This window comes from Mesorhizobium sp. WSM4976, from assembly GCF_029625685.1.
Taxonomy (GTDB): domain Bacteria; phylum Pseudomonadota; class Alphaproteobacteria; order Rhizobiales; family Rhizobiaceae; genus Mesorhizobium.
On sequence record NZ_JARTVT010000005.1, the window covers coordinates 171,261 to 281,278 of the forward strand.

Genomic DNA, 110,018 nt, shown 5'->3' on the forward strand with positions numbered 1-110,018 from the left:
GTCCCACAACGCAAACGCAAACATCCCCGCAAAGCGCTTAAGGGCGGCCTCGATGCCCCAAGTCTCGATGGCGCACAGCATTACTTCCGTGTCACCTGTGCCGCGAAACTGATGTCCCGCGTCCTCAAGTTCGCGCCTCAAGTCCTTGAAATTGTAGATCTCGCCATTGAAAGTTGTCACATACCGGCCACCTGGGGACCGCATGGGCTGACGCCCTGTTGCAGAGAGGTCGACGATCGCGAGTCGCCGATGGCCCAATGCAATACCCGCCTCACGGTCTGTCCAGAGTCCTTCGCCGTCCGGCCCGCGGTGCCGAAGCGCATACGTCAGCTGGCTTATTGCCTCGAGCGGCTTCGTATTCGCGGCGGCACTTGTGAGAAGAATTCCAGCTATCCCGCACATCAGACAACCTTTATGGGCTCCAGCCTCGGAGCGATCTCCCGAGGCCTGCCCGCAACAAGGCACAAGGTCAGCGCAAACCACACGATCGGGTGGCGGATGATCAGATGCGGCATGCTGAAGATGACGATGGACACCATGAGCGCCACCAGCGCGTCCAGCTTCGCGCGCCACGCCGACATGATGGCGGTTCCGACCAGCCAGGCCAGCGCCAGAACCGAGATGACACCACCTTGAGTGTACAGATCGAGTACTGTGTTGTGCGCTTCAAAGGGTCGTGTCAGAAAATCAAACTGCCTCTCCCAGGTTGGCGGGCGGTCGACATGCGGACCCGGACCGAGTCCCATCGATCCTGATTGCACGCCTTTCTCCATCGCTGCATCCCAGAGATACAAGCGGAGTTCGGCGGTTTCGGCTGTCGCTTCGCCGCCGTTGTCCTTGGTCAGGCTCTTGGCGAAGTTTTCAAGGGTGCTCGCCTCCGACAGGACGTAGGGAGTGATCGAGACCGCCATCGGAAAACTGCCGATCAGCAATAGAAGGAGGGCTTGCCGTGAAAGACTGACCCTGTTGCCGGCTGTCTTGAGCCATGTCCTGATTCCTAGCCCGAGGAACGTCAGGCAAGTCAGAATGCTGGTATACAAATAGGCATCGCTCTTCGTCAGCCTTCCAATGTAGAAGGTGAAGATCACGCTGGCGACGGCAAGGAACCTGGCCCAACCATTGCTAGTAGTGGTCGCGAGATGCAAAGCCAGCGTACCAAAGATCGCGCAATAGAGCGCGAGTTGATTGGGATTCTCCGACCAGCCGCGAAAGCGATCCCAGTACCATGACTCGATATTGGCAGGGGGGAGCCACGCCCAGCCCTGAGCCAGCTGAACGGCAAGTGTCACGTTCGCGATTGCAATCAACCACCACGCGCTGCGACGCAAATGATACTCGGCGTCAGGCTCTGCGGCAGCCAAGCAGGTGATGCAGATCAGCAGAAGATACGCTTCGGTATCGTGCACCAGCCCGGTTACGTATAGGATCGAGGTGAAATAGGCGACGATGGTGCCGAAAGCCAAAGCGACCGCCATCACCAGCCAGAAGCCGGCGAGTTTGGTCAGGGCGGGTGTAAGTACGGTACGCCCGCCGGCGAGTATTCGCCCGAGCGACAGCATTATCCACAGGGCCAGAAGCAGTTCGCCATAGCCGAAGGATGACCCCGGAAGGCTAAGCTGCGTCGCACCGGCCATTACGGCGCCAAGGGCGAGGAGCGCGTCCCGGGTCATCCGCTCATGCCACCCAACCGGCGATCCGCGAGATCGCGCCGAGGCGCGGTCCCGGGCCGTGACCGAACAGACCCGTCCTGGGATCTGGCGTTAGTGGTTTTATCGTACAGGTCGCAGTACTGGTCGACTATCAACGGAAGCGCAAAGCGCTCCCGGACAACGGCGGCGGAGCGGTTGCCCAGAACCGCCGCAAGGGGTCGATCCGACAGCAGCTCGATTATGCGCTCCGCGAGCGCATCAGGGTCTCGCGGGGCGACCAGACAGCCGTTCCATCCGTCTTCGATGAAATCGCTACAACCGGGCATTCTGGACGCAACAATCGGCAATCCCGCGAGGCCTGCCTCCAGCAATACACGCGGAATTCCCTCGCGGTATTCGGTTGGGAAGGCGAATATGTCCGCCATGCCCAGAAGAGCAGGAACGTCCTGCCGTTCTCCCAATAGGACGACGTGAGACCGGAAACGCTCAAATTCGGATGGGTCGACGGCAAAAGGGCCTTCGGATTGCCACGGACCCACAAAGACGAAGCGGGCATCGGGCCTTTTGGCGACAACTTTTGGTATCGCCGCGAGAAGGGTAGGTATTCCTTTTTGACGAGTCAGCCGCCCAACGAACATAACGACTTCAGCCGAGTGCAGCCCGAATTCCTGACGCAACCTTGCCGCCGATGGACCAAGCCGTCTCGCTGCCGCGAACGCGCCGACGTCGATGCCGGATCCGCCAATAAGAAGACTCTCCCCGTGTCCGATCAGCCCATAGCGCTCAAAAAATGTCTGGTCGTCGCTGTTTTGGAAGACTGTCGCGGCAGTCCAGAACGACGCAAGCAATTGCAGGCAGCAAAAGACCGGACGAAGAGCCAAGGCGCGCGGCTGGAGTGATGAGAAGGTCCAGCCCAGCCCATTGATAGTGCGAATGACGGGCGCCCGTCCGCGCACCGCCAGCGGCGTCAAAAGATTGGGCTTCGTATCGAAACTTTGGACAATGTCCGGACGCTGTTCCAATATCAGTCTGCGAAGTTTTCCGACAATGCCTGCATTGCTGGCACCGGTCGCAAAGCGGTCAAATCTATAGCTTCGGTGTGCTATGCCGTGCCGCTGGAATGGAGCTTCCTCGCCACTTGAGACGGCCGTGACCCGAAAGCCTCTCTCGCGCATCTCCATCAGAAATGGAATTCTTAGCGCGTGATCCTCGCCGCCGACGCAGACCAGGTGTGGCTTCATTTCGCCGCTCCCCGAAAACTGCGGTCCACCAACTGCGTGAAGTGACTGGAACTTGGATAGTCTTTCATGGCCCGCTGTCTTTGCGAGGAATGCGTTCAGTCGACCATGAAAGCTAGGGGCGGCATCTAGACTTGTCCTCGTCTGTTCGAATGAAGAGACCGACCGGTTCGGCGGCCAGGACGATATTTGCCGAAGGCCAATGCAGCTTCGCGGGCAGCGCTTGAGACCATTTCAATGCTGGCCAAAGGGATTTTCGCTAGCGAGCGTCGGATGGAGCCGCGGTACGGCTCGGATGAAGGAGATCCCAAACACATGTACGGACACCGAGACTCTATGAAGACCCGGCGCGCGATCCAACCTGCCGTCGCTCAATGACGGTGTATTCAAACGCCCGGTGCCGTCGGTCTTCTTCAAAGACCCGTATCCACCGGACCTCGGAGTTTCGCAGGGTAACGTCGCGATTGGTTGCGAGCTTTGCGGCCCGGAAAGGCGTTGGCGCAACGATCTTGTGCGAGACAATCACCTTTCCGGCGAATATCTCCTCGACCTCGTAGCTTGGCATGCCATCCTCCCGCCTGCTTGTCCCAGGCCGGAAACTTGGATCGCGGGAAAATGTTCCGGCAAGCTCAAGAAAAGAGCGAGAGACAAGCGATCGACACACGCGGGAGTTGATCGGATTGGGAAGTAGGTCGATCCCGGGGACAGGTAACTGAGGGCCGCAGAGAAGAGCCTCAATAGCCAGGCTGGGTTGGTTTTGCCATTCGGAGCGGCGTGGGCCGGTTTCACAGCCAGACCGATAGGAGCGACGACGCTCCTATCGGTTGGGCGGCTTGTCAGATCACAAGAAAGGAGTTCTCGGCCAAGTGCAGATGTGGGGAGAGACTCGCAAACTGGACCTGCGCATGGCCGCCGATCCCGTCGCTGTCGAAGGAGAGCGCTCCTGTCGTGCTGTTGTAGATGATGTGGTCGTTCGCATCATGTGCGCCGTGGCCGGCGTGGAAACTGCCGGCACTAAGAGGCCCCTTCTGAAGGCCAGCGAACACGGCATGGTCCAGATAGATCTTGTCTTGCGAAACGTTGAAGTCGGCAATTCTGTCGATATTGTACGGCCCAAGGGCTGTGTTGAACACGAAAGCATCGTGGCCGCCGTATCCCTTCAACAGGTCCGACCCGCCGCCACCGTTCAGCTTGTTGTCGCCATTGTTGCCGAGGATCGTCTGGCCGAACTCGTTGCCGGTCAGATCGATGGCAGCTTTGCCGCCGGTGCGGGAGGTGGACAGCTGCTCGATGTGCGAGCCGGCGGACAGAGCATAGCTGACAGAGGCCATCACCTTGTCGAAGCCGCCGGTGGATCCTTCCATTATTTTGTCATGTGCATTGTTGACGTGATAGGTGTCGTTGCCCTTGCTGCCATGAATAATATGATCGACGTGTAATGGGTCTGTACTTGTTGGCGGCGTGGGCTCGGAGGTTGGCAGCGGTGTCGGGTCCGTGGTCGCCGGGTCCGTGGTCGTCGGGGGCATCGACGACGTCGAGCTGGTGTTGTGCTCGCGGAAGATCGCCTGCAACTCCGGAGAGTTCTGAAGCGCAGTGTCGCCGTTCTGTGAACCCCACGCATAGGTATAGTCGAATGCTGGCGATGGGACCAGCTTGGCCCAATGATCAAACACAGCCTTCGCCTGCTCAGCGGTCGGAACAGCGAAGGCGGAGCCACTTTCGCTTACCCAATTCCCGCCGCCGAAAGCCTGGAATTCCGGGATGATACGGTCAGCCGGAATGCCTGCTGCAGTCGCGGCTGCAACCAAGCGATCGATCATGGAGTAGTCAGGAGTGCTGCCCGTATCGGAATGGATCACGTAGGCTCCCATCCCGTAGTAATCGATGCCCGTGTTCGCCGGATTGTAGCTATTGGCGAAGCTCGGATTGGCGTTGGACCCCATGTTCATCATCGAGATAAAGGTCTTTGCGCCTGGGAAATGAGAATGAATCCAGTCGGATTCAGCCTTGAGATTTGCCGCGGTCGTCAGCGGATGCCAGCGACCGGTCGGGTCCGGCTCGTCGCAGAGGTAGAATCCGAACACCTTTGGATTATTAAGGAAGGGGGTGACTTGATCAATGAATGACGAGGTGGCGCCATCGTGGGCGTTGAGATACACCAACGCCTTCATTCCGTCAGGCAGTGCGTTTACCTGCGAAACATACTGAACGTCGACGAGATTGAATCCTGCAACTGCCACGTCGGCGGTAGATCCACCCGCAGCATAATGGAGAGTTGCCATAGGCGCTCCTTCTTTCTTTTAATTCGGCGAGCCCCCTGCACCGCTTGCCTAGACGAAAGGTATATTAGAAAGAAATCACATACAGATTTCGCCGGTCAAAATAAGTGATCGCGTCCCGCTCGCTCCCTTGGCGTGGTCCAAGAAAACCCAATGTTTTCAGTCCGGTCCTGCTTCCTCAGCAGAGGCATCACAAAGCTTTTCTCCCGACATTGTCCCCGCTTTCCACCGATTTACTGCCTCATTTTGGGACAGAGCCACGATTTCGCTTCATTTGGATTAAAGTAGGCTACATTAGCTACGCCTCACGTCCGGCAACCGCTCGGACCTGACATATCCATGCAGTCAAGATTCTCCATCTTGGGCAGCGCCAACAAAGCCGCGCGGTTACCCGCTCGAATCGGAAGGCAATGAAGACCAAGCAAGAATTCTCCTCCCTTTTGCGGATCGCAATGTCGGACTGCGCTCAGGGCCTGTTTGGCGTTGGGCTTTTCTCAGCGGTGACGAACGTCCTGGCGCTGACCGGGTCTCTCTATATGCTCCAGGTCTATGATCGGGTGCTGCCGTCCCAGAGCGTTCCGACCCTTGTCGGATTGACGATTGGAATGCTGGGCCTTTACGCGGCTTACGGACTGCTCGACTTCGTGCGGCTTCGCCTTTTGGTCCGCATTGCCAGCCGGCTCTACAGGAACCTTCACCAAAGGGCATTCGCGATATCGGTGATTTTGCCGCTCAAGGCCGGACGGGAGGCGGACAGGCTAAATCCTTTGCGGGACCTTGATAACCTGCGTGGCTTCCTTTCGGGATCTGGGCCGACCGTCATATTCGACGCGCCCTGGATTCCGTTCTATCTGCTGGTCATCTATCTGCTGCACCCGTCGCTTGGCGTGCTGGCGACGATCGGCGCTGTTGTCGTGGTAGCGCTGACCGCGGTCGCGGAGATCTTCGGTCGCGGGCCTGCCAGGCTGACATCCGAAGCCATGATCTCGCAGCGCGCCCTTGCCGAGTCCGGCCGCCGCAATGCGGAGGTCGTTCACGCAATGGGCCTCTCCTCCAGATTGGCCGGGCGCTGGAGCGATATCGTTCATAGCTACCTGGCGCATCAGGAGCGGCTCTCCGACATCATAGGAGGGACCGGTTCGTTGTCGAAAGCGCTGAGAATGGCACTGCAGTCTTCGGTGCTGGGCCTCGGCGCTTATCTGGTCATCGGCGGCGAAGCATCCCCCGGCGTGATCATCGCATCATCGATATTGCTGGGCCGCGCGCTGGCTCCGGTCGATGCGGCGATCGCGAACTGGAAAGGCTTTCTGGCGACCCGGCATAGCTATTTCCAGCTCAAGGGGATGTTGAATTCGTTCGAAGACCCGGTCGAACCCATGGAATTGCCCCGGCCGCAAACACGGCTGACGGTCGAAAAGTTGACCGTCGCGCCGCCCGGCACGCCAAGGCCGACCGTGCTCGACGTGAGTTTCCAATTGTCCCGCGGCGCGGGCATGGCCATCGTGGGCCCGACCGGCTCCGGGAAGACGACGCTCGTGCGGGCCTTGGTCGGAGCCTGGAGGCCGCTCAACGGCAAAGTAAGGCTGGACGGGGCCCCTCTCGATCAGTGGGAGCCGCATTCGCTCGGCGCTCATATCGGCTATCTGCCGCAGGACGTAGAGCTTTTCGATGGAACGGTGGCGGACAACATATCGAGGTTCGGCGGCAAGAGCGACCCCAAAGGCGTGCTCGCAGCCGCGAGAGCTGCGGGCGTCTATTCGATGATCATGCATCTGCCGGAGGGTTTCCAAACGCGCATCGGCGAAGGAGGCAGGGCCTTGTCGGCAGGCCAGAGACAATTGATCGGCCTCGCCAGGGCGCTCTATGGCGAGCCGTTTCTGGTCGTTCTGGACGAGCCTAACTCGAACCTCGACGTCGAAGGTGACGCCGCGCTCGCCGGAGCGATTCTGGCAGTGCGTCAGCGCGGAGGCATCGTGATTGTTGTCGCGCACCGCCCGTCCGCTCTCACCAACATTGACCAGGTCCTGGTGCTGGCCAACGGCATGGTCCGCTCGTTTGGCTCCCGCGAGGAGGTCTTGGCGAGCATGGCGCGACCACCCGTTCCCACTACCCACCGTCCGATCATTCCGACCCAAAGAGGCGTGAGCGGGCATGCGTGACGTCCTGCCTCGCGTCTTTGCGGACCTGCGCTCCTATGCCGGCTTCGGTGCTGCTTCGTCCTCCGCGGGCGCGAGCGCGCTCAGGCCGCCCGGCAGCCTCGGCCCAAGCCTGGCTCTCGGCCTGGCTGTGACTTGCCTGCTTGTGGTTGGCGGAGGGCTATGGCTGGGCTTGACCGAGATTGCCGGTGCCGTCATCGCCCCTGCGACCGTGGTGGTTGAAACCAACACCAAGAAGGTGCAGCACCAGGCCGGCGGCACGATCAGCGGCATCTTTGCGCAAGATGGCGATCAGGTACGGGCAGGCGACGTGTTGCTCAGGCTGGATGATACGCTGGCGCGGGCAAACCTTGACATCATTAGCGAGGATTTCGACCGCGCCACGGCACGGCTTGCCCGGTTGGAGGCCGAGCGTCAGGGGCTGACGACAATGCAGCTTCCAGCCGCTCTGCAAGCGGAGATGGACAAGCCAGGCGTGGCGGCGCTGGTCGATGGCGAACGCGCCTTGCTCCAAACGCGGGCTTCGGAATTGGCGGGCCAAAAAACGCTCCTTCGCAGCCAGACCGAGCAGATCCAGCGACAGCTCGAAGGCCTGAAGGCGCAGCAGGCTGCGATGGATGAATCCGCAGCCTTGCTGGGCCGCGATCTCACCGATGTGGATGCCCTCTACTCCAAGAAGCTGGTTTCGAAGGAGAGGCTCAGCAACGTCAGATTGGACGCGACACGGGCCAAAGGCGAGTCCGGACGGCTGGCGGCGGCCGTCGCCGAAGCGCAGGTCAAGATCACCGAAACCGAGTTGCAGGTTCTGCAGCTTGACGAGCAAAGGCGCAGCGAAGTGACAAAGGAGCTGCGCGAAACGGAAGCTAAACGGACCGAGCTCGACGAACGCAAGATCGTGGCTCAGGACGAGCTCGCCAAAACTGAAATCCGCGCCCCCCAGTCGGGAACGATACAGCAATCCACCGTCCACACGATCGGGGGTGTAATCGCTCCCGGGGAACTGCTGATGACGATTGTACCTGATGCGGACAATCTTGTCGTGGACGCGCTCATTCCTCCGGCGCGGGTAGATGACATTCGGTCAGGTCAACCGGTCTCGATCCGTTTCCCGGCCTTTGATGCCGGCACGACACCCGCCTGCCGGGGCACGGTGAAGTGGATTTCCGCAGACCTGATCAAGGACCCGCAGCGCCAACTCTCCTATTTCTCGGCACGCATCAGCGTCGAGAACGAGAGCGGTTGCCTGAGGGATGCGAAGGTGCTCAAGCCCGGCATGCCGGCCGAGGTTCATATAAGCACAGGCCAGCGCAGTGTCTGGTCTTATCTGCTGAAACCGCTCACCGACCAGATGTCACGCGCATTCCGGTAGGCTGGTCCAGGAGGCAATCCGGCCCTTCCGAAGGCCGCCAAGCGGTACCCGGTTGGGCGCCTAATCCGCCGTCGTGGAACCCGAGCCCGCTTGCGCGAATGGCTCGACCCGAAATGCGAGAGCGGCCGACCAGACAACGGTCGGAGCCATGTTGCTCGCATTGGCGCTGACCGTCAGGAACATTAGCTTACTCTAAGGGTTCTCTCAGCAGGTATCGCACCCAGGTGGAACTATGGCCGAGCTGGCATTTGCGTTCGTGTATTATTCGGGGCTGACCGGCCACGACATGGTGGGCGCTATCGTGTCTTTGATGGCGGGACTGCTTCTCTACAACGTCGTGCGCGAAGACCGGCAAAACCGATAAACAGCCCCAAAATCGATAACCGCCGATCGATGAGCGGCCCGGCTCGAAAGCGGGGGGTGCCGACGAGCCAGGCCTGACCGGCGGGGGCACGGACTAGATACAGGGCGCCGGCTGATATTGTTATATCGGCTTATGCTAAAGTAATCGCCCTCCGAACGAAGGACGTTTGAACCGGCTGCCAGCGGGACGCCACAACGTGCTAACCATGGACCCTCTATGAGGAACTGCCACGACACCGGCTTAATTGGCTCCATCAAGGACGAAGATCGTCAGGTATCTTGGAGTTCGTTGTAAGCCACTTCGGCAATTCGATCTCGTGCAGACTCTCTTCAGCCCCAATCGGATCATGTTGGGCTAATCAGCTCACGCCATGTGTCAGGTGCGCGGCCTCCCCTATTCGCAGGATGAAACATTAGATTTCACTCATATGATGCGACTAGCCGGCTGGACTCACAACTGCCCGGTTAGGCCCGGCGATCGCATGCCGCACACCCGACGGCGGCTGCCGGGCCGCTCACGGTCGTGGCATCCAGCCTTTTGCGCCCCGTCCAGCATGAGAGCATGGTGGTGACTACTAGGGGGCCTCGCCCTCGTTGCCGCAGCATTCGGGGGTGGTTGCTTGGAAGCCGCTCGCCGGATGGTAAGAGGGTTATCCAAGATCAAGGGCTGATAGTGGTAAGCGGGCTGGGAGCAAACGAGCCCATCGCAGAGCGGTTCCGCAATCGCCCCGATTGAACCCCAACAGAAAAGCCCGCGATCACGCAGGATCGCAGTCAGCGCAGCAGCCCTTCGCCCTCAAAATCTTCCCAGCCGTGCAGCTTGGAGTGGGAATCCTCGTCCCAACTGCTGTCGATTGCGCGCGCCGCCTCGCGCTCCCGCTTTTGCGCGCGTTTCACGGCTGCCTTTGCGGCGGCACGCCTCCGGTTCTCGACCGCCACCGCGGCGTCTTCTTCCCGCCAGGCGGAGACAAGATCGCGATCGAGCACATCCTCGATGTGGCGTGGATCAAAGACGTGGAAAGTAATCTTTCTGGCGCGCCCGCGGAGTTTGACCTTCCTGGTCCCAGCGCTCTGCAAGCGGCCGTCTTTCAGCCAACGGTGCCGCTCGCCGGACGAAATTGTAAGGATGTCCTCAACTTCACGCGGGATCACCGGAAGTTCTTCGACGTCCTGCATTGCGTTGGAAACAATCGCCTTTGCCGCCTTGACATCGGCATCCGAGCCCTCCGGCAGCCGCAGGGAGAGGACTCTAGACTCAATATGAAGGAGCTTTCTCGACGCCGACGGTAGACGTGCACGCATCTTAAGAAAGATACCCCTCGCCCTGATCGACGATCCAAGCGTGGCAGTTGGGGACAGAGGCCACTCTGCAACCAGCTTTGTGTTCGGCTCGATTTTTCGACGCGCAGCCATGAGCGTTAGATAGGTCTTTGCCCTACCTAACTCAACGCGGCGAGCGGCGGTCCGCGGTGTGCCTGGTAGGGGTGGCAGGATTGCCGGACAGGAAGCTGCAGGCACGCAATATCGCACATATCATGATCTGAAGGCGGATCGACGCTATGATCGACGGGTTGGCCGGAGGCGGGGAATGTCGATGGCGGGCGGAGATGATCAGCGAGCCTAAAGCGGGCGATGATCACGGAAGCGTTCGCAGGTTGCCCAACACGAGGGGCGAGACAGCCTGGTCGGTGACATCCGGTCTTGCCGCCAGTTGACCAGGATGGCCACCACGGCGGCGCGTCGCCCGCGTCGACCAGTTCGGGGAAATGCCTGGCTTCCGACAGGGATCATTGAGCGTATCCGTTGTCCGGCCGCTGATCAGGATGAGCGTTAGGTCCTCATGCTCAGCCGATCAAGCCCTCCTATGTTTGAACGGAGTTGGGCGGGGGCCGCGTTGGTCTGCTTTGGGCGCGAAAACTGCCAGTCGGCTCCTGGGACCAGGTTGCTGACTTTGTTGCTTAAGGTCTCCCGTTGAATCGCCGGGAGGAACATCATCGGTATTATCCTGCGGGTCCTTTGCCGTCGTCACGATGGCGAAACGTTACCGTTCAACCGACAGCGAGGTGTGCGGAAGTTGCTCCAGCCAACCACCTTCGAACCCTGCCCGCTGCAGGCCTTCGCGTATGTATGGGCATGAGCGCATCAATCGCCATATCAGCCCGCTGCGTACGTTCTCAATCATCAATACGACGGGGCCTTCGTCCAACCCGAAATGCCAAGACGAGACCCACCAGCCAAATGCCCCTTTGGCTTTGCCCTGCGGGTGCGTCGGATTAAAGGACGAGGCAAAACCGTAGGTTCTGGTGGACTTGAGTTTGGCCTTATGGATCCAGAAGGCGATTGTCGGCAGGACGATTTCCGGGGCAAACGGCAACGAGGTGACGGCGGCCCAAGGTGCGAGCGTACCATCGTCGGGGCCAAACGGGACGCCACGCGCGGCGTAGTCGAGGAACCTACGTTCGATGCCTTTGAGTTTGATCGTGGAAGGCCCCGGGCCGTCACTGGCGGTTATGCCCCAGCAATGTTCTCCATAGCCATCAAACCCGCGTGGATTTTCCAGGGCGTAGCGGTGCTGGACAAGAGTGGCTCGTCGGCTGTTTTCGAAATAGTCGCTCTTCTTGTCGCGCATATAAGTGTCCTGCAGACCCCGAAGATCGATCCACACGTGCGAAAGTTGATGGATGAACAACGGGCCCGCATAGAGATAGTCTTGGCCGTACGCATGAAGCCATCGGAATGTGGCGCTCCATGCCGTGTAACTGCTTGAGGGCAGAGGATGGGTCGGTGAGCCAAGGCCCAGGACGTACAGAAGAAGCGCCTCATCGTAACCCTTCCACCGATACTTCAGGAAGCCAGTCTCGGGAGTCCAGCCGTGGGTGACCGTCTTGCCTTTGTTCAGCGCCCAGCGCCAGTCGGCCCGACGGTAAAGCGCGTCGGCCAAGGTGCGGATTTCTGCTTCGACCTTTGTTTTCCGGTCGAAGAATGCGCCAGCCGCCAAGGCTCCGGCCAGCAGCAGGGTGCTGTCGATGGTCGATAGTTCGCATCGCCAGGCCCGCCGGCCGGTTTCGATGTCGAGAAAATGATAGTAAAAGCCTCGATGTCCCGTGGCGTCCGGCTCTGTACCCTGAGGGCTGTTCCAGAAGAACCTCAGCGTGGCTAGCGTTCGCTCCACTGCCGCCTTCCGACTCATGAAGCCACGCTTCACCCCGACTGGGTAGCATCCTAGCGCAAGGCCGGTAGCGGCGATGCTTGCCGGCCAGTTGGCTTCGGTCTTGTCGCGAATAAGGCCGTTGGCCGGGTTTGCCTCATGAATGAAGTAGTCGAATGTCTCCCGCTGGAGGGTCTCCAGATCGTCGTTCATCGTATTGCGCCGGCCCTATTATCAATCAGCTTACCGCCGAGCATCGTCGGCAGTACAAATAAGCGCGAGTGTTTGCGGGATGTCGCCCGACGAGCTTACCCGCGAGTATTGCTGCGCCTGGCGTCGCGGGAAGCCGCTGTGTCGGACGCCGAAAGAGCGGCAAGCCAGGCCAATGTGCGGCGAAAGCATTCGGGCGCGAACGCAACGCCCACCCGGCTTAATGTCTCGTTTTGCATTGACGCCCAGAGAAGGATTTACATGCTCAATCGTTGTTCTAAAGCATTGCAGAAGAAGCGGGTGGCAGAATTGATGTGCATCAAGGCAGGTCAAGCCTGAAGCCGCGATAGCCAAGCCGAGAAAAGCGTCTGACCCGTTCGCTTCGCCGTGGAAAGAGACCTGACAATGCAACTTATGGCCTCTGTCTTTTTGCCGACCTACCTGGATCCGCCCGGATCGAAAGTCGCACCGAATGCCGCGCGAAGATATCGGCGATCGCCTTGTGTATAGTCTACGGGCATGGGGCCTCTCGGCCAGAGTCGAGTCGATCCATGCCGGCGACAATCCGATTGGCGCTGCATTGCAGGAGCCGCCATCAAAATCGATGGCGGCCTCCTCGTCATGGGTGGATGGGGTCATTCCCGACTTCGAGACTTTGTGCTTGATGGGCTACGGAAGGCTTCTAGCGGATTTGCGTTTACCGGTCTTGATGTCGCATTAGGTGTACGATCTTGGATCACGATCAGCATCCCGTTTTGCGCTTCCACGGCGCGACGCATTGCGTAACAGGATCATGCTACAAAATTGAAACGCCACATTGGCGGATCCTGATCGATTGCGGTTTGTTTCAGGGTTCGAAATCCGAACGGGAACTGAACTATGGCGCATTCCCGTTTCCGCCGGATGCGATCGACGCGGTCATCCTCACCCACGCGCATATCGACCACAGCGGTTTGCTGCCCAAGCTGGTGAAGCAAGGCTTTCGCGGACCGATCTACGCAACGGCCGCCACGATTGATCTTTGCTCCGTCATGTTGCCGGACGCCGCGCATATCCAGGAAACGGAAGTGGACCAGCTCAATCGCCGCAACGCCCAGCGCGGCAGGCCGCTGGTTGAACCGATCTACCGCAAGGAGGATGCGGTCGCGTGCATGCCTCTGTTTCGGGTTGCGCAATATGGCGACTGGACGACCGTAGCCGAAGGTCTACGGGTCCGCTTCTGGAATGCGGGCCATCTGCTCGGCTCCTCGTCTTTCGAACTGGAGATCGATGGAGGTGGGCGCTCGCCGATGCGCATCGTGTTTTCGGGCGACATAGGTCCGGGGCACAAGCTGCTCCAAACCGACCCGCAGGGCCCTTCCGGGGTCGACTATCTCGTCTGCGAAGCAACCTACGGTGACCGGGATCGCCCCGACGTATCGCCTGATCGGCGACGCACGATGCTCGGCGAAATCGTGCGCGGCGCTGCACGAGCAAACGGTCCCCTGATCATTCCGTCCTTCGCGGTCGAGCGCACGCAGGAGTTGCTCGTAGATCTTCATCTGCTCATGCAAACCGGCGAGATTCCGAGGGCTCCGATATTCGTCGACTCGCCGTTAGCAACGCGAGCAAGCGCCATATTCCAGAGACATGCCGATGAAATCGAGAACGGCGACGTGTTGCGCCAGGCCTTGATTTCAGCCGAGCTGCGGTTCACCGATACAGTCGAGCAGAGCAAGGCGATCAATCGCCTGACAGGCTTCTTCGTGGTGATAGCAGCAAGCGGCATGTGCGATGCGGGGCGCATACGCCACCATCTCAAGGCCAACCTCTGGCGGAAGAACGCCACTGTCATGATGGCTGGATATCAGGTCCAGGGTTCGCTGGGCAGAATATTGCTTGATGGCGCCCGGCGCGTGCGTATCCAGGGTGAGGAAATCGAAGTGAGGGCAAACGTTACCCTGTTCGATCTATATTCCGGTCATGCGGATGCAGCCGAGCTCTTGGACTGGATAATGGCTCGCGGCCCCATCGGGCAATCGCTGTTCCTGACCCACGGCGAAGAGGAAGGTCTTGCAGGCCTCGCAGAGCGCCTCAAGGGATCTTTTCCAGCGAGCAGGATCATCAAGCCGCAGCTTGATGACGCCTTTCGATTGGGTCCCGGGGGCTGCGTGCCAATCGAGATCAACCATGCCCGCAGGCTGAAGCCGGAGAGTGTCGGCCGTCTTGATTGGCACAACGATCTCTCCAAGCTCTTGCTGGACGTGAGCGAGGCCGTCAACTCGGCGGCGGACGAACGCGGTCGAGCCAAGATCATCAGGCAAATTCAGCGAGCGCTTGCTGCCCGGGGCGATTAGATGCAGCAGATGATGGGTGCCCCCAGTATCGAGAAAACGCAAAGTGGGGCTGGCAATTCGGAGATTGGAGAACGCCTGCGCGGCCTCAGCGAAACCGAGGCTCAGGCCAGGCTTCTCGCTGAGGGGCCGAACGAACTGCCCAGGTCCAGCCGGCGCACGCCATTTAGAATAGCCCTTGAGGTCATTCGCGAACCGATGCTGGCCCTCTTGCTTGGCGGAGGCCTCGTCTATCTGCTCCTGGGCAACCTGGAGGAGGCGCTGATCCTGCTGGCATTTGGCACGATGTCGATCGGCATAACCATCATCCAGGAGACGCGCACCGAGCGCGTTCTGGAAGCACTGCGTGACCTCACCAGCCCTCGCGCCCTGGTCATACGCGGTGGTGAACGCAAGCGCATAGCGGGCCGTGAGGTTGTCCGGGGAGATCTCGTCGTGCTCGGCGAGGGTGACCGGGTCCCGGCCGATGCCAGGCTTCTTCAGAGCCGGGACCTTCAGAGCGACGAATCCCTGCTGACAGGCGAATCCGTGCCGGTTCGAAAGATTGCGGCCGACGGGGCCCCGCCACTGACCGAAGGCCGGCCAGGCGGTGACGACCTGCCTCTCTTATTCTCGGGCTCGCTGATCGTTCGCGGTTCAGGGATTGGCGAAGTCCTTGCGACGGGGCCACGAAGTGAAATCGGCAAGATCGGGCACTCGCTGAGCTCAATGGAGACAGAGCCGCCGCGATTGCAGGCACAGATGAGACGCGTCGTACGTATTTTCGCGATGGTCGGCGGTGCGGTCAGCGTCGCCTCGGTCTTGCTGTACGGGCTGCTGAGGGGCGGTTGGCTGGACGCCGTGCTTGCAGGCATCGCGCTCGGCATGTCCATGCTGCCGGAAGAATTTCCCGTCGTGCTCACGATCTTCATGGCCATGGGGGCGTGGCGCATATCGCAGGCGCGCGTCCTGACCCGCAGGGCCGCCGCGATCGAAACGCTTGGCTCGGCGACGATCCTTTGCACCGACAAGACAGGAACCCTTACAGAGAACCGGATGACCGTCGCCGAACTGCGATTGGAGGATGGAAGGCGGTTGCGGCCGGCCGACAATCCGGAGACGGACCTGCCGGCGGCATTCGCCGATTTGGTCGAGACTGGCGTGCTCGCCAGCGCGCAAATTCCTTTCGACCCCATGGAGATCGCATTTCACAAACTCGGCAAGGAACGGCTGCGCAACCACAGAGTTCTGGACAAACCGGATTGGGAACTGGTCCACGCATATCCGCTTCGCCCCGGCCTACTCGCGATGTCGAATGTCTGGCGGTCGACAGGTAGCGATGACGATACGTTGGTGGCAGCAAAAGGTGCGCCAGAGGCGATCGCGGCGCTGTGCCGTCTGGACGCAAAGGTCTTCAAGGTCTTGACCGGCTTGGTGGAAGCCATGGCCAACGAGGGATTGCGCGTTCTCGGCGTGGCCCGCGCTGTTCATCGCGGCACCGACTTGCCTAAGACGCAACATGATTTCAAATTCGAATTCCTCGGGCTGGTCGGTCTGACCGATCCGCTGCGCGCTCGCGTTCCCGAAGCTGTCAGCGACTGCCGTTCGGCCGGCATCAAGGTGATGATGATCACCGGTGACTACCCGGCGACGGCCAAGATAATCGCGCGCCAGGCTGGCCTCGACGCGGAAAGCGTGGTGACCGGCACTGAGATGCAAGCGCTCAATGACGACGAGCTGGCGCTGCGGGTGAAAACCGCAACCGTGTTCGCGCGTATCATGCCCGAACAGAAACTTCGCATCGTGAGCGCACTGAAATCGAGTGGTGAGATCGTGGCCATGACCGGCGACGGCGTCAATGACGCGCCGTCGCTGAAAGCAGCCAATATCGGGATTGCCATGGGCGGTCGTGGCACCGACGTCGCGCGCGAGGCATCGTCGATCGTCCTGCTCGACGATGATTTCGGTTCGATCGTCAAGGCCGTTCGGCTTGGCCGCCGCATCTTCGACAATCTGCGCAAGGCGATAGGGTTCATCTTCGCGGTCCACGTGCCGATCGCGGGCCTCTCGCTGCTCCCGCTGCTGTTTAGCCTGCCGATCCTGTTCGGGCCGATCCACATCGCCTTTCTGGAGATGGTGATCGATCCGGTGTGTTCGCTGGTCTTCGAGGCGGAAAACGAAGAAGACGATGTCATGCGCCGTCCGCCACGCAATCCAGACTCGCCCCTGTTCTCCGGGGCGTTGATCGGGTGGGGACTGATCCAGGGGATTGTTGCCTTCGCGCTTCTCGCGGGCATTTACATTGTCGCCCTTAGACAAGGCATGGCCGAGAACGAAATCCGGGCGCTGACGTTCTTCTCGCTGGTGCTGACAATCGTGGGGCTGATTTTTGTCAACCGCTCCTTCAGCGCGTCCATTTTGACCGCGCTTCACAGGCCGAACCGATCGCTCATGATTGTTGTCGTCACTGTCGCGTCAATGCTGGCCGGCACCCTTCTGTGGCCGTTTGCCACCAGTCTCTTCCGCTTCGGACCACTGCATCTCGACGATCTCGCTATGACGTTTGCCGCGGGATTTGTCGTGCTGGCAGGCCTCGAGTTACTGAAGCCACTCTGGCGGGAGCGTCTTAAAGCCTAGCCGCAGGAGCCGATCCATGACGGGTGAGTTGATGATCAACAAAAGTTGAATGTCATGCAAACTCCCGCACGAACCGTTTCGGAGTTGGCGAGATGAACGCTGGCGCTCCTCGAGTTCGCCGCAGCCGCGCAAGCACGTTTGTTCTAGCCGCTGCCGCGATCATCGGGATTGTCGTCTGCGTGCTTTTGGCCCGGCCATTTTTAGGCGCGATCACCTGGGCGTCTGCGCTGGCAATCCTCTTTGGCCCTTTCCAAGGCTGGATCGAGACGAAGGCGAAACATCCGAACCTGGCGGCGATGGTTTCAGTATTGACGATCGTGCTGCTCGTCTTTGTCCCGGCAGCTTTGGTGGTGGAGCGTCTGGTCGAGGAAGCTGCTTCCGGGGCTGCCTCTGTCCGAACCCGGTTAGCGGATGGAGAGCTCCAGCGGCTCCTGAACGCGCATCCCAGCATAGCACCTATTGGAAGGTGGATAGATCAACAGGTCGATCTGCCCTCGATGATCGCGAGCCTCGCAACATGGCTAAGCAATGCCGGCGCGACTTTCGTCAAGAGCTCGGTGTTGCAGATCGCGGAGGTCCTTATAACGTTCTACATGCTGTTCTACTTCCTTCGCGATCGGAAAGCCGTTGCACGCCTTCTTCGCGATTGGATGCCGCTGGACAGCGCCGAGACGGAGCGATTGTTTCAGCGCGTCTTCGATACCGTTCACGCAACAATATATGGGACGCTAGCCGTCGCGGCGGTTCAAGGTTCTTTGGGCGGCCTGATGTTCTGGGTCCTGGGATTGCCGACGCCCCTTCTTTGGGGCGTGGTGATGAGCCTGCTTTCCGTCGTGCCGGTCCTGGGTGCTTTCATCGTGTGGATACCGGCGGCTATCCTGCTCCTGCTTGATGGTGATTGGGGTAAGGCCCTGATCCTCACGGTTTGGGGCGCCATTGTCGTAGGCGGGATCGACAACCTCCTTCGGCCGCTGCTGGTGGGAAACCAACTGAGGCTCCACACGATTCCCGCTTTCATATCGATGATAGGTGGGCTGGCGGTTTTCGGGGCTCCCGGGTTCATACTTGGCCCCTTGGCTGTTACCGTGACGATGCTGCTCGTCGAGGTGTGGGCAGCGTCCGGCCGAACGAGCTATCGCGAGGATCCGATGTGACAGCGTGCCAAAGTGTCCCAAGAATGCGAGCGATCGGACGTTGGCCGTGAAGCAGAGCTGCGCTGCCAACAAAGATCGCCGTCGCCAACTCTGTTGTTGCACCTTCCCGACGCTCTTTTGGATTGGGTAGACCATCTCGCTGCGGACACGATGAGCCCAGCCCCTACTGGACCCTGATCTTGCTGCCATCGGCAAGCGAAGCAGGCGGATAGACGACTACCATCTCACCCGGCCGTATGCCCTGGGCCACGGCAAAGCGTGCCGAGCGCCGCGTGACCTCGATCTCCCGGAGATATGCGCGCCCTTGATCGACGACAAAGATGCTCCAGGCATCGCCTCGCCGGAATAAAGCTCCCATCGGCAAGACAGTTGCCTTGTCAATCTGGTCGATCGCGATACTGACCTCGACACGGTAACCGTCTCCGAGACTGGTCCAGCTCTGCCGCGGCGAGACTATGTCGATGATGACCCAGACGCGCTGTTCTTCCACGCCGAGCGCGGAGATCTTGGCGAAGCCGGAAGGCTCGACACGCCGCACGACGCCCTGCAAATCCGAAGGCCCGCCCCACCGCGCGATGGTCGCCTTATCGCCCTGCCTTATACGGGCGGCTTCGGTCGTCAAAACATCCACCGCGACTTCGAGGTCGCCCGGGTCCCCCAGTTCGACCAATGGGGCCGCCAACGAGACCACGCTCTCGCTTTCCTGTTCGACCCTGAGAACGCGTCCATCTATGGGCGACAGAACCGGGAAGCCTTCGCCCGGATCGGGATTGCCGGCAGATTGCAGTGCAGCGCGAGCCTGCTCCAGGACATGAGTTGCGGCATGCGAGCGGCGCTCGGCGGCATCCGCCTGCCGGCCGGCGGACTGGAAGAGGGCCTGTTCTCTTTCCAGTTGCGCCGCAGCCGCCACATTACGCTGTGCAAGCTGCCTTGTGCGCTCAAGATCCGTGCTAGCTTGAGCCAGGAGGACCTTGGCCTGCTCGTGAATCGCTTCAGCCTCTTCGACGCCAGCCTCGGCTGCGCCGACCTGCGCCTCGAGTTCCTGCCGCACTCGTGAATCCAGCAAAGGAGAAACAGGCGGCGTGATGGTCGCCAGTTTTTGCCCGGCGTGCACGACATCGCCGGCCTTCAGTATCAGCCGCTGCACGCGACCCGATAAAGGCGCCGACACCATATAGCGATCGCGCACGCGCGTGCGTCCGTCTTCCTCGATCGTATCCTGAAACGTCGTCATCACGACCTCGGCGGTCTCGACCAGAATGGGCTGCGGCAAGAGGAGCCAATAGAGGCCCGCCGCCGCGATCGACACCAGCAAGAGTCCAGCAGCGATCGAGGTAGGCCGGTGCTTCATGATCAGTCTCGGGTCTTGAGGACGGCAACCAGGTCGAGTGCATCGATCCTTCGGCGGATCATGATGAAACTGGCGAAAGCCGCGGCGATCACCAGAACCGACGCTATGACGTAGCTGCTCGGATCGATCACAGCGGGAATTTGGAACGATTGGCTCGCCCGCGCTGAGGCGATTAGCTCGATCAGGTAGCGCCCGATCAAAAGTCCCAACGGAATCGCCACGACGAGCTCGACGACAAGCTCGCTGACAACGACCGCCGATACTTCGTGCCGAGTTAGCCCGACAATACGCAGACCGGCCAGTTCCCAGGCGCGCTCCTGCAGGGCGATGCGTGCGCTGTTATAGACTACACCTATCGCGATCAGCATTCCGAACCCCGCCAGGATCAGCGCGCCGATCAGCACCATTCCGCCGATCGTGTCGCTGAACAGTGACAGCCACAGAGCCTTGACCGAACTTCCCTCGATCCTCGGCATCGACTTTATCCTGGACCAGACCAGTTCCGATTGAGCAGGGTCAATCCTTAGGGCCGCGACGTTTGCAACGGGACCTTCCTTCATCACGCGATTGAGCGCGCTGCGGTCCATGGTCACCGACGATCCCAGAATGTCGTCGGAGATCCTGCGGACAATGACGTCCTTTACAACCCTGGTACCTTCAAGCACCTCGATGGACACTCTGTCGCCCACATGGAGATCGAGCTGGCCCGCGATCTGCCGGCTCAGCATGATGCCATCTGCAGGAACGGAGATCGGTTGCAGCGCCTTGTCCCTGGGGATTTTGAGTTCGGAACCGGGATCCAGGCCAATGGCCGACGTGCGATAGGTCCGGTACCCCGCTCGCAATCTCACGGGAACCACTCTCTGGAGTTCAGCATTCAGCACTCCGGGAAGCGCCATCAACTCGTAACGTGCGTCCGTGGAAACAGGTTCGGTGAAAGTGAGAAAGGCGTCGCCGCGCTCGACCCGGCTTAAGCTGACATCGATCATGTAGTCGATGGCATCGAACCAGTAGAGCCCAAACAGGATAAGCGGAATGGCAAGGGCGATGCCGATGATCGAAAACAGCGTCCTGATCGGCCTGCCCAGTGTTGTGCGGGCCGCAATGATATACTGCAGCGGAATGACGCGGTTCCCTATCGTTTGGAGCCAGGCGAAGGTCTGCAGAGCAGGCGGGGTTGCAGGTCGCATGGCTTCGGCGGGTGGAAGCACAGCTATTCGATAGACCGATGTCGCAGCCGCAAGGTTTGCCGAGACGATGCTGACCAGCGTCGCGGCAACGAGGAGCCACGGCTCGAACCGCGCCTCCAGCGAAGGAAACCGGAAGAAGGCGCGATAGCTTCCCACGACGCCGACGGCGAACCACCATCCCAGGACGAGGCCTGCGGCCGATCCCACCAGCGCGATGGCCGTGACCAACTTGAAGTAATGGAGCGCGATGGTGCCGTTGGCGAATCCCAGGGCCTTGAGCGAAGCGATCTGTCCGCGTTGCGCTTCAACCATTCTGCCGATGACGACGTTGAGCAGAAAAGCCGCGATGCCGAAGAAGACGGATGGCATGAAAATGCTCAAGGTTTCCTGCTCCGCCAGCTCATCCTCAAGAAAGCGGTGCGAGGGCTGATCGCCGCGATCGTAGGCTCCTGTACCGCCGTATGGAGCCAGCAAGCGGTCCACCTCCTCCAGCACATGCTGCACGCTTGCCCCCGGAGCTATCGTCATCGCCACATCGTTGAACGCGCCCTTCATGTCGAAAGCACTTGCCACCGCATCCTCGCCTGCCCACAGCACCACGAAGTTCCGATCATCGGGAAGCGGTACTGCGCTTCGCGTGGCAAAGACGAACTCGGGCGACAAGGCGGAACCGACGACGCGAAAATCCTGCAGGCGCCCATTGAGGACGACCTCGATGGGATCTCCAATTCGCACGGCCCGCGCCTCGGCATAGGCTGCGTTGATGATGACCTCTTCCGGATGGAACGGGTCGGGCCAGCGCCCCTGCACCAGATGGAGACGATTGAGCAGCGGCTGCCCATCGGCCGGCAGCGAGATGATGCGGCCCGAGATCGGCAGGTTCGTGTCCTCGCGTATTATCCGCACTGGCTTCGCAACCCGCGGCTCCACGATGCCGATCCCATCGATCTCGCGCAGACGATCAGCGATGACCAGTGGCGCGCGCGTCATGCCGGCAAAGAGGTCCGCGAAGCGCTCGTTGCGGTAGTGGTTCTCCATGGCGCCAACAAGCGCCCGGTAGTTGGACACCGACATCACGAAGACGGCCACGCCCGCAGCGACGAGCATCGCGATGCTGAGAACCTGAAGCCGCATCGACCAGATATCGCGCAGAACCTTGATGTCCAGCACGCTCACCATTGCACATCGTCGGCGGCGATGCGGTTCGGATTAGGTTCCTCCTTGACGATGCGCCCACCGCTCAGCCGCAAGACGCGGTCGGCCATTCCAGCGATTGCCGAGTTATGGGTGATCACGATGGTCGTCGTGCCGAGCTGCGCGTTCACCTTGGCGATCGCCGCAAGTACCATCCGGCCGGTATCGACGTCGAGCGCGCCGGTCGGCTCGTCGCAAAGCAGGACATCAGGTCGTTTCACGATCGCGCGAGCCACGGCTACCCGCTGCTGTTCCCCGCCCGACAACTGCGACGGGAAGTGACGTGCGCGATGCGACAATCCGACGAGTTCGAGCGCTTGCCTGGGGTCCATCGGATCGCTGGCTATCTGCGCAACCAGCCGCACGTTCTCTTCGACACTGAGGCTCGGTATCAGATTGTAGAACTGGAAGACGAAGCCGACATGCTCGCGCCTGTATGTGGTTAGCTCATCGTCGCCAGCTCCGGTCAGTTGGTGATCGCGCCACTTTGCCGAGCCTGACGTTGGAGCGTCCAGTCCACCAAGGATATTGAGAAGGGTCGACTTGCCCGAACCGGAGGGCCCAAGAAGAACGATGAACTCGCCCTGCCGAATATCGAGATCCACGTTCTTCAGGGCCGTCACTTGCGAGTCGCCCGAGCCGTAGACCTTGGTTAGTCCTCGGGCGACGAACACGGGGGCCGGCGGCACGTTTGCCGAGCTTTCAGCCTCTCGTTCGTAGGCTTGCATGCGTGTCTCCGGGTTCGCGGACGCGCGACAAGCCGTACAGGCTTGCATGACCAGTGGCTTTGACCTTCATCAAGTTCGCAAGCCGCAACGCTTATGGACTGACGGCCAACGCCATCCATTCGCCTTGCACTCGAATGAACGCCGGGGCACCGAGCTGCTCCTCGCTGACCAGAGAGCCCACTATCCGGCGCTGATCCCGAACATCGTCCCGACGCCGGCAGTGACAGCCATCGCGAGAGCGCCCCAGAAAGTAACACGAACGGCGCCGCGCAGCACGCCGGCTCCTCCGGCGGAGGCGCCCAGGCCGCCCAGTATGGCCACGCGACGATTGTAGATGCCGCGACCACGACGCTTGTCTTGTCCACAGGAGATGCCAGCGCGACCAGCACGGGCACGACCGCTCCCGATGCGAAGGTAAGGGCCGAGACCAGGGCTGCCTGCACCGGGCGGGCAGCGACCGTCTCGGAGATGCCGAGTTCGTCACGGGCGTGGGTGCCCAAGGCATCGCGCTCTGTCAGCTGCACCGCGACCCGCTCGGCGAGCTCGCGATCCAGGCCCCGGTCGACATAAATCTGCGTCAGTTCTTCCAGTTCTGCCTCAGGCGTTTCGGCGAGTTCGCGTCTCTCGCGGGCGAGGTCGGCATTCTCGGCATCCGTCTGGGAGCTGACCGAAACATATTCCCCGGCAGCCATGGACATCGCGCCCGCCACGAGACCAGCCAATCCGGCAATCAGGATCTGGGCTGATCCCGATCCGGCGGCCGCCACGCCAACGACGAGGCTCGACGTGGAGACGATGCCGTCATTTGCGCCAAGCACGGCCGCGCGGAGCCAGCCGATCCGGTGAACCATGTGAATTTCGGAATGCGAGAGACGGCTCATTTCAAGTCCTTTGATAAGGGTTGATTTTATGGCTATAGAGATTGGCGTGGGCGACAGCGCCGTGGTCGAGGAGCTTGGACGGGCATCATCCCGGCAAGCTTGGCGAGGCGGGGCCAAGTCGGGCCCGCCCGCGAGACAGAGGGCGAGGCCAAGCGTAGGCCCCCTAAGGCGACAAGCGGCAAGGCCGTTCTCAGCTCCCCTCCGTTCGAATGCCGCATCGCGATCAGCCCGCCTCCGCAGGGACCGAGCTCCCTGCGCCCCCGAACAAGCCCCCGATCCGGGAGGCGCGGATGCTGTCCACTCCATCGCGAAGCAGGAACAGGGCATCGAGCCCCAACTGGAGGGCGAGTTCACCGCCCTTCTCAGAGCCGAGCACCATCAGCGCGGTCGCCCAGGCGTCGGCCTGCGCGCAGGTGGACGCGATCACCGTGACAGACGCCGGCGGCTTTATAAGCGGCGCGCCGCGGGTCGGATCCATGGTGTGGGACAAACGCCGGCCCTGCACCTCGACCCAATGGCGGTAGTCGCCGGACGTGGCGACGGCGCGATCCTGTAGGGAGAGGATCGAATGTGGCGCGCGGTGCTCCGGGTCCGGTCGCTCCACGGCGACCGTCCAGGCCTCGCCGTCGGGCCTGAGGCCCATGGCTCGGATCTCGCCGTCGATGCCTACGATCCCATCGCGAATGCCGCAGCTACTAAGGATCTCGGCGAGGCGGTCCACGCCGTAGCCCTTGGCGACACCGTTGAGATCAAGCTTGATTGGCAGGCGCTTGCGGACCTTGGCCCCGTCGATCTCCAGCACGTCGTAGGCATGCGCGTGCCTTGCCTGCGTCGCGCCGCGGATTCGGTCTGGACTGGCTTCAGCCGGGCCGAAGCCCCATGCGCTTACCGCGTCGCCCATCCCGATGTCGAAAGCGCCGCCGGAAGCCTGGCCGACCGCCAGCCCCAGCTGGATCACGTCGAGGAGGCGACCTGGAACCGTCACCCACTCTCCTGCCGGAGCCCGGTTGAGGCGCACCAGGTCGCTGTCAGGTTTCCACGTCGACATCTGCGCATCGACCTCGTCGACCGCGGCCTGCAGGACCGCACGGACAGCTCCAGCGTCGAAGCCCGAAGGGGCGTGGAAAAGCGCGGACCAGCGTGTGCCCATCGTCGGCCCGTTGAGGGCGTGGCGCTCAAGATCAGTAGACATCTTCGACATAGCGCCCCTCCGCCTTCAGGACCGCGGGCGACAGCCCAACCGGGTCAAGTATCCGCGCCATCGCCTCGGCCACCCCAGCAGCCATCTGCCGCCCCCCGCAGACCATGATCCGCGCCCCTTTCCGTATTGCGCGGACGACTTCGATTTGCTCTGCGACGAGCGCGTCCTGAACGTAGCGCGGCCGCCTTCCGCGCGAGACCGCCGTCGACAGGCTGGAGAGCCTGCCCTCGGCCGTCCAGGCGTCCAGTTCCTCGCGGTAGAGAAAGTCGCTTTCTGCAAGTCGCATGCCGAAGAACAGGTGGACCGGCCGCCGTGATGCATTGGCCCGGATGAAGCCCGCGAGGGGTCCTATTCCGGTTCCCGCTCCGACCAGGATAAGGGGAGTGCGGTCGCGACCAGGACGGAACGCCGGGTTCGGGCGGATGAAGCCAGCCACCGTTCCGCCCGGTTCGAGCGCCATGAGTTCGCCCGAGCACACGCCTCCGACATGCTTGCGCACGACAATCTCCACGAACCGGTCCTGGGTGCCTGAGGCGAGCGAGTAGAAGCGTGGCATGGGCGATCCCTCCGGCACGACGCCGAGCAGATCTCCGGGCTCGAAGCGGGCGAACCCTCGTCCCATCAGGCGTTGCCAGATGGACCGGCGTGGAAGGGCAAAGCGCAGAATCGCTGTCGGCGCCTGGACTTCATGGCCGAAGTCGCGACGCGAGACAAGCGTCAGGACCGTGGCAGAGGGGCGAACAACATGGTGGTTCAGTTCGAAGTCGATGCCGAGCGCGGCGCCAAGCGCACGGCCCCAGCGCGCGAATTCCTGCGGCGACTGACGATCCACCGTTTCGAGGGGAAGCAGCAGCGGCCAGCCCCTGCCTTCCGCGGCAGCGACAACCGCCCTGGCGTAGGCGCAGAATGCCGGGAAGCTCCGGTCTCCGAAGCCCAGCACAGCCAGCGGCGCTTCGGGCGCGGCGGGTAGACGGGTCAGCCGGTCCAAAAATCCTTTCGCCGAAGCGGGCACGTCGCCATTGCCGTAGGTCGCGGCCAGCACGACGTAGCGTCGTACACCCGAAAGGCGGCCGGGGTCGAACGCCGACATCGGCGCTGTGTGGACGCTCTGCCCCGCACGGGTAAGTGCAGAGTGCAACGTCGCGGCAAACCCCCAGGTGCTGCCGCCCTCGCTTCCGACCAGGATGACCGTCTCCGCGCGGGCCGGCGCGGCATTGTCGCGAATCCGCGGGCGGCCGCCGGGGCCTTTCAGCCAGATGAGGAGCCCCGTTGCGCCCATGGCAGGGACCGCAAGCGCCGTGAGCCCGAGAAGCAGGCCCAGAAGCGCTGCGCCCTGTCCGGTGTGGAGCATGTAAATGGTTTCGGAGACGCGCGTCCAACCACTCGTGCCTGACCAGGCGAGCGTCGCCCCGGTTCCCTGATCGAGGTAGCCAGTGCCGCTTTCGGTCTTGAGCGTAAAGACGTCGGTGGCGTCTCCCGCATAGGGGAAGTTCAGCTCGCGCAGGCTCGACACGGGCGTCGCCGCGAGCAGCGGCATCGATGTCAAGGTGGCGCCCATCGTCCCGCTCACCGCGGATGGCAGGCTTGGAACGGCCGCCTTGTCCGGAAGGAACCCGAAGGTCGAGGCCGTCATCCAAAGGGCCGTTGCCGACGACAGCAGAAGGCCAAGGACAGCCGCCCGCGCAAGCTCGACATGGATGCGCCCCGCCAGAGGCCCCCGAAGCGGGGCGAACCAGCGTCTCCATCCGCCGGCGCGCCTGGCGACCAGCATCGAACCGGAGACGGCAAGGACGAGCATCGCCGCCGCCCCCGTTGCCATGGCGATACGGCCGACGTCGTCAAGGAACAGCGAGCGGTGCAGGTTGGCGAGCCAGCGCTGGACCGGGTTGGGATCGCCCGAAGCCGTAGCGGCTCCTGTCGCCGGGTCGATAACGGCCGATGCCGGCGTGCCGCCCTCGAACCAGAAGGCGGTGATGCGTCCGGAGGGTGAGCGCCGTATCTGCTCGACCCCCGGGAAGGCGGACTTTATGCGTGCGGCAAGGTCTGCGACGCTCATCGCCTGTTCCGCTTGCGGCGCGGAAATCCGTTCCGCCGCCGGGAAGACGGACAGCGCCGCGCCACTGACGGCGAGGAGCGTCACGAGGATAAGAGCCGGCAGGCCCAGCCAACGGTGAAGGGCACGGATCATTGCTGCAGCGCCTTACAAGCCGTAGCTGAAGTCCGCGATGTAGCGGCGGCCGGGAACGGGCTGTCCCGCCCCTTTGGCGGTCAGCGGAACGGTGATCTCGTCGGGACTGTCGCGCATGTCCTCCGCGGCCGCGTCGATGTGGACGGTATAGCCGGCGTCAAAGAGCGCATCCGCAAGGTCGAGTGTGATCTCCAGCCGGCGGCCAGCGCCCACGCTCGCTCCCGTGATGCCATTGATCTCGGCGGCATTGCCGCCCGTCGCGCGGTACCAGTCGGATAGGTGTTCGTAGTATTTGGACTTGGTTCCGGCCATCCAGAGGCTGCCGGCATAGGCCCCCGTGGGGTCGGTGACATAGATGGCGAGGTAGGCCCCGTTGCCGCCATAGTTCTTCAGCGTGGTGGTAAGGGTTACCGGGCGGGCCATGGCGATGCCGGGAAGCGTCAGGGCCGTGGTCAGGGCCAGGGCGGCTAAGATGGTTCTCATTGGAATGTTCCTTGGACTGGCGTGAAGCGAGCGGTCGGCTCAGTTGACCTGAACCTTGGGCATGGCACCGGTGCCGAAGAGGCCATTGCTCGGGGGAGCCACACTTCCGGCCGGAGCCGGGCCCGACGCGTTGCCGCCATCGTCATCGTCCTCTTGATCGCCCTCATGGTCATCGTCCCCACGGCGCAGTCGACGTTCATGATCACGGTCTTCGCCGTCGTCGTCGCTGACCAACACCGGAGATGCCCCAGGGGCCTGGAAGGCACCCAAGGCTGCGTCGCGCCGTCCCTCGAACTGGCCAGCGCCGTACATGGCGCTCCACGCGGGAATGCCGATCACGGCGATCAGCGCTGTCGACGCGAGCAAGATGGAAATGGTCTTTTTCATCGCAGGATCTCCTTTTTCTGCTGCTGCCGTTCTGGCGACCCGCCCTGATCGCTTCCTGACCGGGACAGGTTTTTTGCTTCAGCTTGCCGTCAGGAATCGAAAGGCCCCGCCGAAACGGGGCCAGGTTGGTTCTCTGCTGCTTGGACACCAGCGCTCAGGCGATGTCGCCGGGAGCGGGAGGCCTCTTGCGGCCTGTGAGCATTGCACGAACGAGATTCTCCCGGTGGCGGAGCGAAGCCAACGCAACTCCGCCGACATGCAGCACGACCAGCAGAAGCATCAGGTCGGCAAGTGTTTCGTGGATATCCTTGAGCGGACCTCCGGCCCGCTCTTCCAGGTTGACGCCTGTCCCCGCCTCAGCCTCGTTGGCATCGTTTTCCGCGAAGGCGGGCGTGACGATCTGCACCTGTCCTGCGGCGGCGTCCGGCGCTTCGAGAAGCCAACCCGTCAAGGCCGTCCCGGATAACGTCACCAGGATCGCTACAACCATCGCCGCGCCAGCCGGGTTGTGGCCCAAGTAGCGCCGCTCCCTGCCAGTCACCATCTTCTTGATGTAGGAGGCTGTCCGGACAGGTCCGCGGACGAACTGCGTGAAGCGGGCGTAGCGGCTGCCGACGAGACCCCATAGGATCCTGAAGCCGACAAGACCGGCGACCGCATATCCAGCGAGCTGGTGAACAGGCTGTATATCTTCGGCGGTCAGCCACGCCGTTGCGAATGCGCCGACGAGGCCCCAGTGGAAGAGGCGAACCAGCGGGTCCCAGACCAGGACCCGCCGCTCGGCGGTGTCTTGGGAGCCGGACCGGGTCGAGGCAAAGTCATTGATCGTCATGGCGGGCTTCCTCGCGGTGCCGATGATCGGCGCCGTCCTTGGGTTTGATCTGGATGATTTCGAGGGTCGATGGATGGACGGTCACCTCGATCCGCTGACCTTTTGCGTCAGTGGCGTCTATCTCATAACAGCCGTCGTCGATCTTGATCCGTCGTACCGTCCAGCCATTCCGGGCCGCAAGGCCGGTCACGACCTCCCTCGGCTTCCAGTCCGCCATCGGCGCGAAGCATTGGTCATCGGCGCGCGCCGGTCCAGCAGAGAGGGCCGCGACGCAGGCGAGCATCATCAAGGCAAGCCGCATAGACCCTGGACTCCGTTCCAACCTGATTTGAGCCAACGCAAGGTGGAGAGCCAAGCTGACGGTATCCTGAAGTTCGCGCGCAATCCGCTTCAGCCTGGTGTCAGGGACGTCCGCCAAGGAAGGCAGCGGCCGCGAAAGGGCGAACCACTATGCGAATCCTGTTGATAGAGGACGACAGCGTGCTTGGCGCGGCGGTACGCGACCAGATCGTCAGTGACGGCCACTCGGTGGACTGGGTCACGCGGATCGATGCGGCGCGGGACTCGATGGCGGGCGCGGCCTACGACCTGATCCTGCTCGACCTGATGCTCCCCGACGGACGGGGGATCGTGTTCCTTCGTGCCCTGAGGGCGGCCGGAGATGTCACGCCCATCATCATCCTGACAGCCCTCGACCAGGTGTCGGACAGAATCGAGGGCCTGACGGCTGGGGCCGACGATTACATCGTCAAGCCGTTTGACCTCGACGAGTTGTCGGCGCGCATCGGCTCCGTCGCGCGACGATATTCCGGCAACCCCAATCCAATCATACGCCTTCGGTCGCTGGACATCGACATCGCCCGCCGGAGCGTGCGCCGGGACGGCAAGACCGTTCAGCTGACAGCTCGCGAATGGGCATTGCTGGAGGCGTTCCTGACACGGCCGGGCCAGTTGCTCTCGAAGGCGCAACTTGAGGAGAAGCTCTACGACTTCGATGCCGAGGTGGAGAGCAACACGATCGAGGTCCATGTCAGCAGGCTGCGCAAGAAGCTCGGCACCGACCTAATCGAGACCGAACGCGGCCTCGGCTACAGGCTGGCCCAGGCATGAGGCGTCCCCGAAGTCTACAGGGCAGGCTCCTACTGTCGCTGGGAGCATTTCTACTCGTGATCTGGGTCGGCGCGGCGTGGACGACCGCCATCCTGCTGCGACACGGGATCGAGGACGTCTTCGATTCCTCCCTCCAGGAGACCGCCCAACGCCTGCTTCCCTTGGCGGTTCTGGACATCGTGGGGCGCGAGGATGCAGACGTCGCCAGCCAGCGGCTTGGCGCCATCCGCGCCCATGACGAGCTTCTCACCTACGTGGTCCGCGACGACAAAGGTAAGGTCCTCCTTCGGTCTCATGCGGCCGAGCTCTCCGTGTTCCCCCCCTATCAGGGAAACGGATTCGGACGGACAGCAACGCATCGTCTCTACAGCGAAGAGGCCCTGCAGGGAACGGTGCGTATCACTATCGCCGAGCCGCTCGCGCATCGGGCTCAGGTGGTGAGGGATGTGCAGATAGGCCTGGGACTGCCGATCCTTCTGGTCATCCCGGCCGCGTTTGCCGCCGTGGTGCTGGCGGTGCGGACAAGCACGAGGCCGCTACGCGCGTTCCGGGAACAGCTCGAGATCCGGAGCGAAAAGGATCTTGGGCCTGTGGCATCCGGTGACCTGCCCAGCGAGATCGAGCCACTGGCTGTCACGTTGAACGCGCTATTCGAAAGGCTCAGGGCCGCCTTCGAAGCGGAACGCAGTCTCTCCACCAACACTGCCCATGAACTCCGGACGCCGCTCGCTGGCGCGATCGCTCAGGCCCAGCGCATCCGCAAGGAAACCACGGAACCGCAAACTGCCCAGCGGGGAGCAGACATCGAGACGACGCTCAAGCGGCTAACAGCGCGCGCCGAACGACTGATGCAACTCGCGCGGGCGGAAGGCAGCCGGCTTCGATTGGAACGAACGTCCGACCTGCGGGCTCCCCTGGGCGTGGTGGTCGACGACTTGCGAAGAAGCGTCCCACAAGAGCGGATCCTCCTTAACATGCCGGAAACCCCTGTGATGTCCGACATCGACCCCGATGCCGTCGGCATCCTGTGCCGCAACCTCGTCGAGAATGCGCTGCGCTATGGCGGCGGCCCCGCACCAGTCGAAGTCACGCTTGATCCAGATGGGCTGCTGAAAGTGTCTAATGGTGGACCCGTCGTGCCACCTGAAACCCTGGCAAAATTGGCAGACCGTTTCGAGCGGGGCGGAGCTTCGGCCCGCGGGAGCGGGATCGGGTTGTCGATCGTTTTGACGATTGCTGATCGGATAGGTAGCCCGCTCGTGCTCAAATCGCCGAGGCCGGGGAAGCAGTCCGGTTTCGAAGCCAGCGTTAGGCTCGCAACCTCAATCGCTCGGGAGCCAGATAGAGCAACTTGATCGCGCTCCGTTTCAGGAGATGAGGTTTGCTTCTCGTCAACGCTCGGACAGCTATTGATGAAGGGGGCCGGACCTGGCCAACAGATCAGACATCTGTTCCGACATAGCTTTCAGAGGGCTTTCACGCTTACGGCGGATCAGTTGCGATGTCGGCGGAAATTCACGACCTCTGATGCTCCAAGACAAAAGCCCTGGTCTGCCACATCTGTAGGTGCACTGCCTCAGAAAGGCCCGCCGCGCCTTCGCAAGCGGGCCAATGCGCCAACCTTTGCGGGGCGCGCTTAGTTGTCCGTCACCTGCGGCACGGCAGATGAATCATCGGATCCGCCGGTCTCGGTAGCGGAATCTGCGCCAGTGCCCGTCGTGCCGGAACCACCTGTGTTGTCCTCGGCCTGGTCGTCAGCAGATTCCGGGTCGCTATCATGGCCACTGGAGCTTCCGCTGCTGCTATGGCTATCGCCGCCATCGTGCTCGCCGCCGTCACCGCCGCCATTGCCGCCGCCGCCGTTGCCTCCGTCGTGACCGCCGTCGCCACCGCCACCGCCGTTACCACCACCGCCCTCGGACTCGGCGTGGGCAGCGGCCGGCACGAGCTTGGCAGCACCGTGAAGCGCCAAGTGGTAGGGTGCAATGGTTAGCATCAGCGCCGTCGACGCGCGCAGCGTGAGCCAGACAAGTCGGTTGAAGGGAGTTTTGGTCATCTTATCCTCCACGTGAAGTGCTGTTATTAAGCCAATTCGGCCGAAGATATCGCCGCCGTGCAGCAACCGCCGGCAGCCAGAACAGGTCCAGCGAACACGCCCGCGAAGGCGGCATGAATGAGAGTGCGATACATGAGGTCTCCAATCGGGTGGGTTAGGAAGTTGCAATGCGATTGGTAATTCAATCTGTAGGCTACAACGGTTTGTGACCGTTACTGCTACGGGATAGCGAATCCGACCTTACAACCGGCTGACAAGCCATTTTCGGGTGTCGCCGGCCTACCTCTGGCTAGCCGGCAACGACTTTTCGACTACATGCGTGCTCATTTCAGACGCGCCCAAGACAAGTTTTCGTAACGCTGTCGCGAAAGGTTGAGGCGGTGCATCGCAGCCATCCGAACGTTCCGACCGGACTCTGCGAGCCGTTGCGGCAAATACAACGCGAGGCGGAGCCGCACATGACCAAAGAAGAGGCCATGCCGTTTCCGGCAATGCTGCAGTGGACCGAGGGCAAGTACGACATGCCAACACGAGCACGACGACCAGGCCGAAGGGCTTGCCGCTCATGGCAAGCGCTCTACGTGGGGGTTTCCCAGCTCGCCGAGGATCTGATCGAGCACATCCACCTGGAGCACAACGTCCCTTTTCCCGCGCTTCGCCCCGGCGGAAAGCCGGGTCTAACGCCAACGTTGACGGCGATTGTCGCACCAAATTCGGATCGCCGGACCGATCTCGGCTCGGCGACACCAGATAGTCCGCGTTCGCGGGGCGTGGAGGCGTTTGCCCGAGGCAGCACCCGAGCTCGGTGCGCACGCTCTGTTATCAGCCATGCGCATGACCGATTTTCGCGTCTCTCCGGCGAAGGACGACGGGCTGGCGGATTGTCGCACCAGTCGGCTTCTCGTGAGAAGTTTGCTCCAGATCAACAATTAGTCCCGACTGCATGGGTAAAGAAGACTTTCTGGTCAACTTATCCATGGGATCGAATGGCGTGCCGGTTCGGGATCGGTCAGTGGAGACGGCGCAACCAAGACGGGAAGTAGCCCTGCGCTACGGCATTGCCGTGGCGGCGGTCGCGGTCGCGTTCATCGCAAGGTTCGTCCTGGCATCGATTCTCAAAGATCAAGCTCCTTACCTCTTCTTGCTGCCCGCCGTGCTGCTGGCGGCGGGCGTTGGCGGCTTCGGTCCTGGCATTCTGGCCACCTGCTCGAGTGTTCCCCTCGTCTTCTTTTTCATTGCCAATTACGGGGCAGTCGGTTGGTCCGAGGTCGTCAATGGCGCTGTTTTCGTACTGATCGGGGTGGGAACGGCCTGGATCGGTGAACGGCTGCGACAGGCGCGCATCCTGGCGTTGACGCGAGAGGCCCATCTCCAATCGATCATTGACATAGTCCCCGAAGCCACGATCGTGATCGACGGGCACGGCATCATCCAGTCCTTTAGCGCGACCGCCGAGCAGATGTTCGGCTACACTGCGGCTGAGGCAATCGGAAACATGTGACGCTGCTGATGCCCTCACCCTATCGCGAGGAACATGATGGCTACATCAAGCGCTACCGAGACACCGGGGTGCAGCGTGTTAGCGCGCCTTCAGGAGCTGCAATCCGAACTCGCCCACGTGTCACGCCTCACTGAGATGGGCGGGATGGCTTCGGCGATCGCTCATGAACTCAACCAGCCGTTGGCGGCCATAGCCAATTATCTGAAAGGTTCGCGGCGCCTCCTCGACGGCAGCACCGACGAACGGCTGGCGATTCTTCGAGATGCAATGGACAGCGCGGCCGACCAGGCATTGCGAGCCGGCCAGATTATTCGCCGCATGCGGGAATTCGTAAGTCGAAGGGAGAGCGAAAGACAAATTCAAAGCATTGCCAAGCTCGTGGAGGAAGCATCCGCCCTCGCGCTTGTCGGCGCCAAGGATAGAGGCGTAGGCGTGACGTTCGAATTTGACCCGCGTGTCAATCTGATCCTGGCCGACAAGGTGCAAATTCAACAGGTTCTGGTCAACCTGATCCGCAACGCCGTCGAGGCCATGGAAGAATCGAGTGAGCGGAGTTTGACCGTTCGCACGACACCCGCCGACAATATGATGATTGTCGTGCAGGTCGATGATAGCGGTTCTGGCATCTCAGAGGAAATGGCGACGAAACTCTTTCAACCATTTGCGACCACCAAGCCGCACGGGATGGGTGTGGGCCTTTCGATCTCCCGGACGATTGTGGAAGCGCATGGCGGGCAGATCAAGGCCGAGCCACGTCCAGGTGGCGGAACGAGGTTTCGCTTTACACTACCTACGGTGACCGAGGAGGAGTTCACAGATGCCCGCCGATAATGTCGTTCACATTGTCGACGACGACGAGGCAGTGCGCAAGTCGCTCGCCTTTCTGCTTGGCACTGCGCAAGTCTCGGCGCGCACCTATGAAACGGCAGTTAGCCTTTTGGCCGAGATCGACAGCGTCGAACGTGGATGCATCATCTCCGACCTGCGGATGCCGGGAATTGACGGGCTTGAGCTAGTGCGGCGACTAAGAAGCCTTGGTGTAGACTTGCCGGTCATCATCATTACAGGCCATGGCGACGTCGCGCTCGCAGGGAAAGCATTGGAGGCAGGGGCAATCGATTTTCTGGAAAAGCCCTTCGATGATGAGGCGGTGTTGGCTTCAGTTCGGGCCGCATTCAGTCAGCAAGAGTAGGACACCTCGAGGGGAACCAGGCGTTTGGAAATTCAGGAAAGGCTTGCCCAGCTTTCCAGTACAGAGCGGCGGGTGCTCGAAGGCCTAGCCGGATATTCGAACAAGACGATCGCTGACGATTTGAAAATCAGCCTACGAAAACTTTGAGATTTTCCGAGCAAATGTGATGGCCAAAACGCCGGCCTCTAACCTGTCCGAACTCGTGCGCTTTGCATTTATCTCGGATCGGAGCTGATGGCAGCACCACCACCCTCCAAAGATCAGCGATATCTGCGGACCTCTGACGGTTTTTGTCTCAGGTCAAGGCGAAGTGTCTCTGAGTAGCGGCCTGCTAGGTCGTGAACGAATGGTCGGAGATCAATGCGATGGAAAGCGCTGCGGATTCTGCATCGCTCGAAAAAGCGACGGTGATCGTGGTTGACGACGACCCGGCGGTACGGCGGTCACTCAAATTCTCGCTCGAACTCGAGGGATTTTCCGTCTGCACATATGCCGATGCGGCGGAGCTGTTGAACGAAGCGGCGCTGCCAACTTTTGGCTGCCTGGTTATCGACTACAACTTGCCGCAACTGAACGGGCTCGAAGTGCTACAGCGTCTCCGGAACGGACAAACTCGGTTGCCGGCGATCATAATCACCTCGTATCCGAGTAAGATGCTACGGGAGAGCGCGGCCGCTCTTGGGATTCCGATCGTCGAAAAGCCGTTCTTCAATCACACCCTGAGTGACAGCATTCATGTCGCGCTGGAGCACTGTGGCAGGCTTTGAGCAAAACCGAAACCGCCTTCCCGTTTGGAGACGTTGTTGTTACGCGGCAAGCAGACAGTCCGTCTCCAAAAGGACTGGTCTGCTGAGAAACGCGCTAGTGCACAACGTGGCTTTTGGCACCGGACGAAGGTGACATGCCGAACTTCCAGCCTATCTCGACATTGCCATAGCTTATTTCGCCATAAGTTTCTGATAGGCGTGCCGCGCCGCGATGTAGCGATCAAAGGGAAATCGGATCGGAACCCCTTCTAGCGCAGCGGCGAGCATATCGAGATGCGCCTCGAACCCCGCACAAGCCTTGGCAATGTCTTCCCCTTCCGGCAGTTGCACAGTCAGTATCAATGCGGTGCCACCCCCTAAAGCATCCAATTCCCAACGCAACGGCCGGTCCGCTCCATCGCCGCTGCTCCATGAATAGGCGAGCAGTCGCGGCGGATCGAAGGCAAGCACTGTGCTGTCGATCACCACTCCGCTGTCGCCGAAATCGATATGAACTCGACCCGCTTTACGCAGCTCGATTGAACCTGGAGCAAGCCACTGCACGAATTGTGATGGCTCGGTCAACATACGCCAGACCGTTTCCTGTTTGTGTCCCATCCAGCGCTCGAGGCATCCTTCAAAACCTTCCGCGAGACGCCGAATGCGGCCTGGCTGAATAGCGTCGTCATTCATCGAACTTCTCCATATCGGTGTCGCCATTCAGGGGAGTCTAACGGCACCCGTGTCCGGCCCTGTGATGCCATCGGCAAATAAATGTCAGCCACTGTGGAATTGCCGACAAAAAGCGAAGACCGCGCGACCGAAGAGGACAGATCGACAGGCAGCATCAAGCAAGTTCCAATCTGCCCTCGCGCCCGGGCGGACGATTGTGCAGTAGGCGCTCTACCGCAGTCAGCCGGTCGGACATCAGGTCGACAAGCTCGATCTCCCTCACAAGGCCATCGGCAAATTCCCTGAACGATGAGAGGTTTACCAACGGAATGCCGATCAAAACAGGAACGGAAAGCTCGAGCGCCCTCGCCAGCAGCCCCCTGAAGCCGCCGCCTTCCGCCTCCGTCTTTCCGAATTTGGAAAGAACCAGCAAATCGGTTCTGCCGGACAACGTCTCTTCAGCTGACTGGCACGCGCGGGCGAGTTGATCAGGATTCAGCACGCAGCCACGAGCGTGGGGACCTCGATCGTCGGATATGCCGTAGCGCTTGCCCGTCGCCAGGTCCTCCAGATGCATGTCGCATTTCAAACGACCCGGCTTTGCTTCGCTATGCTGGACCAGCCCCGCCAGTCGTAGGCCCCGTGCGGCCATGGCGGTTGTCGCTTCCCGCAAGAAAGTCTCGAACGCCGAACTGTCTGAATAGAGGATGCCCGTGATGGGACAATCGGGATGAGCAAACCGCATGCCTGAGACTCCTTTTGCTCTGCGCTGAAAGCTTGGCAAATGCGCCACAACTAACCCCCTGCGACCGCAACGCGTTTCAGTCGGCAAAGGCCGTACAACTGCCTACCCCCGAAAGCGCGATCGGTCGAATGGCAGCACTTCCAAGAGCGTGTCAGGCTCCTGCACCACGACGGTGTCCGCGCCCTCCGGCAATGCCGCGCCCGTCTTTACGCTGGTTGAGAGGCCGGGCGAGCGCGGCACCTGTCAGTCGCGCCTTTTCGAATGGCACCAGTTGGGCCCTCGACGGGATGCAGCACTCGCGTGGAACTGGAGGCATCACAAAGTTTCGTACGCTCCGTGCAGAGCCTTTTCGAGAATTGCGCGCATGGCTGCGAGGCCCGGATCCGGAGCACGGTTCATGATGCCTATGAGCTGCGTCCAAAGATCATCCGGTGCGGTGTCCAGGAAATTGCGGACCGCCGAGCCGACGATATCGGCGGGCGAACAGCCGGAGTCATCAGCTGCTGCGGTCAGCCGCGCGGACAAGGCCGGCTCGTCGATAGCTGCAATGATGGCCATTGCTGCTTTTGGATCGTCCAACGAAGCGATAAGGTTCCCGAGCATCGAACCCTCCTCACTGCACCAACGGCGAGGCCGAGCCATCGACGGCAATTCCCTTGATGTCCGCCCGACCGACAAGGAGAGACACATATTGCGCGGTCGCCTGCCGATTGACGTGCTCCGTCAGGTAGGCGGCGATGCGTTCCCGCACGGCCTCGAACGGCAACCGGCGGCCATCGATACGGCGGGTGAGGCGAATAAGATGGATACCGTAACGGGTTTCCACCAGCGGCGAGATCTCACCGGGGGCGAGATCGCCTAGAGCGGCCTCGAACTCCGATGTCGTGTCGCCCGGCCCGATCTGACCCAGGCTGCCGCCCAAAGCTCCCGATGGGCAGTCCGAGCAGTCTCGTGCAAATTCAGCGTAACGATCTGGAGCCGCGGCAAGGACAGACCTGATCGACGACGCCTTTTCACGCGCAGCGGCAAAGGCTTCGCGCTCATCGCGACGAGCCGCTATGAGAATATGGTCGGCTTCATAGAGCGAGGGCGTCACGAAGCGGCGAAGATTGTTCTCATAGAAGCGCCTCAGCGCCTCCTCGTCCGCTTCGGGAACGCGAACCTCGCGCTCGATCAGGCCGCGCACCAGCGCGTCTTCGACGGTCTCCCTGCGTCCATCCTGGTCGGTCCGCTGCTCCACGGCGATATCGAGACGCCGGGCCTCCTGCAGGAGCAACTCGCGGATGACGAGCGCACGGGTCGCGGCACGCCAGCCCTCGCCAGGATTGCGGGCGGGAAAGTTCTGCACCTCGGCGGCAATCGCCTTGCGTGATATCGGCACGCCGTTGACGGTCACCGGCGGCATCGCCACGCGTTCGCGGGAGGGCGTCGTGTCGGGAGCTGCGGGTCGGTGTTCGTGCGGATGTTCGGACGATTTGCGGCCGGCCGAATGATCGATGAGGAGCGCGGCCATGGTCTACTCCGCGGGCTGGTGGGAGGGAGCGGCAGCGGGCCACCGAACCGGCTCGGACGATCGCATCGCTGGCACCGGCGCAGCTGGCCGGCGGGCCGCGAAGCGTGTGCGCACGACCTGGTAGCCGGGACGGCCGAGATACCAGACCGGCGCGCTCCAGACATGAACCAGCCTTGTGAACGGGAAGATCAGGAAGATCGTCATGCCGAGCAGGAGATGCGCCTTGAAGATCGGGTTGACGTCGGCGACATAGGCCGCGGCCGCCGGCTGCAAGGTGAGAATGCCCTGCGCCCAGTTCATGAATTTCACCATCTCGTGGCCGTCCATGTGGCCGAGCGAGACAAAGATGGTTGAAAGACCAAGGGTGAGTTGCAGCCAAAGCAGCAGCAGAATCGCGATGTCCCCGGGGGCGGATGTATTGCGGATGCGGTCATCGAACAGCCGGCGATGAGCAAGAAGCGCGATCCCGATGAAGCAGGCAACACCGGCGATGCCGCCGAGGGTGATGGCCAGCCCCTGCTTGAAACTGTGCGAGACGCCTAGCGCGTCGAAGACCCAGATAGGCGTCAGCAGGCCGACGAAATGGCCGCCGAAGATCACCAGGATGCCCACATGGAAAAGATTGGAACCCCAGCGCAGCTGGCGCCGCCGCAGCAGCTGCGAGGAACCCGTCTTCCAGGTATACTGCTCGCGATCGAACCGGATCAGGCTGCCGAGCAGGAAGATTGTCAGGCAGAAATAGGGATACCAGCCAAAGAGCGCGTGGTTGATTGTGTCGGACATAGCTTCCCTCCGTCAGGCCGCATTGTTGCGCGCATCGCGATTGGCGGCACGCATCTGGATTCTCAACCGGTCGACGGAACAGCCGTCCGTCGCATTTCCGGGGCCGAATGCGACGGCGGTCTCTTCCCAGGCAGCGTCGATGGCCGCCAGGTCGTCGGGCTCGTCGATTTCGGCAGCGCCCGCGACCGTGGCGGGCTCGCTGGCAATCGAGCATATGGCCGTGAACACGGCGGCATAGCCTCCGCTCCGCTTGGCGAGCCGCTCTTCCAGCAGCGAGAAGATGTGGGCGGCTTCATTGAGCAGGCCGCGCGCCTCTTCGAGCGGACGAGCGGAAAGAAACTCCAGGAAGAGCGGGATGAAGTCGGGCAATTCGTTTGCCGTGACGTCAAGCCCGCCGCGCCGGTAGTGTTCGGCCAGATCGACCATCGCCTGGCCGCGATCGCGGCTCTCACCGTGTATGTGTTCGAAGAGATGCAGCGAGTGGCGGCGCGTCTTGTCGAACAACTCGACGTAGCGCTCCTGCAGGTCATAGAGATCCAGGGTGGCCAGATCCGCAAGCAAGGGCTGCAGCTGCTTGCCTGCTTCGCCCGACGCCAATCCCTCGGCCGCAATCGCCGCGCCGATTTCCGGGATCGCCGCGCAAAGCTCCTCCGTCGGATAGGAAAGGAGCGCCGAGAGCGCCTTGAAGGTCCTGTTCGAGAGCGGCGCCGTCATCATGCGATCTCCATCGGGTTTGTCGGCCGCTTGGTCTGCTTGGTGCCGAAGAGGTTGGTATCCGTGGAACCGCCCGAGCAGCCGTTGCCGAAGGAGAAGCCGCAGGAGCCACGCATGTCCTGAGCGTCCTCGCTCCACTCGCGGTGCGACGTCGGGATGACGAAGCGATCCTCGTAATTGGCGATCGCCATCACCTTGTACATTTCGTCGATGGCCGAGCCCGTCAGGCCGACCCGCGCCGCGATCGACTCGTCGAGGCGGCCGTCGATCGTCTTTGCCCGCATATAGCTTCGCATCGCCAGCATACGTTCGAGTGCGAGGGCCACCGGCTCCTCATTGCCCGCCGTCAGCAGATTGGCGAGATACTGGAGCGGGATGCGCAGGCTGCGCACGTCGGGCATGTCGCCGTCCAACCCCATCTTGCCGGCTGCCGCCGCCGACTGGATGGGCGAGAGCGGCGGAACGTACCAGACCATCGGCAGAGTGCGGTATTCGGGGTGAAGCGGAAAGGCGATCTTCCACTCCATCGCCATCTTCCAGACCGGCGACAATTTGGCCGCCTCCAGCCAGTTGTCGGGGATCCCGTCGGCACGGGCCTGGGCGATGACGGCCGGATCGTTCGGATCGAGGAAAACGTCCAGCTGCGCCTGATAGAGGTCCTTCTCTTGCGGAGTGCTGGCAGCCGCCTCGATACGGTCGGCGTCGTAGAGGATCACGCCGAGATAGCGGATGCGCCCGACACAGGTTTCCGAACAGACTGTCGGCTGCCCCGCCTCGATACGCGGGAAGCAGAAGATGCACTTCTCCGATTTGCCCGACGACCAGTTGTAGTAGATTTTCTTGTAGGGGCAGCCGGAGACGCACATGCGCCAGCCGCGGCACTTGTCCTGATCGATCAGGACGATGCCGTCCTCCTCGCGCTTGTAGATGGCGCCCGACGGGCACACCGCCGCGCAGGCCGGGTTTAGGCAGTGCTCGCACAGGCGCGGCAGATACATCATGAAGGTGTTTTCGAACTGGCCGTAGATGTCCTTCTGGACGCCCTCGAAATTGACGTCCTTCGACCGCTTCTCGAATTCGCCGCCGAGGATCTCCTCCCAGTTCGGTCCCCATTCGATCTTTTCCATCCGCTCGCCGGTGATGGCCGAGCGCGGGCGGGCCGTGGGGAAAGCCTTCGACTCCTTCGCTGTGTGCAGATGCTGGTAGTCGAACGTGAACGGCTCGTAATAGTCGTCGATTTCCGGCAGATCAGGATTTGCGAAGATGTTGGCAAGGATGCGCCACTTGGCGCCGATCTTCGGCTCGATCTTGCCGTTCTTCTTGCGCCGCCAGCCGCCGTTCCATTTCTGCTGGTTTTCCCATTCCTTGGGATAGCCGACGCCAGGCTTGGTCTCGACATTATTGAACCAGGCGTATTCGACGCCTTCTCGGTTGGTCCAGACGTTCTTGCAGGTAACCGAGCAGGTGTGACACCCGATGCATTTGTCGAGGTTCAACACCATTGCGATCTGAGCGCGGATTTTCATTCTGCGGCCTCCTTGGCAGCATGGTCTTGCAGGGGTTCCTCGAGCCAGTCGACGGCCGCCATCTTGCGGACAACGATGAACTCGTCGCGGTTGGAGCCTACGGTTCCGTAGTAGTTGAAGCCGTAGGCTTGATGGACGTAGCCGCCGATCATGTGCGTAGGCTTGAGCACCGTGCGCGTCACCGAATTGTGGATGCCGCCGCGGTTGCCGGTCATTTCGGAGCCCGGCGTGTTCACGATCTTCTCCTGCGCATGATACATCAGCATCATGCCCTGCTTGACGCGTTGGGAGACGACGGCGCGGGCGGTCAGCGCTCCGTTGGTGTTGAAGACCTCGACCCAGTCATTGTCGACGATGTCCGCGGCCTTGGCGTCAGCCTCGGAAATCCACACCACCGGACCGCCGCGATTGAGCGTCAGCATCAGGAGATTGTCGCTGTAGGTGGAGTGGATGCCCCATTTCTGGTGGGGCGTGATGAAGTTGAGGACGATCTCCTTGTTGCCGTTGGGTCTCAGTCCCTTGACGGCGGGAATCGTCTTGAGGTCGACCGGCGGCTTCCACGTGACGAAGCCTTCGCCGAAGGCTCGCATCCACAGATGGTCCTGATAAAGCTGCTGCCGCCCGGTCAGGGTCCGCCACGGGATCAGTTCGTGGACGTTCGTGTAGCCGGCGTTGTAGCAGACCTTCTCGCTCTCGATGCCCGACCAGGTCGGCGAGGAGATGATCTTGCGCGGCTGGGCCTGAACGTCTCGGAAGCGAATCTTCTCGTCTTCCTTCGGGATGGCGAGATGGGCGTGCTCGCGGCCTGTCGCCTTGGAGAGCGCCTCCCAGGCCTTGACCGCGACTTCGCCGTTGGTTTCCGGCGCGAGCATCAGGATGACTTCGGTGGCGTCGATGTCCGTCTCGATCCTCGGCAGTCCCTTGGCGGGGCCGGCGGCCTGGACGCCGTTGAGCGCGCCGAGCGCCGCGACTTCATGCTCCGTCTTCCAGCTGATGCCCTTGCCGCCATTACCGATCTCGGTCATCAGCGGGCCGAGCGCGGTGAAGCGGGCGTAGAGGTTCGGATAATCGCGCGTGACAACGTTCACGGCCGGCATCGTCTTGCCCGGGATCGGCTCGATCTCGCCGCGCTTCCAGTCGGCGACATCGAAGGCTTGGGCGATCTCGTCGGGCGTGTCGTGCTGGATGGGGGTGAGGACAACGTCCTTCTCCACGCCCAGCACCTCCGGCGCGATGTCGGAAAAGGCCCTGGCAAGGCCCTTGTAGATATCCCAGTCCGAACGGGCTTCCCAAGCCGGATCCACCGCCGCCGACAGCGGATGTATGAAGGGATGCATGTCGGACGTGTTGAGATCGTTCTTCTCGTACCAGGTCGCGGTCGGCAGCACGATGTCGGAGTAGACGCAGGTCGTCGACATGCGGAAGTCGAGCGTGACCAGAAGGTCGAGCTTTCCCTGCGGCGCCTCGTCGTGCCAGACGACCTCCTTGTTGCGCACCTTGCCTTCGGCGCCGAGATCCTTACCCATGACGCCATGTTTGGTGCCGAGCAGGTGCTTGAGGAAGTACTCGTGGCCCTTGCCGGAGGAGCCGAGGATATTGGAGCGCCAGACGAACATGTTGCGCGGCCAGTTGGCCGGATCGTCCGGATCCTCGCATGCAAGGTCGAGCTCGCCCGATTTCAGCGCCCCCGCCACATAGTCCTTGACCTCGAGGCCGGCCGCCGAAGCGCGCTTGGCGATATCGAGCGGATTCTGCTTCAGCTGCGGCGCGGAAGGCAGCCAGCCCATGCGCTCGGCGCGGACGTTGTAGTCGATGAAGCTCTTGTTCCAGTCCCCTTCGGGCGCCGTCGGCGATAGGATCTCCTCAGCCGTCAGGGTCTCATATCGCCATTGGTCGGTGTGCGCGTAGAAGAAGGATGTCGAGTTCTGGTGGCGCGGCGGGCGCGACCAGTCGAGCGCGAAGGCGAGCGGCGTCCAGCCGGTCTGCGGGCGCAGCTTTTCCTGGCCGACATAATGCGACCAGCCGCCGCCCGACTGACCGATGGCGCCGCAGAACACCAGGAGGTTGATGATCCCCCGGTAGTTCATGTCCATGTGGTACCAGTGATTGAGACCGGCGCCCAGGATCACCATCGAGCGCCCGTTGGTCTTTTCGGCATTGGTGGCGAATTCGCGCGCCACGGTGACGATGGCGTCGCGCTTCACCCCGGTGATGCGTTCGGCCCAGGCGGGCGTGAACGGCACGTCGTCGTCATAGGAAGAAGCGACATTGGCGCCGCCGAAGCCGCGGTCGAGGCCGTAATTGGCCATTAGCAGGTCGTAGGCCGTCGCCACCTTCACCGGCCCGTCGACGGTCTTGATGGTGCGGACCGGGATATTGCGGGTCAGGATCTCGCCATGCTCGGTAGCCACGAAATGCTCGCTGGCGCGACCGCCGAAATACGGGAAGTCGACGGCTGCGATGTCGGCTCCATCGCCGGCAAGCGTGAGCTTCAGCCGGACGTCCCTCCCCTTGCCGTCCTTCTCCTCGAGATTCCACTTTCCCTGCTCGCCCCAGCGATAGCCGGCCGATCCGATCGGCGCGACCAGCGCGTCGGTCGCCTCGTCGATGGCGACCGTCTTCCATTGCGGATTGTTATTCTCGCCGAGGGCTCCCCTGATCTCGGAGGCACGCAGCAGGCGCTCCGGGACGAGCCTGCCGTCGCGCTCGGAAAGCCGCACAAGGAACGGCATGTCGGTGTAGCGCCGGGCGTAATCATCGAAATATGCGACGTTGCGGTCGAGATGATATTCGCGCAGGATGACGTGGCCCATGGCGAGCGCCAGCGCGGCATCGGTTCCCTGCTTCGGATTGAGCCAGATGTCGGCGAACTTCGTCGCCTCGGCATAGTCCGGCGAGACGACGGCGCTCTTGGTGCCCTTGTAGCGCACTTCGGTGTAGAAATGTGCATCGGGCGTCCGCGTCTGCGGCACGTTGGAACCCCAGACGATGATGAAGCCGGCATTGTACCAGTCGGCGCTTTCCGGTACGTCGGTCTGCTCGCCCCAGGTCTGCGGGCTTGCCGGCGGTAGGTCGCAATACCAGTCGTAGAACGACATGCACACGCCGCCGAGCAGCGACAGATAGCGCGAGCCCGCCGCGTAGGAGACCATCGACATGGCCGGGATCGGCGAGAAGCCGATGATGCGGTCCGGACCATGCTTGCGGGCGGTGTAGGCGTTGGCGGCCGCGACGAGCTCGTTCACCTCGTCCCAGGTGGCGCGCACGAACCCGCCATGGCCGCGGATCGAGATGTAGGATTGGCGCTTGTCCGCATCCTCGACGATCGAGGCCCAGGCCGCGACGGGCGTCATCCTGGCGCGGGCCGCCCGCCACAGCTTCAGCAGCCGGCCGCGGATCATCGGGTATTTCACCCGGGCGCCGGAATAGAGATACCAGCTGTAGGACGCGCCGCGCGCGCAGCCGCGAGGCTCGTGATTGGGCAGATCGGGCCGCGTGCGCGGATAGTCGGTCTGCTGCGTCTCCCAGGTGACGATGCCGCCCTTGACATAGATCTTCCACGAGCAGGAGCCGGTGCAGTTCACGCCGTGGGTGGAGCGCACGATCTTGTCGTGCTGCCAGCGCTTGCGGTAGCCGTCCTCCCAGGAACGATCCTCATTGGTCACGATCCCGTGGCCGTCAGAGAAACTGTCGACGGTCTTGCGGAAGAAGGTTAGCCGGTCGAGAAAATGCGACATTGATTTTTCCCTGGTTATTCGGCTGCGGCCGGATGGATGGGCGCGCCGTGCCTGGCGCGCTCGATTGCGTGGAGAAGGCCGCCTCTGCGGGTATAGACAGCCCAGGTGATGGCCAGGCAACTCACATAGAACAGAAGGAACGCCCACAACGCGGCGTCCGGCGAGCCTGTAAGCGCGATCGAGGTGCCGTAGCTCTTGGGGATGAAGAAGGCGCCGAAGGCCGCGATCGCCGAGGTGAAGCCGGTGATGGCCGCGGACTCTTTCTCCGCCTGCTGGCGACGTGCTTCCGCGTTGGCTTCGGGCAGCAAGCGGTCGATCTCCTTGGCCATGATCACCGGGATCATCTGGAAGGTGGAGGCGTTGCCGACGCCGGTGGCGAAGAACAGGAGCAGGAAGGAGGCGAAAAAGCCCAGGAACGCGCCAGGCTGATCCTTGATGCCGATGAACCACAACACCCCGGCAACGCCGGCGATCATCAGCACGAAAGCCCAGAAGGTGACGCGCGCGCCGCCATATCGATCCGCAAGCCAGCCCGAGCCGGAGCGCGAGAGAGCGCCGACGAGCGGGCCGAGAAAGGCGAACTGGAGCGCGTTGACGTCCGGAAACAGCATCTTCGTGAGCAGCGGGAAGCCGGCCGAATAGCCGATGAAGGATCCAAACGTGCCTGTGTAAAGCCAGCACATGATCCAGTTGTGACGGCGCTGGAAGATCACGGCCTGCTCTGCAAAGGACGCCTTGGCCGAAGCGATGTCGTTCATGCCGAACCAACTCGCGAAGGCCGAGACTATGATGAACGGAACGAAGATGAAGCCGGCGTTCTGCAGCCAAAGCGGCGCGTCACCGGCCGGTCCCTTGACCATGGCCGGATCACCGCCGAGCCAGCCGAAAATCCCGGTGGTGATCGCCAGCGGCACGACGAACTGGACGACGCTGACGCCGAGATTGCCGAGGCCGGCGTTGAGCGCAAGCGCATTTCCCTTCTCCGCCCTCGGGAAGAAGAAGGAGATGTTGGCCATGGAGGAGGCGAAGTTGCCGCCGCCGAAACCGCAGAGCAGTGCCAGGATCAGCAGCACGACATAGGGCGTGTCGGGGTTCTGCACGGCATAGCCGATGCCGACCGCCGGGATGATGAGCGACCAGGTGGTAAGCGTCGTCCAGAGCCTGCCTCCGAAGATCGGCACCATGAAGGAATAGAAGATGCGCAGTGTCGCCCCGGAGATCCCGGGCAGAGCGGCGAGCCAGAAGAGCTGGTCCGTGGTGAAGGTGAAGCCGACGAGCGGAAGCTTGGCAACGACGACCGACCATACCTGCCAGATGGCGAAGGAAAGCAGCAGCGCCGGGATCGAAAGCCACAGGTTGCGCTTGGCGATGCGGCGGCCGGTTTCAGCCCAGAAAGTCTTGTCCTCGGGACGCCAGTCGGTAAGGGGGCCGCCCGTCCGGGTCTTTGCCACCGGCTCAGGCATTTGCTGCATTTCCGGGAAGGGAGGCAGCTTGGCAAGGGCCTCGCCGACGGCTCCGCGCTCCATCTGGCGGATGGCCATGTGCATCCACAGCAGCGCGCCCGAGACCAGCAGGAAGAGCGCCATGAAGCAGCTCGTCCAGAGGCCGGTCAGGTCGAGCAGCAGGCCGAACAGGATCGGCAGCACGAAGCCGCCGAGGCCGCCGATCATGCCGACGAGTCCGCCGACCGAACCGACATGGTTGGGATAGTAGACCGGGATGTGCTTGTAGACGGCGGCCTTGCCGAGCGCCATGAAGAAGCCCAGCACGAAGATCGTGACGATGAAACCGAAAAGGCCCATCTCGATGTGGAAGGAGGTCGTCGTGCCGTTGGCGCCGTGGACGATATAGTCGGTTGGCGGATAGGACAGGATGAAGGTCGCCGCGACCGACACGAAGAAGGTCCAGTAGAGCACGCGGCGGGCGCCGAAGCTGTCCGAGAGATGTCCGCCATAGGCGCGGAACAGGCTTGCCGGCACCGAGAAGAAGGCTGCGATCATGCCAGCCGTCTTGATGTCGAGGCCGTAGACGTTGATGAGATATTGCGGCAGCCAGAGCGCGAGCGCCACGAAGGCACCGAAGACGAAGAAATAGTAGAGCGCGAAACGCCAGATCTGGACGTTCTTCAGAGGCTCGAGTTCGAGCCAGGCGCTTTTCGGCTTGATGCGGGAACGCCGGCGTTCGACGATGACCGGATCATCGTCCGTCGTCAGCCAGAAGATGACGGCCATGACGACGAGGGCCGCCGCCCAGACCTGGGCAACCGCCTGCCATCCGAAGGCGACGAGCACGAAGGGGGCGAGAAATTTGGTGACCGCGGCGCCGACATTGCCCGCGCCGAAGATGCCAAGTGCCGTGCCTTGCCTTTGCGGCGGAAACCAGCGCGACACATAGGCGACACCGACCGAAAAAGAGCCGCCGGCGATGCCGACGCCGAGGGCCGCGACCAGCATCTGCGGATAGGTATGAGCGTAGGACAACAGGAACGTCGCGGCCGCGGCGGCCAGCATGTTCGCGGTGAAGACGATCCGGCCGCCATAGCGGTCGGTCCAGATACCAAGCGCGACCCTCAGCAGGGAACCTGTCAGGATCGGCGTGCCGACGAGCAGGCCGAACTGGGTCTCGGTGAGGCCGAGTTCCTGTCGGATGCGAATGCCGATGATGGAGAAGATGGTCCAGACCGCGAAGCAGACCGTAAATGCGGCCGTGCTTGCGCCCAAGATTTGCACGGACTTCGCATTGACGGTCGTTTTCATCGCAGGCAGCCACTTCGACAGTTGATCTCAAGGATCGGGCTCTCGCCCGCTCGAGGCCAAAATGGCTAAGCCGGCATCGTCCGGCATTGATCCAAATCAAGGCGCGGCGTGACATTTGTCACAGACGATGCAGCGACAGCCGGAAGGCCTGAATTCGGAGAAGTGATATTTTGCTGGATGAAGTGACGCATGAGGGCGTGGCACCGGAAGAGTTACCGCTTTTTCGGGGGCTACCCTCATCCCGCCGGGCCGAGCTGCTGCGGCATGCCATGGTGCACAGCGTGTCCCCAGGCACCGTTCTGTTCGAGCAGGGCGACGCGCCGAATTTTCAGCTGATCGTGCTGGCGGGGTCCGCGCAGTTGTTCGGACGATCGGCCGAAGGCCGTGAAGTCTTGATCGAGGCTGTCAGGGCCCCGGATCTCATCATCCCCGCCGCCGTCCTGACCGACGCGCCCTATCTCATGCAGGCCAGGGTGCCAGAGCCTTCGCGGTTCTTGTTGATTCATGCGGCGGCGTTTCGCACCGCCGTCAATGCGGACCCTTTGCTGGCGCACGCGGTGATCGGAAGCCTCGCGCACCAATTTCGGCGGATGGTCCGTCAGATCAAGAACCTCAAATTGAGGACGGCGACCCAGCGCGTCGGATGTTATCTCCTGGCGCTGTCGAAGCGGCAGGGCACGCCGGACCGGGCCGTTCTGCCGTTTGAGAAGACGCTCATCGCGTCCGAGCTCGGCATTACGCGCGAGTCGTTTTCGCGCGCATTGTCGAGCCTGGGACAATCGGGCATCAGGGTCGACGGCCAGACGATAGCAATTCTCGATGCGCGCCGCCTTGCCGCCAGATGCACGCCCGACCCGCTCATCGACGGAGCGGACGCCGAGGATTTTGCAATCTGATGGGCCAATCTGACTGATGGGGCAATCTGACCGGCCATCGCGGCTGGCCCGCCGTCATCGCGAATGTCGAGGCGCCACTGGCCGGACTGTCGCTCATACCCAGCCAGCGGATCAGGTTGACCCAGATCAACGCCACCAGGTCGATCTGGCGGTCTCTTCGGCTGTCGCCGGAAAATTCCAGGGAGCGATTTGCGATCTTCGCTTCTCGGGTCCCTCGTCCCCGGTGTTGCGGTCAAAGAGATGACGATCGGAAGCAGTGGCTCGAACTCGGCGCGGCCGGACCTGAATCTGGCGAATATGTCACCGGCGTACTTCGCGCTGGTCATGGCCACCGGCATCGTATCTCTCGCGGCCTCCATGATGGAGCATCCGAACCTCGCGCTTGCCTTGTTCGTTCTCAACATTGGGCAATATGCCGTCCTGTGGCTGCTCTACATCCTGCGGGCATGGCGTCATCCGCGGCGGTTCTTCGGCGACATGGTCGCTCATCTTACCGGACCGGGCTATTTCACGACGGTGGCAGGCACCGGCATCCTGGCCAGCCAGTTCATGATCCTGCGTGAGGACATCGCCGCGGACGCGGCCTTGTGGGCGTTGGCCGTCGTTCTGTGGGTCTGCCTGACCTACACGATTTTCACCGCCTTCACCGTCAAGCGCGAAAAACCCACACTCGACAAGGGTATCAACGGCGGCTGGCTGTTGGCTGTGGTGGCTACACAGGCCCTGTCCGTATCCACGGCGCTGCTTGCCGCGCGTATCGACCAGCCGTATCGGCTCGAGCTCAATCTCATGGCTTTGTCGATGTGGCTATGGGGCGGCATGCTCTACATATGGATGATGTCGCTGATCTTCTATCGTTATGCGTTTTTTCGCTTTTCGCCCGGCGATCTGGCGCCGCCTTATTGGATCAACATGGGCGCCATGGCCATTTCCACGCTAGCTGGATCCTTGCTGATACTGAACGCGCCGCATGCACCGTACCTGACGTCCCTGCTGCCTTTCCTGAAGGGCTTCACTATCTTCTACTGGGCCACGGGAACCTGGTGGATACCAATGCTGCTCCTGTTAGGCATCTGGCGCTACGGGTACGAGCGTTTTCCTTTCGACTACGACCCGCTGTATTGGGGAGCGGTATTTCCGCTAGGCATGTACGCCGCTTGCACCTGGCAGATGGATCGCGCCATGGAATTCGGCTTTCTGTCGTATCTGCCTCGCGTGTTCCTTTACATCGCCCTGGCAGCCTGGACAGTGACGTTCATCGGTATGGTGCGTTCGCTCACGCGCGGCTTGTTGCAGGCTTAATCTTGGGTAGCGCGCACGCTCCAAATCCGGTCCGCGCAAACGCGAGGCCCCATATTCGAATGACACAGCAACTCAAAACGGCCCTTTCGCTGCGGCTAAAGCGCAGCGTTCAAGGCGTTCGCGTGGGGGCATGCTGAGCCGCGCCTCTCAGGAACGGTGGTCGGTTCGGGAAAGCCGGCGGCATTGCTGCCAACTGAAGAAATCTACCCGAATTCCAAAGGTCATCGGGCCGAATCTTTTCTGCCGATTTCGATCAACCATTCCGGCGGCCCGGCTCCAGGCGGTCGAGCATCGATGACGGCCGCAGGCTTTCCTGCCGCATGCAGTTGCCTGATATCATACGGCACGACTTTCTGCTCCTCATAATTGGCCGCGGGGCTTCCCTCCCATCGGACATCTTCATCAAAACGACTGGCGGGTTGCGACGTTCTTTTCGCCCCACCTGGTCAGCTTGTCGCCGGGCTCCACGCCCGCCCAGTTGACCAGTCGTGCCGCCATCTCTTCGATCATCGCCTCGATCGAAGCCGGCTTGACATAGAATGGCGGCACCGGCGGCGCGATGATCGCTCCCATGCGCGTCAATCTCAGCATCGCATCCAGATGCCCTTCATGCAGAGGCGCCTCGCGCGGCACGACCACCAACCTGCGCCTCTCCTTCAGGACGACGTCGGCTGCCCTTGTAAGAAGGTTGTCGCCCAGGCCGTGCGCCATCGCTGCAAGGGTCCGCATCGAGCAGGGCACGACGATCATGCCGTCCGTCCTGAAGGAGCCGCTGGCGATAGGTGCAGCCAGATCCTGGTGGGAGTGGGTATGGTTGGCGAGCGAAGCAAGCTGCGCCAATCCGTCGGCGCCGAGCTCGTAAGAAATCGTCACGCGCGCGCTCTTTGAGGTGACAAGATGCGTTTCCGCTCCGGCTCGGACCAGCTGGCGTATGGTCTCGAGCGCCAGCATCGAGCCGGACGCGCCGGTCACCCCAACTATGATCCGTTTCGTCATTTCCGCACCGAACCGGTTGCCTGCGGAAAAAGCTCGTCCCAGCGCTCGGAGACCCTTTCAACGATGTGAGACGACATCTTCAACTCCTTTCCCCACTCACGGGACGTTTCGGACCCGATCTTGCGCGTCGCGTCGAACCCGATTTTTCCGCCAAGCCCTTCTAGGGGCGACGCGAAGTCGAGAGTGTCGATAGGGGTTCGATCCAGCGTCATCAGGTCGCGTGAAAAATCCATTCGGGTGGCGACCGCCCACATCACGTCCGACCACGATCGGATGTCGATGTCGGCGTCCACCACCACGACCATCTTGGTCATCGAGAACTGCGGCAACAGCGACCAGAACCCCATCATCACCCGCCGCGCCTGTCCGGCATATTTCTTGACGATCGATATGACTGCGATCCTGTAGGAGCAGGCTTCCGGCGGCAGCCAGACGTCGAGAATTTCCGGCATCTGCTGGTGCAGCAGTGGCTTGAAGACATCGAGGAGCGCCTCGGCGAGGACGGACGGCTCGTCGGGCGCGCGCCCGGTGAACGTCGTGAGATAGTTCGCGCTATCCCTCACGCGAATCCGCTTGAGCTTGAAGACGGGAAAATGCTCCGCGCCATTATAGTATCCGGTGTGGTCGCCGAAGGGACCCTCCTGCGCCGTTTCGTTGGGTGAGACGGTTCCCTCGAGCACGATTTCGGCGCTGGTCGGGATATGGAGCTCGATGCTCTTGCAGGGAGACAGTCCGACCCGTCGGTCGTTGATCAATCCGGACAGCGACAGTTCCGATACGCCTTCGGGCGCCGGCATTACCGCCGCTATCAATGTCGCGGGATCGGCGCCGATGACGACGGCGACGGGCATCTCGATCCCCCTCAACTGCCACATGCGATGGTGGGCAGCGCCGCCTCGCATGGGCAGCCACCTTATGATCGCACGGTCCCGGGCAATGACCTGCATTCGGTATATGCCCAGATTGTATCTGCCGGGATCGTCGTCGCCCGGCGGCCGGGTGACGACCACCGGCCAGGTGATGAGAGGACCGGCGTCCTCCGGCCAGCATGTCTGGACGGGAAGGATTGCGAAATCCGGTTCCGCATCCCGCCATATCTTTGATGACGAAACGATCTTCGGGCGCGCCGCCAACGCTCCGCGCGCAGCAGAAAACATGTGGCGTGCCTCACGCAGGTTCTGCGGAGCCTGGGGGGACCTCATCCAAGCCAGCAGGGCGCCGAGGGTTTCCAGTCCGCGGATGTCCGTGCCCAGCCCCCAGGCGACACGCTCCCGTGTCCCAAAGATATTCGCCACGGCCGGAAAGGACGAACCGCCGCCCCGATCGTCCGTCGGCATCGTTATGCGCAGCGCCGGTCCGCGGGCCGCGATCACCCTTTTATGGATCTCCGTCAGCTCGAACCGCGTCGATACCGGGACACGGATTTCGCGAAGCTGGCCCTTCTCGGCCAAGTACGAAAGAAAGGATCCGAGATCGGAGAACTGGGGAAGAAGGCGATGATGCATGGCGAAATCCGGCACGACCGGGTCCGTCGGCGACGCCGTTCTCCCACGATGGCCACTCGAAAACATTGCGCTAGGTCAAAGAACGGGACGTTTGCGGGCGGTACGTTAAATCCAACCGCGTGAGGGCTGGTCGATGCCGAGGCGGTCGGGAAGACGTTCAGATGGCTAACAACCTAATCAACGGCACTTTTGATGCCTGCCGGGCCGTAATCGCAGTTTTCAAGGATCGCAGACGGAGCAAGACCGCCAGACGGGAGTTCTGGGCGCTTGGACCGGAGGAATGCACAGGCATGCTGAACGACATCGGCATGTCGGCCGCCGAGTTCGATGCGGCCATGCATCTGCCTCACGCATCGCAGGATTTCCTTACGTTGGCGATGCTTTCAGTCGGGATCGACCCCGACAATTTTGACACGCTGGAGTTCGCGCGTGACCATTTCCTGTCCCGAACCTGCATCACATGTCCGCATCGCCGCAAATGTCACGATCATATGCAGGCCTTCGATTTCGAAGGCCACTATCGGGATTTCTGCCCCAACAGCGAGAACTTCTCGAAGCTGCTCCGCAAGAGATGCGACGCCTAGCAGGCCGCGGGACCCTCATGATCGAAGCCAGACCGGACCACGCTTGAAGATGCGGCCGCCAAACGCCGAGCCAATGTTGCCAGGATTTGTTCGCCAGCTGTTTCCGGCGGTCGCAGGGCTGCCGCTCGGGCCGTTGCTGACATTGTCCTTGCGCTCGCTTGCCAGGCGGCGGCCCAACCTTTTCGAGCGCCTCGGCGAATCCCGATCGGTCTGCTTCGGTATCGATCCTGTCGACCTCGCATTCGCGTTCCGTGTGGTTCCGGAGGGACAACGATCCAGCGTCCGCGTCGTAAGCAAGGACGAGGCTGCTCGATCGGACGTGCAGATCAAAGGACCGCTTCTGACCCTGTTGGGCCTGCTTGACGGTACGCTTGACGGCGACGCGATGTTCTTCAGCCGCGTGATCTCGATAAGCGGGCGCACGGAAGCGGTGCTTGCCTTGAGGAATACGATAGAGGATGCCGAGCTTCGCCCTGCAGACCTGCTCGGACTGCACGGCATCCTGGCCCGCTATGTCGACACGGGTGTCCTCGGCGCCTTGAGCGTTGCGCGCCGGTTGGTCGACAAGAACCCCAGCGGGGCACGGGAAGCATGACGACGACACGCATGGAACTTGTCTGTCCGGCGGGAACACCTGCTACGTTGAGGGCAGCCGTCCAGGCGGGGGCGGATGCGGTTTATTGCGGATTTCGCGATGAAACCAACGCCCGCAATTTCCCCGGGCTCAATTTCTCCAGGGATGAGTTCGCCGAAGGTGTCCGCTTTGCGCATGACCATGGCAGCAAGGTTCTGGTTGCGATCAATACCTTTGCGCGCGTCGACGATGTCGATATCTGGAAGAAAGCTGCCGACGCAGCGGCGGAAAGCGGAGCGGATGCCATCATAGCCGCGGATTTCGCCGTCCTCGATCATGTGGCCAAGAACCACAAGCAGATCCGACTTCACCTGTCGGTGCAGGCCGCCGCGGCGACGCCGGAAGCGATCGGCTTCTATGCGGCTCAGTTCGGCGTCCGCCGCGTGGTGCTTCCGAGGGTTCTTTCGCTTCAGGAGATAGCGGCGCTGAACCGCGCCATCGACGTGGAAACCGAAGCCTTCGTTTTCGGCGGCCTTTGCGTGATGATCGAGGGACGCTGCTATCTCTCATCATACGCCACGGGAAAATCGCCGAACCTCAACGGTGTCTGCTCACCGCCGCAGATGGTGAGCTACGACGAGGAGCCGGGCGGCACGACGGCGCGGCTGTCCGGCTTCACTATCGACCGATATGAGCGCGGCCAGCCGGTCGGTTATCCCACTCTCTGCAAAGGCAAGTTCAAGGCCGGCGGTAGGACGTCCCATCTGTTCGAGGATCCCGTCAGTCTGAATGCCGGCGGCATGATCGCGGGCTTGAAGGCCGCCGGGGTGACTGCGCTGAAGATCGAGGGGCGTCAGCGCGGCAAGGGTTATGTAAGCGAGGTGGTGCGCGCCTTCAGGAAAGCCGTCGACGCGGTCGAAAAGGGCGGTGAGCCCGTCGACATCGGCCGGCTTCTGGCCGGCCAGTCGGAAGGGGCCCGGCAGACGGCCGGCGCTTACGAGAAGAAATGGAGATAGACGGTGCCCGAAATCGTCCGAACGGAAACCATGCTGACGCTTGGGCCGGTCTTCTTCCATTGGTCCCCCGACCGTCTCCTCGACTTTTACCGCAGGATAGCGGACGAGGCTCCGGTCGAGCGCGTCCACATCGGTGAAGTCGTCTGCGGAAAACGAATGCCGTTTTCCGATCCTGCATGGCCGGCCGCGATCGAACGGCTGGAGCGCGGCGGCAAGCAGGTGATTCTGTCCACACTTGCCGCGCCCGCGACCGTGCGGGAACGCAAGAGCCTCGAGGACATTTGCGGAGACGAGCGGCTGGTCGAGATCAATGACGTATCCGGCTTGCCATCACGGTCCGGCAAAGCCTTCGTCACGGGCCCGTTTATAAACGTCTACAACGAGGCGTCCGCGAAATTCCTGATCCGGTTCGGCGCGCAGACGATCTGCCCGCCCGTGGAATTATCGTTTGCGGCGGTCGGCGCCATGTCAGTGAAATGTCCGGAGGCCGAGTTCGAGATTTTCGCTTTCGGGCGGCTGCCGCTCGCTCTGTCCGGACGCTGCTATCATGCGCGGATCCATGGCCTTCACAAGGATTCGTGCCAATTCACATGCGAAAGGGATCCCGACGGTCTCGCGGTCGACACGCTCGACGACCAGCAGTTCCTTGCGGTCAACGGCGTGCAGACTCTTTCGAATCAGGTTCAAGCCTTCTGCCCCGCCCCTGACGCGCTTGCCTCAAAGGGCATCAGGCGCCTTCGTCTGTCCCCGCAGACATGCGACATGGTCGAGGTGGCGAGGATCTATAGAAGACTTGCCGACGGCAGGGAGGAGCCCGAAGACGCCCGCTTCGCGCTGTCATGCCTCGATCTCCCGGGCACCCTGGTCGACGGGTATGCCCATGCCAGGCCCGGTTGGCAGGCAACCGCGGTGCCCTGACTACAAATGACCCGTATCGCGATCGTGACCATCTCCGACCGTGCAAGCCGCGGCGAGTACGAAGATCTCGGCGGACCGGCGATAGAGCGCTGGCTTCGGCGTGTCCTGGCGCAGCCCTGCGATTTTGTTCGCCGCATCGTGCCCGACGGCGTGGAGAGTGTCCGCGACCTGCTCATCGAGCTTTGCGACCAGGCAGGCGCCGACCTGATCCTGACGACCGGCGGAACCGGTCCCTCGCCAAGGGACCTCACCCCGGAAGCCATGCGGCAGGTCATCACCAAGGAACTGCCCGGGTTCGGCGAGCTGATGCGGCAGGCAAGCCTGCAGCATGTGCGCACCGCCATCCTTTCACGCCAGACCGCAGGGGTCCGCGGCCGATCGCTGATCATAAACCTCCCCGGAAAGCCGTCCTCCATCGACGTGTGCCTCAGCGCCGTCTTCCCCGCCGTGCCTTACTGTCTCGAACTCATCGGCGCTGGCTCGATCGTGGTGAATTCTTTTTCAGGGTGATCCGCCGAGCAAGCCGGGGCAGGCGCCCCCCTCCTCAGTCTATCGCCGCAAGGACGCGCTCTGGCGAAAGCGGCAGTTCAGTGAGTTCGGTACCTAAGGCGTCATTCACGGCGTTGACCACCGCCGCCGCCACCGGGATCGTCGCAATCTCCCCAATGGCCTTGGCGCCGAAGGGGCCGGTGGGCTCCCCCTCTTCGACGAGCAGCACGCGTAGCGGCGGCATCTCGGGCGCATTGGCCAGCGTGTAGCGGCTGAAACTGTCACCGCGCATCCGACCTGTGGCGAGGTCGATTGCGACATCCTCATAGAGCGCGTAGCCGATGCCGATCTGGACTCCGCCGTGGATCTGGCCCTCCACCAGCATCGGATTGATCGCCCGGCCGACGTCATGAGCGGCGAGATAGTCGGTCACCTTGACTCGACCGGTAAGCCTGTCGACCTCGACCTCCGCGAAATGCGCCGCATATGAGCCGGGATTGGCTTGGGCGCGATAACTTTCGGTTGCCGCCGGCAGTTCGATCCCGCGGCTAGCCAAGCGGGCAGCGAGGTCCGGTAACGCGACGCCGGCGTCATCCCGGCGACGCACAGTGCCGGCCTCCAGGCGCAGATCATCGGCTGGCGTATTCAACTCCAGGCCCGCGGCTACGCGGACCGACCTTGCAAGGCTGACGCCCGCGCGACGGATGGCTTCCCCGCAGATGTAGGTCATGCGACTGGCGCGCGTGCCGAGGTCGTAGGGACAGGTGTCGGTATCGGCGGGAACGATGACGATGTCGCACGCCCTTAGTCCCAGCGTCTCGGCTGCAATCTGCGCCAATGTGGTGTCGGCCCCGCAACCGAGATCGTGAAGCGCGCAGATGAGCTCGGCCCGCCCGTCCGGCAACAGCCTTAAAGATGCCGTGGTTTCTTCATGGAAGCCTGGATAACAGCCATTGATGTGGGTAGCCGAGGCAACCCCTACCCCCCGTCGCCACCGCCCTCGCCCGACACCCCTCTGGCGGCGTCCGACCCAGCTGAAAGCTTCAGCCCCGCGCGCCAGGCACTCTCGGCCCCGGGCGTTGCCAAGGTCGAGCCCCTGCCAAGGTTCGATCGCGCCCGGGCCGACGAGATTCCTCTGGCGCAGGGCCACCGGATCCATTCCCATGCGGCGGGCGGCTATATCCAGCGAAATCTCCGCCATTGTGTGAATCTGCGGCGAGCCATAGCCCCGGAACGCGCCTGCCGGGACGGTGTTCGTGTAGACGGCGCGGCCGCTGTAGCGCTCCGCCGGTACGTCGTAGAGCCGCACCAGCCGCTGAAGCATCGAACTTGGCAGGTAATTGCCGCCGGTGCAGTAGGCGCCGATGTCGACGACCGTCTCGGTCTCGCGCGCAAGAATGCGGCCGTCGGACTTCAATCCGATCCGCATCCGCCCCGTGACGCTGGAGCGCGTGCGGGTTGCTGTGAATGTCTCCTGCCGGTCGTAGCGAATAATCACCGGCCGGTTGAGTTTCAGGGCGAAGAAGGCGCAGAGAGGGTCGAGGATCGGCTCCGCCTTTCCTCCGAACGAGCCGCCTATCGGGGTTTTTTGTACCCTTATCTTCTCGGATGGCAGGCTGAGCGCCTGGCCGACGACCGCCTGAACGGCAAAGACGCTCTGGCACGGCGACAGGACCAGGATGCGGCCGTCGGGTTCGGGCCTAGCGATACAGGCGTGAGTCTCCACGGCGCAATGATGGCTTCGCGGAGTTGTGACGCGGGTCTCGACGATCAGATCGGCGGAGGCGAACCCGGCCTCCGGGTCGCCGTAGACGAAAGTCTCGCCGGCAACGGGGCTCAAGAACGTTGGAGTATCGTCCTGCCGCAGCGGCAGCCCGGCATGACCGAGCGCGACTTCGGGATCGAAGATCGTTGGAAGGTCGACATAGTCGACCTCGATCAGCCTCGCCGCACGGCGTGCGATTTCTTCGGTATCGGCAATCACCGCCGCCACCCGATCGCCAATGTGGCGGACGACTTGCGGAAACATCTGTTCGTCCGCCAGCGCCTTCTGCCCCGAAAACCATATCGAACTGTTGTAGAGGTGAGCGGGCGTGTTGCCATGCCAGAACACTTCATGCACCCCTTCTACCGCCAGCGCGGCGGCAGGGTCGACACGAGCGACTCGAGCATGGGGATGGGTGCTCAGCACGAGCGCGCCGTGCAGCAGACCTTCGACATCCAGGTCGGCGGTGAAGCGCAACGCGCCCGTGACTTTCGCGACACCGTCAACCAGCGGCACGCGGCGCGACAACTGATTCATTGCACCACGTCCTCAAAGAGTTGGTCGCGCGGACTCAGTCCCACCGCTTGCGCGATCAGGTCGAGGCCCAGCCCGGAGATCGCGCGACGCTTGTAGGCTTGCGAATTGCGACCCGGGATCGCCGCATCGACATCGGCGGCCAAAGCTGCAAGAAAATCACGCAGTGTGGCATGTTCGAGTTTTCTGCCGGCGAGCGCCGCCTCCGCGATCCGCAAGCGCCGCGGCCGAGGCCCCAGCGCTCCTGCGGCGATTCGGACATCGCCAAAACGACCATCCTGGAACTCCGCCAACAGCGCGATGTTGAGACGCGAGATGCTGAGGTCCAGCCGGGGTCCGAGTTTGACAAAAGCGCTGCGTGGAAGGAGGCCGTCGCGCGGCAGTATCACTTCCGCGATCAGGAACCCGCGGTCAGGCGCGTAGTCGCAAATTGCGAGCTCGCGCGACGCGCCGTCGCGCCCGATGCATCCCAGGCGGGCTTTCGCTGCGACCAGCACGGGTACAAGATCGGCGGCTGGGGCGGCATTTGCGATGTTGCCGCCGATGGTGGCGCGGTTCCGAATCTGAACAGACCCACATTGCGCGGCAGCCTCGGCCAGGGCAGGCAGCCGCGTTGCGATGCCGCGATGCGCGGCGATCGCGGCAACAGTCGTAGCGCCTCCGACACGGATGCCGCCGTCATCGGCGCAGATGAAGGCCATGCCCGCTATGCGTGAGAGATCAATCAGCAAGCCGACTGCGGGCATCGGACGGCCTGCGATCAGCATGTCCGTCCCGCCGCCGATGAAATTTATCGGTCCCGCCACCGCGGAGAGCATCGCCCGCAGCTCCGCCAGGTCGGCCGGTGCGGCGACCGAGGTCTCGCTCATCGACAGGCCCCCTCGCGAGTGGCGGCGTGGGCGGCAACGGCCTGGACAATGGTCTCGAAACCCGTGCAGCGGCAGATATTGCCTGCCAGCGCATGGCGGATCTCGGCTTCGGATGGACTGGATTTGTCAAGCAAGAGTCCTTCGGCCGCCACCAGCATCCCCGGCGTGCAGTAACCGCATTGCACTGCGCCCAATTGCAGGAACGCATCTTGCAGGCCGCTGCTTCCGTCGAGTCCTTCGACTGTAGTGACTTCGCGCCCCGCGGCCTGGAAGGTCAGCATCAGGCAGGAGTTGATCGGCTTCCCATCGAGCAGCACTGTGCAGGCTCCGCACTCCCCTTCGCAACAGCCTTCCTTGACACCTGTCAGGCCAAGGACGTCGCGGAGAAACCTGCTTAACCGCAAGGCGGCCGAAACCTCCGTTTCGACCGCTTGGCCGTTGATTTTCAAAGATACTTTCATGGCGGGGAACGCTCTCGCATCTGATGTTTAGATGGCCTGCCCTTAGTGGCGGCTCATGCCAGCACCTCGTGCCATCGGGCATTGGTCTTGATCATCAGCCGCCGCAGCAGCAATCGCAGCCGGACGACAGCGATCTCTTGATCTCAACGCGCCAGATATCCGGCCCTTGCTGCAGGTATTCCCAATCGAACAGGCCAGGATATCTGGCTTCCATCTGATAGCGCAAAGGTCGCGGATCGTGATCGTTCACGATTACGAACGACTGCCCCTCGGCCAACGCATGGACCATTCCGAGAATTCGAGGATGGCGTTCCATAGGCGAGATAGCGCGTATGTCTAGCAGAGGCAGGGATGCGAGTTCTGATTCAGACATGTTCATACTCTCCACTACTGCGGAAAGCGCCGAACAGCCGACTCTCCGATCCGGCCTAAAAATCTAGCCCGTTCGAAATCCGCTTATTTGTCGCAGCGCAAACAATTCGCAGAAAGTGCGCTGGGTAAAGACCGGTTGCGAATGCCCGACCGCGCAGGATCCCTACATGCGTCGCTAGAAAGTGGAGCGCGCACGATCGGGCGCCGTCGCCCAGCTATGCGACAGAGATGAGCCAGCAGACGCGGAAGCGAGTCCACGGTTCTGAGTACGCCTCTGGGCGCTCGCACAGCAGCAAGGATCTCACGGACCTCCACCGACTTAAATGCACGGCTAGGCAGAATCATCTCTTGCCCCACGTTCGTGGCGGGCCACATCCCGCCACGAGCTGGTGTGAATGCGAACGAACCTCAAAGTTTCGTTCAGCCCTTGATGAAAGCCAGCAAGTCGCGGTTGATGACGTCCGCATGCGTCGTCAGCATGCCGTGCGGGTAACCTTTATAGACCTTCAGAGTGCCGTTCTTCAGAAGTTTGACCGACAGCTCGGCCGAGTCGTCGATTGGCACGACCTGATCATCGTCGCCATGCATGACCAGCGTAGGCACAGTAATCTTCTTCAGATCCTCGGTCTGGTCAGTGTCCGAGAAGGCTTTGACACCGTCATAGTGAGCCTTTGCGCTACCCATCATGCCCTGAAGCCACCAATGCTGGATCACGCCTGGATAAACTTTCGCGTTCGGCCGGTTGAAGCCATAGAATGGGCCAGCGGGAAAATCGAGAAACATCTGCGCCCGGTTATCGGCCAGCGCCTTGCGAATTCCGTCGAAGACTTCGATCGGCAGGCCGCCCGGATTCGATTCCGTCTTCAGCATCAGTGGCGGAATGGCACTGACGAGCACGGCCTTGGCAACGCGACCTTGCGGCTCGCCGAACTTGGCGACATAGCGCGCCACTTCACCGCCACCGGTGGAGTGGCCGATGTGAACGGCATTCTTCAAGTCGAGGTGTGCGGTCACCGCCGAGGCGTCTGCGGCGTAGTGGTCCATATCGTGACCACCGGAGACTTGAGCGGAACGCCCATGGCCGCGGCGGTCATGAGCGATCACGCGAAAACCCTGGTTGACGAAGAACAACATTTGGGCGTCCCAGTCGTCCGAAGACAGTGGCCAGCCGTGATGGAACATGATCGGTCGGGCGTCTTTTGGGCCCCAGTCCTTGTAGAAGATTTCGACGTCGTCCTTGGTTCTGACGAAGCTCTGGCTCATGTCGGAGATCCTTTGCTGGTTGGGGTGAATTTTTCCATTGCGATGGCTGGTACGGCCGTCGCAATGGGAGCGGTCGCGCGCCGCGAGGCTTGCCTGGCGAAGTCGTTGTTCCGAACTCCTGTTTGCCACGCGGCCAGGACGAAGCGGCGGATTACCTCGGTCCAGTTGCCGATTGACAGCGCCCCGAATCGATCATCGGTTTCAAAGACGTTCGTCGATCCAGCCTTTGATGTCGGCCATGACGATCTCCTTGTCCCTGTCATTGAGGAGATCATGGAAATGGCCGTCATACAGCTTCAGCGTCCTATCGGCCGAGCCGGCAGTGTCATAGAAGAGCTGGCTGCCGCTCGGCTTCGTCGCCTTGTCGGCCGTGCCATGCAGAATGAGCACGGGCAGCGTCATTAGCGGAAACTCGTCCTTGAGCCTCTGATCGGCGCGAACCATCTCAGCAATCGTCTTGCTCGGCTGGGTTTCATGGGCGATGAGCGGATCGGCATTCATGGCCTCGACGATGGCCGGGTCGCGCGAAAAGTCCTCGTTCTTGAGATGCAGGACGTGCGCGTGCGGTGCGATGTGGCTGAGCCCCTTGAGCACCGCAAGGGCGAAGTCCGGTGCCGGCACCTCGAACGCGAAGCTCTCGCAGATCAGCCCCGCGAGCCCCGCCTGGTTTTCCAGCGCGTAGAGGCAGGCGACCACACCGCCTGCGCTATGCCCCAGCAGGAACACCGGCAGGCCGGGCTCCCGCGCTTTGGCAATGTCGACGATGCCCGCGACATCGCTGACATAGTCGGAGAACTTGTCGACATAGAAGCGCTCGCCATCCGACCAGCCGCGTCCGCGCAAGTCAACGGCATAGACGGCCAGACCGTCGCCCATGAGCTGCTCGGCCACCCAACCATAGTAGCCGCCGTGCGAATTGAAGCCGGGGACGACAACGACGACGCCGCTCGGCTTGGCGAATGGGCGCCATGACCGAAAGGCTATCTTCAAACCGCCGTCACCCTCGAAACGATCAATGACTGGGTTGAGAACTTGCTGGCTCAATTTCTTCTCCTGTCGAGCTGCCAAGCTGAGGCTTGCGGAGGTGTCGGCTCAATGTCCTTCGACGGCGAAGACGATTTCCGCGAAGCCGGGAGCCGTCTTTTCGCGGAGCCAGTCGCGCTGCAGTTCGCAGGCGAACTGAACCCAACTTACGGGCACTGCCCCCGCCTGCATGATGCGTTCGAGCCCGGCCTGGTGTGCCACCACAGAGGTGCCGCCGACGGCATCGACCACGGCATAAACCTCGAAACCGTCGCGCAACGCATCGAGCGCGGGAAAGGCCAGGCATACCTCGGTCCAGAGAGCGGCCATAACGAGCTTCTTTCGGCCAGTCGCCCTGACGGCATCGACAAAGTCCTTGTCTTCCCATGCATTGATCGCCGTGCGGTCGATCGGTTCAACGGTCGGCAAAATGTCGCGCAATTGGTGAATGAGGGGCTGGTTGCGCCCGGTATTGACGTTCACCGTCGTCAACACGACCGGTACATCATAGAGTTTGGCGGTCTTCGCCAGCGCTACGATGTTGGCGACAAGGGTCCGCCTGTCCATTGACGCTACGGACGTTACCTGGACCGGTTGATAGTCGATTACCACCACGGCGCAGTTGCTGGGCGTCAAAAGATGGTCCTGGACTGGATTGCGCGTGGGTCGACTTGCCATGGGTCTCTCCCTTTAGGCACGCGGCTTGGTGGCCTGGGCGGTTACTTGGCAAGGAAATCCGTGACGAGCTTGATTGTGGCGTCTGGATTCTCCTCCATGATCCAGTGTCCTGAGCCGGGTATGATCCCGGCGGTTACATTGGTTGCGACAAAGCGCAGAACATCAGCCTGACCCATGCCGAAGGATTTTTCGGCACCTAGCGCCAGCACTGGCATGGCAACCTTGCCGCCCTTAGCGACAAATTCCTTGTTGTCGGTAGCATCCTGGCTGAACGCGGCGAACTGCTCGAAGGCATCGTGCATGGCACGCGGTCGGGCGTAGAGCTTCGAATAATGCTTGCGTGTCGCTTCATCGATGGCCTTGGGATTCGCCGACAGCTCATTCCAGAAGCGGTCGAGATAGATTCGCTCCCGGCCCGCCACCAATCGCTCCATATCGGGGCCACGGAAGTTGAAATGCCACAAGAGCGGCAAGCGGATGATGTTTTCCCAATCGCCGATACCAGGCAGCGGCGCATCGATGACGGCCCAGCGTGTGACGCGGTCGCGGTACTGGGCGACGAAGGCGTAGCCCACCATGTTGCCGATGTCGTGGGTGACGAGATCGACCTTGTCGATCTTCAGATGATCCAGGATGCCGGCAATATCGACCGCCTGGTTTTTCTTGGTGTAGCCGGTATCTGGATGGGCCGAGAGCCCCATGCCGCGCAGATCCGGCACGATCACCGTATGGTCTTTCATCAGCCTGGCAGCGAGCGGCGCCCACATGTCGCCGCTGTCGCCAAAGCCATGCAGCAAGAGCACGGCAGGCCCCTTACCGCCAACGCGAACGAAAAGGCTGGTGCCATTGGTGTCGATCGACTGAGCCTTAAATTCGGAAGGAAACGGGACAATCCGAGCCGTCGCCGGCAAGGTAAGAAGCATCACACCTAACGCAGCTATCACCATCTTGAGCATGTTGTTCTCCCAAAATCTTGAGCATGTGAGCCGAGCTGTCTCGGCCTGAAGGGCGATCTGGCCTCGAGAACAATAGGTCTCCGTGGTCCCGTTGAATTGCCTGAATCTGACCTGGATTGAAGAAAGCAGGCCTTTTCTTGCGCTGCCGCCCGCGCACGATTTTTCGTTCCGTGTGAAAGCAGGAGTGATAAGGCTGCTTTCACACGGGCAAGGAAGCGTCATGGATACCGGCAGGGGAACAACCCACGACGCGGGAGCGAAGCTGAAACTGCTCGAGCAAGAACTGGCCCGCTCGAGGAGTGACCTCGATGCCAGCCAAAAGGTTTCAGCCCGGCTCACTGAAGAGAACGAAACACTTCGTATCCATGCGGACCGGCGGCAGTGGGAGGCGGGCTTTCGACTCGCCACCGACACGACACCTGGATTGATCTGGTTCGGCGGTGCGGACGGTTCGGTCGAGTTTCTGAACACCCAATGGTGCGCCTACACCGGGCTCACCATGCAAGAGGGGCTGGGCTGGAACTGGATAAACGTTATCCATCCGGAAGACCTCCCCGGCCTGGTGGAACATTGGGGCGAGATCATCAAATCGGCACGTCCGGACGAGCACGAAGCACGGATGCGCCGATCCGATGGCGCGTATCGATGGTTTTTGTTGCGCTGCGCGCCGCTGCTCGATGAGTCGGGTACAGTGGTCCGGTGGTACGGCACGAACACGGACATCGAAGAGCGCAAACGAGTCGAGCAGGCGCTCAGTGCTTCGGAAAACCTGTCGCGCGGCCAGGTCGAGGCACTCAAGAGCACGCTCGACGCGCTGGCGATGGAGCCAGCCGCCGACAAGTTGGTGGAACACGTGCTGCGCATCATCACCGAGCAATTCGATGCGCATAGCATCAGCGTCTGGCGGCTGGATCCCGAGAGCGGAATGATAGCCATCGAGATGGCCTTCGAAGACGGCCGGGTCGTAACCAGCGCCGATCCGCGGTTCGCCGGCATGGACAAATGGTTGCCGATGGAAGAGCGCTGGCCGTGGCCGGAGGTCTTTCGTACGAGCAAGCCCAGTCTCATCGAAGACATCCGCACCGTTCCAGCCTTTGCTCTGCGCGATCGTCTGCTCCCGATGGGCATCATTACCGTGCTGCTGGTGCCGATGTTCGTTGCCGGCCGCCTTGAAGGCGCGATCGGTATTCGCTTCGTCGAGAAAAAGGTGTTCGGCGCCGAGGAGATGGACCTAGCCCAGGCACTGGCTAACCAAGTGATGCTGATGATCCAGTTCGCGCGCCTTTCGACTCAGACACGCGAAACGGCCGTGATCGCGGAGCGCAATCGCATCGCACGCGACATACACGACACTCTTGCCCAAGGGCTTACGGGCGTGATCGTGCAGTTGGAAGCTGCTGAGGATGCTAATCTGCGGGGCCTTTCAAGAGAAGCTGGAGAGCATCTGGACCGCGCCCGTCGCCTGGCTCGCGAAAGTCTCAACGAAGCCCGGCGTTCCGTGCACGCCCTGCGACCACAGGTGTTGGACGACAGCAACCTCAGCGGAGCGCTGGCCGAGTTGTTCACGAAGATGACGGCAGGAACCAGCCTGAAAATGGAGTTCGCGGTGCTTGGCGCACCGCGATCGCTGCCTCCGAATTCGGAGGAGAATCTGTTTCGTATCGGTCAGGAGATTCTGACCAACGCCTTGCGCCATGCACAGGCGAAACTCTTTACCGCCAAGCTGATTTTCTTGCCGGGAGAAGTTTGCCTTGATCTGCATGATGACGGACGCGGCTTTGATCCCTCGAGCAAGAATGATGGATACGGCTTGCTCGGAATCAGGGAGCGGGTCGAAAGAATAGGCGGTCAGCTGGTTGTTCAAAGCTCGCCCGCAAAGGGCACGGCCGTGCGCATCACATTGCCCTCGCAGGAGGCTTGAACGTCATGAGCAATGCGGCCGAAACAACGCCAACCGCCAGGATCAAGGTTCTGATTGCCGACGACCACGTAACCGTGCGCGAAGGCTTGGCAGCAATCATCGGCCGTCAGCCGGACATGCTGGTCGTCGCAGAAGCCGCAACCGGCCGCGATGTCGTCGATTTCTGGCGGCAGCAGCGTCCCGATATCGTGCTGCTCGACCTGCGTATGCCGGTTCTCGACGGTGTTGCGGCCATGGGCGAAATCCGACAGCAGGACCCTTCGGCGCGCGTTGTGGTTTTGACCACCTTCGACACCGACCATGAAATTTCCCGGGCCATCAAGGCCGGTGCGCGCGGCTATCTGCTGAAGGACGCTCAGCGAGAAGATCTGCTCGACTGCATCCGGAAGGTTCACGCAGGTGAGATCTGCATCCCGTCACTGCTGGTGGCAAAGCTTGCGGCCGCCGTCAGCAGCGAAGAGCTCAGCGGCCGCGAGATGCACGTGCTGACCCTGTTGGCGCAAGGCAAGGGCAACAAGGAGATCGGCCTCAGCCTGCACATCAGCGAAACGACCGTGAAGTCGCATTTGCGAAGCATCTTCAACAAGCTCAATGTTCTAAGCCGGACCGAAGCGATCGCGGTCGCCAGCCGGCGGGGTCTGGTTCAACTTTAGCAGGTCCCTGGCTCGAGCACTTCTGTCGCCGCCCCGGCCGCGCTTGCTGTCCTGGTTCGAAAGTATGAGCCGGCGCCGGCCCATTGGAAGGGCCGGAAATTCCATCGCCTCACCAATTTCGCGAGACCTTCACGAAGCGCATCATATCGGCGTTGCAGGAGCGATGTGCTGCCGTGAGGGACAACCGGTGACCAGTCAAACGACAGATCGTTTGGGCGAGCCGACGCCGGGCTTCATGGCAGCGGCCGAGATAACGGTTTCGCATAGACAGATGCGATGCATGGCCGGCGTTCGTGTCGAGATCGCCCACCTGCATGGTCCGTGCCAGCATCCCGAAGACCTCCGGTCAAAACGGCCGCGTCTGACCGCTATTCTGGAGCAGGTCGGCGGCCCCGTGGAAATGCTGCTGACACCGCACTGCCCGGCACCGTCCATGCCGACCTCCGCGGAAGAGACCGTCAGACATTTGACGTTCGTCCCAGCCGGCATCCCTCTCTGGCAGGTTACCCGACGGTCCCACTACATCCGCCGACTGATCATCGATTTTGATCTTGCTGAGCTGGCGGAACGTTTTGGCGAAACGTTCGAATTCACATCCCGTCTCGCGCCGCGCGTGATGTTCCAGGACGACCGCCTTCTGGCTCTCGTCGAATTGCTGGCGGATGCTTGCGTCGGCACCGACCCGGATGATCGCTTCTATGGCGACAGCCTTGCCCTAGCGATATCCCACAATCTGTTTGGCTTAAGGAGGCAGGAGGAGAGAAGGGGTGGACTTGCCCCCGCACAGCTCCGGCGCGTGACGGTGCTGATGGAGCAGAGCCTGCCCAAAGCCGTTTTTCTAAAGGACCTGGCCGATGTGATTGGGCTTTCCGAGGCCTATTTTGCCCGTGCTTTCAAGGCCTCTACGGGTGTGTCGCCGCATCGCTGGTATCTTGCCGCGAAGATACGAAAGGCACAAAACGCACTCCTCGAAACAAGCGACACACTGGCCGAAGTAGCACTTGCCACCGGATTTGCCGATCAGAGCCATTTTACGCGTGCCTTCAGGACGATCACTGGATTGTCACCCGGGGCTTGGCGCAGGACCATTCGGCAAAGGCATCCGGATGTGCCGTCGCTTAACTATGCAGACGGCTTGCCTGACCGGAGAATCGCCTAAGGACCCGGACATATATATGCCTGTGAAGCTCATGATCCGAGCGAAACAGACGATCGCTCTCGGCCCGGCCACCCACAACTGGATCGCCTTCGGATTCTTCGCTGATCCGGCAAGATCGGATCGGCGGCTGACACATGGGTGTGATCTCGCGCAAGGTCAGGTGAACGATCCGCTTTACGTGTGATATGACTTGAACAGGACACGCCATGATCGGGGACCCGAGAATCATGTTCTACTCCCGGGAAAAACTGATTGTCTGGACTAGCCCTCCCCCCTGCCTGTTCTCCAGCGTGATCGTCCCACCGTAGCGCTCGATGATCTCCTTCGCGATCGCCAGCCCCAATCCCGCACCCGGAATCAACTGCGTGCGCGCCGGATCGACCCGGAAGAACGGCTCGAAGGCCTTGTTCAATAGATCCGGCGGAATGCCGGGGCCGCGATCGACGATGGTGAGAACCGCCTGGCCGCCCCGCCCGCTAAGCGAGACGGTACAGTTCTTGCCGTGCGTCGCGGCGTTCACGATCAGGTTGCGCAGCGCCCGGCGCAGGCCGAGCGCGCCGGCTTTGACCTACACATGATCGAGATGGTCGATCGTCACCGCGTGACCAAGCGAGACCATCTCGACCTCGATATCGCGAACCAGCCTGTCCAGTTCCACCGGCTCGACCGCGTCCTGGCAGGAGCGGATAAGGAACGGCAAGCTCGCGTCCTCCACGAAATCCTACGCGGACGCTGCGCAACTGGAGCGCACTCTCTACAAGGCCGGCGAGGCAAATCTCCTCGATGTATTGGACGCCGAGCGTTCAGCCTATTCGGCGGAGGACTCGCTGCTGCAGAGCCGCGTGTCGATCGCGACCGGCTATATCGCCCTCAACAAGGCGCTCGGCGGCGGGTGGGACGATGTCGTCGATAGCGCGACACCCGAGATCATAGACGTCACGACTAGGCCCCACTTCGCGGCGAAAGTCGTGGCGCAGTGAACAAGATGAACGGTCAATCAGAGGAGAGAGAAAATGACCGACAACGGCTCGAAAGACGCAATTTGAAACTCATGGCAGACGGCTGACGCTCCCGCCGAGCATAAAATCCTAGCTTCTCCCCGGCGAATAAAAAGCCCGCCGGCCGGAGCCCGCGGGCTTGATGTGCTGCCAAGCGGAAAGGCTTAGACAGGCCCAGAAACGATGATCACCTGTGCAGCTACAGCCCCAAGGCGATCGCGCTTGTGGAGAGTTGGCTTCTCGTAAGTCTTCTTCATGGGTATCCCCCGGTTGATCCCTCAAACGGGACAAAATTGGCGTGCGGTACTCTGGTTGTCAACCAGGGGCGAGCGAGACCATGTGTTCTAATGCTAGCAGTGGCTAAAGAGAGTCTCGCACTTCGCAATACGCTACCCGCCCAGGCCCTTGGCCGCCACCCGCTGGAACAGGTCATCGACTTGCAGCGGTGGAAGGCTGGCGTCCTCGGCAATCCACCAGGCAAGGACCGCAAGGAATGCGCCGGCGATGAACTGAACCGCGAATTCGACGGGCACGTCATGTCCGATCCGCTTTTCGACAAGTTCGGTCCGCACGGCGCGCCGGATCCGCTCGCGCAATTCGTCGTGCATGGTGTCGCCGCTGCTCGCAAGCAGCGCGTGATGGAGCGACCGGAACGCGCGCGCGTGCTCGAACGGAGCGGGTTCAAGATCACCGACAGCGGCGCTGTCGGGACCCGGAAACTGAACTATGTTCGCGCGACGGTGGTCCGGAGCTAGCCGGCTTGATGGCGGACGCTATGTTCAGCTTTGCCGCTCTGAAAGCCACAATAGTGGAATTTCGGAAGACTGGATCCTTCCCAGGAGCATTGGTTTTAGACCGGTGCAGCTTCGTGGAGCCGTGCTGCCCAACTGGAAAGCATTGGCCATCTGGAGCCAGACTTCCTCGTCGTCCAATGTTCTGATCGATTGAAAGTGAATTTTCGTTAGAGGTGCAGTCCATGAAAAGCAGAGAGCCTGCCGTCTACGCACCGAGTTAGAGTCCACCCATACAGAGATACTTCATCTCGAGATACTCCTCCAAGCCATGTCTCGACCCTTCGCGACCGATCCCCGATTGCTTCATGCCGCCAAAGGGAGCGGCTTCCGATGACATCCGCCCAGTGTTGATACCGATCATGCCATATTCGAGCGCCTCGGCCACGTGCCAGACGCGCTTGAGATTGGAGGCATAGAAATAGGCGGCAAGGCCGTAGATCGTATCGTTGGCTGCGCGCACTACCTGATCGGGATCGTCAAAGCGGATGATCGGCGCGAGCGGCCCAAAGGTCTCCTCCTGCGCGAGCAGCATCTCGCTGGTGATGCCCGTCAGTACCGTCGGCTCGAAAAAGGTGCCGCCGTGACCTACCCGGCTTCCGCCGCAACAGATGGCTCCGCCTTTCTCGATCGCATCCGCAATATGAGCCTCGATCTTGGCGAGGGCATGGGCGTCGATCAACGGCCCGACGGCGACACCCGGTTTGAAGCCATCGCCGACCAAGAGCGAGCGAACCCGCGCCGTAAATTTCTCGACGAATTCGTCGTGCACGCCTGATTGCGCATACAGCCGGTTGGCGGAGACGCAGGTCTGTCCAGCATTGCGGAACTTTGCCTGGATTGCACCGTCGACGGCAGCATCGACATCGGCATCATCGAAGACGATGAACGGCGCGTTCCCGCCCAGTTCGAGGCTGACTTTCTTGACCTGATCCGAGCACTGGCGCATCAGCAGCCGCCCGACTTCGGTTGAGCCGGTGAAACTGATCTTGCGCACTTTTGGATTGACGCAGAGCTCACGCCCGACCGCTGCACCTTCGGAGGCATAGATCATATTGACGACGCCATCGGGGAAACCCGCCTCCGCCGCCAGCGCGAACATCGCGCCAGCGACGAGTGGCGTCTGCTCAGCCGGTTTCAGGACGATCGCGCAACCAGCCGCCAGAGCCGGAGAAATCTTGCGGGCCACCATCGAAGCAGGAAAATTCCAGGGCGTAATGGTGCCAACGACACCGATCGGCTGCTTGATCACCAGCATCCGCCGATCCGTCGAAGGAGCGGAAATCGTCTCGCCATAGATGCGATTGGCCTCTTCCGCATACCATTGCAAGTAAGCGGCGGCGTGCGAGATTTCCGATACTGCCTCGGGCAGCGGCTTACCCATCTCGGCGGTCAGGATTGCAGCCAGGTCATCCGTGTGATCAAGGATCAGTTGGTGCCAGCGCCACAATGTGTCACTGCGATCTCGAGCGGTCAGAGCTGCCCATTTGGCTTGCGCGACGTAGGCCCTGTCGATTGCAGCTTTCGTTTGCGCGGCTCCCATGTCGGGAAGCTCAGCGAGCAATTCGCCGGTTGAGGGATTGAAGACCTGGAACACGCTTCGCTCACGCTGTTCGCCGCAGGATGCCAAGCAGTCCAGCGCGGCGAATAGACCCGGTTGTTTTAGATGGCGAAGCAGCGGACTCTTTATACCCGACACAGAAAAGCTCCTTTTGATAAGGCGACGTCTCTTCTGGCGATGTCGCGGAAAGCTGCGTAGCCGCAGCGTCACCTCGGCAGTTATTCCAGCGCACACGATAGGCGTCTGGGTGCTCGCCGGAGGAACCCGGCTTGCAACAGCACTACTCTGATCCCGCGTCACGTCACATCGATGACCGCCATCAGTCCGCCGCCGCCCTTCTGAGGCTGACGGTCAGTGCCTGGGTTATTCAGCATCTCGCTCGCGTACGGCTACGCCGTCGCTCACCCGGTCGCTTGGGTGCATCACGACCCGATCGCCCTCCGACAGGCCGGACTTAATCTCTGCCACCCTGCTGTTCCGGTGTCCGATCTGGACCAGAGTCGTACGCGCTCGTGCGTCCTTGGCGACATACACCGCCCAGTCGTCGCCCTTTCGAAACAGCGCCGCCACCGGAACGGTGAGGACATTGTCGTCCGGCCAACTGGTCACGTGCACGATCACGCGATAGTCGTGCCCGAGCAGCGACCATTTCTCGGGAGGGTCGACGAAGTCGATCTCGGTGTGGACACGCTGCTCCTCGATCCCGAGCGCTGAGATTTTGAGAAAGCCGGCAGGGTCGACACGCGTCACCTTGCCTTGAAGCGCAGTCCCTCCCCAGCCGTCGATCCGGACGGCGGCGCCGGGCCTGATCTGGACTGCATCCGTCGACAGCAGGTCCGCGACCACTTGCAGATCGAGCGGATCGCCGATCTCGACCAATGGGGCGCTAGGCTGGACCATGCCCTCGCTCTCCTGAACAATCTTCAAGATGCGGCCGCTTACTGGCGCACGAAGTTGGATGCAGCAGGCCGGATCGGATTGCGCGACATCGTCCGCAGGCTGGCCGAGCCGCGCCTGAATGATCGCCTGCTCGTTGCGCCGGACCTCGACTTGCGCCTTCGCGCAGGGCCTCGTTGGTGACGGTCTTCGATATCTGCCCGTCGCTGAAGAACAGGACCCGATGCGCGACTTCCTGGATGATGGCGTTGTGGGTGATGATGACGGTGGTCGTGCCGAGTTCGGCTGTCGGCTCATCGCAGAGCAGCACCTCGGGACGCTTGGCGATCGCGCGGGCGATGGCGACGCGCTGCTGCTCGCCGCCGGACAGCTGCGCCGGAAAATGATTCATGCGCGGCTCCAGCCCGACGAGAGCGAGAGCTTCCTCTGGACGCATCGGATCGTCGGCGATCTCGGTGACCAGCGCGACATTCTCGTAGGCCGTCAGGCTGGGGATCAGATTGTAAAACTGGAACACGAAACCGACGTGCCGGCGGCGATAGGACGTCAGGCCTCGATCGTCGAGGTCGGTCAGCCGCAGGTCCCTGAAGGAGAGCTCGCCGCTGGTCGCGTGATCGAGCCCGCCCATGATATTGAGCAGCGTCGATTTCCCGCTGCCTGATGGGCCGAGCAAGACGACCACTTCCCCTGCCGAAATCTCTAGGTTCACGCCGCGCAGGGCGTGCACCTTCGTCTCGCCGGAGACATAGGTCTTGGTCAATTCCCGAGCGGCAAATACTTTGTCAGTCATGCTTTCTTGACCTGCCTGGGCCACGCCTCAAAACGTGGCTATTCTGCCAGCGACGAAATCTTCGATGAGTTTCGGAATTCGGCTCAGACGATCTGCCGTGATTGCCTCCACGGATCGCCTGATCTTCGCGATCGGCAAGCCGTCTCGAGTCGCGACTTTCAACTGCACGAGGGCGGGTCGAGTTACCGGGTCGCCGATCCGGCTCACCAACATGCACTCGGCAGCCGCGATCTCGGATAGGGCGGCGCAGATCGCCTCGGCGATATCACGCGCCGCGATGTTATAGATCTTCCCGACATGCGATACCGGGTTCTTGCCCGCGGCCGCTTCAAGGCTCATTGGCCGACAGGGCGTAATCAAGCCATTGACCCTGTTGCCGCGGCCTACTTGGCCGTCATCCCCAGCCTCGGCTGAGGTCCCCGTGACGGTGAGATAAAGAGCGCCCTGGGACGCTCCATCGGCGGCATTGACGTCCACTTCGGACTCGGTGAATCCATGCTGTCGGGCAAGTTCCGCCACCAGCGTCCGGAGCTCGGATATCTCGCCAAAATAATCGTCACTGTGAGCGAGATAACGTCCGATCATGGCGCAAGCGACGGTCAGGCGAACTGACTTGCCTTGTCGAACACCCATCACCTTTACATCCTCGCCCCACGCGGGATGTACACGAATTCGGTCTCTTCCGTTGATGTGCCGTTCTACCTCGAGCACTAGACTTTCAAGGGCGCTCATCGGCGCATAGCCAACGCCAATCGAAGTATCATTGGCCAACGGAGCTTCGGACATACGCGAAAACAGCTCCTGCAGATCCTGTGAACCGGGTCGAGTCAGCACGTGGAATCGGACGTCGCGGTCCGCATCGAGGGCGTGCAGGCTGGATTTCAGCCAAGACCGGGATCCCTCGACCGCTATCTCTTCGACCGGAATCTTTCCCCCGCCGATTTCAGTTGCGGCCCTGCCCGCCAGATAGATGTTTATCGGGCTGGTGAGTGAGCCACCCCCGAAAGCGGGCATGGAGCGACCGCCCACCAGAAGCGCCTTGTCCACGTTGTGGTGAAGGATGCGACCGAAGCGTCGAGAATACTCCAGGGACAGATTGCGCGAGAATGTTTCAGCAAGGGCATCGCAGATGGTGTCCGGGTGCCCCAGTCCCTTACGCTCGACGACTTCGACCGGGTCATCGGGAACGTCGTATGCCGTCAGCACCAGCCGTAGGTTTGACGAGGCTTCAGGGAGCGACATGTCTGTGCGTCCGACTACGAGCGACTGGTCATGACGGCTTGCCTTCACCGGACTGGCCGCTCAATCGGGCAAGGACGTGATCCAGCCGCGGCAGGAATCCCGGGACTTTCTTCAAGTACGCGCGATAGGTGTCGCCGAATTCGGCAACCGCTTCGCGCTCCTCAGCCCGCGCCAGCCTCACATACATGACGACCAGCACCGGGAACATCGCCAGCGTCAGCAGCGTCGGCCACTGGACGAGGAAGCCGAGCATCACCAGGATGAAGCCGGCATATTGCGGGTGACGGACATAGCTGTACGGCCCGCTGGTCGCGAGAGAGCGGCCCTGCTGCGCGTCGTAGAGAATCCGCCATGCGGCCGCGATCAGCCAGAACCCTCCGCCGATGAGCAGGAAGCTCAGCAGATGGAACGGCCCGAAGTGTGGATTGACCCGCCAGCCGAACATCATTTCCAGCAGGTGCCCGGCATCGTGCGAGAACCAGTCGATCCCCGGATAGCGGGACTGCAGCCAGCCCGACAGCAAGTAGATGGTGAGCGGAAAGCCATACATCTCCGCGAACAGCGCGACCAGGAAGGCGCTGAACGCGCCGAACGAGCGCCAGTCACGGGTCGTCGTCGGCTTGAAGAAGCTGTAGGCGAACAGGATGAAGACGGCAGAATTGACGATGACCAGGCTCCAGAGGCCATAGGCTTGTGTGTCGGCGCTCATGACGGATTCCTTTCGCCGGAGTGGTTGCGGGGACCGCTGTGCCCGCCATGTCCATGGCCTCCATGGCCGTGTCCTCTATGCATGAAGAAGTGCATGAAGACGCAGCCGAGCGGCAGCAGATAGAACAGCGCGCCAAGCACATGCGCGCGGTGCTCGGTGAAGAGCAGGAACCCGCCGATCGCAAGGAAGCCAAGCAGGACGAGGCCTGCCCGGGACGTCAGAAAGGAGCCTTGCGGTTGGTCGTGGTCAGTATGGTCATGCATTGACATGTTGGTCTCCTATTCGACGACGAGGCGGCCGCGGAACATGCCCATGGGACATGAGAATCCGAACTCGCCTGGTTCCTCGGGCATCAGCTCGACGGCGACGGTTTCACCCGTCGGCAGATCGGCGCTTTTCTGGAAATCGGGGAAGATCACCTTGTCCGAGCAGGAGGCCGTCTCCTCACGGCGGAAATTCAGCCGAACCGGGCGGCCGCTGCGGACGACGATCGTGTCGGGCGTGTAGCCGCCCTTCACCAGGATCATCGCCTCCTGGTAGCCGCCGCTCGTTTCCGCGGCGCGGACGCCCTTCGAGCGCTTGAGCCAGAAGAACCAGATGATGAACGCGACCAGGCCGATTCCGGCGACGGTCACTATCCAGCGGTCGGGTGTCATGAGCCTGTCCTCCTCGGCTGAAAGAAACGCAAACGATTGGCATTGGTGACGACGGTCACCGAACTGAACGCCATGGCGGCGGCTGCGATGAGGGGAGAGAGCAGAAGCCCGATGAATGGATAGAGCACGCCCGTCGCAACCGGGATGCCCAGCGCATTGTAGCCGAAGGCCCCGACGAGGTTCTGCCGGACGTTGCGCATCGTCGCCCGGCTGATCTCGATCGCCGTGACGACGCCCATCAGGCTGCCCCGGATAAGCGTCACGTCGCTCGCTTCGATAGCGACGTCGGTTCCGGTGCCGATGGCGAAGCCAACATCGGCCTGTGCGAGCGCCGGCGCGTCGTTGACACCGTCGCCGACCATGCCGACCGACTTGCCTTCGAGCTGCAGCTTCTGCACCTCGTGCGCCTTGTCGTCCGGAAGGACTTCCGCCAGCACGCGGTCGATGCCGACTTCGCGCGCGATCGCCAGACCCGTGGGTTCGTTGTCGCCGGTCAGCATGACGACCTCGATGCCGAGTCCTTTCAGGATTTCGATCGCCCCCCTGGAGTCCGGCTTGACGGTGTCGGCGACCGCGATCAGCCCGGCCGCCTGCCCGTCGACCGCAACATACATCGGCGTCTTGCCCTCGCTGGCGAGGCGCTCCCATTGCGGCAGCAGCACGTCTGCAGGAACACCCCGGTCGCGCAGGAGCTTGGCGTTGCCAAACAGCACGTCATGGCCGTCGATTCGACCACTGACACCGTGGCCCGGGATGGCTGCAAAACCTTCAGCGTCGACCAGCTCGATCTTCCGCGCCTCGGCGCCCTTGACGATGGCCGAGGCCAGCGGATGCTCGGAGCCACGCTCCAGGGAAGCGGTGAGCCGCAGCACGGCGGTCTCTTCGTGGCCTGGCGTGACGACGACATCGGTCAGCGCCGGCTCGCCCTTGGTGATCGTCCCCGTCTTGTCGAGGATGATCGCGTCGAGTTTTTCGGCCGCCTGCAGCGCGTCGCCGGAGCGGATCAGGATTCCGTTTTCCGCTCCCTTGCCGATGCCGACCGTGAGCGACGTCGGAGTGGCAAGGCCGAGCGCGCAAGGACATGCGATGATCAGCGTGGTGACCAGGATGACCGTGGCATAGATCAGCCGCGGTTCAGGCCCGAAATCGTACCAGACCACCGCCGCGAGGATCGCGACGATCATGACCGCTGGCACGAAGTAGCCCGACACGGTATCCACGACGCGCTGGATCGGGGCCTTAGACCCCTGCGCGTCCTTCACCATGCGGATGATGCTGGCGAGCGCGGTGTCCTTGCCGACCTTGGTCGCGGTGAAGCGGAAGCCGCCTGTCTTGTTGAGCGTGCCGCCAATAACCTCGTCGCCGGCCTGCTTCTCGACCGGCATGGATTCGCCCGTGATCATGGACTCGTCGACAGCGCTCGATCCGGCAGTCACTTGGCCATCGACCGGAACCTTTTCGCCGGGACGGACGATCACCATGTCGCTGACCAGCACTTCCTCGACGGGAAGGTCGATTTCCTTGCCGTCGCGCACGACTCTCGCCGTCTTCGCCTGCAGCCCGATCAGCTTCTTGATCGCCTGAGAGGTCCGGCCCTTGGCCTTGATCTCCAGGGCCAGACCCAGCACGACGAGCGCGACGACGACATCGGTCACGTCCCAGAAGACTTCAGCGAGCGCTATATCGGGAAAGATTCCTGGCCACGCGACCGCCACGACCGAGTAGAGGAACGCCGCCGTGATGCCGATCGAGATCAGCGTGTGCATATTGGCCGCGCGGTGCTTTAGCGCGTCCCACATGCCGACAAAGAATTGCGATCCGGACCACATCAGAACGGGCAGGCTCAGCACACCAAGCAGCGCCCAAACGACCCGGCGCGTATCGCTGCCCATTGGCATCCAATCGCGCAGCCCCGGAATGAGATCGGGGTAGCTGAGCGCCATCACGGGGAGGGATATGACGGCGGCGAGCCACAACCTCCGCATCAGGCTGCGGTATTCCTGCTCGTTCGCCGCCTCGGCCGGGTCCAGCGTCTCGCCCGTTAGTCTCACCTTCGGCTCGGCGACCTTATAGCCGGAGGATTCGATCGACCTCCTCAGTTCCTGGAAATCGGTCCGTTCCGGCTGGTACTCTATGTCGACCGCATTGGGCGCCAGGCTGGCGCGCGCGGCGATCACGCCCGGAGTCATGTCCAGCGCCAGTTCGACACCTATGGCGCACGAGGTGCAATGCATGTTCTTGATGGGAATGCGCATGGTCGCCGTGCCGGCGGCGTAGCCGACCGAGCGGATGGCACGCAGGATGTCTGCGACCTTCGCTTGGCCCGGGTCATAGTCGACCTTCGCCGTCTGTGTGGCGAGGTTCACCGAGGCGGCCCGGACCCCTTTGACCGCTCGAATGGCCTTCTCGACCGCTGGCGGGCAGTGGGCGCAGGTCATCCCCCCGATGCGGAGGGTGAGCGACTCCACGTCCAAGCCACCAGACCGTTGGTCAGGGATTGCAGCTTCTGTCCGCACATTCATGGGTTTTCTCCTCGAAACACGTTCGCGACCGGAGCCAGCGTGGGCCCAGCACAGAGGGCGGCCTGGGTCGGCGAGCGTGAGATTTGCCCGCCGAGCAGGTCGTCAGAGAACGGAACGAGGAGGCCGAAAGGCTTCGTCAGGCTTGGTCAGCGCCAAGCCTGCTTGGTCGAGGAACGCCGGAGCATAAGGCTCCGGTACTAGGCCGATGTCCGAAGCGGTCGCAAGAATTGCAGCGGAACAAGCGAAACAATGGCCACCGGCGCACAGACCGCAATTGGCGTGGGCTGCGGCATCACAGCCTGAATCATCCGGAGCGGATGCGGAAGGAACGGTCGTCGTCCAGGACACCCGATCTGCTTCGCAGTCGGCGATGGATGGAACCATCTTGGCTGACGAAATACCTTGTGACGCACCGAACTCGTGCGCCTGCGCGTGGCCCGGGGGTGTTAACAACAGGAAAAGAGCAAGCCCGAAGGCAAGCTTGATCACATCCAAGGTACCGGTTGCGGTCCGATGGTCCTGCTGCCAAATCTGACAAGATCGTCCAAGCACAGCACGACGTCCAAGCTCTCACCTCGTGGCATGATCGCCTGTTCGACCCCAATGCACTTTGACCTGCGTCAAATCCAAATCGAACTCGGCTGCAGCGAAACCTTCAGGCAAACCCGCGCACTCCAGTTGTGCGGCAAAAGTGGTGGAGAGATGCGCGGAAAGCGGCACTCATGTCGAAGAAGCACTACACGTCGTTCAGCCAGCCGCCGGTGAAGCCGGCACGGCGCAACCCGGCTACGATGTACGGACAGCCTCTCATCAAGCGCCAAACCTGGTCGCTCAAGTGGTTTTCGATCATCAGCACGATGGGGCCCTGGTTGATGCCAAAGTGCCAGGGAGACACCCAGAAGCCGTAGGGATTGCTCGGCTCTCCAGGATGAGTGGGGTTGAAGGCGGCCTTGAAGCCGTATCTGTTGAACTCTTTCAGCTTCGCTTGATGGATGCAGAAGTCGAGCGCCTCCAGGACAATCTCCGGAGCGAACGGCAATGAAGCGGCGACCGCCCAAGGCGCGAGCGTGCCGTCATCCGGTCCATAGGGAACGCCACGCCCGACATAGTCGTAGAACTCGCGGACGATGCCATTGAGCCTGAGAGTAGCCGGACCTGGCCCCTCGCTCGCGGTGATGCCCCAGCAGCACTCTCGGTAGCCCTCGAACTTGCGCGGGTTCATGATGGCATAGCATTGCTGGAGGTAGGTTGCCCGCCGGCTGTTCTGGAAATAGTCGATGCCCTTTTCCCGCATGAAGGCATCCCGGATTCCGCGAAAGTCGATCCAGACATGCGACAGCTGATGCGTGAACAGCGGCCCGGCATAGAGGTATTCGTGGCCGTAGCAGCTTTCCCAGCGGTAGGTCGACGTCCAGGCGGCGTAGCTGCTCTCGGGAAGAGGAAAGGTCGGTGAGCCGAGCGCCAGAACGTAAAGCAGAAGGGCCTCGTCATAGCCCTCCCAGCGGTATTTGATGAACCCGTTTTCGGGGGTCCAGCCGTGAGTCGCTGTCGCGCCCTGGTTCTGTGCCCATTGCCAGTCGGCACGGCGATAGAGAGCATCGGCAAGCGTGCGGATTTCCCGCTCCTCCGCTGCGTTCGCGCCAAAATAGGCGGCCGCTGTCAAACCGCCCGCCAACAACAGGGTGCTGTCGATCGTAGACAGCTCGCAGTGCCAAGCGCGGCGGCCGGTCTGCATGTCTAGAAAGTGATAGTAGAACCCGCGGTAGCCGGTGGCGTCAGCCTCGGGTCCGTGATTGCTCGTCCAGAAGAATCGCAGCGTGGCCAGCGTTCTTGCCACGGCTGCCTGGCGCGTCATGAACCCGCGCTCGACAGCGACGGGATAGCAGGCAAGAGCGAGTCCCGTCGCGGCGATGCTGGCCGGCCAATCGGCGGCGGTCTTGTCGCGAATGAGGCCATTAGCCGGATTCACCTCGCCCAGGAAGTAGTTGAAGGTTTCGCGCTGCAACAACAGCAGTTCTTCCGCGCGGACGCTCCGCTTCGCTTCCATGGCCTCACCTTTTCCTGGTCGTGCGGCCCGTCGCGGTGCGACGCGACGGTCCCTTCGACCTCACATAATGCCCATCGGCGCCAGCGCGAGCAGTTTGTCGGCCACGGCCTTTTGCGCGTCGCTCAATGTCGCGTAAAACGGTTCGATCGCCGATTTCAACTGGCGCAGTCCTTCGAGACGTCCGGACAGCATTTGCTCGGCCTGTTCGATCCTCTTCAGCGGCGTCATGGCGGCAGGGTCAGCGGACATCATCGCGCCGCCCATCCCGGCCATCGTCTGTTCGGCGAGCTTGGCATTGGCACGCATTGCTTCGGCCACGGCTTTCCATTGCGGTTGTTGTGCATCGGTCACCTTGAGCTCGGCCTGCAGGAACGCGATGCGCCCTTCGACGTGGCTCGGGGACATTATCAGTTCAGCCGGTCCGTTGCTGGCAGACATCATGCCCATCATCATCCGCATCATCTCGCCGGACATCATACCGCCTTGAGGCATCATTCCACCCTGGGACGTCATCCCGCCCTGAGGCATCATTCCGCCCTGCGGCATCATCCCACCCTGCGGCATCATTCCGCCCTGCGGCATCATCCCACCCTGAGGCATCATCCCGCCCTGCGGCATCATCCCGCCCTGCGGCATCATTCCGCCCTGCGGCATCATTCCGCCCTGCGGCATCATTCCGCCCTGCGGCATCATGCCCCCTTGGGGCATCATTTCACCCCGAGACATCATGCCCCCTTGGGGCATCATTTCACCCCGAGACATCATTCCGCACATCATTCCACCCTGGGGCATAATTCCGCCCTGGGGCATCATCCCACCTTGCGGCATCATCCCGCTCTGGGGCATCATCCTGCCTTGGGACGTCATTCCGCCTTGGCGCATCGTCGCGGCGCTATCGCCGGACAGCGGAGCGGGCGAATTGGCAGGCCCAGTTTCCGCAGTGGGATGATGGGAGGCCTCGGCGAAGGCTGCAGATGTGAAGAGAATGGCTGCGGCTAGGATGGACTTGCTTAGCGTTTTCATTGCTTGGTTCTCCTGGGTTTCGGGTTCAGCGTTCGTCCGCACCGGTTACCCGGCGCTTCCCGGCGTCGGCAGCGGCGCCTGGAATGTGATCCCGTTTGGCCCCTTGCCGACGACATACGACTGCAGGACCGACTGGTTCTTGACCGAGATCAGCGACACGGTTCCGTCGAGGATGTTGGTCACGAAGACGAAGGCGCTGTCATTGCTGACGGCAACGCCATGCGCGCCCAACCCGGTGCGGATCGTCTTGACCACCTTGCCGCTCGCGACGTTGATGACGGAGACCGTGTCGTTCGGCTTGGCCTCGGTCCCCTGGTTGGCGACAAAGATGAAGCGTCCGTCGGGCGTGGCGTGCACCTGGATCGGCGAGCGACCGACCTCGGTCCGCTCGATCTCCTGTCGGGCGGACGTATTGATCACTGCGACCTTGTTCTCATCCCGCAACGAAACATAGACGCGGCTGCCGTCGGGCGTGAACCCGACCTGTACGGGAGCTTGGCCGACTTTGATCCGCGCCACTTCGGTCAGCTTGACCGCATCGAGAACCGATACGGTTCCGTCCTTAACATTGGCGACGTAGATGAACCTACCGTCAGGGCTCATTCTGAGGCCGTGGGGATAGTCGCCGGTGGGGACCGTCGCGATGACTGCACCGTTTGTGAGATCGATCACGGAAACGATGTTGTGTTCGGAGTCCGTGACGAAGGCTCGATTGCCGTCGGGGTCAGCGATGACATGGGCCGGATGTGCGCCGGCAGGAATGGAAGCGATTGGCCCCGATGCTAGGTTAGCTGTGTCAAGGGCGATGAGCTTGCCCCCGGCATCCATGTCCATTTCACCCATGCCGCCTGTCTTGCTGTGATCATCGCTGTGGCCGCTCCCACCTTCACCGCCGGCGGGGCGCGGGGCCCCTACCGCGAGCAGTCTACCGGTAGCCGGGACGAACTGGACATTGTGCGGCGCGATGGCGACCGGAAAGGTTTCGACCTTCCCGGTTGAGAGGTCGATCCGGCTGATGGAGCCGTCCTCTTCGTCAGCAGTGTAGACGAAGCCTGAAGCCACGGGTTCGGCTGCTCCCGCAGGCTTGACGAGAACAGCGGCCGCGGCGACGGCAGTAGCTGTCATCAGGGCCAACAGCGTCGTGCGGCGGCTGATGCCAGAGCGGTTTTCGACCGCCGGAGCGACGGCATTGTTGCTGCGATAGTTTCTCACGGTCTTATCCTCGAAATCGGTCACGCGGTGTATTCGACGACGGTCATCATGCCGGTCGCCATGTGATACAGGTGGTGGCAGTGGAAGGCCCACGTCCCCGGGTTCGCGGCGTCGAACGCCACCGTCACCTCGCGCATCGGCGGCACCCAAACGGTATCGCGGACGGCTCCCGCGAAACGGCGGCCATCGATAGCAACCACCTGGAAGTGATGGCCGTGCAGATGCATGGGATGGCCCATCATGCTGGCGTTGCGCAGCGTCAGTTCGATGCGCTCCCCCTTCCGCGCCGGGATTGGCTGATGGTTGCCCCATGTCTTGCCGTTGAGCGTCCAGGAATAACCCTGCATCGTGCCGCCGATCTCGATGGGCTGATTCCGATCCGCGGGCGTCACCACCAAGGGCTTGGCGGCGATGAGGATGGACTCGAATCTTAAATCCAGCGCGGCCGTCGCCTGGTCGCCAACAGACGCGATGCGCTTTACCGCGCCGCCCCTGGTCGCCAGCACGAAACCAGTGCGCTCGACACCGCCTTCGCGCAGAGCCAGGACCGGCCATGCGGCGGCCTCGTCCGGAATGCGCAGCCGAATGTCGATGCGCTGGCCCATGGCGAGCGGAAAGCGGCGACCGCGCACTGGGGTGACGGGATTCCCGTCGACAGCGATTGCTTCGCCTTCGATTGACCCGGTGTCGATCCAGAATGCCGTGGCGGTCGCGCCGTTGATAAGGCGCAGCCGGACCGTTCCGTTCCGTTCGACTGCGAACACTTGCGGGTCGTCCAGCGTGCGGTCGTTCGCTAGGTAGGCGTCGTACTGGATATCGTTGACGTCCATCGGCATGACCATGCCTTGCCCGCCCGACATGCCTTGCATATCCATGCCCGACATGGAGTGTCCGGCCATGCCGCCGTTTCCCGTTGCGGGCGCGGATCCGGTCAGCCCGATCAGCAATTCTTCGGGGGTCTTGAAGCTGAAGTCGTGGAACAGCACCACCACTGGCTGCTCGTCGGCACCTTGCTCGGCCGGATCGCTGATGATGAGCGGCGCGGCAAGCAGTTGCTGTTCCTGCAGGGTATGCGCATGCATCCAGTGCGTCCCCGGCGTCGCGATGGGAAAGCTGTAGTCATAGGATTGGCCCGGCTGGAGCAACGGCTGCGGCAGATCCGGCACGCCGTCCTGTCCGAATGGCGGCGTCAGGCCATGCCAATGGATCAAGGTTGGCGCGTTGAGCGCGTTTTCGAGTCGGAGCCGGAAGCCATCGTCTGCCGACATGGTGAGCCCATGCGTGCCGTCGGACTGAACGAGACCGAAGACCTTGGCGGCGCGGCCGGCCACGTCGATGACGCGAGTTTCGGCTCGGATGATGCTGGAGGCGGCCGCTTGTGTCGCGCGGGAACTGATCAACGGCAGGACGACGCTCGCAGCGCCGGCAGCCGCGGTGGACGCCAGGAACTGGCGACGGGATATAGATTGCATAGCAAAGCTCTCATATTCGTGACTTGAGGCCGGATTAACGGCAGTGATGCGCACGAACGCGAGGGCTCGTGCGCTCAGGCGGTCACGATGAGCTTTGGAGGGCGCAGTCGAATCGGCACCTCACCTGGAGAGGACATAAAAGGCGGGGCGGTCGCGACCGGTTGGCTCCCCGAAACGCTTGTGAAGAGATGGCCGTCAACCGTAGCGCAGAAGGAGCAACTCGAAGTCGAGATGCAGCATGTTCCTTGATGGCTAGCCTTGCCGGCATCGTTGCACGGAGCCTGATGGCCATCACGTTGTTTCACTAGGAAGCCATGATTGTGCTCCACCGCCCACTGGGCACCATGCTGAGCCACGGTCGCGTTGGCATGACCGTAAACGACAGGGGCGAACGCCACCAGAAAGGCGAGGCAGACGGCAATCCACCGCGACCCGCCGAATTCCGACGAGCGCTTTGTCGAACGGTCCAGCCCTGATCGGGTGCTATTCCGATCCACAATTAAACCCTTCCACTGTGGCGACAACGCCATCTTGAAAATCATACCCCAGAGATCGGGACCAAAATTTGCTCTAGATCAAAGAATTCACGGCTCGGGAAAGAGCTCGGTGGTCTTCCCCATCGACCAGTAGGTTAGCAGACCGAGCCATTCGTGCGCGGCGAGATCGGCGGCTGCGAGGCCAGATGCGACGGATCCCGTCGGCCGCCAGAGGTCGGCCATGCCCCGTGTCCGAAAGTCCGCCGGGTAGGCGACGACAGGAAACCCTACGGCGCGGAAGCAAGCCATCGCTCGCGGCATGTGGTTCGCCGACGTGACCAACAACCAGAGTTCCCCAGGCTTCGGCTGGATGGCCGCCTTGCTCTCGACCGCGTTCTCGCAGGTCGTGCGCGATCGTTCTTCCATTTCGATGCGCTGGGCCGGCACGCCGAGCATCACGAGAATATCGCGAGCAACCTGCGATTCCGTTGTCCGGTTGCTGCTGATGATATGATTGGCGCCGCCCGAGAGGAATATACGAGCGTCCGGATATCGCCTGCTAAGATCCACGGCTTCGGTCAGCCGTTCTCCCGCCTCATTCATCGCCAGAGTCTGGCGATCGACGCTAACGTGGGTGTCGACGGCCCCGCCAAGCATGACAATGCCGGTCACCGGGCCGTTGATGACGGGTTTTGGAAAGCGGTTCTCCAATGCCATCAATGCGGCCGGACCCAAAGGAGCCCAGCCGCATATGGCCAGCAGCAGCGCCGAGCCGACGAGACTGGTTCGGCTGAGCTTCCGCCAGCCGAACGGAGCCGTGGCCACCCCGATCAATGCGAGGATGGCGATCAGGTTGGATGGAAGGAGAAATATCTCTATCAGCTTGGAGACGATGAAGGACATCAGGCGCCAACCTTGAGTCCAGGCGAGAGGAGTCTGCGCACCGCGATGACAGTGAAGCACCCAACCGCTCGCTGGCACCCCGCCGTCAAGTTGCTCCATTGGCTGACGGTGGCTGCTCTGGCCTGGCAGGTTGTCGTCGCCCTCGGCCCTATGAAGGGGCCGGGCGTGATAGCTATGACCTGGCTGCCCACACACATCTCCATCGGCGTCACCCTATTCTGCATCCTTGTTCTGCGGCTGGTGGTTCGTGCTGTCACCAAGGCTCCCGACCGGCAAGCGCATTGGCTTGTGCGATCGGCGGCCGCTTCGGTTCATGCCTGCTTGTACGGCCTCATTCTTTCCGTCGTGATAACGGGCTGGCTCGCTTACCGCCCGATGCCCCTGATGCCTCCGACACGCCTTTTCGGATTCCTTTCGGTACCCCGCCCGCCGAACGTCGCGGGTCTGACCGCCAAAGATTTCATCGCGATCCATGACACTCTGTTCTGGATACTTGTCGCGTTTATCGGCCTGCACGTCCTGGCCGCGCTGATCCACTCGGTACTGTTCCGCGATGGGGTTATGAAAGGAATGCTTTTCGGACGCTGACCTCCCTCGGCACCGAGGACCGATGCTTCTGATCGTGTCATTAGGCCTGCAGCGCAGCTTCGCGCGGATACTCCTGCGCCCGCTCGCGAGCGGCGTGCCGACAGGCGTAAGCGGGCAAGCTCGGGACTAAGGCCGCGGTGTCCTAAATCGACCCGGCCACGAGGGCGCGTTCAGATCAATGATTTTATTGAGTTCTTCGTAGGCAAGAATCAAAAAATCTTCCCGCACCGTGTGCCGAGATCGCAGCTATCAAGGAGGTGGCAACAGCAAGGGTGGCGAACTGGCGGCGGCTCATGGTCATTCTCGGAGTTGGATCAGTTGAGGGTCGGGGAACGCGGCGCCACCCAGCCAAACATCGTGCGCGCAAAGACACTGCCCAGGAGGACGAGCATTGCGGCCATGCCAACATTCATGATCAGAATCATGATGGTCGCGTCGATGGGGTGGATTAGCGACAGCGCCGTGGCGGTGATGGCCGCGATCGACAGGCTGCCCATGATCGTCACGATGCGCGGTTGCAGCAACGCCGAATGGCGCAGCATGACCAGCATAGCGAGAGACAGCGGCAGGCTCGTAAGAACGATCGTCGCGAAGCACCGGGCGGTTTCGCCGAAGGTCACGCCTTGCGGCCCGATGCTCACCCATTGTGTGAGGCATTGATAGCCGATGTTCGACAGCCAAAGGCAAAGCGTCGGAATCGGCAACAGCAGCCACAGCCGCGAGCGATCCGGCAAGCTCAGCGCGAAGGCGGCGATCGCCGAGAGAATTCCGGTTGCGAGCGAAGCCGCCATTCCCATCACGAATGAAGGCTCGCGCAGACACTGTGCCAGGTCGAAGCGGAGACCTTGGCTGATGACCAGCAGGAACGGGACCATCGTGGCCAGCAGAAGCCAGGTTGCTGCGCGAGCTACCGATGGCCGAAGCCGTTTGACGGGCTTTACGTCGCTCGCCAAACCGGCAATGAGATCATCAGTTTTCACGACTCTCGTCTCCTTTGAGGATCGCCTTGCGCAGGCTTGCGATGGCGCGATGCGTTGCCACCTTTAGTGACCCAATGGAAATCCCTGTGGCCGCCTGGAAGGCACCACCAATCTAAGTAACTGCAGAAGCAGAAGTACGGGTCTAAGACGCCGGCTAGGGCCGAAAGTAGTCCGACGATTCTGGGCGCGAAAAATCAAAAAGCTGACATTCGGGTTGGTTGGGCATTGTCGTCACAATGACTTGAAGCGGCCATTCGCACTTTGGTTCTGAGGTCGATCAGTTCGTCAGCGGAGGTATGTAGCAGCCACCTGCTACCAGCTGCCCAATATTTTGTGCTAGCCAACGAACGAATGGCGAACCTCACCGAGGTCGTGTAGGGTCAGAAAAGAAGACGCGACCCCGACACAAACGGCGGGGTGAATCTGGGAGGATTCATGGTCGACATCATCTCCAAGCGGGATGGCCCGAGGCGCGAGGACGTTCAGGTCAAGCGACTGATCGAACAGAACCGCTCGACGATAGTGCGCCTTGCCGACCAGATCAGCGGCGGCGGTTATTCGGCGTCGAGAAAACCCCGCCAGAAGCCGGAAGCCGAAGGACTGATCATCCATGTTGGCGGTGGTTCGCCAGTCGCCGCCGAAGCGGAGCCATCCATCCGGGTCAGCATCAACGGCCGGGTGGTCTCGGTGGACCGGAACACAGGCCGCCAACTCCATCATATCGGCGATATCCGGAACCGGGGCGGCGAACAGGTCTTTGTCCTGGCAACGAAACAGAATGGCTTCTTCTCGCCGGTCGATGAAACCGTCGCACGGGCGCTTGCCTGCCTGGATGGATCCCTGCTCACGGCTACCTACACCGAAGAGCAGCTTGCCGCCGACATCGGAGTGAAACTCGGCATCGCCTAGCGTATCTTGCGAAGATCGTAGCGGGCGCTTAGCTCGCGAAACTGCAGCCCGACAGCGTACAGAAATACCGTGCCCCCAAGGTTCTGTGATGACTGAATGAAACGCGGGATCGATACCAACCAGATGAAGACCGGTGGCCTTCCGACGCGCGCGCCGATAGCCGCAGGACAGCTGGCACTGGATACCACAGACTATGACGAGCGCGCCACCATGCGCGCCTGGGAAAACTTCCTATCCGACGCGCCAAAATGCGCGCGCGATCCGGTCCAGGTCCGCTCGCTGATCCACGAATCCTGGTACCGGAGCGCCACTGGCGGGATCAACGCGCAAGGCGTCGAGGCCCCCCTCAACAGCAATCGTGACGAGATCGAGTATCTGACCCGCGCCAACGCCGAGCTGCTTTCGGCGGCGCGGCGGCCCTTCGCCTCTCTGGGCCCGTTGCTGGAAGGGACCGGAGCGATGCTGGTGCTCGCCGACAGTGATGGCGTGCTGATCGAAGCCATCGGCGACAAGAAGACCCTGCATGATGGCATGGACATTCATCTAGCCATCGGCGGCAAATGGAATGAGGGCGCTGTCGGGACCAACGGGATCGGCACCGCGCTCTGGACCGGCGAACCGATCTTCGTCCACGCGGCCGAGCATTTCTGCGCTGGCATCAAAGGCTGGACCTGCGCCGGCGCGCCGATCCGCGACCCATTGGATGGAAAGATTATCGGCGTCGTTGACCTGTCAGGCTATTCGCCGATCTTCCGGCCCCACAATACCGCACTTGTCGCCGCCACTGCCAGGCAGATTGAAAAGGCATTGGCCGAGCAGCAGCAGGAACAGCGCACCCGCTTGCTCGAAGCCTTCATTTCGTCGGCGCCCGGTTATCGCGGCAAGGACGGTCTGGTGATCGTCGATCACCGTGGCCGAACGATCTTCTGCAACAACGTGCCCAATGGCGAAACCACCGAGGTGACGGATGGGCCGATCGAGCCGGGTCGCGGTCGTTGGCTCATGAACCTGCCAGCGTCCGGCTCGGACAGCGATCTCGCCGAGGCACTCCCGGCGCATCTGCGGTCCTGCCACATCACGCCACTGAAACTGGACGGGAATCTCAGCGGCGCGGCTCTGGTGTTCCCTGCCGCGCCGGTGGTTTCGGGTGTGGCGGTGATCAGCCGGGAGACAAACAAACCGTTGCAGGCAGCAACGTCGATGATCGTCGGTGAGAGCGAGAAGCTGCTGGCCGCCATCGATGTCGCCTCCCGCGTGGCTCGGTCGAGGGGCGTGACGTCGCTGCTGATAGAAGGCGAAACCGGCGTCGGCAAGGAGTTGTTCGCGCGGCTTGTCCATGCCGGCAGTCGGCGTACGGACAACGACCCGTTCGTCGCGTTGAATTGCGGCGCCATCACCAAGGAGCTGTTCGGCAGCGAGCTGTTCGGCCATGTGGCTGGCGCCTTTACCGGCGCCTCGCGTGAGGGCAAGGCGGGCGTCTTCGAGCAGGCCAACGGCGGCGTGCTCAGCCTCGACGAAATTGGAGAGTTGCCGCTCGATATCCAGCCGTTCCTGTTGCGCGTGCTGGAAGAGCGTGTCGTTCACCGCATCGGTGACAGCAGGGGGCGGCCGGTGGACGTCCGGCTGGTCGCCTCGACCAATCGCGATCTCAAGCAGGAAGTCGCGGCCGGGCGCTTTCGCAGCGACCTCTATTACCGCATCGGCGCCGTCTCGATCCGCGTCCCCGCCTTGCGCGAACGCGGCGAGGACGTGCTGTTGCTGGTCGAGCATTTCAATCGCCATATCGCGGACAAGGCCGGCAGCGATCCGCTGCGGTTTTCAAGCCGCGCGCTCGACGCGCTGCTGGCCTATCGCTGGCCGGGCAATGTGCGCGAGCTGAAGAACCTGATGGAGCGCCTGCATATCCTGGCGCGCAACAGCGCCATAGGCCTTGAGGATCTCCCGTGGGAAATCACCGCCGGCAATCACAACGGCGCGACGGCGTACAGCGACAATCCCACAGCCATGCTCGAGGCGCCGGTGTGCACGTTCGAGGATGGCGAGCGCCAGGCTATCAGGAACGCCCTTGCCGCCGAGAATGGAAATCTCAGCAAGGTTGCCCTGAGGCTCGGCATTTCGCGGCCAACGCTCTACCGCAAACTCGATCAATACGGCATCCGACGCGGATTCGTCTGAGCGGCGGCAAAAGAACCCGTAGCATTCGCGCCACGGGTTCGAGGGAACTCAGTCAACTAAGGGCATTGGATTGACCATCGATCAGGCGAGTTGCGGAGCCGGCTCGCCGGCGCCGATCACGCCAGCGCGCAGCGCGAATCCGGCCGCGGCGGCGCCAAGGCAAGGCGCGACGATATACAGCCAGAGCTGCGACAGCGCCGCCCCGCCGGCGAACAGGGCTGGACCTAGCGAGCGGGCCGGGTTGACGGACGATCCGGACACAGCGATGCCGGCAAGATGGATCATGACCAGCGTGAGCCCAATCGCCAGTCCGGCCAGGGGACCTGCTCCGCCTTCGCCGGTCGCGCGAAGGATGACGACCAGAAAAAGGAAGGCGGCGACTGCCTCGAACAGGAAGGCCGATGTCGCCGAATAGGCCGACCAGCCGTTCTGGGCAAAGCCATTGGCGGCGACGTCGTAGCCACCGCCCTTCCCTTCCACGATCACATAAAGGACGGCCGATGCGAAGATCGCTCCCAGACATTGCGCGACGACATAGCCGATCAGATCGCCGGATTTCATCCGGCCGGAAACAAACACGCCGAGGCTCACCGCCGGATTGAGATGCGCGCCCGAAATCGGCCCGATCGAGTAGGCCATCGCCACCACCGACAGGCCGAAGGCCATGGCGACGCCGAGCAGGCCGACCTCGGAGCGCATGAAAAGAACCGTTGCGCAGCCGAAGAAGACCAGCGCGAAGGTTCCGACGAATTCACAGATGTATTTGTTCATATTTTCTCTCCCTCTGGATGATGATGGGGACCGGGCGCCGCACCGGTCTGCGCGGCGTTCGGTCCAGGCGTTTCACGGCACGATGACGCCGCGGCCGGTGAACCGCCGGTTCTTGAAATCGTCGAGCGCTGCGTTGATGCTGGCGAGGTTGTATTCGGTGTAATGCATCTTCACCTTGCCATCGGCGTTGAGTTCCATCAGTTCGACGAGCTCGGTGAAATTGCCGACTAGGCTGCCGCCGATGTTGATCTCCTCGATAACCAGATGCGCGGTCGGCACGTTGACCGAGCCGCCATAGCCGACGACGAACAGCTGGCCGCCCTTGCGCACCATCTTCCAGCAGATGTTCTCGACGCCGAGCTCGCCGACGAAGTCGATGACCACATGAGCGCCACCGCTGGTGATCGCCTTCACCTCGTCGACGACATTCGGCCCGCCGTCGAGAACAAAATCGGCGCCGAGGTCCTTTGCCAGCACGCGCGCCGCCGGCTCCCGGTCGACGGCAATGATGCGGCAACCGGAAATAGCATGCAGCGATTGCAGCGCGATGTGGCCGAGCCCGCCTATGCCGAGCAGGACGCAATAGCTGCCTGGCCGCAAAAGCTTCGCGGCGCGTTTGGCTGCCCGGTAGGCGGTGATGCCAGCATCGGCCAGCGGCGCCACTTCGATTGGCGTGACATTGGCATTCAGCTTGATCAGCGAGCGCTCGCTGGTGATGAAGTATTCAGCGAAGCCGCCATTCATGCCCAGGCCTGGAAACTGTCCGTTATCGCAGTACATGTCCTCGCCGTGCCGGCAGTTGAGACAGATGCCGCAGGAGCGGAAGGGATGGCAGATCACGGCGTCGCCGCGCTTGACCGACCTGACGCCGCTGCCGACCTCCTCGACCCAGCCGGCATTTTCATGACCCATGATATAGGGCAGCAGCGTGCCCTCGGGGTCCATGGTCGGCTTCCACACCCCTTCGATGATGTGCAGGTCGGTGCGGCAGAGGCCGGCGGCGCCGACCCGCACGATCACCTCGTCGGGGGCGGTGATCGTCGGCGCCTTGACCTCCTCGATCTTGAGCTTCACGTTCATTTTCGGATCGTATTCGTAAAGTCTGGCAGCTTTCATCGTCGTATCCTCTCAAGTCCGGAAATTGGTTCAGGCGCGGCCGAGCTTTTCCGCGCCACCGCCGAGCGCCGGGCCGGCCGTCGGGTCCTCATCCTCGGCGAGATCGCCGATCAAGGTTTCAGTGGTCAGGATCAGCGTCGCGACCGAAGCCGCATTGGCGAGCGCCGTATAGGTGACGCGAACAGGGTCGATGATCCCGGCTTCGAACATGTTCTGGTAATTGCCGGCGGATGCGTTGTAGCCGTAGCCGCCGTTGATACGCGTCACTTCGCACACCACGGCGTCGGGATCGGCGCCGGCATTGGCGGCGATGCGCCATAGTGGCCGTGTCAGCACCGAGCGGACCAGACGCACACCTTCGGCGACATCGCCCTCGACACTGGTCGCCACCTTGTCGAGCAGCGGCGCGATCTGGGCCAACGCCGAGCCGCCGCCGGCGACCACGCCCTCCTCGGACGCCGCGCGCACCGCATTCAGCGAATCCTCGATCAGCTGTATGGTCCGCTTCTGCTCGACCGGCGTGACGCCGCCGGCATAGAGGATGGCGGTGCCGCCCGAGAGCTTGGCCAGGCGCTCGCGCAGCTTGTCCTGTTCAATGTTCGGCGGCGCGGCTTCATATTGGCGCTGCACCTGGGCCCGCCGCGAGGCGATCGCGTCATGGTCGCCGCCACCGCGAATGATCGATGTGTAGGACGAGCTGGTCCTCACCCGCTCGGCGGTCCCAAGATCATCGACCGTGATGTCCTCCAACCGGCCGCCTAGGTCGCGGGCAATCACACGGCCACCGGTGATGATCGCCAGATCCTCCATCATCGCCTTGCGCCAATGGCCGTATTCCGGCGGATGGACGACGAGGTATTTGCCGGGCCCTTGCTTGCCGAGCAGCGTCACCACGACTTCCGGCGACACTTCCTCGGACACGATCAGCAGCGGCCGCCCGGCGTCGTCTGCGATGCGGCGCGCAGCCTCGAGTGCCATCGGTTCCTTGATCTTGAGATCGGTCATCAGGATGAACGGCCGCTCGAGCACGGCCTCCATCTTCTCCTGGTCGGTGACCATGTGATGCGAGAGGTAGCCTCGATCGAAGGACATGCCCTCGACGACGTCGAGCGTGGTCTCGGTGGTCACGCTGAAGTCCGTGGTGATGACGCCTTCCGCCCCAACGCGCTGATGCGCTTCCGCCACAAGCGCGCCAAGCCTCGCGTCGGTCGCGGCGATGTTGGCGACCGAGGCGAGGATACCATTGCCCTTGGCAGGCCTGGCGGATGCCTTGAGGGCCGAAACCACCGCCCCTACGGCAAGCTCGATGCCCTTGCACAGATCGACGGATTTCGCGCCGCGTTCGTTTGCCTCGACACCGCCCTGGATCAGCGCATTGGCGAGCACGATGGCAGTCGTCGTGCCGTCGCCCGCCACTTCGTTCGTCTGCATCGAGACTTCGCGGACCACTTGCGCGCCCATGTTCTCGAAGCGATCGTGGAGTTCGATCTCGGAAGCGATGCTGACGCCGTCGCGCGTCACCATCGGCGTGCCAATCGGCCGGTCGATCATGGCGTTCATGCCTTTGGGCCCGAGCGTCGGCTCGACGGCCGTCGCCAGCCTGAAGACGCCTCGGGCAAGAGCTCGGCGGGCCTCTGAATTGTGAAGCATGATTTTGGGCATGACTCCTCCTTCCTCCTTACGGGCGGTTTGTTGGTTAGGGGCCTCGTGCGGGGGAGGCCGTTGCTTTCGTTTCTGCTTAGGTGACCGGCGCGTTTCGCGCGGGCACGCGGTCCATGATGAAATCGACCAGCGTCGGTTCGCCGTCGACCACGTCCAGTTCCTTGTACCGGGTCTGCTTGAGCCCACGGCAAAGCGCGCCGTTGAACTCCATGTTGACGCGCACGCCGCGCAGTTCGGCGAGATAGGCGCTGAGCGCATCGGGCGGTATGTGCCGCTCTTCCCATGTCACGAAGACAGGACCATCCGTCCTGCGGTCGGGAAAGCGCTCAAGCAGAGCCGCCCTGTACCTGGGCTTCTGTTTGGCGGCTTCGCCCGGTTCTAACCGCGCGACGTCGTATGCCGGCAGGTCCATTCCGACGATTTCCCGGTCCGTCAGGCCGTATTGCCGCAGGCCGCACAAAACCGCTTCCTGGCGCCGTTTGAATGCCTTTATCCTGAAAGTTTCACGCACGGCGCCGAGATCCGTGTCCGCGGCCAGCTCAGCGAATATGTCGCCGAATGTCTTGCCGGCCTCGATGCCACGATTGACCTCGTCGGCGAACATATGGTCGTGCAGTTTGACGCCATAGGCCGGTGACCAGGAGAGCCGGTCGAGCGCGGTACGCACACCGTCGAGCATGAGGAAGGCGAAGTTGGGCGAGCACCAGTAGGTCGGCAGGCGGAAATCGACCTCCACGCTGCCGTCATCCTTCACCTCGGCCCGCTCGACGAAGCCCATCTCGGTGATGGGTTCGTCGAGTTCCGGGTCGTTGACCTCACCAAGGCGCCGCCAGAGTTCCTTCTCGCGGCTGTCGGAAACGCTGGCGGTTGCCATGGTTCCTACTCCGCCGCGATGCTGAAGGGCGAGCTTGCGAGCGCCTTCTTCTTGGCATCGATGTCGATGTTGTAGAGGCGCGCGGCGTTCAGGCCGAGGATCTTCTCCTTGATCTCGTCGGTCAGTTGCACACCACGCTCCACGGCGATGTCCTGAGGAATCTGATAGGCCCAGAATTTCTCGACAAGCCAGCGGGGCGTCCAGATCGCGTAATCGGAGCCGAACAAGATCTTCTCCGGCCCTACCCAGAACAGCAATTCAGCGATGACCTCGCCGAAATAACGCGGGCGCGAATGGATGAAGGGCAATGCCACGGCCAGGCCGCCATAGACGTTGGTTTCCTGCGTCGCGATCCAGCAGAAATCGTCGAGGCGCGGCAGCCCGCAATGCTCGACGATCCAGTTTAGGGCCTGGAAATCCGTCGCCGCATGGTCGACGTCATGCACGTCGAAGGCATCCTTGCTGAGCGGGATGATCGTCGGGCCCTTGTGGACGTGGATGTTCCTGATGCCGAGCTTGTCGCACAGCTCGAAGCACCTGTAGGCATCAGGATCGGTGAGCGTCCAGCCCTTGGAGACGCCATTCCACTCGGCCGTGTACATCTTCACGCCCTTGATGTCGTAAGTCTCCTTCATGAAATGGATGTATTCGAGCGCCTTCTCGCCATCGCGCGGATCGAAGGCGCCGTTGACGATGAACCGCTCCGGATAGCGTTTGGCCACCTCCGCGTTGCGCTCGATCGTGTTGAAGCCGTTCTTGTAGAAATCCTTCAGGTAGGTCGACTGGACGATCGCCACGTCGTCGGGACCGTCGATGAACAGATCGCGGTAGAGATCGTCGGCGCTGTATTTTTCGAACTTGCCCTTCTCCCAGAGCTGATCTTTCGGGCTCAGCCCGGTGTGATAGGCATAGAAGCAGTCGATGAACTGCTTGCCGTGGATGTTCTTCTGGTTTTCCGGGCTGCCGTCCCAGAAATGGGTGTGGCCGTCGACCACGAAGATGTCCTTGCCTTCAGGTGTCGTATACATTTTCTTGCCTCCGCAATCGTCGTGTTGATGAGGGCCGGCGCGCCGAAACCGGCGGCGCGCCGGGGCTTTCTCAGATGTACTCGAAGACCTCGTCCATGTTGCCGAACAGGATCACGGTGTTGTCGTCGATGCGCACCATGCGGCCGTAGTGGGTGGAGGTGTTGACCTCGAAGATCTCCGCGGTCATCTCGCGGCCGAGATATTCGCTGATCTCGTCCATCTTGAAGATCAGCTTGCCGCTGCCGTCGATGCGGATCATGGCCGGCTGATAGGTGACGATGACTCCAGGCTTCTTGCCCATGAATTCGGCGATGGCGCGGGCCTCGACCGAGTCGTTCATGGTGACACCGCACTGGTGCGAGATCGTCTGCTCAAAAGTGATGTCCTTCATCGACTTGAAGATGTTGGACTGCGAGGCGTCGCGTGCTGCTACTGACATGATCTTCTCTCCCTGTTCAGCGCTTGAGGCCGAGTTCACCGAGGATCCGGCCGATCCGTTCCTCGGATTGGGCGCGAACGTCGGTGAAGGAAACCGGCTTGGAATGTGGCATCGACCAGATCGGCTGCAGGCCGGTGGCTGCCTTGTCGGCGAGCGCGCCGTGCTTGTTCGCCCAGCCCTGGAACAGCTTCCTGTTTGCCGCGCCATGCTTCTCGTCGTTGGCGAGCAGGTAGATCAGGTCGATGGTGTTGGCGAGGTTGCGCTCGTAGTCGGCTTCAGCCGCCGAGATCACCGGCGGCGTGATGAAGTCGTGGTTGGCCGCTGCCGCCTGCATCAGGAAGCCGGAGCGGAACAACTCGCCGACCAGCGGCTCGAACACGATGTTGATGGCGAAGTACTGCTCGAGATAGTCGCTCGTGCCCATGATGGTCTCGACCGCCTCGCGGGCGCCCTGCCACGCGCCGTCCTCGAGCCAGTGCTTCTTGCCGAGCTCGTCGTCCCAGCCGGCGATGTCCATGCCGATCTCGGCGAGATAGAGCGTGATGTCCTGGGCGAGCCTCAGCTTGTAGGAAGAGTTGGTCAGCGTCGCATTGTTAATCATCTGCGTGTAGCCGTAGCGCTGCGCCTGCATGAGCGACGTGCCCAGGCCGAACTCGGCATGCTTCCATGCTCCGAGATGCGCCTGCAGGAGCTTGGCCCAGACCTTGTCGAACGTCTTCGGCGCGCCGGCACGGCGGGCGTTGGTAATGACGCTCTGCACCATCGTCTCGATCTTCGACTGACGCTGGTAATGCGTGCGTTCCCACTCCTGGTCAGGAGCGCGGAAGGCATGCCAGTTCGAGCTCTTGGCGGCCGTGTTGTCTTTGACATAGGCGCCTTTGCCGTCCGGGAAGTTGATGATCCAGTCCTGGATCAGGTAGCGCTCCGGGTCGGGCTGCACGTCGACCGTGACATCCTCGTAGTGGGTGGCGCGCTGACCTTTCGGATCGAAGTACCGATATTTGCGGCTGTCCGAATCGGCGAAGATCGCGGCGCCCGCGGCTCCCGATCCTACTGAACTCGACGTTGCTACCATTGTTTTCACTCCCTTTGTTGCAGTTGCTCTAAAGTCGGCGGCTCCGGCACGCCTCAATGGGCCGGGGTGGCGTTGGACGATGTGGTGAACCTGTCGAAGAAGATGCGTTCGGCCTCGAAGCCGTTCATGAACAGGACGGGCTGCAGCGCATCGATCATTGGCGGCGGGCCACAGGCGTAGACATCGCCCTGGCCGTCGACAGCGAGTTGCTTGAGCTTGGCGTCGACGCTCTGGTGCACGAAGCCGCGCTCGCCGTCCCAGGCTTCGCCGTTGACGTGCGAGAGAACGGGGATGAAGTTCAGCTCCGGGTGTCGGCCGGCGAGCTCGGCGATCCTGTCGAGATAAAACAGGTCGCCCGGCGTCCGCGCACCGTAGAAGAAATAGACGTCCCGCTTCTCGCCGCTCTTCAGGTGATCGTTGAGGATCGACCAGACCGGCGACATGCCGGAACCGGCGCCGACCAGGATCAGGGGGCCTTGCCGTTCTTCCCGCCGGAAGCAGGTTCCATAGGGTCCGACGACCGCGACCTCGGCTCCGACGCGAATTCCTCCGGAATCGAGTTCTCCGGAGAATTTTCCTTCGGGATACTTCTTGATGATGAAGGAGAGCTTTTGCGTTTGGTCCGGCGTATTTGCCATGGAGAACGAGCGCGTAATCGTCTCCCCTTTTTGCGTAGTGACCGTGATGTCGACATATTGCCCAGCCCAGAATTTTATCGGCGAGCCGAGTTCGATCTCGATGCCGCGAATGTCGTGGGTCAGATGCTCGAATTTCGAGATGCGGCCTTTGAACGTCTTCACCGCGATCGATTTCGCCAGAACCTCCTCGTCGTAGTTGAGGAGCTCGACCTGCATGTCGGAATAGGCGATCGACCGGCACAACAGGACGTGGCCGCTCTCCTTCTCCATGTCGTTGAGCGCGAAGGTCGAATATTTCAGCATGTCGACTTCGCCTTCGAGCAACACGCATTTGCAGGCCGAGCATTGCCCTTCCTTGCAGCCATGCGGCAGCGCGATACCCTGGCGGAATGCTGCGTTCAGCACCGTCTCGCCGTTTTCGACCTCGAACTCGACGCCGACCGGTTCCAGCCGCACCGTGTGAGCACCAGTCATCGATAACCTCCCAATTCTTCTCCGTTCCCCGCCCTTGCGGGCGGGAAGTGGCCTTCCTCTGGATGGAGCGGGGGGTCGGGGACCCGCCCCCCGCGCACCGATGGTCAGTTGAACGGCGTGATGGTGAAGCCCGCCCGATACTCGGCCAGGTGCTTCTCGCGGTCCGCCGGCGACATGCCGCGAAGCGCCTTGAGCGGCGATCCGAGGACGTTGCCGCGCACGTCGTCGAGCGTCCACTGCTCGTCGGCGCCGAAGCGCAGATGCGGCTGTGGGATCAGCGTCTTGCCGTCGGAACGGACGAAGTTGAGATCCTTGATCGCGTCGGCGAGATCCCAGCCGTCATAGAGCGTCTCCCATTCGCGCTTGCCGCTGAAGCGGCCCATTGCGGGCGTCGGACGGCCCTGATACTCGTCGGCGAAGGCTTCGACGGCGGTCCAGCGGTCGAGCTCGTGAGCGAAGGTGTGCAGCTGCCCGTCGATCTCGTCGACCACCATGTCCTCGCGGATCAGGCAGGGCACCAGGCAGGACCAGCAGCGGTGCGGATAGACGTAGCCGACATCGCTGTTGAACAGCAGCACCTTCTCGCCCTTGTGGCTGAGCTTGGCGTACCATTTCCAGAAGTCGCCGAACTCGGCGTACCAGCCCGGATATTTGTGCTCGAACCACTCGAAGTCCTTGTCGGTCTGCGCCTCGATGCGCCAGAAGTTGACCGGCCAGCCGACCGCGAAGAACTGGCCGACCTTGTGGACGTAGTTCTTCTTGGTGATGCGCTCCCAGGCGGCCTGCACATCGTCGTGGTGAACCTTGATGCCGTACTTCTCAAGCGGCAGCATGTAGGTGCGATAGTAGTCTTCGTAGATCCAGCGGTGCCACATCTCCGCGTAGGATTCCTTGTTCTTGTCTCGATTGGTGGTGCCGTATTCGATGAAGGTGCCGATGGCGGCGTCAACGATGGCGTGGTTCTGCCAGAAGGCATAGCGCAGGTCGCGTTCCAGCAGCAGGTGGTTCTCCGGCTCTTTCAGCGCGGCCATCAGCAGCGAATGGCCGTTGCCGATGTGGCGGCTCTCGTCGGACTGCACCGACAGGAACACGGTCGGCAGCGCATAGTCACCGTTGCGGGCGGCCTCGGAGGGCATGGCAACGAAGAGCGTGTTGGTGAAGGCGGTCTCGGCGACGACGGTCAGGTACATGCAGGCAGCCGTCATCGTATCGCCGGTGATAAAGCCTTCGCCGAACTGGCGGCCGATCGTGGTCGCGTAGCACTTGCCGAAGGCTTCCTCGGTGATGTCGAAACCGGCCGGGTCGATGTAGTTCTCCATGTACCACTTCTTCAGATTCATCTGGATGGTGGAGTGGCGGAACTCGTCGACCATCTGCATGGTGAAGCCGGTTCTGAGGTCCTCGCCAGGCGCCAGTCGCGCCACCATCGCCATCGAGCGAGCGGCGGAAATTTCCGGGAAAGGAATGATGGCGAGGAAAAGCTTCATCCACTCCACCCAGCGCGGCTCGACATTGCGGAACATATCGCCGCGAAGGGCGGCATCGAGCGCGCCGTAGACGCGATTGTCCTTTTCCTCCTGCATGGGGAAATAGGAGCGCAGCACCTGCTTCATCGGATCGCGCGGCGCCTTGGCGATCTTGTAGTCGGTCGGAAACGTCATTGCTTCCTGGACATAGGTCGGATTCCAACCGAGGTCGGAAATCTTCTTGGTTGCCTCGCCCACGGAAATACCGCGCTGCGAGGTAATCTTGTTAAGCGTCAACGACGACATCGTCATAAGCCTCCACCAGGTTGAGCCAAGGATCCCTCGATCCACGGCATGAGACGGCACACAAGGCCGCCAGTGAGTTGGCGAACGGCACGACAAAGGGTTGCGCCTTCAGGCGCGACACAGGGTCCGGCCGTTCAAGTGGATCGCGGCAAAGGTTTTCGGGGATCTGCGGGAGCTGCGACACGCGATGGGCGTGTCGAAGCGCGTATCCTGCTGCTTCCTCCGGTCCTTCGTTCTTTTGGCACCGCGTCGGAGCGCGATGGGCTTCTTATGCCAATGGTGAAGCAAGCGTCGTGCCAAGTTGAAAATTAGGACCCATGACCAATGCTGAGCCGGGATCGCAACTAGATCCATCCAGCAAACGTCGAGTAACTGTAACGATATTTTACAGTTGTATGTTACAGATGTAATATTTTATATTTTTTTGTGCATTGCGGAATATAATGTTAGCAGTCGCGATATAAATAAAATAAATCATCCTCTATTCATTTCAATCATTTCACACATTATTTGAGAGCAGATTGCGGGCAAGACGCAAAGCCGGGAAAACACGATGCCGAGCGACAACGACAGCCCAGACCTTCCCCAGCCAAACCAGCCGGACGACGTGAGCGCCGAACTCGTCAGGTTGATGCCGCGCGATCTCGTTTTTGTCATGCGCTTCATGGGCGAGAGCCAGCACCGCCTACAGGGCCACTTCCAGGATTTCATCCGGGCAGAGCTTGCCGCCCGCGGCGTGACAGCCGAAACGCATCCGATGATCCATCTGTTCATTGAGAGCCACGCGATCCTGTTGCGCGACTTCGTGTTTTCCGGCGTTTCGCTGTCGCGCCAGTTCCGCGTTGAAGAAATCGAGCGCCTCACCGGCGACACGACATCCATGATCCGGGTGGACATCTGGGACCAGTTGAAGAGCCATATCGAGACCGCCGAAAAGCAGTTCCACGCCCAGGCCGGCGGTCTCTCGGGACTGTTGTCGGCATTCGAAAAGCCCGCGGAAGGACAGTGATGGCCGGCTCGGGAAAGGGACAAGCCTCAGCTCTCGCCGCGCTGGCCACTCGCCGGCTGGCCCTTGTCGGCGATGCCTCGGCGCTGACGGCCGAAGTACTACGGCTCAATCAGAAGCTTGCCGGTATCGAAATGGAAGTGCTGCGCCTGCAGCTCGAAATCGGGAGAGAGGGCGCCGGCATCCAACTGGTGCAGGATTTGCATAACGCTGAACAAAGCGCCGCGGCCGCGACGGAGGCATGCATGAAGATCGAGGAACGCATCATGGCAATCGAGGGCGAGATCGCAGATGTCGACCGCGCGCTTGCGAAGGCAACCAGCGGCAGTGAGGGAGAGGCGCCGTGAACCAGCAAACATCGCATAACCTGAGCCCGTTCGACCTGTTGGCGCGAAGCTGGCAGCGACCGGCGGCGGTTGCCGCCGCATGTTTCAGCGCCGATGCCTCTGCCGTCGCATTCACCTCCGTGGACGGAACCGTCGCTATCGGGCCGGTGGCTGATCAGGAGCCGCCGGAATCGAGGATCAGGGTAAGCGGCGACCTCGGACAAACGACGATCCGACCGCGCCAGAAGCCTCCGGCTCCGCTGATCGCCACCTCAACTCTGGGAGATGGTGACGTGCCGATCACGAGCTATCTTCGCTCCGGCTTCCTGGTTGGTGCGGCGACCGGCCGGGCGATGCATCTGGCGGCGGACGGCGAAGTCGCGGAGACACCCATTAACATCGACGGGCCGGTCGTCGCCATCGACCATAGTGCTGGAACAGCCACGACCGCCATCACCAATGGGCATGACGTCTTCCTGTCCCGCGCCCATGATGATGTGGTGAAGCTGCGGCAAGCAGGGCCCTCATCGACGCACACGATTGCCTTCTCGCCGGACGGGAAGCGACTTGCCTTCGATTCCGGCAAGGGAGTGTCGATCTGGACGGTCGATGCCGATCTGGCGCCGATAGGCGAATTTTCGACGCCGGCAGGCGCGACGTCGCTCCGCTGGAGCGGTGACGGTTCATGGCTGGCATGTGGACTTGAGACCGGAGGCTTTGTTCTTGCCTGTCCGGCAAATGGTCAAACGGCCATCGTCGGCGGATTTCCCTCGCCGGTCCGGACGGTATGCTGGAGCCGGCCGGCGAATGCGCTGTTTGCGTCGGGCGCTTTCCGTATCGCCGGCTGGTCGATGGCTGCCCCGCCGCTTCATGACGCGGCTTCCGGCGCGCTTGAGACAGGTCGCCCTGGGCTGGTTCCTGTCGAGACGGTGGCAGCGCACCCGGAGAGGAAAATCATTGCCGCAGGTTATGCCAATGGCCGCGTCGCTGTCGGCCAGATCGGATCGCGCGACGAACTTGTGGTGAAGCTCTCTGGCAGCGCGATCACCGCACTGGCCTGGTCCGGTGATGGGCAGCATCTGGCTGCAGGGATGGTGGATGGCACCGCTGCGATCATCACCTTCCCGGCGCTGCTTTTCAAATAGCCGCGGGCCCGCCCAAAACAGGAGGATGGAATGCAAACCGAACTCACAGCCGAAGAAAAAAGCAAGGACGAATTGTTCGAACGGCTCGCCAAACTGTCGGAAGAGATGGTAGCCAAGCACGGCAAGGATTTCAGCATGGGAGCGTTGGTGCTGGCTGCCCGGTGGATTGCCGAAAATCGGGCGAGCCCTCTGACGACCAATTAATGCCGAGGCGCTCATGACCGGCGCTCCCTAGGTGCTCGGTCAGCACTCATCGAACGTTTCCCAGGGCGCAGCCGCGCCATTCAGGTGAAACCGCAACAAAATCGTCGACACGATCAAAGCGGTTTGTCGTCTCGAAAAGGAAAGTGCTCCGGGGCACCTGCTTTGCCAGCGTCCGCTTCCGGCGCGGCCACGGTCAGCGGCATCGTCACCCGCATGTCTGCTTCCGGGTGGAGGCAGCGTTTGCCTCTGCGGCTGACATGAAGGCGCAAGGCATCCGCCGCTCCACTCGGACATGGAGCCGCGTCTGGTTAGACTTCCGTGGCCTCGGCGAGTTCGAGAGCATCTTCTACGTCGACGCCGAGATATCGGACTGTGTTCTCGATTTTGGTGTGGCCCAGCAGAATCTGAACAGCGCGGAGGTTACCTGTTGTCTTGTAAATGATCGACGCTTTGGTACGCCGCAGCGAATGCGTTCCCTATTCCTTAGGTCGAAGTCCGATCGCCACAACCCATTCGTCTACGAGGCGGGCATACTGCCTCGTGCTCATGTGACGCTTTGGGTCGATCCTGCTCGGGAACGCATAATCGTCGACCGTGCCGCCGCTCCGATCTAGCCATACGAGAAGACTGGAGCGTGCATCGCTCATCAACCCGAACTGAACCGGTCGTCCTGTCTTCTGTTGCACTACCATCGCGAGGGTACGAATTTCCGGCCCGAGAACAAGGTTGCCGATTTTGATCTTGACGAGATCGCAGCCGCGCAACTTGCTGTCGATCGCCAAATCGAAGACCGCTCTGTCTCATAGACGCCGTTGCCGATCGAGAAAGAAGCGTATCGCCCATATCTGTCGAGGTTTCAGAGGGCGTTTCGTTCCGACCTTCTTGCCTGCATTCCATGCCGGCGATCGGAGGCGGTGAGATCGTAGCACGAGCGTTCGTTTCTCCTTCGGCATGATTGGCCACCGGAGAAAACGCCGGCAGACGGTTGAAGGGGCCGGTAGTTGACTGACGGCTTTCGGGAAGCGAGGGCGCTAATCGCCCTTCATTTCCACTTCCCGCCTTCAAATGATCTGACCGGTCTCAATTTAGATGCTGATGACCGAAAACTGGATCTCACAGGCGGCGAAAGACCTGGCCACCATACTGAAGAAGGCGCCAGCCGCCATCGAATTGCCATCCGAGATGCCCCAATTCGGAAGCCCTCCCGTCGCGCTTCTTCATAGGCTTGGCTGCCCCCCAGCCTGAGCAGAAAGCCTTCAAGATTAATGTAGCACAACGTCAACCTAAAAGACCCGCCAGACATTAGGGAATATTAGTTTCCGGCCTTCCGAGAACGCGGGTTGTAGCTGCGGCAGTCTTTCATGCGATACCGCAGCGGCTATCGGTGTTGGGAGATCGAGTCGTACGCCTCGTGACGCGCAAGCCGATGCTTGGCGAACAACCCTATAAATCATGGATAAATAACGATAATGGTGGGCCCGGAGGATGCCCTCAAATCATTGATTTCGCAATCTTTTTCGCGGGCACAGTCCAGACATCTTCCCGTACTTTCCGTATGGTTCCGCGAACCGTACCAGTCGGCAACCCTGTCCCGACGCAGCAAATAAAGGCGTACAAACCGGAAGCACCGAAATGTCTGCCATCGGAAGTGGTCTGTCAGCTTTCGGAGACCGGAATCTGCCATCAGATTTGTCGGGCGGCAGCCTCGCGGCAAACCCGAGAGGCGACCATGGTCAAATCTCAATTCCTTCCGCGGGGGCGTCGTCAACGTTCACGCCGAGGATCATGGCCCTCACCTCCAAGTGCATCAACTCACCAATCAGGCCAGCAGCATATCTCATCTGCCAGCTCGGCGCGCATGTCCAGGGGCTGCCGTTATCCCTTGAATGCCGGCAGTGTCAGGCCCTTGACGCCGACATCGAGCGCAAACAGTCCGCCCGGATGCTTCTGGCCGACGAAATGGCTTGCCGGCCGCCTGAGCACGGCGGAGGTGACATACAGGATGTCGAGGTCCTTGCCCCCGAACTCGCAGCAGGTCGGCAGGTCGGTCGGCAAAAGCACGGTCTGCATCAGCCTTCCCGTCGGATCGTAGCGGCAGACCTTGCTTGTCACCGGTATGGTCACCCAGTAGCAGCCTTCGGCGTCGACAGTGGCGCCGTCCGCCACGCCACCGGTAACCGCCATGTCTATGAAGCTGCGGCGGTTCTCGATATCGCCGGTGGCAGGATCGAAATCATACGCCCACACCGCGCCGGCATGGCTGTCGGAGAAATACATGGTCTTCGAATCCGGGCTCCAGGCGAGCCCGTTGGAGCAGCCGATGCCGTCGATCATCTTGTGCACCGAAAGATCGGGATCGAGCCGATACAGCGCGCCGATGAATTCGATCGGCTTGCCTGGCACCTCGAACATCGAGCCCGACCAGAAGCGGCCCTGCCGGTCCGGCTTGCCGTCGTTGAAGCGGGTGTTCGGCATATGCGCTTCCGGGTCGACGATCGCCTCGAATTTGCCGGTCGCCGGGTCGAAGAAATGGAAGCCGTCGGCCATGGTCAGCACCAGGCCGCCTTTCTCGCGCAGGCCGAGGCAGCCGAGATATTCCGGCGTCTCGAACACCTCGTCCTTGCCGGTCGTGGGATCGTAGCGGTGGATCAGCTTCTTCCAGATGTCGATCCACCACAGCACGCCAGCCTTGGGGTCCCAGAGCGTACCCTCGCCCAGCTCTGCCCCAGCATCGACGACGCATGTGATTTCGACCATATTCAAACCCTTCTGCCGCGAATTCTGCCGCCGAGCCCGGCGAAGGTCTCGCTGCCGATCGATACCGTGATCAGGATAACCGCGCCGTAGACGACGAGCAGCGCGCCGCTCGACAGGTTGAGCGCCGGCAACAGCCCGGTAAGGATGGTCAGCACCATGGCGCCCGCGACGGTGCCGAGATAATGCCCACTGCCGCCGAGGATCGAAGCGCCGCCGATGGCGACGGCCGCGATCGAGGTGAACAGATAGGCGTCGCCCATGCCGAGATAGGCCTGGCCGGAATAGCCGGTCAAAAGCATGCCAGCGAAAGCGGCGGTGAGGCCGGAGACGACATAGGTCAGGATGGTGGTGTGCGCGGTCGGCACGCCGGAGAATTCTGCGACGGTCGCGCTGGTTCCCAGAGCATAGAGATGACGCCCGAACGCCGCCTTGGAGAGCAGCAGCGTGGCCACCAGCGTCAGCGCAAGCCAGATCAGCGCGATGACCGGGAAGCCGCCGATGCGTCCGACCGAGAGGAACTGGATCAGCGCTGGCGCCGACGGCGTCGGCGAGCCACCGGTCAAAACCAGGATCAGGCCCTGCAGGATGACGTTGGTGGCCAAGGTCATGATGATCGGCGGCACGCCGAACTGGGCGACGCCGACGCCGTTGACGAGCCCGATGAAGGCGCCGCCGGCAAGCAGCAGCGGCATGACCCAGATCAGCGGCAGGTCCTGGCCGCCGCATAGCAGCGCCATGACGATCGCCGCGGAATTCAGCACCCAGGGCACCGAAAGGTCGATGCCGCCGCCGATGATGACGAAGGTCTGGCCGAGCGCGACGATGCCGACGAAGGCCGCCAGCACCACGGTTGAGCGCATGTTGGAGACCGAGAGGAAGCCCGGCGAGAACAGCGCCGTGACGAGCAGCAGCACGACCATGCCGGCATAGGCGAGCACGATGAGGCGGTTGCGGGCGAGGAAAGCGCTCATTGGACGCGGCTCCTCGCGGCCTTCTCGGCGACCGAGCTTGCCAGCACCGAAAGCAGCAGGATGACGCCGGACGCTACCGGCTGCCAATAGCTGGACACGTGCAGGACGAAGACCAGATTGCCGATGAGGGTGAGCACGAAGGCGCCGATCAGCGTGCCGGCCAGATGGCCGCGGCCGCCGAACAGGCTGACGCCGCCGATCACCGCGGCAGCCACGGAAGGCAGGATATAGTCCTTGCCGATGGTCGGCGAGCCGGCGCCGGTCTGTGTTATCAGGAACAGAGCCGCGCCCGCCGCTAACACGCCGGACAGGCCATAGGTGACGATGTTGACGCGGGTGATCGAAACGCCAGACAGGAAGGCCGATTTCTCATTGGAGCCGGAAGCCTGGATGGTGATGCCGACGCGCGTCGCCCGGAACCACCACCAGAACAGCAGCAGCGCCAGCAGCATCCAGACCGGGCTGGTCAGGCCGAGGAGTTGCGCGGAAGCGAAACCGACCCACCAGCCGGGGACGCTGCCGCCATCGGTCGGCAGGATGATCATGGCGAAGCCGTTGAGGATCGACCAGGTGGCGAGCGTCACCAGGAAGGGCTGCAGCTTGAGCAGCGAGATCAACAGCCCATTGAGCGCTCCGATGAGGAAACCGAGCGCCAGTATGGCCAGCGCCCAGAACGCCGTGGTCGAGGGATCGTCGGTGAAACGCGTCGCCGCGATCACCGTGCCGAGGCTGATCATGCCGCCGATCGACAGATCGATGCCGCCCCGCACCAGAACGATGGTCTGCCCAGTCGCCGCCAGCATCAGCGTCATCGCCGCAGCCGTGTCGAGATTGAGCTCGTCCAGGCTGAAGACACCGGACTGCAGGTTGCCATAGATGGCGACGATCAAGGCCAGCATCAGGCAAGCGACAAGGAACGGCGCACGGTCGAGCACGCGGCCACGCCAATCGATGCCTGGCTTGGAATCCTTGGTTTGCGCCGGCATTTGCGCCCTTTCCACAGTTTGCTCCGCGGACATCACCATGCCTCAGGCCGCCCTGGTTTCAAGCATGGCGGCGCGCAGGATCCCCTCTTCCGAAATGTTATCACCCTCCAGCGTCGCGGCGATCCGGCCGTTGCGCATGACCAGCACCCGGTCGGCGACATGGACGAGCTCGGGCATATCGCTCGAATGGAACAGGATGGCATAGCCCTTTGCGGCGAGATCACGCATCAGCTGGAAGATCTCGCCCTTGGTGCCGACATCGACGCCGCGTGTCGGATCGTAAAGCAGGAGCACGCGCGCTTCCGTCAGAAGCATCTTGCCGAAGATCACCTTCTGCTGGTTGCCTCCGGATAGGGTTCCGGCAAGCTGCTCCGGCGTGCCGGCCTTGATGCGCAGGAAATCGACCATCTCCTTGACCAAAGCCGCTTCCTTCTGCCGGCTGAGCAGGCCGTTCTCCGTGAAGCGCTTTATCACCGACAGCGTCAGGTTCTCGCGCACGCTCTTGGTCAACAGCAGGCCCTGGCCGCGCCGGTCTTCCGGCACCAGCGCGATGCCGTCCTTGCCGGTCAGCGCCTGACGCGGATTGCCGATCGCCGTTGGCCTGCCCCAAAGCTCGATCGCGCCGCTCGCCTTCGTGGCGCCGAACAGCGCCTGGAACAGCTCGCGCTGGCCGTGGCCCTGCAAGCCGCCGACGCCGAGCACCTCGCCCTCGCGAAGCGAGAAGTCCACACCTGAGAGACGGCTGCCGCTGGCGAGGTTTGCAACCTTCAGCGCGATGCGATCGGTCATGGTCGGCACACGCTCGGGATAGAGCCGGTCGAGATGCCGGCCGATCATCTGCGTGACGATCTCGTCGTCGGAGACGGCATTGGCCTCGTGCGCGGCAACGGTGCTGCCATTGCGGAAGATCGTCAGCCGGTCGGCGATGGCGCGAACCTCGGCCATGCGGTGCGAGATGAAGATGACCAGCCTGCCCTCCTCGGCCAACTGCCGGGTGAGCTTCAACAGCCATTCAGCCTCACGTGCCGGCAGCGCCGAAGTCGCCTCGTCGAGGATGAGGATGCGCGGGTCCTTGGCCAGGCCCTTGGCGATCTCGACGATCTGCCGTTCGGCGAGCGTCAGCCGTCGCAATTCCTGCTCGGGACGCAGCGTCGGGAAATCATATTTTTCAAGCAGCGCCAGCGTCCTACGGCGCATTTCCGAGCGGTTGACGGTGCCAAGCCATGTCCTCGGCTCGTGGCGGAACCAGATGTTCTGCTCGACGCTGAGATCGGGGATGAGCGATAGTTCCTGGAAGACGGCGGCGATGCCGCGCGCCTGCGCGTCATCCGGATTCGCCGGCCGATAATCCTGCCCGTCGACCAGGATGGTGCCGCCATCATGCTGCACCGCTCCCGACAGGATCTGGATGAAGGTGCTTTTGCCTGCGCCGTTTTCGCCGAGCAGCGCGTGCACCTCGCCCGCGCGCGCGCTGAATGTCGCTTCGCTCAGCGCGACGATGCCGCCATAGCGTTTGGACAGGCCGTTGACGCTGACGAGATCCATGGGCCGCCTTCTATCTCCTTGTTTTTCGCAATTCCGGACGGAAAACCGCCCGCACTTTTCCTGGAATTGCTCGAAAAGGTCTCCCGGCATCGCTCGATGCCGGGAGACAGGATCATGATTTAAGCTGTTACTTGCCGGCGGCTTCCGCGGCAGTGATCTCAACCCAGTCAGGCGTGATCGGCAGCGTCAGCCCGGGCGCCTGGTCGGGGAAGGCATTCTCGCCGACCGCGATCTTGATCATCTTGGTGCCCGGATAAAGTTTCGACTCGAAGGGATCGGTCGTCACGAAATCGCCCTTGACCGAGATCGAGCGCTCGGCCGGCTTCTTGCCGGTATCGAGAATGTCGACCGCAAGCTTGATCGCTTCCGAGGAGAGATAGGCGGGGTTCGAGCCGAGGATGCACTTGGCCCCTTGCGTCTGCGCGCAGGTGACGGCCGCGACATTGTAGGAGAAGCCGACGACCGGGACGATCGGCCGGCCGGCATCCTTCAGCGCCTGTATGGCGCCGGAGCCGTAGCCCTGAGTCATGATGCCATCGATCTTCGGATTGGCGGCAAGCAGCGCCGCGACACCGGACTGTTCCGGTCCGAGCGCGTAATTGCCGTTGTAATAGCCGACCACCTTGATGTCGGGATATTTGGCCAGCACCTTTTCATAGCCGCCCTGCAGCTGCGCCGAGATCGGCGCGCCGGCTAGGCCGCGGTCGAGGATGATGTTGCCCTTGCCACCGAGTTGCACGGCCATCCATTCGGCCATGACGGCGGGAATGCGGTTCCAGTCGGAAGCGACGGCATAGGCGCAAGGCTCGGTCACCACCTGATCGAAGCTGATGACGACGATGCCGGCGTCGCAGGCCTTCTTGATGGTGGGGTTGAGCGCCGTATCCGAACCGGCATCGACGAGGATAGCGTCCGGCTTCTGGCGGATGATGTTGTTCAGCGAGTTGATCTGCGCCTGTACGGTGTTCTCGACATTCTCGATCTTGAGGTCGACGCGGCCTTTCAGCGGTCCCTTGTTGACCGACACGGTGGCGACGCGCTCCATCTGCTGGCGCCAGTCATTGCCGACGAAATTGTTGGAGAGATAGATGGTGTAGGGCTTCTTGTCCTCGGCATGGCCAGCCTGAATGCCGACCGCCATCATGGTGGCGGCAAGCGCTGCGAGGCCGGTATAACGGCTCAATAACTTCATGGTTTTTCTCCTCCCGTTTCGTTTCAAAATCGTGGGGCCGCGCCGCCGCGCCCCCCACAGAAAAAAAACATAACAAGGCCACCAGTGGGGTGATCTACACCCCGCGTGTGGCTAAAGGCCCGCCAAAGCCCCCCCCCCCCACGGGGGACAC

At 61.9% G+C, this 110,018-nt stretch carries 100 protein-coding genes and 3 pseudogenes (1 of these 103 only partly in view); 34 read left to right on the forward strand and 69 right to left on the reverse strand.

Annotated elements, in window-relative coordinates:
* From asnB to P9272_RS08195, 5 genes are all read right to left on the reverse strand, one after another.
* Positions 1-402: the 5' portion of an asparagine synthase (glutamine-hydrolyzing) gene (gene asnB, locus P9272_RS08175; protein ID WP_278160117.1), read on the reverse strand. It extends 1,596 nt beyond the left edge of the window; only the first 402 of its 1,998 coding nucleotides appear in the window; it begins with the start codon at positions 400-402; its stop codon lies beyond the left edge, outside the window.
* A complete protein-coding gene (locus P9272_RS08180) occupies positions 402-1,670 on the reverse strand; it encodes an O-antigen ligase family protein (protein ID WP_278160118.1) in 1,269 nt (422 codons plus the stop codon). The genes asnB and P9272_RS08180 overlap by 1 nt, the downstream gene beginning before the upstream one ends.
* The gene (locus P9272_RS08185; protein WP_278160119.1) at positions 1,667-2,890 is read right to left on the reverse strand and encodes a glycosyltransferase family 4 protein; all 1,224 of its coding nucleotides are present in this window, start codon (positions 2,888-2,890) and stop codon (positions 1,667-1,669) included. Before P9272_RS08185 ends, P9272_RS08180 begins: the two co-directional genes overlap by 4 nt.
* A 331-nt stretch (positions 2,891-3,221) precedes the next feature.
* On the reverse strand, positions 3,222-3,452 hold the full coding sequence (locus P9272_RS08190) for a hypothetical protein (protein ID WP_128256588.1): 231 nt from the start codon (positions 3,450-3,452) through the stop codon (positions 3,222-3,224).
* 271 nt (positions 3,453-3,723) lie between these two features.
* Entirely contained in the window at positions 3,724-5,169 is a 1,446-nt protein-coding gene (locus P9272_RS08195; protein WP_128256589.1) for a calcium-binding protein, read from the reverse strand.
* A 407-nt stretch (positions 5,170-5,576) separates the two neighbouring features.
* Here P9272_RS08195 and P9272_RS08200 point away from each other — a divergent pair, with 407 nt between their 5' ends.
* The 3 genes from P9272_RS08200 to P9272_RS08210 all read left to right on the forward strand — a co-directional run bounded on the left by P9272_RS08200 (position 5,577) and on the right by P9272_RS08210 (position 9,055).
* On the forward strand, positions 5,577-7,325 hold the full coding sequence (locus P9272_RS08200) for a type I secretion system permease/ATPase (RefSeq protein WP_278160120.1): 1,749 nt from the start codon (positions 5,577-5,579) through the stop codon (positions 7,323-7,325).
* The gene (locus P9272_RS08205) at positions 7,318-8,691 is read left to right on the forward strand and encodes an HlyD family type I secretion periplasmic adaptor subunit (protein WP_278160121.1); all 1,374 of its coding nucleotides are present in this window, start codon (positions 7,318-7,320) and stop codon (positions 8,689-8,691) included. Before P9272_RS08200 ends, P9272_RS08205 begins: the two co-directional genes overlap by 8 nt.
* A 232-nt stretch (positions 8,692-8,923) precedes the next feature.
* Positions 8,924-9,055, forward strand: a complete 132-nt coding sequence (locus P9272_RS08210) for a hypothetical protein (protein ID WP_278160122.1) — start codon at positions 8,924-8,926, stop codon at positions 9,053-9,055.
* A gap of 773 nt (positions 9,056-9,828) precedes the next feature.
* Here P9272_RS08210 and P9272_RS08215 read toward each other — a convergent pair.
* Both P9272_RS08215 and P9272_RS08220 read right to left on the reverse strand, forming a co-directional pair.
* The gene (locus tag P9272_RS08215) at positions 9,829-10,467 is read right to left on the reverse strand and encodes a hypothetical protein (RefSeq protein WP_278160123.1); all 639 of its coding nucleotides are present in this window, start codon (positions 10,465-10,467) and stop codon (positions 9,829-9,831) included.
* A gap of 628 nt (positions 10,468-11,095) precedes the next feature.
* On the reverse strand, positions 11,096-12,415 hold the full coding sequence (locus P9272_RS08220) for a glucoamylase family protein (RefSeq protein WP_278160124.1): 1,320 nt from the start codon (positions 12,413-12,415) through the stop codon (positions 11,096-11,098).
* Between the two features lie 138 nt (positions 12,416-12,553).
* Between P9272_RS08220 and P9272_RS08225 the strand changes: the two genes are divergently transcribed.
* The 4 genes from P9272_RS08225 (at position 12,554) to P9272_RS08240 (ending at position 18,515) form a co-directional block, all read left to right on the forward strand.
* Entirely contained in the window at positions 12,554-12,751 is a 198-nt protein-coding gene (locus P9272_RS08225; RefSeq protein ID WP_278160125.1) for a hypothetical protein, read from the forward strand.
* A gap of 392 nt (positions 12,752-13,143) precedes the next feature.
* Positions 13,144-14,748: an MBL fold metallo-hydrolase gene (locus tag P9272_RS08230; protein ID WP_278160126.1), complete on the forward strand. Its 1,605-nt coding sequence runs from the start codon at positions 13,144-13,146 to the stop codon at positions 14,746-14,748.
* Between the two features lie 9 nt (positions 14,749-14,757).
* The gene (locus tag P9272_RS08235; RefSeq protein WP_278160221.1) at positions 14,758-17,361 is read left to right on the forward strand and encodes a cation-translocating P-type ATPase; all 2,604 of its coding nucleotides are present in this window, start codon (positions 14,758-14,760) and stop codon (positions 17,359-17,361) included.
* Between the two features lie 92 nt (positions 17,362-17,453).
* Entirely contained in the window at positions 17,454-18,515 is a 1,062-nt protein-coding gene (locus P9272_RS08240; protein WP_278160127.1) for an AI-2E family transporter, read from the forward strand.
* Between the two features lie 163 nt (positions 18,516-18,678).
* On the opposite strand, the gene P9272_RS08245 is transcribed toward P9272_RS08240, so the two are convergent.
* The 10 genes and pseudogenes from P9272_RS08245 to P9272_RS08290 all read right to left on the reverse strand — a co-directional run bounded on the left by P9272_RS08245 (position 18,679) and on the right by P9272_RS08290 (position 29,236).
* Positions 18,679-19,824 (reverse strand): efflux RND transporter periplasmic adaptor subunit, encoded by a 1,146-nt coding sequence (locus P9272_RS08245; protein WP_278160128.1) that lies wholly within the window; start codon positions 19,822-19,824, stop codon positions 18,679-18,681.
* Between the two features lie 44 nt (positions 19,825-19,868).
* Positions 19,869-22,235: an ABC transporter permease gene (locus tag P9272_RS08250; RefSeq protein WP_278160129.1), complete on the reverse strand. Its 2,367-nt coding sequence runs from the start codon at positions 22,233-22,235 to the stop codon at positions 19,869-19,871.
* Entirely contained in the window at positions 22,229-22,978 is a 750-nt protein-coding gene (locus tag P9272_RS08255) for an ABC transporter ATP-binding protein (RefSeq protein WP_278160130.1), read from the reverse strand. Before P9272_RS08255 ends, P9272_RS08250 begins: the two co-directional genes overlap by 7 nt.
* Before the next feature lie 180 nt (positions 22,979-23,158).
* A pseudogene (locus P9272_RS08260) lies at positions 23,159-23,859 on the reverse strand (VIT family protein).
* 223 nt (positions 23,860-24,082) lie between these two features.
* Positions 24,083-25,060 (reverse strand): FAD:protein FMN transferase, encoded by a 978-nt coding sequence (locus tag P9272_RS08265; RefSeq protein WP_278160131.1) that lies wholly within the window; start codon positions 25,058-25,060, stop codon positions 24,083-24,085.
* Entirely contained in the window at positions 25,041-27,248 is a 2,208-nt protein-coding gene (locus P9272_RS08270) for a PepSY domain-containing protein (protein WP_278160132.1), read from the reverse strand. The genes P9272_RS08265 and P9272_RS08270 overlap by 20 nt, the downstream gene beginning before the upstream one ends.
* A 12-nt stretch (positions 27,249-27,260) precedes the next feature.
* A complete protein-coding gene (locus P9272_RS08275) occupies positions 27,261-27,731 on the reverse strand; it encodes a DUF2271 domain-containing protein (RefSeq protein WP_128256602.1) in 471 nt (156 codons plus the stop codon).
* A gap of 39 nt (positions 27,732-27,770) precedes the next feature.
* Positions 27,771-28,118 carry a hypothetical protein gene (locus P9272_RS08280; RefSeq protein ID WP_278160134.1) on the reverse strand — a complete coding sequence of 116 codons (348 nt, stop codon included), beginning with the start codon at positions 28,116-28,118 and terminating at the stop codon, positions 27,771-27,773.
* Positions 28,119-28,272: 154 nt separating this feature from the next.
* The gene (locus P9272_RS08285) at positions 28,273-28,950 is read right to left on the reverse strand and encodes a cytochrome b/b6 domain-containing protein (RefSeq protein ID WP_278160136.1); all 678 of its coding nucleotides are present in this window, start codon (positions 28,948-28,950) and stop codon (positions 28,273-28,275) included.
* Positions 28,937-29,236, reverse strand: a complete 300-nt coding sequence (locus tag P9272_RS08290) for a PepSY domain-containing protein (protein WP_278160222.1) — start codon at positions 29,234-29,236, stop codon at positions 28,937-28,939. Before P9272_RS08290 ends, P9272_RS08285 begins: the two co-directional genes overlap by 14 nt.
* 164 nt (positions 29,237-29,400) lie before the next feature.
* On the opposite strand from P9272_RS08290, the gene P9272_RS08295 reads away from it, so the two are divergent.
* Positions 29,401-30,060: a response regulator transcription factor gene (locus tag P9272_RS08295; protein ID WP_128256606.1), complete on the forward strand. Its 660-nt coding sequence runs from the start codon at positions 29,401-29,403 to the stop codon at positions 30,058-30,060.
* Complete coding sequence (locus tag P9272_RS08300) at positions 30,057-31,415, forward strand: ATP-binding protein (protein WP_278160137.1); 1,359 nt, start codon at positions 30,057-30,059, stop codon at positions 31,413-31,415. The genes P9272_RS08295 and P9272_RS08300 overlap by 4 nt, the downstream gene beginning before the upstream one ends.
* Before the next feature lie 281 nt (positions 31,416-31,696).
* Here P9272_RS08300 and P9272_RS08305 read toward each other — a convergent pair whose 3' ends face one another.
* Complete coding sequence (locus P9272_RS08305; RefSeq protein ID WP_278160138.1) at positions 31,697-32,116, reverse strand: hypothetical protein; 420 nt, start codon at positions 32,114-32,116, stop codon at positions 31,697-31,699.
* A gap of 943 nt (positions 32,117-33,059) precedes the next feature.
* Here P9272_RS08305 and P9272_RS36060 point away from each other — a divergent pair.
* The 5 genes from P9272_RS36060 (at position 33,060) to P9272_RS08320 (ending at position 35,576) form a co-directional block, all read left to right on the forward strand.
* Positions 33,060-33,617 carry a DUF4118 domain-containing protein gene (locus tag P9272_RS36060; protein ID WP_347404038.1) on the forward strand — a complete coding sequence of 186 codons (558 nt, stop codon included), beginning with the start codon at positions 33,060-33,062 and terminating at the stop codon, positions 33,615-33,617.
* A gap of 144 nt (positions 33,618-33,761) precedes the next feature.
* Positions 33,762-34,448 (forward strand): ATP-binding protein, encoded by a 687-nt coding sequence (locus P9272_RS36065; protein WP_347404039.1) that lies wholly within the window; start codon positions 33,762-33,764, stop codon positions 34,446-34,448.
* Complete coding sequence (locus P9272_RS36070; RefSeq protein WP_347404040.1) at positions 34,435-34,809, forward strand: response regulator; 375 nt, start codon at positions 34,435-34,437, stop codon at positions 34,807-34,809. The genes P9272_RS36065 and P9272_RS36070 overlap by 14 nt, the downstream gene beginning before the upstream one ends.
* Before the next feature lie 72 nt (positions 34,810-34,881).
* Positions 34,882-34,956: a hypothetical protein gene (locus P9272_RS36075; protein ID WP_347404043.1), complete on the forward strand. Its 75-nt coding sequence runs from the start codon at positions 34,882-34,884 to the stop codon at positions 34,954-34,956.
* 191 nt (positions 34,957-35,147) lie between these two features.
* Positions 35,148-35,576, forward strand: a complete 429-nt coding sequence (locus P9272_RS08320) for a response regulator (RefSeq protein ID WP_278160139.1) — start codon at positions 35,148-35,150, stop codon at positions 35,574-35,576.
* 171 nt (positions 35,577-35,747) lie between these two features.
* On the opposite strand, the gene P9272_RS08325 is transcribed toward P9272_RS08320, so the two are convergent.
* From P9272_RS08325 to P9272_RS08365, 9 genes are all read right to left on the reverse strand, one after another.
* Positions 35,748-36,248 (reverse strand): SRPBCC family protein, encoded by a 501-nt coding sequence (locus tag P9272_RS08325; RefSeq protein ID WP_278160140.1) that lies wholly within the window; start codon positions 36,246-36,248, stop codon positions 35,748-35,750.
* A 154-nt stretch (positions 36,249-36,402) separates the two neighbouring features.
* Positions 36,403-36,972: a DUF2478 domain-containing protein gene (locus P9272_RS08330; protein WP_278160142.1), complete on the reverse strand. Its 570-nt coding sequence runs from the start codon at positions 36,970-36,972 to the stop codon at positions 36,403-36,405.
* Positions 36,973-37,287: 315 nt separating this feature from the next.
* A complete protein-coding gene (locus tag P9272_RS08335) occupies positions 37,288-37,575 on the reverse strand; it encodes a hypothetical protein (protein ID WP_128256610.1) in 288 nt (95 codons plus the stop codon).
* 10 nt (positions 37,576-37,585) lie between these two features.
* Entirely contained in the window at positions 37,586-38,485 is a 900-nt protein-coding gene (locus tag P9272_RS08340; RefSeq protein ID WP_278160143.1) for a peptidylprolyl isomerase, read from the reverse strand.
* Positions 38,486-38,488: 3 nt separating this feature from the next.
* On the reverse strand, positions 38,489-39,268 hold the full coding sequence (gene narI / locus P9272_RS08345; protein WP_278160144.1) for a respiratory nitrate reductase subunit gamma: 780 nt from the start codon (positions 39,266-39,268) through the stop codon (positions 38,489-38,491).
* Positions 39,269-39,280: 12 nt separating this feature from the next.
* Complete coding sequence (gene narJ / locus P9272_RS08350; RefSeq protein WP_278160145.1) at positions 39,281-39,985, reverse strand: nitrate reductase molybdenum cofactor assembly chaperone; 705 nt, start codon at positions 39,983-39,985, stop codon at positions 39,281-39,283.
* Positions 39,982-41,508 (reverse strand): nitrate reductase subunit beta, encoded by a 1,527-nt coding sequence (gene narH, locus P9272_RS08355; RefSeq protein WP_278160146.1) that lies wholly within the window; start codon positions 41,506-41,508, stop codon positions 39,982-39,984. Before narH ends, narJ begins: the two co-directional genes overlap by 4 nt.
* Positions 41,505-45,245 (reverse strand): nitrate reductase subunit alpha, encoded by a 3,741-nt coding sequence (locus tag P9272_RS08360; protein ID WP_278160147.1) that lies wholly within the window; start codon positions 45,243-45,245, stop codon positions 41,505-41,507. The genes narH and P9272_RS08360 overlap by 4 nt, the downstream gene beginning before the upstream one ends.
* A 14-nt stretch (positions 45,246-45,259) precedes the next feature.
* The gene (locus P9272_RS08365; RefSeq protein ID WP_278160148.1) at positions 45,260-48,001 is read right to left on the reverse strand and encodes an MFS transporter; all 2,742 of its coding nucleotides are present in this window, start codon (positions 47,999-48,001) and stop codon (positions 45,260-45,262) included.
* A gap of 170 nt (positions 48,002-48,171) precedes the next feature.
* Between P9272_RS08365 and P9272_RS08370 the strand changes: the two genes are divergently transcribed.
* Both P9272_RS08370 and P9272_RS08375 read left to right on the forward strand, forming a co-directional pair.
* A complete protein-coding gene (locus P9272_RS08370) occupies positions 48,172-48,897 on the forward strand; it encodes a helix-turn-helix domain-containing protein (RefSeq protein ID WP_278160149.1) in 726 nt (241 codons plus the stop codon).
* Positions 48,898-49,137: 240 nt separating this feature from the next.
* Positions 49,138-50,199: a tellurite resistance/C4-dicarboxylate transporter family protein gene (locus P9272_RS08375; protein WP_278160150.1), complete on the forward strand. Its 1,062-nt coding sequence runs from the start codon at positions 49,138-49,140 to the stop codon at positions 50,197-50,199.
* Between the two features lie 402 nt (positions 50,200-50,601).
* Here the strand turns inward: P9272_RS08375 and P9272_RS08380 are convergent, their stop codons facing one another.
* Both P9272_RS08380 and P9272_RS08385 read right to left on the reverse strand, forming a co-directional pair.
* Positions 50,602-51,195 carry a UbiX family flavin prenyltransferase gene (locus tag P9272_RS08380; RefSeq protein WP_128256617.1) on the reverse strand — a complete coding sequence of 198 codons (594 nt, stop codon included), beginning with the start codon at positions 51,193-51,195 and terminating at the stop codon, positions 50,602-50,604.
* A complete protein-coding gene (locus tag P9272_RS08385; RefSeq protein WP_278160151.1) occupies positions 51,192-52,700 on the reverse strand; it encodes a UbiD family decarboxylase in 1,509 nt (502 codons plus the stop codon). The genes P9272_RS08380 and P9272_RS08385 overlap by 4 nt, the downstream gene beginning before the upstream one ends.
* Positions 52,701-52,861: 161 nt before the next feature.
* Between P9272_RS08385 and P9272_RS08390 the strand changes: the two genes are divergently transcribed.
* The 5 genes from P9272_RS08390 to mog all read left to right on the forward strand — a co-directional run bounded on the left by P9272_RS08390 (position 52,862) and on the right by mog (position 56,302).
* Positions 52,862-53,284: a hypothetical protein gene (locus P9272_RS08390; RefSeq protein ID WP_128256619.1), complete on the forward strand. Its 423-nt coding sequence runs from the start codon at positions 52,862-52,864 to the stop codon at positions 53,282-53,284.
* Positions 53,285-53,360: 76 nt separating this feature from the next.
* The gene (locus tag P9272_RS08395; protein WP_278160152.1) at positions 53,361-53,879 is read left to right on the forward strand and encodes an SCP2 sterol-binding domain-containing protein; all 519 of its coding nucleotides are present in this window, start codon (positions 53,361-53,363) and stop codon (positions 53,877-53,879) included.
* Positions 53,876-54,874 carry a peptidase U32 family protein gene (locus P9272_RS08400; protein WP_278160153.1) on the forward strand — a complete coding sequence of 333 codons (999 nt, stop codon included), beginning with the start codon at positions 53,876-53,878 and terminating at the stop codon, positions 54,872-54,874. Before P9272_RS08395 ends, P9272_RS08400 begins: the two co-directional genes overlap by 4 nt.
* Before the next feature lie 3 nt (positions 54,875-54,877).
* Positions 54,878-55,792, forward strand: coding sequence for a U32 family peptidase (locus P9272_RS08405; RefSeq protein ID WP_278160154.1), 915 nt, complete (start codon positions 54,878-54,880; stop codon positions 55,790-55,792).
* A gap of 6 nt (positions 55,793-55,798) precedes the next feature.
* Entirely contained in the window at positions 55,799-56,302 is a 504-nt protein-coding gene (gene mog / locus P9272_RS08410) for a molybdopterin adenylyltransferase (protein WP_128256622.1), read from the forward strand.
* A 34-nt stretch (positions 56,303-56,336) separates the two neighbouring features.
* On the opposite strand, the gene P9272_RS08415 is transcribed toward mog, so the two are convergent.
* From P9272_RS08415 to P9272_RS08450, 8 genes are all read right to left on the reverse strand, one after another.
* Positions 56,337-58,574 carry a molybdopterin cofactor-binding domain-containing protein gene (locus P9272_RS08415; RefSeq protein ID WP_278160155.1) on the reverse strand — a complete coding sequence of 746 codons (2,238 nt, stop codon included), beginning with the start codon at positions 58,572-58,574 and terminating at the stop codon, positions 56,337-56,339.
* 5 nt (positions 58,575-58,579) lie between these two features.
* Positions 58,580-59,449: an FAD binding domain-containing protein gene (locus P9272_RS08420; protein ID WP_278160156.1), complete on the reverse strand. Its 870-nt coding sequence runs from the start codon at positions 59,447-59,449 to the stop codon at positions 58,580-58,582.
* Entirely contained in the window at positions 59,446-59,910 is a 465-nt protein-coding gene (locus P9272_RS08425; protein ID WP_278160157.1) for a (2Fe-2S)-binding protein, read from the reverse strand. Before P9272_RS08425 ends, P9272_RS08420 begins: the two co-directional genes overlap by 4 nt.
* Before the next feature lie 94 nt (positions 59,911-60,004).
* A complete protein-coding gene (locus P9272_RS08430; protein WP_278160223.1) occupies positions 60,005-60,283 on the reverse strand; it encodes a DUF2249 domain-containing protein in 279 nt (92 codons plus the stop codon).
* 419 nt (positions 60,284-60,702) lie between these two features.
* The gene (locus P9272_RS08435) at positions 60,703-61,545 is read right to left on the reverse strand and encodes an alpha/beta hydrolase (protein WP_278160158.1); all 843 of its coding nucleotides are present in this window, start codon (positions 61,543-61,545) and stop codon (positions 60,703-60,705) included.
* Between the two features lie 201 nt (positions 61,546-61,746).
* Positions 61,747-62,589 (reverse strand): alpha/beta hydrolase, encoded by an 843-nt coding sequence (locus P9272_RS08440; protein ID WP_278160159.1) that lies wholly within the window; start codon positions 62,587-62,589, stop codon positions 61,747-61,749.
* 48 nt (positions 62,590-62,637) lie between these two features.
* Positions 62,638-63,204 carry a hydrolase gene (locus tag P9272_RS08445; protein WP_347404041.1) on the reverse strand — a complete coding sequence of 189 codons (567 nt, stop codon included), beginning with the start codon at positions 63,202-63,204 and terminating at the stop codon, positions 62,638-62,640.
* A gap of 83 nt (positions 63,205-63,287) precedes the next feature.
* Positions 63,288-64,202 (reverse strand): alpha/beta hydrolase, encoded by a 915-nt coding sequence (locus P9272_RS08450; RefSeq protein ID WP_278160224.1) that lies wholly within the window; start codon positions 64,200-64,202, stop codon positions 63,288-63,290.
* 220 nt (positions 64,203-64,422) lie between these two features.
* Here P9272_RS08450 and P9272_RS08455 point away from each other — a divergent pair, with 220 nt between their 5' ends.
* From P9272_RS08455 to P9272_RS08470, 4 genes are all read left to right on the forward strand, one after another.
* Positions 64,423-66,123 (forward strand): histidine kinase, encoded by a 1,701-nt coding sequence (locus P9272_RS08455; RefSeq protein ID WP_278160161.1) that lies wholly within the window; start codon positions 64,423-64,425, stop codon positions 66,121-66,123.
* A gap of 5 nt (positions 66,124-66,128) precedes the next feature.
* A complete protein-coding gene (locus P9272_RS08460) occupies positions 66,129-66,776 on the forward strand; it encodes a response regulator transcription factor (RefSeq protein ID WP_128256631.1) in 648 nt (215 codons plus the stop codon).
* Positions 66,777-66,963: 187 nt separating this feature from the next.
* On the forward strand, positions 66,964-67,935 hold the full coding sequence (locus P9272_RS08465; RefSeq protein WP_278160162.1) for an AraC family transcriptional regulator: 972 nt from the start codon (positions 66,964-66,966) through the stop codon (positions 67,933-67,935).
* A gap of 16 nt (positions 67,936-67,951) precedes the next feature.
* Complete coding sequence (locus P9272_RS08470) at positions 67,952-68,119, forward strand: hypothetical protein (RefSeq protein WP_278160163.1); 168 nt, start codon at positions 67,952-67,954, stop codon at positions 68,117-68,119.
* Positions 68,120-68,167: 48 nt separating this feature from the next.
* On the opposite strand, the gene P9272_RS08475 is transcribed toward P9272_RS08470, so the two are convergent.
* Together P9272_RS08475 and P9272_RS08480 are read right to left on the reverse strand one after the other, a co-directional pair.
* Positions 68,168-68,482, reverse strand: a complete 315-nt coding sequence (locus P9272_RS08475; RefSeq protein WP_278160225.1) for an ATP-binding protein — start codon at positions 68,480-68,482, stop codon at positions 68,168-68,170.
* A 21-nt stretch (positions 68,483-68,503) separates the two neighbouring features.
* Complete coding sequence (locus P9272_RS08480; RefSeq protein ID WP_278160164.1) at positions 68,504-68,635, reverse strand: hypothetical protein; 132 nt, start codon at positions 68,633-68,635, stop codon at positions 68,504-68,506.
* Positions 68,636-68,675: 40 nt separating this feature from the next.
* Between P9272_RS08480 and P9272_RS08485 the strand changes: the two genes are divergently transcribed.
* Together P9272_RS08485 and P9272_RS08490 are read left to right on the forward strand one after the other, a co-directional pair.
* Positions 68,676-68,915, forward strand: coding sequence for a TolC family protein (locus tag P9272_RS08485; protein ID WP_347404044.1), 240 nt, complete (start codon positions 68,676-68,678; stop codon positions 68,913-68,915).
* Between the two features lie 365 nt (positions 68,916-69,280).
* A complete protein-coding gene (locus tag P9272_RS08490) occupies positions 69,281-69,688 on the forward strand; it encodes a hypothetical protein (RefSeq protein ID WP_278160165.1) in 408 nt (135 codons plus the stop codon).
* A gap of 256 nt (positions 69,689-69,944) precedes the next feature.
* On the opposite strand, the gene P9272_RS08495 is transcribed toward P9272_RS08490, so the two are convergent.
* The 14 genes and pseudogenes from P9272_RS08495 to P9272_RS08560 form a co-directional block, all read right to left on the reverse strand.
* Positions 69,945-71,402, reverse strand: coding sequence for an NAD-dependent succinate-semialdehyde dehydrogenase (locus tag P9272_RS08495; RefSeq protein ID WP_278160226.1), 1,458 nt, complete (start codon positions 71,400-71,402; stop codon positions 69,945-69,947).
* A gap of 246 nt (positions 71,403-71,648) precedes the next feature.
* Positions 71,649-72,185 (reverse strand): HlyD family efflux transporter periplasmic adaptor subunit, encoded by a 537-nt coding sequence (locus P9272_RS08500; RefSeq protein WP_278160166.1) that lies wholly within the window; start codon positions 72,183-72,185, stop codon positions 71,649-71,651.
* Between the two features lie 181 nt (positions 72,186-72,366).
* Positions 72,367-72,972 (reverse strand): annotated as a pseudogene (locus tag P9272_RS08505) (ABC transporter ATP-binding protein); the annotation flags it as partial.
* Between the two features lie 27 nt (positions 72,973-72,999).
* The gene (locus tag P9272_RS08510; RefSeq protein ID WP_278160167.1) at positions 73,000-74,214 is read right to left on the reverse strand and encodes a methionine adenosyltransferase; all 1,215 of its coding nucleotides are present in this window, start codon (positions 74,212-74,214) and stop codon (positions 73,000-73,002) included.
* A 28-nt stretch (positions 74,215-74,242) separates the two neighbouring features.
* A complete protein-coding gene (locus tag P9272_RS08515) occupies positions 74,243-74,923 on the reverse strand; it encodes an isoprenylcysteine carboxylmethyltransferase family protein (RefSeq protein WP_278160168.1) in 681 nt (226 codons plus the stop codon).
* Positions 74,920-75,192 carry a DUF2933 domain-containing protein gene (locus P9272_RS08520; protein WP_278160169.1) on the reverse strand — a complete coding sequence of 91 codons (273 nt, stop codon included), beginning with the start codon at positions 75,190-75,192 and terminating at the stop codon, positions 74,920-74,922. The genes P9272_RS08515 and P9272_RS08520 overlap by 4 nt, the downstream gene beginning before the upstream one ends.
* A gap of 9 nt (positions 75,193-75,201) precedes the next feature.
* Complete coding sequence (locus P9272_RS08525) at positions 75,202-75,579, reverse strand: cupredoxin domain-containing protein (RefSeq protein ID WP_128256639.1); 378 nt, start codon at positions 75,577-75,579, stop codon at positions 75,202-75,204.
* Positions 75,576-78,101 carry a copper-translocating P-type ATPase gene (locus tag P9272_RS08530; RefSeq protein ID WP_278160170.1) on the reverse strand — a complete coding sequence of 842 codons (2,526 nt, stop codon included), beginning with the start codon at positions 78,099-78,101 and terminating at the stop codon, positions 75,576-75,578. Before P9272_RS08530 ends, P9272_RS08525 begins: the two co-directional genes overlap by 4 nt.
* A gap of 102 nt (positions 78,102-78,203) precedes the next feature.
* Positions 78,204-78,596 (reverse strand): hypothetical protein, encoded by a 393-nt coding sequence (locus P9272_RS08535; protein ID WP_128256641.1) that lies wholly within the window; start codon positions 78,594-78,596, stop codon positions 78,204-78,206.
* 241 nt (positions 78,597-78,837) lie between these two features.
* Positions 78,838-80,148, reverse strand: a complete 1,311-nt coding sequence (locus tag P9272_RS08540; RefSeq protein WP_278160171.1) for a glucoamylase family protein — start codon at positions 80,146-80,148, stop codon at positions 78,838-78,840.
* Positions 80,149-80,208: 60 nt separating this feature from the next.
* A complete protein-coding gene (locus tag P9272_RS08545) occupies positions 80,209-81,171 on the reverse strand; it encodes a Spy/CpxP family protein refolding chaperone (protein WP_278160172.1) in 963 nt (320 codons plus the stop codon).
* A 45-nt stretch (positions 81,172-81,216) separates the two neighbouring features.
* Positions 81,217-82,407, reverse strand: a complete 1,191-nt coding sequence (locus tag P9272_RS08550; protein WP_278160173.1) for a cytochrome D1 domain-containing protein — start codon at positions 82,405-82,407, stop codon at positions 81,217-81,219.
* Positions 82,404-83,909: a multicopper oxidase domain-containing protein gene (locus P9272_RS08555; RefSeq protein ID WP_347404042.1), complete on the reverse strand. Its 1,506-nt coding sequence runs from the start codon at positions 83,907-83,909 to the stop codon at positions 82,404-82,406. Before P9272_RS08555 ends, P9272_RS08550 begins: the two co-directional genes overlap by 4 nt.
* 530 nt (positions 83,910-84,439) lie before the next feature.
* Positions 84,440-85,234, reverse strand: a complete 795-nt coding sequence (locus tag P9272_RS08560) for a YdcF family protein (protein WP_278160174.1) — start codon at positions 85,232-85,234, stop codon at positions 84,440-84,442.
* Positions 85,235-85,279: 45 nt separating this feature from the next.
* On the opposite strand from P9272_RS08560, the gene P9272_RS08565 reads away from it, so the two are divergent.
* Positions 85,280-85,822, forward strand: coding sequence for a cytochrome b/b6 domain-containing protein (locus tag P9272_RS08565; protein WP_278160175.1), 543 nt, complete (start codon positions 85,280-85,282; stop codon positions 85,820-85,822).
* Between the two features lie 314 nt (positions 85,823-86,136).
* On the opposite strand, the gene P9272_RS08570 is transcribed toward P9272_RS08565, so the two are convergent.
* Positions 86,137-86,802, reverse strand: coding sequence for a DUF1109 domain-containing protein (locus tag P9272_RS08570; protein WP_278160176.1), 666 nt, complete (start codon positions 86,800-86,802; stop codon positions 86,137-86,139).
* 435 nt (positions 86,803-87,237) lie between these two features.
* Between P9272_RS08570 and P9272_RS08575 the strand changes: the two genes are divergently transcribed.
* On the forward strand, positions 87,238-87,711 hold the full coding sequence (locus tag P9272_RS08575) for a hypothetical protein (protein ID WP_278160177.1): 474 nt from the start codon (positions 87,238-87,240) through the stop codon (positions 87,709-87,711).
* Positions 87,712-87,807: 96 nt separating this feature from the next.
* Entirely contained in the window at positions 87,808-89,886 is a 2,079-nt protein-coding gene (locus P9272_RS08580) for a sigma-54-dependent Fis family transcriptional regulator (RefSeq protein WP_278160178.1), read from the forward strand.
* Between the two features lie 81 nt (positions 89,887-89,967).
* On the opposite strand, the gene P9272_RS08585 is transcribed toward P9272_RS08580, so the two are convergent.
* From P9272_RS08585 to P9272_RS08625, 9 genes are all read right to left on the reverse strand, one after another.
* A complete protein-coding gene (locus tag P9272_RS08585) occupies positions 89,968-90,657 on the reverse strand; it encodes an aquaporin (RefSeq protein ID WP_278160179.1) in 690 nt (229 codons plus the stop codon).
* A gap of 72 nt (positions 90,658-90,729) precedes the next feature.
* Positions 90,730-91,773 (reverse strand): NAD(P)-dependent alcohol dehydrogenase, encoded by a 1,044-nt coding sequence (locus tag P9272_RS08590; protein ID WP_128256650.1) that lies wholly within the window; start codon positions 91,771-91,773, stop codon positions 90,730-90,732.
* Between the two features lie 30 nt (positions 91,774-91,803).
* On the reverse strand, positions 91,804-93,435 hold the full coding sequence (locus P9272_RS08595) for a molecular chaperone GroEL (protein WP_278160180.1): 1,632 nt from the start codon (positions 93,433-93,435) through the stop codon (positions 91,804-91,806).
* Between the two features lie 76 nt (positions 93,436-93,511).
* Entirely contained in the window at positions 93,512-94,309 is a 798-nt protein-coding gene (locus P9272_RS08600) for an iron-sulfur cluster assembly protein (RefSeq protein WP_278160182.1), read from the reverse strand.
* Positions 94,310-94,314: 5 nt separating this feature from the next.
* On the reverse strand, positions 94,315-95,337 hold the full coding sequence (locus tag P9272_RS08605; RefSeq protein ID WP_278160183.1) for an amidohydrolase family protein: 1,023 nt from the start codon (positions 95,335-95,337) through the stop codon (positions 94,315-94,317).
* A 70-nt stretch (positions 95,338-95,407) separates the two neighbouring features.
* Positions 95,408-95,776 (reverse strand): MmoB/DmpM family protein, encoded by a 369-nt coding sequence (locus P9272_RS08610; protein WP_128256654.1) that lies wholly within the window; start codon positions 95,774-95,776, stop codon positions 95,408-95,410.
* A gap of 16 nt (positions 95,777-95,792) precedes the next feature.
* Entirely contained in the window at positions 95,793-96,851 is a 1,059-nt protein-coding gene (locus P9272_RS08615; protein WP_278160184.1) for an aromatic/alkene monooxygenase hydroxylase subunit beta, read from the reverse strand.
* 53 nt (positions 96,852-96,904) lie between these two features.
* Positions 96,905-97,963, reverse strand: coding sequence for a 2Fe-2S iron-sulfur cluster binding domain-containing protein (locus P9272_RS08620; RefSeq protein ID WP_278160185.1), 1,059 nt, complete (start codon positions 97,961-97,963; stop codon positions 96,905-96,907).
* A gap of 104 nt (positions 97,964-98,067) precedes the next feature.
* Positions 98,068-99,741 (reverse strand): aromatic/alkene/methane monooxygenase hydroxylase/oxygenase subunit alpha, encoded by a 1,674-nt coding sequence (locus P9272_RS08625; protein ID WP_208648384.1) that lies wholly within the window; start codon positions 99,739-99,741, stop codon positions 98,068-98,070.
* A 547-nt stretch (positions 99,742-100,288) separates the two neighbouring features.
* Here P9272_RS08625 and P9272_RS08630 point away from each other — a divergent pair.
* From P9272_RS08630 to P9272_RS08645, 4 genes are read left to right on the forward strand one after another with little or no spacing between them, the layout of a single operon-like run.
* Entirely contained in the window at positions 100,289-100,744 is a 456-nt protein-coding gene (locus P9272_RS08630; protein ID WP_278160186.1) for a hypothetical protein, read from the forward strand.
* Positions 100,744-101,088, forward strand: a complete 345-nt coding sequence (locus P9272_RS08635; protein ID WP_128256659.1) for a hypothetical protein — start codon at positions 100,744-100,746, stop codon at positions 101,086-101,088. Before P9272_RS08630 ends, P9272_RS08635 begins: the two co-directional genes overlap by 1 nt.
* Positions 101,085-102,212 carry a WD40 repeat domain-containing protein gene (locus tag P9272_RS08640; RefSeq protein WP_278160187.1) on the forward strand — a complete coding sequence of 376 codons (1,128 nt, stop codon included), beginning with the start codon at positions 101,085-101,087 and terminating at the stop codon, positions 102,210-102,212. The genes P9272_RS08635 and P9272_RS08640 overlap by 4 nt, the downstream gene beginning before the upstream one ends.
* Positions 102,213-102,242: 30 nt before the next feature.
* Positions 102,243-102,416 (forward strand): hypothetical protein, encoded by a 174-nt coding sequence (locus tag P9272_RS08645; RefSeq protein WP_278160188.1) that lies wholly within the window; start codon positions 102,243-102,245, stop codon positions 102,414-102,416.
* A 308-nt stretch (positions 102,417-102,724) separates the two neighbouring features.
* Here the strand turns inward: P9272_RS08645 and P9272_RS08650 are convergent.
* From P9272_RS08650 to P9272_RS08675, 6 genes and pseudogenes are all read right to left on the reverse strand, one after another.
* Positions 102,725-103,369: pseudogene (locus tag P9272_RS08650) on the reverse strand (tyrosine-type recombinase/integrase).
* A gap of 922 nt (positions 103,370-104,291) precedes the next feature.
* Complete coding sequence (locus P9272_RS08655; RefSeq protein WP_278160189.1) at positions 104,292-105,173, reverse strand: SMP-30/gluconolactonase/LRE family protein; 882 nt, start codon at positions 105,171-105,173, stop codon at positions 104,292-104,294.
* Positions 105,174-105,175: 2 nt separating this feature from the next.
* Positions 105,176-106,144, reverse strand: coding sequence for an ABC transporter permease (locus tag P9272_RS08660; RefSeq protein ID WP_278160190.1), 969 nt, complete (start codon positions 106,142-106,144; stop codon positions 105,176-105,178).
* The gene (locus P9272_RS08665) at positions 106,141-107,130 is read right to left on the reverse strand and encodes an ABC transporter permease (protein WP_278160191.1); all 990 of its coding nucleotides are present in this window, start codon (positions 107,128-107,130) and stop codon (positions 106,141-106,143) included. Before P9272_RS08665 ends, P9272_RS08660 begins: the two co-directional genes overlap by 4 nt.
* A 42-nt stretch (positions 107,131-107,172) precedes the next feature.
* Positions 107,173-108,675 carry a sugar ABC transporter ATP-binding protein gene (locus P9272_RS08670; RefSeq protein WP_278160192.1) on the reverse strand — a complete coding sequence of 501 codons (1,503 nt, stop codon included), beginning with the start codon at positions 108,673-108,675 and terminating at the stop codon, positions 107,173-107,175.
* 127 nt (positions 108,676-108,802) lie between these two features.
* The gene (locus P9272_RS08675; RefSeq protein ID WP_278160193.1) at positions 108,803-109,867 is read right to left on the reverse strand and encodes a sugar ABC transporter substrate-binding protein; all 1,065 of its coding nucleotides are present in this window, start codon (positions 109,865-109,867) and stop codon (positions 108,803-108,805) included.
* Positions 109,868-110,018 lie beyond the last annotated feature (151 nt).

Bases quoted from the DNA above. Each gene is read 5' to 3' on its own strand.
- P9272_RS08255 (WP_278160130.1), bottom strand. From the start codon at position 22,978: ATGCAAGCCTACGAACGAGAGGCTGAAAGCTCGGCAAACGTGCCGCCG.
- P9272_RS08500 (WP_278160166.1), bottom strand. From the start codon at position 72,185: ATGGTCCAGCCTAGCGCCCCATTGGTCGAGATCGGCGATCCGCTCGAT.
- P9272_RS08295 (WP_128256606.1), top strand. From the start codon at position 29,401: ATGCGAATCCTGTTGATAGAGGACGACAGCGTGCTTGGCGCGGCGGTA.
- P9272_RS08385 (WP_278160151.1), bottom strand. From the start codon at position 52,700: ATGCATCATCGCCTTCTTCCCCAGTTCTCCGATCTCGGATCCTTTCTT.
- P9272_RS08560 (WP_278160174.1), bottom strand. From the start codon at position 85,234: ATGTCCTTCATCGTCTCCAAGCTGATAGAGATATTTCTCCTTCCATCC.
- P9272_RS08275 (WP_128256602.1), bottom strand. From the start codon at position 27,731: ATGAGAACCATCTTAGCCGCCCTGGCCCTGACCACGGCCCTGACGCTT.
- P9272_RS08525 (WP_128256639.1), bottom strand. From the start codon at position 75,579: ATGACACCCGACCGCTGGATAGTGACCGTCGCCGGAATCGGCCTGGTC.
- P9272_RS08250 (WP_278160129.1), bottom strand. From the start codon at position 22,235: ATGGTGAGCGTGCTGGACATCAAGGTTCTGCGCGATATCTGGTCGATG.
- P9272_RS08565 (WP_278160175.1), top strand. From the start codon at position 85,280: ATGACAGTGAAGCACCCAACCGCTCGCTGGCACCCCGCCGTCAAGTTG.
- P9272_RS08325 (WP_278160140.1), bottom strand. From the start codon at position 36,248: ATGAATGACGACGCTATTCAGCCAGGCCGCATTCGGCGTCTCGCGGAA.
- P9272_RS08660 (WP_278160190.1), bottom strand. From the start codon at position 106,144: ATGAGCGCTTTCCTCGCCCGCAACCGCCTCATCGTGCTCGCCTATGCC.
- P9272_RS08605 (WP_278160183.1), bottom strand. From the start codon at position 95,337: ATGTATACGACACCTGAAGGCAAGGACATCTTCGTGGTCGACGGCCAC.
- P9272_RS08425 (WP_278160157.1), bottom strand. From the start codon at position 59,910: ATGAAAGTATCTTTGAAAATCAACGGCCAAGCGGTCGAAACGGAGGTT.
- P9272_RS08200 (WP_278160120.1), top strand. From the start codon at position 5,577: ATGAAGACCAAGCAAGAATTCTCCTCCCTTTTGCGGATCGCAATGTCG.
- P9272_RS36070 (WP_347404040.1), top strand. From the start codon at position 34,435: ATGCCCGCCGATAATGTCGTTCACATTGTCGACGACGACGAGGCAGTG.
- P9272_RS08675 (WP_278160193.1), bottom strand. From the start codon at position 109,867: ATGAAGTTATTGAGCCGTTATACCGGCCTCGCAGCGCTTGCCGCCACC.
- P9272_RS08190 (WP_128256588.1), bottom strand. From the start codon at position 3,452: ATGCCAAGCTACGAGGTCGAGGAGATATTCGCCGGAAAGGTGATTGTC.
- P9272_RS36065 (WP_347404039.1), top strand. From the start codon at position 33,762: ATGGCTTCGGCGATCGCTCATGAACTCAACCAGCCGTTGGCGGCCATA.
- P9272_RS08235 (WP_278160221.1), top strand. From the start codon at position 14,758: ATGATGGGTGCCCCCAGTATCGAGAAAACGCAAAGTGGGGCTGGCAAT.
- P9272_RS08375 (WP_278160150.1), top strand. From the start codon at position 49,138: ATGACGATCGGAAGCAGTGGCTCGAACTCGGCGCGGCCGGACCTGAAT.
- P9272_RS08185 (WP_278160119.1), bottom strand. From the start codon at position 2,890: ATGAAGCCACACCTGGTCTGCGTCGGCGGCGAGGATCACGCGCTAAGA.
- narJ (WP_278160145.1), bottom strand. From the start codon at position 39,985: ATGATGACGGCGCCGCTCTCGAACAGGACCTTCAAGGCGCTCTCGGCG.
- P9272_RS08285 (WP_278160136.1), bottom strand. From the start codon at position 28,950: ATGACGATCAATGACTTTGCCTCGACCCGGTCCGGCTCCCAAGACACC.
- P9272_RS08665 (WP_278160191.1), bottom strand. From the start codon at position 107,130: ATGCCGGCGCAAACCAAGGATTCCAAGCCAGGCATCGATTGGCGTGGC.
- narI (WP_278160144.1), bottom strand. From the start codon at position 39,268: ATGTCCGACACAATCAACCACGCGCTCTTTGGCTGGTATCCCTATTTC.
- P9272_RS08620 (WP_278160185.1), bottom strand. From the start codon at position 97,963: ATGACTGGTGCTCACACGGTGCGGCTGGAACCGGTCGGCGTCGAGTTC.
- P9272_RS08635 (WP_128256659.1), top strand. From the start codon at position 100,744: ATGGCCGGCTCGGGAAAGGGACAAGCCTCAGCTCTCGCCGCGCTGGCC.
- P9272_RS08365 (WP_278160148.1), bottom strand. From the start codon at position 48,001: ATGAAAACGACCGTCAATGCGAAGTCCGTGCAAATCTTGGGCGCAAGC.
- P9272_RS08435 (WP_278160158.1), bottom strand. From the start codon at position 61,545: ATGAGCCAGAGCTTCGTCAGAACCAAGGACGACGTCGAAATCTTCTAC.
- P9272_RS08575 (WP_278160177.1), top strand. From the start codon at position 87,238: ATGGTCGACATCATCTCCAAGCGGGATGGCCCGAGGCGCGAGGACGTT.
- P9272_RS08455 (WP_278160161.1), top strand. From the start codon at position 64,423: ATGGATACCGGCAGGGGAACAACCCACGACGCGGGAGCGAAGCTGAAA.
- P9272_RS08330 (WP_278160142.1), bottom strand. From the start codon at position 36,972: ATGCGGTTTGCTCATCCCGATTGTCCCATCACGGGCATCCTCTATTCA.
- P9272_RS08220 (WP_278160124.1), bottom strand. From the start codon at position 12,415: ATGAACGACGATCTGGAGACCCTCCAGCGGGAGACATTCGACTACTTC.
- P9272_RS08300 (WP_278160137.1), top strand. From the start codon at position 30,057: ATGAGGCGTCCCCGAAGTCTACAGGGCAGGCTCCTACTGTCGCTGGGA.
- P9272_RS08430 (WP_278160223.1), bottom strand. From the start codon at position 60,283: ATGTCTGAATCAGAACTCGCATCCCTGCCTCTGCTAGACATACGCGCT.
- P9272_RS08510 (WP_278160167.1), bottom strand. From the start codon at position 74,214: ATGTCGCTCCCTGAAGCCTCGTCAAACCTACGGCTGGTGCTGACGGCA.
- P9272_RS08450 (WP_278160224.1), bottom strand. From the start codon at position 64,202: ATGCTCAAGATGGTGATAGCTGCGTTAGGTGTGATGCTTCTTACCTTG.
- P9272_RS08460 (WP_128256631.1), top strand. From the start codon at position 66,129: ATGAGCAATGCGGCCGAAACAACGCCAACCGCCAGGATCAAGGTTCTG.
- P9272_RS08585 (WP_278160179.1), bottom strand. From the start codon at position 90,657: ATGAACAAATACATCTGTGAATTCGTCGGAACCTTCGCGCTGGTCTTC.
- P9272_RS08335 (WP_128256610.1), bottom strand. From the start codon at position 37,575: ATGCTCGGGAACCTTATCGCTTCGTTGGACGATCCAAAAGCAGCAATG.
- P9272_RS08240 (WP_278160127.1), top strand. From the start codon at position 17,454: ATGAACGCTGGCGCTCCTCGAGTTCGCCGCAGCCGCGCAAGCACGTTT.
- P9272_RS36060 (WP_347404038.1), top strand. From the start codon at position 33,060: ATGGGTAAAGAAGACTTTCTGGTCAACTTATCCATGGGATCGAATGGC.
- P9272_RS08265 (WP_278160131.1), bottom strand. From the start codon at position 25,060: ATGTCGAAGATGTCTACTGATCTTGAGCGCCACGCCCTCAACGGGCCG.
- P9272_RS08515 (WP_278160168.1), bottom strand. From the start codon at position 74,923: ATGAGCGCCGACACACAAGCCTATGGCCTCTGGAGCCTGGTCATCGTC.
- P9272_RS08655 (WP_278160189.1), bottom strand. From the start codon at position 105,173: ATGGTCGAAATCACATGCGTCGTCGATGCTGGGGCAGAGCTGGGCGAG.
- mog (WP_128256622.1), top strand. From the start codon at position 55,799: ATGACCCGTATCGCGATCGTGACCATCTCCGACCGTGCAAGCCGCGGC.
- P9272_RS08290 (WP_278160222.1), bottom strand. From the start codon at position 29,236: ATGATGCTCGCCTGCGTCGCGGCCCTCTCTGCTGGACCGGCGCGCGCC.
- P9272_RS08645 (WP_278160188.1), top strand. From the start codon at position 102,243: ATGCAAACCGAACTCACAGCCGAAGAAAAAAGCAAGGACGAATTGTTC.
- P9272_RS08470 (WP_278160163.1), top strand. From the start codon at position 67,952: ATGCCTGTGAAGCTCATGATCCGAGCGAAACAGACGATCGCTCTCGGC.
- P9272_RS08305 (WP_278160138.1), bottom strand. From the start codon at position 32,116: ATGACCAAAACTCCCTTCAACCGACTTGTCTGGCTCACGCTGCGCGCG.
- P9272_RS08490 (WP_278160165.1), top strand. From the start codon at position 69,281: ATGCTAGCAGTGGCTAAAGAGAGTCTCGCACTTCGCAATACGCTACCC.
- P9272_RS08590 (WP_128256650.1), bottom strand. From the start codon at position 91,773: ATGAAAGCTGCCAGACTTTACGAATACGATCCGAAAATGAACGTGAAG.
- P9272_RS08600 (WP_278160182.1), bottom strand. From the start codon at position 94,309: ATGGCAACCGCCAGCGTTTCCGACAGCCGCGAGAAGGAACTCTGGCGG.
- P9272_RS08180 (WP_278160118.1), bottom strand. From the start codon at position 1,670: ATGACCCGGGACGCGCTCCTCGCCCTTGGCGCCGTAATGGCCGGTGCG.
- P9272_RS08215 (WP_278160123.1), bottom strand. From the start codon at position 10,467: ATGGCTGCGCGTCGAAAAATCGAGCCGAACACAAAGCTGGTTGCAGAG.
- P9272_RS08420 (WP_278160156.1), bottom strand. From the start codon at position 59,449: ATGAGCGAGACCTCGGTCGCCGCACCGGCCGACCTGGCGGAGCTGCGG.
- P9272_RS08580 (WP_278160178.1), top strand. From the start codon at position 87,808: ATGAAACGCGGGATCGATACCAACCAGATGAAGACCGGTGGCCTTCCG.
- P9272_RS08595 (WP_278160180.1), bottom strand. From the start codon at position 93,435: ATGCCCAAAATCATGCTTCACAATTCAGAGGCCCGCCGAGCTCTTGCC.
- P9272_RS08390 (WP_128256619.1), top strand. From the start codon at position 52,862: ATGGCTAACAACCTAATCAACGGCACTTTTGATGCCTGCCGGGCCGTA.
- P9272_RS08670 (WP_278160192.1), bottom strand. From the start codon at position 108,675: ATGGATCTCGTCAGCGTCAACGGCCTGTCCAAACGCTATGGCGGCATC.
- P9272_RS08380 (WP_128256617.1), bottom strand. From the start codon at position 51,195: ATGACGAAACGGATCATAGTTGGGGTGACCGGCGCGTCCGGCTCGATG.
- P9272_RS08630 (WP_278160186.1), top strand. From the start codon at position 100,289: ATGCCGAGCGACAACGACAGCCCAGACCTTCCCCAGCCAAACCAGCCG.
- narH (WP_278160146.1), bottom strand. From the start codon at position 41,508: ATGAAAATCCGCGCTCAGATCGCAATGGTGTTGAACCTCGACAAATGC.
- P9272_RS08545 (WP_278160172.1), bottom strand. From the start codon at position 81,171: ATGAAAACGCTAAGCAAGTCCATCCTAGCCGCAGCCATTCTCTTCACA.
- P9272_RS08195 (WP_128256589.1), bottom strand. From the start codon at position 5,169: ATGGCAACTCTCCATTATGCTGCGGGTGGATCTACCGCCGACGTGGCA.
- P9272_RS08280 (WP_278160134.1), bottom strand. From the start codon at position 28,118: ATGAAAAAGACCATTTCCATCTTGCTCGCGTCGACAGCGCTGATCGCC.
- P9272_RS08610 (WP_128256654.1), bottom strand. From the start codon at position 95,776: ATGTCAGTAGCAGCACGCGACGCCTCGCAGTCCAACATCTTCAAGTCG.
- P9272_RS08615 (WP_278160184.1), bottom strand. From the start codon at position 96,851: ATGGTAGCAACGTCGAGTTCAGTAGGATCGGGAGCCGCGGGCGCCGCG.
- P9272_RS08360 (WP_278160147.1), bottom strand. From the start codon at position 45,245: ATGTCGCATTTTCTCGACCGGCTAACCTTCTTCCGCAAGACCGTCGAC.
- P9272_RS08205 (WP_278160121.1), top strand. From the start codon at position 7,318: ATGCGTGACGTCCTGCCTCGCGTCTTTGCGGACCTGCGCTCCTATGCC.
- P9272_RS08400 (WP_278160153.1), top strand. From the start codon at position 53,876: ATGACGACGACACGCATGGAACTTGTCTGTCCGGCGGGAACACCTGCT.
- P9272_RS08625 (WP_208648384.1), bottom strand. From the start codon at position 99,741: ATGACGATGTCGTCGTTGACGCTTAACAAGATTACCTCGCAGCGCGGT.
- P9272_RS08530 (WP_278160170.1), bottom strand. From the start codon at position 78,101: ATGAATGTGCGGACAGAAGCTGCAATCCCTGACCAACGGTCTGGTGGC.
- P9272_RS08540 (WP_278160171.1), bottom strand. From the start codon at position 80,148: ATGGAAGCGAAGCGGAGCGTCCGCGCGGAAGAACTGCTGTTGTTGCAG.
- P9272_RS08270 (WP_278160132.1), bottom strand. From the start codon at position 27,248: ATGATCCGTGCCCTTCACCGTTGGCTGGGCCTGCCGGCTCTTATCCTC.
- P9272_RS08340 (WP_278160143.1), bottom strand. From the start codon at position 38,485: ATGGCCGCGCTCCTCATCGATCATTCGGCCGGCCGCAAATCGTCCGAA.
- P9272_RS08210 (WP_278160122.1), top strand. From the start codon at position 8,924: ATGGCCGAGCTGGCATTTGCGTTCGTGTATTATTCGGGGCTGACCGGC.
- P9272_RS08520 (WP_278160169.1), bottom strand. From the start codon at position 75,192: ATGTCAATGCATGACCATACTGACCACGACCAACCGCAAGGCTCCTTT.